102 protein-coding genes and 2 pseudogenes (1 of these 104 only partly in view) are annotated in these 112,677 nt (G+C 72.1%); 59 read left to right on the top strand and 45 right to left on the bottom strand.

Annotated elements, in window-relative coordinates; all coding sequences use genetic code 11:
* Positions 1 to 448, top strand: the end of a protein-coding gene (pdxR, locus tag JW613_RS19215; RefSeq protein WP_307865946.1) for a MocR-like pyridoxine biosynthesis transcription factor PdxR. 1,037 nt of this gene lie to the left of the window's left edge; 448 of the gene's 1,485 nt are visible here — the last part of the coding sequence; the start codon falls outside the window, past its left edge; its stop codon occupies positions 446 to 448.
* A gap of 58 nt (positions 449 to 506) precedes the next feature.
* Here the strand turns inward: pdxR and JW613_RS19210 are convergent, their stop codons facing one another.
* Positions 507 to 899, bottom strand: coding sequence for a VOC family protein (locus JW613_RS19210; protein ID WP_209212055.1), 393 nt, complete (start codon positions 897 to 899; stop codon positions 507 to 509).
* Between the two features lie 45 nt (positions 900 to 944).
* Here JW613_RS19210 and JW613_RS19205 point away from each other — a divergent pair, with 45 nt between their 5' ends.
* Positions 945 to 1,499 carry a GNAT family N-acetyltransferase gene (locus JW613_RS19205; RefSeq protein ID WP_209212054.1) on the top strand — a complete coding sequence of 185 codons (555 nt, stop codon included), beginning with the start codon at positions 945 to 947 and terminating at the stop codon, positions 1,497 to 1,499.
* Positions 1,500 to 1,529: 30 nt separating this feature from the next.
* On the opposite strand, the gene JW613_RS19200 is transcribed toward JW613_RS19205, so the two are convergent.
* Positions 1,530 to 2,213 carry a glycerophosphodiester phosphodiesterase gene (locus JW613_RS19200; RefSeq protein WP_209212053.1) on the bottom strand — a complete coding sequence of 228 codons (684 nt, stop codon included), beginning with the start codon at positions 2,211 to 2,213 and terminating at the stop codon, positions 1,530 to 1,532.
* Positions 2,214 to 2,460: 247 nt separating this feature from the next.
* Here JW613_RS19200 and JW613_RS19195 point away from each other — a divergent pair, with 247 nt between their 5' ends.
* The 6 genes from JW613_RS19195 (at position 2,461) to JW613_RS19170 (ending at position 9,052) form a co-directional block, all read left to right on the top strand.
* Positions 2,461 to 3,876, top strand: coding sequence for a DUF6421 family protein (locus tag JW613_RS19195; RefSeq protein ID WP_209212052.1), 1,416 nt, complete (start codon positions 2,461 to 2,463; stop codon positions 3,874 to 3,876).
* 53 nt (positions 3,877 to 3,929) lie between these two features.
* On the top strand, positions 3,930 to 4,721 hold the full coding sequence (locus tag JW613_RS19190; protein WP_209212051.1) for an SDR family NAD(P)-dependent oxidoreductase: 792 nt from the start codon (positions 3,930 to 3,932) through the stop codon (positions 4,719 to 4,721).
* A complete protein-coding gene (locus JW613_RS19185; protein ID WP_209212186.1) occupies positions 4,718 to 5,818 on the top strand; it encodes a threonine aldolase family protein in 1,101 nt (366 codons plus the stop codon). Before JW613_RS19190 ends, JW613_RS19185 begins: the two co-directional genes overlap by 4 nt.
* A gap of 90 nt (positions 5,819 to 5,908) precedes the next feature.
* Positions 5,909 to 6,490 carry a transglutaminase-like domain-containing protein gene (locus tag JW613_RS19180; RefSeq protein WP_209212050.1) on the top strand — a complete coding sequence of 194 codons (582 nt, stop codon included), beginning with the start codon at positions 5,909 to 5,911 and terminating at the stop codon, positions 6,488 to 6,490.
* Between the two features lie 228 nt (positions 6,491 to 6,718).
* Positions 6,719 to 8,560 carry an asparagine synthase (glutamine-hydrolyzing) gene (asnB, locus tag JW613_RS19175; RefSeq protein ID WP_209212049.1) on the top strand — a complete coding sequence of 614 codons (1,842 nt, stop codon included), beginning with the start codon at positions 6,719 to 6,721 and terminating at the stop codon, positions 8,558 to 8,560.
* A gap of 63 nt (positions 8,561 to 8,623) precedes the next feature.
* The gene (locus JW613_RS19170) at positions 8,624 to 9,052 is read left to right on the top strand and encodes a MarR family winged helix-turn-helix transcriptional regulator (RefSeq protein WP_099878046.1); all 429 of its coding nucleotides are present in this window, start codon (positions 8,624 to 8,626) and stop codon (positions 9,050 to 9,052) included.
* A gap of 16 nt (positions 9,053 to 9,068) precedes the next feature.
* Here the strand turns inward: JW613_RS19170 and JW613_RS19165 are convergent, their stop codons facing one another.
* Positions 9,069 to 9,788 (bottom strand): lysophospholipid acyltransferase family protein, encoded by a 720-nt coding sequence (locus JW613_RS19165; protein WP_209212048.1) that lies wholly within the window; start codon positions 9,786 to 9,788, stop codon positions 9,069 to 9,071.
* Positions 9,789 to 9,958: 170 nt separating this feature from the next.
* Here JW613_RS19165 and JW613_RS19160 point away from each other — a divergent pair, with 170 nt between their 5' ends.
* The 3 genes from JW613_RS19160 to JW613_RS19150 all read left to right on the top strand — a co-directional run bounded on the left by JW613_RS19160 (position 9,959) and on the right by JW613_RS19150 (position 12,383).
* Positions 9,959 to 10,312, top strand: coding sequence for a TlpA family protein disulfide reductase (locus JW613_RS19160; protein ID WP_209212185.1), 354 nt, complete (start codon positions 9,959 to 9,961; stop codon positions 10,310 to 10,312).
* A 229-nt stretch (positions 10,313 to 10,541) separates the two neighbouring features.
* On the top strand, positions 10,542 to 11,333 hold the full coding sequence (locus tag JW613_RS19155) for an electron transfer flavoprotein subunit beta/FixA family protein (protein ID WP_209212047.1): 792 nt from the start codon (positions 10,542 to 10,544) through the stop codon (positions 11,331 to 11,333).
* 87 nt (positions 11,334 to 11,420) lie between these two features.
* Complete coding sequence (locus JW613_RS19150; protein ID WP_099878035.1) at positions 11,421 to 12,383, top strand: electron transfer flavoprotein subunit alpha/FixB family protein; 963 nt, start codon at positions 11,421 to 11,423, stop codon at positions 12,381 to 12,383.
* 122 nt (positions 12,384 to 12,505) lie between these two features.
* On the opposite strand, the gene JW613_RS19145 is transcribed toward JW613_RS19150, so the two are convergent.
* Positions 12,506 to 12,955 (bottom strand): subtilase-type protease inhibitor, encoded by a 450-nt coding sequence (locus JW613_RS19145; RefSeq protein ID WP_209212046.1) that lies wholly within the window; start codon positions 12,953 to 12,955, stop codon positions 12,506 to 12,508.
* 383 nt (positions 12,956 to 13,338) lie between these two features.
* Here JW613_RS19145 and JW613_RS19140 point away from each other — a divergent pair, with 383 nt between their 5' ends.
* Positions 13,339 to 14,616 carry a DUF6986 family protein gene (locus JW613_RS19140; protein ID WP_209212045.1) on the top strand — a complete coding sequence of 426 codons (1,278 nt, stop codon included), beginning with the start codon at positions 13,339 to 13,341 and terminating at the stop codon, positions 14,614 to 14,616.
* A 134-nt stretch (positions 14,617 to 14,750) separates the two neighbouring features.
* On the opposite strand, the gene JW613_RS19135 is transcribed toward JW613_RS19140, so the two are convergent.
* Both JW613_RS19135 and JW613_RS19130 read right to left on the bottom strand, forming a co-directional pair.
* Positions 14,751 to 15,275 carry a MarR family winged helix-turn-helix transcriptional regulator gene (locus JW613_RS19135; protein WP_209212044.1) on the bottom strand — a complete coding sequence of 175 codons (525 nt, stop codon included), beginning with the start codon at positions 15,273 to 15,275 and terminating at the stop codon, positions 14,751 to 14,753.
* Between the two features lie 293 nt (positions 15,276 to 15,568).
* Positions 15,569 to 16,573, bottom strand: a complete 1,005-nt coding sequence (locus JW613_RS19130) for a LacI family DNA-binding transcriptional regulator (RefSeq protein ID WP_209212184.1) — start codon at positions 16,571 to 16,573, stop codon at positions 15,569 to 15,571.
* Positions 16,574 to 16,863: 290 nt separating this feature from the next.
* Here JW613_RS19130 and JW613_RS19125 point away from each other — a divergent pair, with 290 nt between their 5' ends.
* The gene (locus tag JW613_RS19125; RefSeq protein WP_209212043.1) at positions 16,864 to 17,808 is read left to right on the top strand and encodes an ROK family protein; all 945 of its coding nucleotides are present in this window, start codon (positions 16,864 to 16,866) and stop codon (positions 17,806 to 17,808) included.
* A 369-nt stretch (positions 17,809 to 18,177) separates the two neighbouring features.
* Here the strand turns inward: JW613_RS19125 and JW613_RS19120 are convergent, their stop codons facing one another.
* Complete coding sequence (locus JW613_RS19120) at positions 18,178 to 18,504, bottom strand: DUF8129 domain-containing protein (protein WP_099878010.1); 327 nt, start codon at positions 18,502 to 18,504, stop codon at positions 18,178 to 18,180.
* 239 nt (positions 18,505 to 18,743) lie between these two features.
* Positions 18,744 to 19,619, bottom strand: a complete 876-nt coding sequence (locus tag JW613_RS19115; RefSeq protein ID WP_209212042.1) for a helix-turn-helix domain-containing protein — start codon at positions 19,617 to 19,619, stop codon at positions 18,744 to 18,746.
* Between the two features lie 62 nt (positions 19,620 to 19,681).
* Between JW613_RS19115 and JW613_RS19110 the strand changes: the two genes are divergently transcribed.
* A complete protein-coding gene (locus JW613_RS19110) occupies positions 19,682 to 20,251 on the top strand; it encodes a TIGR03086 family metal-binding protein (RefSeq protein WP_209212041.1) in 570 nt (189 codons plus the stop codon).
* A gap of 294 nt (positions 20,252 to 20,545) precedes the next feature.
* Entirely contained in the window at positions 20,546 to 21,592 is a 1,047-nt protein-coding gene (locus tag JW613_RS19105) for an NUDIX hydrolase (RefSeq protein ID WP_209212040.1), read from the top strand.
* A 64-nt stretch (positions 21,593 to 21,656) separates the two neighbouring features.
* Here JW613_RS19105 and JW613_RS19100 read toward each other — a convergent pair whose 3' ends face one another.
* Entirely contained in the window at positions 21,657 to 23,015 is a 1,359-nt protein-coding gene (locus JW613_RS19100; protein ID WP_209212039.1) for a dipeptidase, read from the bottom strand.
* 405 nt (positions 23,016 to 23,420) lie between these two features.
* On the opposite strand from JW613_RS19100, the gene JW613_RS19095 reads away from it, so the two are divergent.
* The gene (locus JW613_RS19095; protein ID WP_307865958.1) at positions 23,421 to 24,776 is read left to right on the top strand and encodes a geranylgeranyl reductase family protein; all 1,356 of its coding nucleotides are present in this window, start codon (positions 23,421 to 23,423) and stop codon (positions 24,774 to 24,776) included.
* Between the two features lie 44 nt (positions 24,777 to 24,820).
* Here the strand turns inward: JW613_RS19095 and JW613_RS19090 are convergent, their stop codons facing one another.
* Complete coding sequence (locus tag JW613_RS19090; RefSeq protein WP_209212037.1) at positions 24,821 to 25,276, bottom strand: nitroreductase family deazaflavin-dependent oxidoreductase; 456 nt, start codon at positions 25,274 to 25,276, stop codon at positions 24,821 to 24,823.
* Positions 25,277 to 25,478: 202 nt separating this feature from the next.
* Between JW613_RS19090 and JW613_RS19085 the strand changes: the two genes are divergently transcribed.
* The 3 genes from JW613_RS19085 to JW613_RS19075 all read left to right on the top strand — a co-directional run bounded on the left by JW613_RS19085 (position 25,479) and on the right by JW613_RS19075 (position 28,313).
* Entirely contained in the window at positions 25,479 to 26,189 is a 711-nt protein-coding gene (locus tag JW613_RS19085) for a TetR/AcrR family transcriptional regulator (protein ID WP_209212036.1), read from the top strand.
* Between the two features lie 129 nt (positions 26,190 to 26,318).
* Positions 26,319 to 27,599, top strand: a complete 1,281-nt coding sequence (locus JW613_RS19080) for a sensor histidine kinase (RefSeq protein ID WP_209212035.1) — start codon at positions 26,319 to 26,321, stop codon at positions 27,597 to 27,599.
* Positions 27,600 to 27,647: 48 nt separating this feature from the next.
* Complete coding sequence (locus tag JW613_RS19075; RefSeq protein WP_209212034.1) at positions 27,648 to 28,313, top strand: response regulator transcription factor; 666 nt, start codon at positions 27,648 to 27,650, stop codon at positions 28,311 to 28,313.
* Between the two features lie 56 nt (positions 28,314 to 28,369).
* Here the strand turns inward: JW613_RS19075 and JW613_RS19070 are convergent, their stop codons facing one another.
* The 3 genes from JW613_RS19070 to JW613_RS19060 all read right to left on the bottom strand — a co-directional run bounded on the left by JW613_RS19070 (position 28,370) and on the right by JW613_RS19060 (position 31,086).
* Entirely contained in the window at positions 28,370 to 28,834 is a 465-nt protein-coding gene (locus tag JW613_RS19070; RefSeq protein WP_099877983.1) for a DUF4442 domain-containing protein, read from the bottom strand.
* A 37-nt stretch (positions 28,835 to 28,871) separates the two neighbouring features.
* Positions 28,872 to 29,708: an alpha/beta fold hydrolase gene (locus tag JW613_RS19065; RefSeq protein WP_209212033.1), complete on the bottom strand. Its 837-nt coding sequence runs from the start codon at positions 29,706 to 29,708 to the stop codon at positions 28,872 to 28,874.
* Between the two features lie 118 nt (positions 29,709 to 29,826).
* Positions 29,827 to 31,086, bottom strand: coding sequence for an MFS transporter (locus JW613_RS19060; RefSeq protein WP_209212032.1), 1,260 nt, complete (start codon positions 31,084 to 31,086; stop codon positions 29,827 to 29,829).
* Positions 31,087 to 31,103: 17 nt separating this feature from the next.
* Here JW613_RS19060 and JW613_RS19055 point away from each other — a divergent pair, with 17 nt between their 5' ends.
* The 5 genes and pseudogenes from JW613_RS19055 to JW613_RS35850 all read left to right on the top strand — a co-directional run.
* Positions 31,104 to 32,336 (top strand): ROK family protein, encoded by a 1,233-nt coding sequence (locus JW613_RS19055; protein WP_209212031.1) that lies wholly within the window; start codon positions 31,104 to 31,106, stop codon positions 32,334 to 32,336.
* Between the two features lie 4 nt (positions 32,337 to 32,340).
* Entirely contained in the window at positions 32,341 to 32,904 is a 564-nt protein-coding gene (locus JW613_RS19050) for a GNAT family N-acetyltransferase (protein WP_209212030.1), read from the top strand.
* A 172-nt stretch (positions 32,905 to 33,076) separates the two neighbouring features.
* Positions 33,077 to 33,391, top strand: a complete 315-nt coding sequence (locus tag JW613_RS19045; protein ID WP_209212029.1) for an SHOCT domain-containing protein — start codon at positions 33,077 to 33,079, stop codon at positions 33,389 to 33,391.
* Positions 33,388 to 33,911 (top strand): annotated as a pseudogene (locus JW613_RS19040) (ABC transporter ATP-binding protein); the annotation flags it as partial. The gene JW613_RS19045 and the pseudogene JW613_RS19040, both read left to right, overlap by 4 nt.
* Before the next feature lie 315 nt (positions 33,912 to 34,226).
* Positions 34,227 to 35,730, top strand: a pseudogene (locus JW613_RS35850) (ABC transporter permease); the annotation flags it as partial.
* 28 nt (positions 35,731 to 35,758) lie between these two features.
* Here the strand turns inward: JW613_RS35850 and JW613_RS19025 are convergent.
* Both JW613_RS19025 and JW613_RS19020 read right to left on the bottom strand, forming a co-directional pair.
* Positions 35,759 to 36,382: an ATP-binding protein gene (locus JW613_RS19025; protein ID WP_307865945.1), complete on the bottom strand. Its 624-nt coding sequence runs from the start codon at positions 36,380 to 36,382 to the stop codon at positions 35,759 to 35,761.
* 141 nt (positions 36,383 to 36,523) lie between these two features.
* Positions 36,524 to 36,835 (bottom strand): hypothetical protein, encoded by a 312-nt coding sequence (locus JW613_RS19020; protein ID WP_099877965.1) that lies wholly within the window; start codon positions 36,833 to 36,835, stop codon positions 36,524 to 36,526.
* 126 nt (positions 36,836 to 36,961) lie between these two features.
* Here JW613_RS19020 and JW613_RS19015 point away from each other — a divergent pair, with 126 nt between their 5' ends.
* Positions 36,962 to 38,113 (top strand): PLP-dependent cysteine synthase family protein, encoded by a 1,152-nt coding sequence (locus tag JW613_RS19015; protein ID WP_209212027.1) that lies wholly within the window; start codon positions 36,962 to 36,964, stop codon positions 38,111 to 38,113.
* A 45-nt stretch (positions 38,114 to 38,158) separates the two neighbouring features.
* Here the strand turns inward: JW613_RS19015 and JW613_RS19010 are convergent, their stop codons facing one another.
* The gene (locus JW613_RS19010; protein ID WP_209212026.1) at positions 38,159 to 38,647 is read right to left on the bottom strand and encodes an SRPBCC family protein; all 489 of its coding nucleotides are present in this window, start codon (positions 38,645 to 38,647) and stop codon (positions 38,159 to 38,161) included.
* A 108-nt stretch (positions 38,648 to 38,755) separates the two neighbouring features.
* The gene (locus JW613_RS19005) at positions 38,756 to 39,607 is read right to left on the bottom strand and encodes a DeoR/GlpR family DNA-binding transcription regulator (RefSeq protein ID WP_209212025.1); all 852 of its coding nucleotides are present in this window, start codon (positions 39,605 to 39,607) and stop codon (positions 38,756 to 38,758) included.
* Positions 39,608 to 39,833: 226 nt separating this feature from the next.
* On the opposite strand from JW613_RS19005, the gene JW613_RS19000 reads away from it, so the two are divergent.
* Positions 39,834 to 42,329, top strand: a complete 2,496-nt coding sequence (locus tag JW613_RS19000; protein ID WP_307865944.1) for a hypothetical protein — start codon at positions 39,834 to 39,836, stop codon at positions 42,327 to 42,329.
* Here JW613_RS19000 and JW613_RS18995 read toward each other — a convergent pair.
* Entirely contained in the window at positions 42,299 to 44,791 is a 2,493-nt protein-coding gene (locus JW613_RS18995) for a right-handed parallel beta-helix repeat-containing protein (RefSeq protein WP_209212024.1), read from the bottom strand. The genes JW613_RS19000 and JW613_RS18995 overlap by 31 nt on opposite strands.
* Before the next feature lie 182 nt (positions 44,792 to 44,973).
* Positions 44,974 to 45,570: an Rv1733c family protein gene (locus tag JW613_RS18990; RefSeq protein WP_245225958.1), complete on the bottom strand. Its 597-nt coding sequence runs from the start codon at positions 45,568 to 45,570 to the stop codon at positions 44,974 to 44,976.
* A gap of 529 nt (positions 45,571 to 46,099) precedes the next feature.
* On the opposite strand from JW613_RS18990, the gene JW613_RS18985 reads away from it, so the two are divergent.
* Together JW613_RS18985 and JW613_RS18980 are read left to right on the top strand one after the other, a co-directional pair.
* Positions 46,100 to 47,512 (top strand): family 2B encapsulin nanocompartment shell protein, encoded by a 1,413-nt coding sequence (locus JW613_RS18985; RefSeq protein WP_209212022.1) that lies wholly within the window; start codon positions 46,100 to 46,102, stop codon positions 47,510 to 47,512.
* Between the two features lie 87 nt (positions 47,513 to 47,599).
* The gene (locus JW613_RS18980) at positions 47,600 to 48,985 is read left to right on the top strand and encodes a family 2B encapsulin nanocompartment shell protein (RefSeq protein ID WP_209212021.1); all 1,386 of its coding nucleotides are present in this window, start codon (positions 47,600 to 47,602) and stop codon (positions 48,983 to 48,985) included.
* Positions 48,986 to 49,084: 99 nt separating this feature from the next.
* Here JW613_RS18980 and JW613_RS18975 read toward each other — a convergent pair whose 3' ends face one another.
* Positions 49,085 to 51,475: a phosphoketolase family protein gene (locus JW613_RS18975; RefSeq protein ID WP_209212020.1), complete on the bottom strand. Its 2,391-nt coding sequence runs from the start codon at positions 51,473 to 51,475 to the stop codon at positions 49,085 to 49,087.
* A gap of 150 nt (positions 51,476 to 51,625) precedes the next feature.
* Between JW613_RS18975 and JW613_RS18970 the strand changes: the two genes are divergently transcribed.
* The 3 genes from JW613_RS18970 to JW613_RS18960 all read left to right on the top strand — a co-directional run bounded on the left by JW613_RS18970 (position 51,626) and on the right by JW613_RS18960 (position 54,953).
* Positions 51,626 to 52,972 (top strand): helix-turn-helix domain-containing protein, encoded by a 1,347-nt coding sequence (locus JW613_RS18970; protein WP_209212019.1) that lies wholly within the window; start codon positions 51,626 to 51,628, stop codon positions 52,970 to 52,972.
* A gap of 95 nt (positions 52,973 to 53,067) precedes the next feature.
* Positions 53,068 to 54,591, top strand: a complete 1,524-nt coding sequence (exaC, locus tag JW613_RS18965) for an acetaldehyde dehydrogenase ExaC (RefSeq protein ID WP_209212018.1) — start codon at positions 53,068 to 53,070, stop codon at positions 54,589 to 54,591.
* Positions 54,591 to 54,953 (top strand): DUF779 domain-containing protein, encoded by a 363-nt coding sequence (locus JW613_RS18960; RefSeq protein ID WP_185016156.1) that lies wholly within the window; start codon positions 54,591 to 54,593, stop codon positions 54,951 to 54,953. Before exaC ends, JW613_RS18960 begins: the two co-directional genes overlap by 1 nt.
* Positions 54,954 to 55,090: 137 nt before the next feature.
* On the opposite strand, the gene JW613_RS18955 is transcribed toward JW613_RS18960, so the two are convergent.
* On the bottom strand, positions 55,091 to 55,765 hold the full coding sequence (locus JW613_RS18955; RefSeq protein WP_099886279.1) for a DUF6643 family protein: 675 nt from the start codon (positions 55,763 to 55,765) through the stop codon (positions 55,091 to 55,093).
* A gap of 423 nt (positions 55,766 to 56,188) precedes the next feature.
* Between JW613_RS18955 and JW613_RS18950 the strand changes: the two genes are divergently transcribed.
* The gene (locus JW613_RS18950; protein WP_209212017.1) at positions 56,189 to 57,604 is read left to right on the top strand and encodes a TerD family protein; all 1,416 of its coding nucleotides are present in this window, start codon (positions 56,189 to 56,191) and stop codon (positions 57,602 to 57,604) included.
* 40 nt (positions 57,605 to 57,644) lie between these two features.
* Here the strand turns inward: JW613_RS18950 and JW613_RS18945 are convergent, their stop codons facing one another.
* Positions 57,645 to 58,796 (bottom strand): glycosyltransferase, encoded by a 1,152-nt coding sequence (locus tag JW613_RS18945; protein WP_209212016.1) that lies wholly within the window; start codon positions 58,794 to 58,796, stop codon positions 57,645 to 57,647.
* Between the two features lie 180 nt (positions 58,797 to 58,976).
* Here JW613_RS18945 and JW613_RS18940 point away from each other — a divergent pair, with 180 nt between their 5' ends.
* The 4 genes from JW613_RS18940 to JW613_RS18925 all read left to right on the top strand — a co-directional run bounded on the left by JW613_RS18940 (position 58,977) and on the right by JW613_RS18925 (position 64,270).
* Entirely contained in the window at positions 58,977 to 59,777 is an 801-nt protein-coding gene (locus JW613_RS18940) for a glutamate racemase (protein WP_209212015.1), read from the top strand.
* A 99-nt stretch (positions 59,778 to 59,876) separates the two neighbouring features.
* A complete protein-coding gene (locus JW613_RS18935; RefSeq protein WP_209212014.1) occupies positions 59,877 to 60,494 on the top strand; it encodes a hypothetical protein in 618 nt (205 codons plus the stop codon).
* A 114-nt stretch (positions 60,495 to 60,608) separates the two neighbouring features.
* Positions 60,609 to 61,526 carry an ABC transporter ATP-binding protein gene (locus tag JW613_RS18930; RefSeq protein WP_372447967.1) on the top strand — a complete coding sequence of 306 codons (918 nt, stop codon included), beginning with the start codon at positions 60,609 to 60,611 and terminating at the stop codon, positions 61,524 to 61,526.
* A complete protein-coding gene (locus JW613_RS18925; protein WP_209212013.1) occupies positions 61,520 to 64,270 on the top strand; it encodes an FtsX-like permease family protein in 2,751 nt (916 codons plus the stop codon). Before JW613_RS18930 ends, JW613_RS18925 begins: the two co-directional genes overlap by 7 nt.
* Here JW613_RS18925 and JW613_RS18920 read toward each other — a convergent pair.
* Both JW613_RS18920 and JW613_RS18915 read right to left on the bottom strand, forming a co-directional pair.
* A complete protein-coding gene (locus tag JW613_RS18920) occupies positions 64,155 to 64,799 on the bottom strand; it encodes a LuxR C-terminal-related transcriptional regulator (RefSeq protein WP_209212012.1) in 645 nt (214 codons plus the stop codon). The two genes, JW613_RS18925 and JW613_RS18920, sit on opposite strands and share 116 nt — an antisense overlap.
* Complete coding sequence (locus tag JW613_RS18915) at positions 64,787 to 65,971, bottom strand: sensor histidine kinase (RefSeq protein ID WP_209212011.1); 1,185 nt, start codon at positions 65,969 to 65,971, stop codon at positions 64,787 to 64,789. Before JW613_RS18915 ends, JW613_RS18920 begins: the two co-directional genes overlap by 13 nt.
* 210 nt (positions 65,972 to 66,181) lie before the next feature.
* On the opposite strand from JW613_RS18915, the gene JW613_RS18910 reads away from it, so the two are divergent.
* Positions 66,182 to 66,352, top strand: a complete 171-nt coding sequence (locus tag JW613_RS18910) for a hypothetical protein (protein ID WP_209212010.1) — start codon at positions 66,182 to 66,184, stop codon at positions 66,350 to 66,352.
* Positions 66,353 to 66,403: 51 nt separating this feature from the next.
* The gene (locus JW613_RS18905; RefSeq protein ID WP_209212009.1) at positions 66,404 to 66,901 is read left to right on the top strand and encodes an NUDIX hydrolase; all 498 of its coding nucleotides are present in this window, start codon (positions 66,404 to 66,406) and stop codon (positions 66,899 to 66,901) included.
* An 88-nt stretch (positions 66,902 to 66,989) separates the two neighbouring features.
* On the opposite strand, the gene JW613_RS18900 is transcribed toward JW613_RS18905, so the two are convergent.
* The 3 genes from JW613_RS18900 to dhaK form a co-directional block, all read right to left on the bottom strand.
* On the bottom strand, positions 66,990 to 67,406 hold the full coding sequence (locus JW613_RS18900) for a PTS-dependent dihydroxyacetone kinase phosphotransferase subunit DhaM (protein WP_209212008.1): 417 nt from the start codon (positions 67,404 to 67,406) through the stop codon (positions 66,990 to 66,992).
* Positions 67,407 to 67,408: 2 nt separating this feature from the next.
* Complete coding sequence (gene dhaL, locus JW613_RS18895) at positions 67,409 to 68,116, bottom strand: dihydroxyacetone kinase subunit DhaL (protein ID WP_372447964.1); 708 nt, start codon at positions 68,114 to 68,116, stop codon at positions 67,409 to 67,411.
* Positions 68,117 to 68,268: 152 nt separating this feature from the next.
* Complete coding sequence (gene dhaK / locus JW613_RS18890; protein ID WP_209212006.1) at positions 68,269 to 69,261, bottom strand: dihydroxyacetone kinase subunit DhaK; 993 nt, start codon at positions 69,259 to 69,261, stop codon at positions 68,269 to 68,271.
* Between the two features lie 460 nt (positions 69,262 to 69,721).
* Between dhaK and JW613_RS18885 the strand changes: the two genes are divergently transcribed.
* On the top strand, positions 69,722 to 70,312 hold the full coding sequence (locus tag JW613_RS18885; protein WP_209212005.1) for a dihydrofolate reductase family protein: 591 nt from the start codon (positions 69,722 to 69,724) through the stop codon (positions 70,310 to 70,312).
* Positions 70,313 to 70,535: 223 nt separating this feature from the next.
* Complete coding sequence (locus tag JW613_RS18880) at positions 70,536 to 71,387, top strand: LysR family transcriptional regulator (protein WP_307865943.1); 852 nt, start codon at positions 70,536 to 70,538, stop codon at positions 71,385 to 71,387.
* 85 nt (positions 71,388 to 71,472) lie between these two features.
* Here JW613_RS18880 and JW613_RS18875 read toward each other — a convergent pair whose 3' ends face one another.
* Positions 71,473 to 71,676, bottom strand: a complete 204-nt coding sequence (locus JW613_RS18875) for a cold-shock protein (RefSeq protein WP_209212004.1) — start codon at positions 71,674 to 71,676, stop codon at positions 71,473 to 71,475.
* A 373-nt stretch (positions 71,677 to 72,049) separates the two neighbouring features.
* Between JW613_RS18875 and JW613_RS18870 the strand changes: the two genes are divergently transcribed.
* On the top strand, positions 72,050 to 73,438 hold the full coding sequence (locus JW613_RS18870) for a glycosyltransferase (RefSeq protein WP_245225939.1): 1,389 nt from the start codon (positions 72,050 to 72,052) through the stop codon (positions 73,436 to 73,438).
* Positions 73,439 to 73,442: 4 nt separating this feature from the next.
* Positions 73,443 to 74,354 carry a DMT family transporter gene (locus JW613_RS18865; RefSeq protein WP_209212003.1) on the top strand — a complete coding sequence of 304 codons (912 nt, stop codon included), beginning with the start codon at positions 73,443 to 73,445 and terminating at the stop codon, positions 74,352 to 74,354.
* Positions 74,355 to 74,497: 143 nt separating this feature from the next.
* Here JW613_RS18865 and JW613_RS18860 read toward each other — a convergent pair whose 3' ends face one another.
* Complete coding sequence (locus JW613_RS18860; RefSeq protein WP_209212002.1) at positions 74,498 to 75,094, bottom strand: PepSY domain-containing protein; 597 nt, start codon at positions 75,092 to 75,094, stop codon at positions 74,498 to 74,500.
* 552 nt (positions 75,095 to 75,646) lie between these two features.
* On the opposite strand from JW613_RS18860, the gene JW613_RS18855 reads away from it, so the two are divergent.
* From JW613_RS18855 to JW613_RS18845, 3 genes are all read left to right on the top strand, one after another.
* Positions 75,647 to 77,134 carry an MFS transporter gene (locus tag JW613_RS18855; RefSeq protein ID WP_209212001.1) on the top strand — a complete coding sequence of 496 codons (1,488 nt, stop codon included), beginning with the start codon at positions 75,647 to 75,649 and terminating at the stop codon, positions 77,132 to 77,134.
* Positions 77,135 to 77,240: 106 nt separating this feature from the next.
* Entirely contained in the window at positions 77,241 to 77,834 is a 594-nt protein-coding gene (locus JW613_RS18850; protein ID WP_359236224.1) for a helix-turn-helix domain-containing protein, read from the top strand.
* 127 nt (positions 77,835 to 77,961) lie between these two features.
* Complete coding sequence (locus JW613_RS18845; protein ID WP_209211999.1) at positions 77,962 to 78,840, top strand: class I SAM-dependent methyltransferase; 879 nt, start codon at positions 77,962 to 77,964, stop codon at positions 78,838 to 78,840.
* A gap of 171 nt (positions 78,841 to 79,011) precedes the next feature.
* On the opposite strand, the gene JW613_RS18840 is transcribed toward JW613_RS18845, so the two are convergent.
* On the bottom strand, positions 79,012 to 79,299 hold the full coding sequence (locus JW613_RS18840; RefSeq protein WP_209211998.1) for a helix-turn-helix domain-containing protein: 288 nt from the start codon (positions 79,297 to 79,299) through the stop codon (positions 79,012 to 79,014).
* Positions 79,300 to 79,491: 192 nt separating this feature from the next.
* Between JW613_RS18840 and JW613_RS18835 the strand changes: the two genes are divergently transcribed.
* Positions 79,492 to 80,097: a hypothetical protein gene (locus tag JW613_RS18835; protein ID WP_209211997.1), complete on the top strand. Its 606-nt coding sequence runs from the start codon at positions 79,492 to 79,494 to the stop codon at positions 80,095 to 80,097.
* A 256-nt stretch (positions 80,098 to 80,353) separates the two neighbouring features.
* On the top strand, positions 80,354 to 80,590 hold the full coding sequence (locus JW613_RS18830) for a DUF5132 domain-containing protein (RefSeq protein ID WP_099886278.1): 237 nt from the start codon (positions 80,354 to 80,356) through the stop codon (positions 80,588 to 80,590).
* Positions 80,591 to 80,734: 144 nt separating this feature from the next.
* Here the strand turns inward: JW613_RS18830 and JW613_RS18825 are convergent, their stop codons facing one another.
* Positions 80,735 to 80,923: a hypothetical protein gene (locus JW613_RS18825; RefSeq protein WP_209211996.1), complete on the bottom strand. Its 189-nt coding sequence runs from the start codon at positions 80,921 to 80,923 to the stop codon at positions 80,735 to 80,737.
* Positions 80,924 to 81,152: 229 nt separating this feature from the next.
* Here JW613_RS18825 and JW613_RS18820 point away from each other — a divergent pair, with 229 nt between their 5' ends.
* Positions 81,153 to 81,428 (top strand): DUF5132 domain-containing protein, encoded by a 276-nt coding sequence (locus JW613_RS18820; RefSeq protein ID WP_209211995.1) that lies wholly within the window; start codon positions 81,153 to 81,155, stop codon positions 81,426 to 81,428.
* Between the two features lie 323 nt (positions 81,429 to 81,751).
* Here the strand turns inward: JW613_RS18820 and JW613_RS18815 are convergent, their stop codons facing one another.
* Positions 81,752 to 82,567 carry an SAM-dependent methyltransferase gene (locus tag JW613_RS18815; RefSeq protein ID WP_209211994.1) on the bottom strand — a complete coding sequence of 272 codons (816 nt, stop codon included), beginning with the start codon at positions 82,565 to 82,567 and terminating at the stop codon, positions 81,752 to 81,754.
* A gap of 305 nt (positions 82,568 to 82,872) precedes the next feature.
* On the bottom strand, positions 82,873 to 83,088 hold the full coding sequence (locus JW613_RS18810; RefSeq protein ID WP_099877873.1) for an EF-hand domain-containing protein: 216 nt from the start codon (positions 83,086 to 83,088) through the stop codon (positions 82,873 to 82,875).
* A gap of 242 nt (positions 83,089 to 83,330) precedes the next feature.
* Here JW613_RS18810 and JW613_RS18805 point away from each other — a divergent pair, with 242 nt between their 5' ends.
* Entirely contained in the window at positions 83,331 to 83,777 is a 447-nt protein-coding gene (locus JW613_RS18805) for a nitroreductase family deazaflavin-dependent oxidoreductase (RefSeq protein WP_209211993.1), read from the top strand.
* 55 nt (positions 83,778 to 83,832) lie between these two features.
* A complete protein-coding gene (locus JW613_RS18800; protein WP_209211992.1) occupies positions 83,833 to 84,477 on the top strand; it encodes an HD domain-containing protein in 645 nt (214 codons plus the stop codon).
* Between the two features lie 77 nt (positions 84,478 to 84,554).
* Here JW613_RS18800 and JW613_RS18795 read toward each other — a convergent pair whose 3' ends face one another.
* The 10 genes from JW613_RS18795 to JW613_RS18750 form a co-directional block, all read right to left on the bottom strand.
* Entirely contained in the window at positions 84,555 to 85,694 is a 1,140-nt protein-coding gene (locus JW613_RS18795) for a pyridoxal-phosphate-dependent aminotransferase family protein (RefSeq protein WP_209211991.1), read from the bottom strand.
* Positions 85,695 to 85,849: 155 nt separating this feature from the next.
* Complete coding sequence (locus tag JW613_RS18790) at positions 85,850 to 87,934, bottom strand: SpoIIE family protein phosphatase (protein WP_209211990.1); 2,085 nt, start codon at positions 87,932 to 87,934, stop codon at positions 85,850 to 85,852.
* 127 nt (positions 87,935 to 88,061) lie between these two features.
* Positions 88,062 to 89,288, bottom strand: coding sequence for an N-acetylglucosamine kinase (locus tag JW613_RS18785; RefSeq protein ID WP_435853306.1), 1,227 nt, complete (start codon positions 89,286 to 89,288; stop codon positions 88,062 to 88,064).
* Entirely contained in the window at positions 89,279 to 90,544 is a 1,266-nt protein-coding gene (locus JW613_RS18780) for a 6-phospho-beta-glucosidase (protein WP_209211989.1), read from the bottom strand. Before JW613_RS18780 ends, JW613_RS18785 begins: the two co-directional genes overlap by 10 nt.
* 5 nt (positions 90,545 to 90,549) lie before the next feature.
* Positions 90,550 to 91,506 (bottom strand): carbohydrate ABC transporter permease, encoded by a 957-nt coding sequence (locus JW613_RS18775; RefSeq protein ID WP_209211988.1) that lies wholly within the window; start codon positions 91,504 to 91,506, stop codon positions 90,550 to 90,552.
* A gap of 5 nt (positions 91,507 to 91,511) precedes the next feature.
* Complete coding sequence (locus tag JW613_RS18770; protein WP_099877853.1) at positions 91,512 to 92,486, bottom strand: carbohydrate ABC transporter permease; 975 nt, start codon at positions 92,484 to 92,486, stop codon at positions 91,512 to 91,514.
* A 9-nt stretch (positions 92,487 to 92,495) separates the two neighbouring features.
* On the bottom strand, positions 92,496 to 93,830 hold the full coding sequence (locus JW613_RS18765; protein ID WP_209211987.1) for an ABC transporter substrate-binding protein: 1,335 nt from the start codon (positions 93,828 to 93,830) through the stop codon (positions 92,496 to 92,498).
* A gap of 167 nt (positions 93,831 to 93,997) precedes the next feature.
* Complete coding sequence (locus JW613_RS18760; RefSeq protein WP_209211986.1) at positions 93,998 to 95,182, bottom strand: ROK family transcriptional regulator; 1,185 nt, start codon at positions 95,180 to 95,182, stop codon at positions 93,998 to 94,000.
* 196 nt (positions 95,183 to 95,378) lie between these two features.
* Complete coding sequence (locus JW613_RS18755; RefSeq protein ID WP_209211985.1) at positions 95,379 to 97,583, bottom strand: ArnT family glycosyltransferase; 2,205 nt, start codon at positions 97,581 to 97,583, stop codon at positions 95,379 to 95,381.
* A gap of 174 nt (positions 97,584 to 97,757) precedes the next feature.
* Entirely contained in the window at positions 97,758 to 98,942 is a 1,185-nt protein-coding gene (locus tag JW613_RS18750; RefSeq protein ID WP_209211984.1) for a PP2C family protein-serine/threonine phosphatase, read from the bottom strand.
* A gap of 322 nt (positions 98,943 to 99,264) precedes the next feature.
* Here JW613_RS18750 and JW613_RS18745 point away from each other — a divergent pair, with 322 nt between their 5' ends.
* The 5 genes from JW613_RS18745 to JW613_RS18725 all read left to right on the top strand — a co-directional run bounded on the left by JW613_RS18745 (position 99,265) and on the right by JW613_RS18725 (position 104,897).
* Positions 99,265 to 99,789: a MarR family winged helix-turn-helix transcriptional regulator gene (locus JW613_RS18745; protein WP_372447963.1), complete on the top strand. Its 525-nt coding sequence runs from the start codon at positions 99,265 to 99,267 to the stop codon at positions 99,787 to 99,789.
* 203 nt (positions 99,790 to 99,992) lie between these two features.
* Complete coding sequence (locus tag JW613_RS18740; RefSeq protein WP_209211983.1) at positions 99,993 to 102,689, top strand: SpoIIE family protein phosphatase; 2,697 nt, start codon at positions 99,993 to 99,995, stop codon at positions 102,687 to 102,689.
* A gap of 304 nt (positions 102,690 to 102,993) precedes the next feature.
* Positions 102,994 to 103,155 (top strand): hypothetical protein, encoded by a 162-nt coding sequence (locus JW613_RS18735; protein WP_209211982.1) that lies wholly within the window; start codon positions 102,994 to 102,996, stop codon positions 103,153 to 103,155.
* Positions 103,152 to 104,339, top strand: a complete 1,188-nt coding sequence (locus JW613_RS18730; RefSeq protein WP_209211981.1) for a beta-1,3-glucanase family protein — start codon at positions 103,152 to 103,154, stop codon at positions 104,337 to 104,339. Before JW613_RS18735 ends, JW613_RS18730 begins: the two co-directional genes overlap by 4 nt.
* Before the next feature lie 72 nt (positions 104,340 to 104,411).
* A complete protein-coding gene (locus tag JW613_RS18725; protein WP_209211980.1) occupies positions 104,412 to 104,897 on the top strand; it encodes a hypothetical protein in 486 nt (161 codons plus the stop codon).
* Between the two features lie 48 nt (positions 104,898 to 104,945).
* Here JW613_RS18725 and JW613_RS18720 read toward each other — a convergent pair whose 3' ends face one another.
* Complete coding sequence (locus JW613_RS18720; protein WP_209211979.1) at positions 104,946 to 106,889, bottom strand: serine hydrolase domain-containing protein; 1,944 nt, start codon at positions 106,887 to 106,889, stop codon at positions 104,946 to 104,948.
* 349 nt (positions 106,890 to 107,238) lie between these two features.
* Here JW613_RS18720 and JW613_RS18715 point away from each other — a divergent pair, with 349 nt between their 5' ends.
* Positions 107,239 to 107,718: a hypothetical protein gene (locus tag JW613_RS18715; RefSeq protein ID WP_209211978.1), complete on the top strand. Its 480-nt coding sequence runs from the start codon at positions 107,239 to 107,241 to the stop codon at positions 107,716 to 107,718.
* Here JW613_RS18715 and JW613_RS18710 read toward each other — a convergent pair.
* Entirely contained in the window at positions 107,715 to 109,316 is a 1,602-nt protein-coding gene (locus JW613_RS18710; RefSeq protein ID WP_209211977.1) for a DHA2 family efflux MFS transporter permease subunit, read from the bottom strand. The two genes, JW613_RS18715 and JW613_RS18710, sit on opposite strands and share 4 nt — an antisense overlap.
* A gap of 239 nt (positions 109,317 to 109,555) precedes the next feature.
* Here JW613_RS18710 and JW613_RS18705 point away from each other — a divergent pair, with 239 nt between their 5' ends.
* The 3 genes from JW613_RS18705 to solA all read left to right on the top strand — a co-directional run bounded on the left by JW613_RS18705 (position 109,556) and on the right by solA (position 112,536).
* Entirely contained in the window at positions 109,556 to 110,461 is a 906-nt protein-coding gene (locus JW613_RS18705) for a phosphatidylinositol-specific phospholipase C (protein ID WP_209211976.1), read from the top strand.
* Positions 110,462 to 110,527: 66 nt separating this feature from the next.
* Positions 110,528 to 111,241, top strand: coding sequence for a GntR family transcriptional regulator (locus JW613_RS18700; protein ID WP_209211975.1), 714 nt, complete (start codon positions 110,528 to 110,530; stop codon positions 111,239 to 111,241).
* 134 nt (positions 111,242 to 111,375) lie between these two features.
* Positions 111,376 to 112,536, top strand: coding sequence for an N-methyl-L-tryptophan oxidase (gene solA / locus JW613_RS18695; protein ID WP_209211974.1), 1,161 nt, complete (start codon positions 111,376 to 111,378; stop codon positions 112,534 to 112,536).
* Positions 112,537 to 112,677: the final 141 nt, after the last annotated feature.

Raw genomic sequence — 112,677 nt, 5'->3', positions numbered from 1 at the left:
CGGCTGGCTGCTGGCTCCCGCCCGCTACCGCACAGCACTGACCGACGCCAAACGCTTCGCCGACCTCGGCAACGCCGCCCTGCCCCAGCTCGTACTGGCCAGGCTGATGGAATCGGGCGCCCTCGAACGCCATCTGCGGCTCATCCGGCGCCGCCACCGCGCCCGTCGTGATGCCATGATCGCGGCCATCCGCACCCGGTTGCCGCACGCCCGTGTGCACGGCGCCGCCGCGGGGCTGCACCTGATGGTCACCTTGCCGCCGGGCGTCCGCGACACCGAGCTGGCCGCCCGCGCCCTCGCACTCGGCGTCAAGACCCAGCCGCTGTCCTGGCACACCCAGCGGCCCGACCGGCCCGGCCTCGTCCTCGGCTACGCGGCCGCCACCCCCACGGCGATCGCCGAGGGCATCGCCGTGCTCGCCTCGCTGTGCCCGGTGCCTGCCCGATGACCGCGCCGGGCGCCCCGCCGTCGACCGGTACGCCGAGCCGCCGGGACCACGGTCCGGATCAGATGCCCGGCCGGTAGCGCAGTGGGTGATCGGCGGGGATCTGGACCAGGACGAGGCGGTGGCCGTCCGGGTCGGCGATCCACATCTCGATCAGGCCCCAGGGCTCCTCGACCGGCGGTCGGACGATCGTGGCTCCCGCCGCGCGCAGCTCCTCGTGCGCGGCGGAGGCGTCGGCGACCTGGAGCCAGAGCTGGAGGGAGGGGGTCGGGGGCTGGTCGCTGCGCCCGGAGACCTCGAGGAAGCCGCCGCCCAGGAAATAGACGGTGCCTCGCTCGGGCCCGGTACCGAACTCGCGGGCGATCTCCAGGCCGAGCGTCTCGCCGTAGAAGGCCCGCGACCTGTCCGGATCGGTGGGCCGCAGCAGAACCCGGCTGCTCAGAACATGCACCATGCCCGCACTCTAGTTCCGCGACCGGGCCGGATAGGGTCGGCGGACATGAGCGACACCGCACAGCGGGGCGAGCTGCCCCTGACCTTCCGCCACGCCACCGAGGCGGACATCCCCGTCCTCACCGAACTCGTGGAGTCCGCCTACCGGGGCGAGGCGAGCCGTGCGGGCTGGACCACCGAGGCCGATCTGCTGGACGGCCGGCGCACCGACCCGGAGGGGGTCGCCGCCGTGGTCCGGGACCCGAAGAGCATCATGTTGGTCGTCGAGCGGGACGGCGTCGTCATCGCCTGCTGCCAGCTCGAACACCGGGGCCAGGAGGCGTACTTCGGCATGTTCGCCGTCAGCCCCCGGCTGCAGGGCGGCGGGGTCGGCCGCGCGGTGCTGGCGGAGGCCGAGCGCACGGTGCGTGCCGAGTGGGGCGCCAAGCAGATGCAGATGCAGGTGATCCGGCAGCGCGAGGACCTGATCGCCTGGTACGAGCGGCGCGGCTACACCCGCACCGGCGAGCTGAGCCCCTTCCCCTACGGTGACGAGCGCTTCGGGATCCCGCAGCGCACCGATCTGGCCTTCGAACTACTGGTCAAGCCGCTGGGCGAGTGACCGGGCGCCGCGGACGGCTCCGCGACGGCCTCAGCCGGAACGCTCCACCGCCCGCTTAACGGCGGGCATGTCGGTGACCACGCCGTCCAGTCCCAGCTCGCGGGCGCGGGCCAGCTCCTCGTCGGTGTTGACGGTCCAGCTGATGACCTCGATCCCGGCGTCGTGCGCCCTGCGCACGATCTCGGCGTCGATGTGCTGCAGCTCCAGCGAGATCATGCCAGCGCCCAGCTCCTGGGCCCGTTCGGGGGCGGTGGGCGAGGAGCGTCCCGCCACCAGTACGAGCGGGATGTCGGGCAGGTGCCGGCGGGTCTCGCGCAGCGCCTCGGCGTGGAAGGAGATCACGGTCACCCGCTCGTGCAGCTGCCGCCGCTCGATGGTCTCGGCGAGCACCCGCGCGGCGGCGCGGTCCTTGATCTCCGCCTGCAGCGGACTGCGTACCGCGTCCACGACCTCCTCGAACACGGGTACCCGCTCGCCCTGACCGGCGTCCAGCTCGCGCAGCTCGGCCAGGGTGAAGTCGCCGATCGGGCCGCTGCCGTCGGTCGTGCGCGCGACATCCGCGTCGTGCATCACCACCAGCTCGCCGTCCTTGCTCAGATGCAGGTCGAGTTCGAGGACGTCGAGCCCTTCGCGTTCGGCGCGGACGAAGGAGCGCAGCGTGTTCTCGGGCTCGACGCCCATCACTCCGCGGTGTCCGACGGTCAGCAGTGGCACGGCGCTCTCGCTTTCGTGCGGGGACGACGGTGGGCCGCCAGACTAGCGGGCTTCGCCCCGCATCCTGCCGGACACCGTGGGTACCCCCGGAGAACTGGAAAAGGAGATGGTCTGAACGGTGGGGAGCCGGAAAAACTACGGCCTACCCCCGTGATCGGCAGGATAATCTTCTGTGTTCTCCCCTTGAGACGAGCCGCTCATCCGGATACGGTGGCCGCACGCTAGTTTCTCCTGTGGAGGGGTCAACATGACGGAAATTCTTTCGCCCGCACCCGCTCAGGGCGGCGTTTCGCCGTCACCGGGCGGAGCTGCCGAGAGTGTGGCCGCACACCCCGCCTGGTCGGCGCTGAAGACCGCGGTGGAGGCCATCCGCCCGGCCCAGGCCAAGGACGGCTCGATCGACTTCGACGCCGAGGGCGCCCCCGACCGCCAGGAGATCCGGACCGAGCTGGACCGCGTCGTGGCCGCGGTGGAAGAGCTCTCCCCGCTGCTGCCGCACGACGCCGAGTACCACCGGGACGTCGTGACCGATCTGCGTCGCTGGGCCGACGACGGCTTCGGCGTGCCCGACTTCCTGGACTCGCTGCTGGCCTTCCAGCCCGCGCACAACCGCGCCGACGGCCTCCAGCACCTGGTCGTCTTCCCGATGTACACGCAGAACGGCAACCCGAACCGCAATCTGGAGGCGGTCGTCCTGCGCATGGTCTGGCCCGACTGGCTGGCCGAGCTGGAGCGCACCCGCTACGACAACCCGCTGTTCTGCGGCATCACCTTCGAGGACTTCACCTCCGGCTACGACACCCACTCCGCCGTGCTCTTCCCGGAGACCATCGCCGTGCGCGAGGCGCCCGAGCGCTTCAGCTGGGGCGGCATCTTCTGCGACCGCGAGGCGGCCCGCTTCCGCCGCGTCGTCCAGGCCGCCTGCGAGGTCACCAGCCTCGAACTCCCCGAGGACGCCCAGCAGCTGCTCGCCGACCAGGAGCGCTGCCAGCAGACGTTCGTGCTGTGGGACATGGTCCACGACCGCACCCACAGCCACGGCGACCTGCCCTTCGACCCCTTCATGATCAAGCAGCGGCAGCCGTTCTGGATGTACGGCCTGGAGGAGCTGCGCTGCGATCTGACCGCCTTCCACGAGGGTGTGAAGCTGGAGGCCGACGGGGTGCCGCAGGGGCGGGACGTGCAGTACGCGATGCTCCTGGAGCGGCTCTTCCGCTTCCCCGTCACCGGCGAGCGCAAGCGCAACTACGACGGCCTCGGCGGGCAGCTGCTGTTCGCCTACCTCCACCAGCACGACGCGCTGCGCTGGCGGGACAACAAGCTGTCCATCGACTGGGACCGCGCCCGCCGGGTGACCGTCGCGCTGCGCGAGGAGATCGAGACGCTCTACCGCGCCGGCATCGACCGGCCCAAGATCGTCCACTGGTTCAAGGCCTATGAGCTGGTCTCCACCTATCTGGCCCCGCACCCCGGCTCCACCTGGGCCAAGGGCCCGGACGCGCTGGATCTGACCCTTCCGCCGCGCAAGCTGGTGGACGAGGTGCTGCCCGACGAGTTTCCGCTCAGCATGTTCTACGAGGCCCTCGCGAAGAAGCTGCGGAGTGTGATCGCATCGACCCAGGGCATCACCGCTGCCGGTCCGGCCCGGGCCGCCGCCGCATGAGCGGGCCGCCCGCAGGGCACAGCGGAGGGTCGGAGCGCGAGGAGGCGACGGAGATGACAGGCAGCACGGACTCGACGACACGGCGGGGCTACGAGGGCAACGGCGAGGGCGATCTGCAGGGGCGGGTGATCGCGGTCGCTGGCGCGGCCGGGCCCGCGGGGCAGGCCACGCTGCTGCGGCTCGCGGAGGAGGGCGCCACCGTCGTGGCGTGCGACGCGGACGCCGAGCGCCTCGCGCAGGCGGTGGACGCCGCACGCTTCGCCCATGGCGGAGCCACCGTCACCGGGGACACCGTCGACCTGCTCAGCCTGGAGGAGACCCGGGCGTGGGCGGACAAGACGGAGAAGGAGTTCGGCCGTATCGACGGTCTGGTGCATCTGGTCGGCGGCTGGCGTGGTTCCTCGTCGTTCGCCGAGACGGACCTGGCCGACTGGGACACCCTGCACAACCTCCTCGTCCGCACCCTCCAGCACACCTCCCTCGCGTTCGAGGCCCCGCTCAAGCGCACGGGCGATGGCCGGTTCCTGCTGATCAGCGCGCTGGGCGCGAGCAAGCCGACCGCCGGGAACGCCGCCTACGCGGCCTCCAAGGCGGCGGCCGAGGCATGGACGCTGGCGCTCGGCGACTCCTTCCGCAAGGCGGGGGGCGAGGACGGCCCCCCGGCGGCCGCTGTCATCCTGGTGGTCAAGGCACTGGTGCACGACCAGATGCGCGCCGACCGGCCGAACGCGAAGTTCGCGGGCTTCACGGACGTCAAGGACCTCGCGAAGGCCGTTGTCGACACCTGGAACAAGCCCGCCGAAGAGCTGAACGGAACCCGCCTGTGGCTGACGCCCAACCCCTGAACCGATCCGCCCGGCCCCAGGCGGAGCCGGCCACCGAAGCCACCGACGCCAAGCGCCGTCACGATCCGGACATCCGCGGTTTCGCCAGTGACAACTACGCGGGCGCGCACCCGGAGATCCTGGCGGCGCTGGCGGTGGCCAACGGCGGTCACCAGTCCGCCTACGGCGCGGACGAGTACACCGAGCATCTGCAGTCCGTCGTCCGCAGCCACTTCGGGCGGCGCGCCGAGGCGTTCCCGGTCTTCAACGGCACCGGGGCCAACGTCGTCGCGCTGCAGGCGCTCACCGACCGCTGGGGTGCGGTGATCTGCGCCGACACCGCGCACATCCACGTCGACGAGTGCGGAGCGCCCGAGCGGGTCGGCGGTCTGAAACTGCTCACCGTGCCCACCCCGGACGGAAAGCTCACCCCCGAGCTGATCGACCGGGAGGCGTTCGGCTGGGACGACGAGCACCGCGCCATGCCGCAGGTGGTCTCGCTGGCCCAGAACACCGAGCTGGGCACCCTCTACACGGTGGAGGAGATACGCGCCCTGTGCGACCACGCGCACGAGCGCGGCATGCTGGTCCACCTCGACGGGGCCCGTATCGCCAACGCGGCCGCCGCGCTGGACGTCCCGATGCGTGCGTTCACCAACGCCGCGGGCGTGGACATCCTCTCCTTCGGTGGCACCAAGAACGGCATGCTCTTCGGTGAGGCCGTCGTGGTGCTCTCTCCGGACGCGGTCCGCCACATGAAGCACCTGCGCAAGCTGTCGATGCAGCTCGCGTCCAAGATGCGCTTCATCTCGGTGCAGTTGGAGGCGCTGCTCGCGGGCGACCTGTGGCTGCGCAACGCCCGCCACTCCAATGCGATGGCGCAGCGCCTGGCCGAGGGCGTCAGGGCGGTGGAGGGCGTGGAGATCCTCCACCCCGTCCAGGCCAACGCCGTCTTCGCCCGCCTGCCGCACGATGTGAGCGAGCGTCTGCAGAAGCGCTACCGCTTCTACTTCTGGGACGAGGCCGCGGGCGACGTGCGCTGGATGTGCTCGTACGACACCACCGAGCAGGACGTGGACGGCTTCCTCGCCGCGCTCCGCGAGGAGATGGCCCGGTAGGGGAGGGCACCTGCCCGACCGTCTGAATATTTATGCAGCCCACCGTAATTCCATTGAGCTACGGTGGGCTGCGCCCTAGGCTGACGTGGCATGATGCTCACACCCGTCACCGCCGACGAGTCCGCCTATCTGGCCGCCGACGAAGCCGTCGACCACACCCACCCGCTGGTCCGCGAGACGGCTGCCCGGCTGAGTGCCCGTACCGACGGCGATCTGGCCGCATACGCCCGCGCTGCCTACGAGTTCGTCCGTGACGCCATCCCGCACTCCGCCGATGTGGACGACTGGCGCCTCACCTGGCGCGCCTCCGACGTGCTCGCCCAGCGGGTCGGCATCTGTCACGCCAAGTCCCATGCCCTGGTCGCCCTGTTGCGCGCGGAGGGCATCCCCGCGGGCTTCTGCTACCAGAAGCTGAACGTGCTGCACGGGCTGATCGCGCTGCGGCTCCCCGGTGCGCGGCGTTGGGTGCGGCAGGACGCGCGGGGCAACAAGCCGGGGGTGAACGCGCAGTTCAGCCTCGACCGTGAGCAGTTGGCCTTCTCCGTCTGGCCGGAGAAGGGCGAGTGCGACTATCCGGTGCTCTACGCCGAGCCCCACCCGGTCGTCCTGCGTGCGCTGCGGCAGGCCAGGGACCGTGCGCACCTGTGGCACCTGCTGGACACGGCGCTGTAGTCCGGTGTCCGGGCGGGGTGCCGCATGGGTGGCGCCCCGCCCGCGGATGTGCGGACAACTGGCGTGATTCCTCCGTTCCTCCGTGGTCCCGGGTGTGCGGCGAAACATGGTTGTGACACAGTGGCAAATGTATAGATGGCCGATACACGTGACCTTCGGTGAAACTTCCTCACGGGGAGTGGGGGCATATCGGCCTGCGCACCGAAGGTCGGAGCCGGAGGAAGAAGCATGTGCGGAATCACCGGATGGGTCTCCTACGACAGGAACCTGGTCTCCGAGCGGACGACCGTCGACGCCATGACGGACACCATGTCCTGCCGCGGTCCGGACGACGCCGGCACCTGGACGGCCGGGCCCGCCGCGCTGGGACACCGCAGGCTCGCGATCATCGATCTTCCCGGTGGCAGGCAGCCGATGACCGTCGAGACCCCCGAGGGCACCGTCGCCCTGGTCTACTCGGGGGAGACCTACAACTACACCGAGCTGCGCCGCGAACTGACCGGCCGCGGCCACCGGTTCGGCACCGACTCGGACACCGAAGTGGTCCTGCGCGCCTATCTGGAGTGGGGCCCGGCCCTGGCCGAACGGCTGAACGGCATGTACGCCTTCGCCATCTGGGACGGCCGCTCCAAGCAGCTGGTCATGGTGCGCGACCGGATGGGCATCAAGCCCTTCTACTACGCCGAGACCGCCGACGGCGTGCTGTTCGGCTCGGAGCCCAAGGCGATCCTCGCCAACCCGCTGGCCCGCCGCGAGGTCTCACTCGACGGCCTGCGTGAAGTGTTCGCCTTCGTCAAGACGCCCGGCCACGCCGTGTGGGAGGGCATGCGCGAGGTCGAGCCGGGCACGGTGGTGACCGTCGGTGAGAGCGGCGTGCGCACCCACGTCTACTGGCAGCTGGAGACCCGGCCGCACACCGACGACAAGGACGAGACGGTCGCGCGGGTGCGGGAGTTGCTGGACGACATCGTGCGCCGACAGCTCGTCTCCGACGTACCGCGCTGCACCCTGCTGTCCGGCGGGCTCGACTCCTCGGCGATGACCGCACTGGCGGCCCGCCGGCTCCGCGAGAGCGGTGAGACGGTACGCAGCTTCGCCGTCGACTTCGTCGGGCAGACCGAGAACTTCGTCCCCGACGAGCTGCGTGGCACCCCCGACACGCCGTTCGTGCACGACGTCGCCCGCGAGTCCGCCACCGAGCACCAGGACATCGTCCTCAGCTCCGACGACCTCGCCGACCCCGAGGTGCGCTCCCGCGTCATCAGGGCCCGCGACATACCCATGGGCCTGGGAGACATGGACGCCTCGCTCCATCTGCTGTTCAAGGCCATCCGGCAGCACTCGACGGTCGCGCTGTCGGGCGAGTCGGCCGACGAGGTCTTCGGCGGCTACAAGCAGTTCTTCGACGAGGAGGCACGCAAGGCCGAGACGTTCCCGTGGCTGGTCCGGTTCTCCCGGGACATGGGCGAGGACAGCGATGTCCTCGACGACTCCCTCGCCCGCGCCCTCGATCTGCCCGGCTATGTGCGCGACAGCTACTCCTCGGCCGTCTCCGGTGTCCAGCGCCTGGAGGGGGAGAGCGACTTCGAGTACCGGATGCGGGTGATCTGCCATCTGCACCTCACCCGGTTCGTCCGCGTCCTGCTCGACCGCAAGGACCGCGCCAGCATGGCCGTCGGCCTGGAGGTGCGCGTACCGTTCTGCGACCACCGACTGGTCGAGTACGTCTACAACACCCCCTGGGCGCTCAAGTCGTTCGACGGCCGGGAGAAGAGCCTGCTGCGGGAGGCGACCGCCGACGTGCTGCCCCGTTCCGTCTACGAACGGGTCAAGAGCCCCTACCCCTCCACGCAGGACCCGAAGTACCACACGGCACTGCAGGAGAACGCCAAGGAGCTGCTGGCCAAGCCCTCCCACCAGGTCTTCGACCTGGTCAGCAAGGACTGGCTGCAGCACGCGGTCCAGGTCGAGGCCCCGCAGATCACCCAGGCCGGCCGGCGCGGTCTGGAGCGGGTCCTCGACCTGGCGCTGTGGATCGACATGTACGCACCGACGCTTACACTCTCCTGACCCGATCAAGACCTGATCAGCGCACGATCCGCTGATCCGGTCAGGACGAGACATGGGGGAGCGATGGGGACCCGGCAGGACGCGGCGTTCGAGATGGTCCTGGCCTTGCACCGGCTGCTGCGGTCGCTGCGGCGGGCCAGCCCAACGGGAGGCCTGCAACCCACCCAGCTGATCGTCCTGTCGATGCTGACGGAGGCCGGTCCCAGCAGGATCGGCGTCGTCGCCGACCGGGTCCCCTGCTCCCAGCCGACAGCCACCTCCGTCGTGGCGGAGCTGGAGACGCTGGGGCTGGTCCGCAGAGAACCCGACCCGACCGACGGCCGTGCCACGCGCGTGGCCGTCACCGAGGAGGGCGTCAGCGCGCTGCGCGGCGTGGCACACGGCGAGGCGGAGGTGCTGCTGGAGCGCCTCGGCACGCTGTCGGACGAGGAGGCCGCGCGGGTGCTGGCGGCGGCCCCGCTGCTGCGGCTGCTCGCGGATGCGGGCCGGTGAGGGGGCGCACTCCTCCCTACAGCGCTTGGGCCTGCGCGGGGGTGGGGGCTGTGCCGCCCAGGTGGGCGGGTAGCCACCAGGCGTCGGCGGCGCTCTGTGGCGTGGCGGGGTAGGTGCGCTGGGCCGCCTCCAGCAGCTCCTGCATCCGGTCGCGCAGCCGCTCGGTGACGCTGAGTGCCGATTCTTCCTGGCCGGGCTCGATCGGTTCGCCGACCTGGATGCTGACGGGGAAGTGGTTGCGGCCGAAGTCCCGCTTGTGGCCCTTGGTCCACAGCCGCTGCGTACCCCACAGTGCCATCGGGACGAGCGGTACCCGGGCCTCCTGGGCCAGCCGGGCCGCACCGGTCTTGAAGTCCTTGAGCGTGAAGGAGGGTGAGATCGTCGCCTCCGGGAAGACGCCGATGACCTCTCCGGACCGCAGCGCCTTGAGCGCGTGCGCGTAGGCGTCCTCGCCGCGTGAGCGGTCCACCGGTATGTGCTTCATCGCCCGCATCAGCGGACCGGAGACCTTGTGCCGGAAAACCGACTCCTTGGCCATGAACCGCACCAGCCGCTTGGCGGGGCGGGCCGCCAGCCCGGTGAAGATGAAGTCCAGATAGCTGATGTGGTTGCTCACCAGTACGGCGCCGCCGCGTGAGGGCACATGTGTGGTGCCGCGGATGTCGAAGCGCAGGTCGAGAGCCTTGAACCACGCTCGCGCCGCACCGATCACCGGCGGGTAGAGGAGATCTGCCACGTCGGGGAACCCTTCGTCTCGGGATGCCGGTACTCAACTTGGGTTGCCGGTACTTACGGATGCGTAACTTCCGACTGCGGCAGATCGTTCCCCAAAGCGTTGCTCCTGGCTACCCTCACGGCAGACTTGTCCGTATGCACGCCGGAAGTACGGGAAGCGAGGGGTTCGTCATGGAGCGGGCGCGGGAATCCGTCCCGGCCGAAGGTCCGGGGAGGGTGAGCGCCGAGGCGATCGGCGCCGAGGAGGGGCTCGGGGAGCGGGCCACCCTCGTCCAGTTCTCCAGCGCCTTCTGCCAGCCCTGTCGTGCCACTCGCCGCACGCTCGCCGAGGTGGCCGCCATGGTCGAGGGCGTCGCCCATGTCGAGATCGACGCCGAGGACCACCTGGCGCTCGTGCGGGAACTGGGGGTGACCGGTACGCCCACCGTTCTCGTTCTCGACGCCGAGGGGCGGATCGTCCAACGCGCCCAGGGGCAGCCCCGCAAGCCGGATGTCATCGCCGCGCTGGGGCGCGCCATCGCTTGAAGCGCGCCCCTCCCGGCGCTCCGGCGTGATCGAGATCCCGCTGCGGGGCACTCGCTTCGCACCGTCCCGCGTGATGGAGTTGGGCTGTTCACTCTCCCCGTTGGCAACGTCACACCTCGACGGTCTTGAGAACGGGGAACGTGCTGGATGTACTGACGAGTAATATTGTGGACGGACGCCCGGTCCCACCGGACCGGAACCCGTGAGTCGAAGCAGTAGGAGAGCCGGCGTGAGCTTGAGGATCGTTGTCTGTGTGAAGTACGTGCCCGACGCCACCGGTGACCGGCACTTCGCGGAGGACCTGACCACCGACCGTGAGTCGGTCGACGGCCTGCTCTCCGAGCTGGACGAGTACGCGGTCGAGCAGGCACTGCAGATCGCGGATTCGGACGAGGTCGACGACGCGGAGATCACCGTGCTCACCGTCGGCCCGGAGGACGCCAAGGACGCCCTGCGCAAGGCGCTGTCCATGGGCGCGGACAAGGCGGTGCACGTCGAGGACGACGACCTGCACGGCACCGACGCGCTCGGCACCTCCTACGTCCTGGCCAAGGCCATCGAGAAGACCGGATACGACCTGGTCGTGTGCGGTATGGCCTCCACCGACGGCACGATGGGCGTGCTGCCCGCGATGCTCGCCGAGCGGCTGGGCGTGCCGCAGGTGACGCTGCTGTCGGAGGTCTCCGTGGCGGACGGCAAGGTGACCGGGCGCCGCGACGGCGACGCCGCCACCGAGCAGCTGGAGGCCCAGCTCCCGGCCGTCGTCTCCGTCACCGACCAGTCGGGCGAGGCGCGTTACCCCTCCTTCAAGGGCATCATGGCCGCCAAGAAGAAGCCCGTCGAGTCGCTGGACCTCGACGACCTGGACATCGAGGCCGAAGAGGTCGGCCTGGAGGGCGCCTGGACCAAGGTCGAGGACGTGGCCGAGCGCCCGGCGCGCACCGCGGGCACCGTCGTCAAGGACGAGGGCGACGGCGGCAAGCAGCTGGCCGCCTTCCTCGCGGAGCGCAAGTTCGTCTAAGGCGGCCCGGCGCGCCGCGGTTCCCCGCGCGCCCGGTCGCGCACCTTCCCTCCGACCTCCCTTTGATCTTCCGCAGGAGAGCACCCCATGGCTGAAGTCCTTGTCTACGTCGACCACGTGGACGGCGCCGTCCGCAAGCCCACCCTCGAACTGCTGACCCTCGCCCGCCGGCTGGGCGACCCGGTCGCCGTGCACCTCGGCCCGAACGCCGAGGACGCCGCCAAGACGCTCGGCGAGTACGGCGCCACCCGTGTACTGGCCGCCGACGCGCCGGAGTTCGCCGACTACCTCGTCGTCCCCAAGGTGGACGCCCTGCAGGCCGCCTACGAGTCCGTCTCGCCCGCCGCAGTGCTGGTCCCCTCCTCCGCCGAGGGCAAGGAGATCGCCGCACGTCTCGCGGTGCGCCTCGGCTCCGGCATCGTCACCGACGCCGTCGACCTGGAGGCCGGTGACGAGGGCCCGGTGACCACGCAGTCGGTCTTCGCCGCCGCGTTCACCACCAAGTCCCGGATCACCAAGGGCACCCCGGTCATCACCGTCAAGCCGAACTCGGCCACCCCGGAGGCCTCCTCCGCCGCCGGTACGGTCGAGCAGCTGTCGGTGAGCTTCGGCGAAGCGGCCACCGGCACCAAGGTCACCTCGCGTACCCCGCGCGAGTCCACCGGCCGCCCCGAGCTGACCGAGGCCGCCATCGTGGTATCCGGCGGTCGCGGCCTCAACGGCGCCGAGAACTTCCCGCTGATCGAGGGCCTGGCCGACTCGCTGGGCGCCGCGGTGGGCGCCTCCCGCGCCGCGGTCGACGCCGGCTGGTACCCGCACTCGCACCAGGTGGGCCAGACCGGTAAGACCGTCTCCCCGCAGCTCTACATCGCCACCGGCATCTCCGGCGCCATCCAGCACCGCGCCGGTATGCAGACCTCGAAGACGATCGTGGCCATCAACAAGGACTCCGAGGCCCCGATCTTCGACCTGGTCGACTACGGCGTGGTCGGCGACCTGTTCGAGGTCGTCCCCCAGCTGACCGAGGAGATCAAGACCCGCAAGGGCTGACGCCTTTCGAGCACTCTCGGCCCTTCGAGCGCTCGAAGTCCTTCGAGGGTTCGCACAGGAGCCCCGCACCGATGCGTTCGGTGCGGGGCTCCTCGGCGTTTGTCGGAGACGCGGGCTGCCCGTCAGAAGGCGAAGACGGAGGCGCCCTCGGCCCGCTTCATGCAGTTGTTGCCGTAGACACGCTCGTAGTCGACGCGCTTGCCCTCCCACACGCCCTGGGCGGTCACGACGACGGGGCGCCACTCCTTGGTGCAGAAGGTGCTTCCCGCGTCGTCGGCCAGTGCTTCGAAGTCCCCGCCGGACGCCCGCAGCTGGGTGCAGGCCTTCGCGGCGGCGGGGTGGGTCCCGGACGGGCCGGGCGTGCAGCTGAGCGTGACGGCACGCTGTGGTGCCGCGGTCGCGGCGCTCTCACCGTCCGCGATGGTGAGCACCAGGGCCGAGGGTGCGTAGAGCGAGGTGGCCTTCGCAGGCGCGGCCTCGGCAGGTGCTGCCGTGAGCGCGAGGGCGCTGACGGCCCCCGTGACAGCAGCCGCCGTGGTGAGGACGGTGCGCCAGGGTGCGGTCTTCCGCATTGTGTGCTTCCTTCCGCTTTGAGGTAAGTGCCGGATCTATCGGCGAAAGTGAGTTTGCCGAGTCCGTGGGAATAAAGCACATCGACCCCTTATGTTTCAGTAACGTTTCGCATTGAATCAGTGGCGGAAAGTGACACCTCCGAGGCTCTCGCAACCTGCGGCAACATCCTTTCGCGCCACACCTGTTCGGCCCGGATGGCTTGTTACCCGGTGCTCCACGACGACCGGAAACCATGGCCGGGTCCGGTCGGCACCCCTTCGCGGCCCGCGGGTGCGGTCCGCGAGGGAGACCCTTGACTGGCTGCTCAGGCCGCCATTAGCGTCACGGCACTGGCTTCAACGTTTTGTTGATGCCTGGTCGGTGTGCGGGAGAGGGAGTACAGATGGCGCAGGGCGGGACGGTCGGTACGAGCTTGGACAGCGGAGTGCTGGAGGGGGTCTCCCGGCTGCTCGAACCGGTGGACGCCGAACTCGCCCGGCGCTACCCGGGGGACCCGGGCACCCGGCAGCCGGTGCACACCGTGTACGTACCCGCCGACGTCGTGACGCCCGGCACCGTGCGGGAGTGGGGCGAGGCCGCCGGCGCGCTGCTGGACGCACACGCCCCCGACGCCGCAGCCCTCGCCGCGGTCCTCGGCATGGACGAGGAACTGGCCGGTCCGGTCCATGCCCGGCTCCGGGACAAACTGCGCCGTGAGCCCGTCGAGGACCTGCGCATCGACTTCGAGGACGGCTACGGGGTCCGGTCCGACGACGAGGAGGACGACGCCGCCGTCCGCGCCGCCGAGCTGATCGCCGGGGCCTTCGCGGAGGGCGCCGAGGGACCCGCGCCGTTCTGCGCCGGGATCCGGATGAAGTGCATGGAGGCGGCCGTCCGCGACCGCGGCATCCGCACCCTCGACCTCTTCCTCACCGGACTGCTGGAAGCGGGCGGGCTGCCCGACGGGCTGGTGCTGACGCTGCCCAAGGTGACCTACCCCGAGCAGGTCACCGCGATGGCCCGGCTGTGCGAGGAGTTCGAGAAGGCCCGCGGCCTGGACGCCGGCCGTATCGGCTTCGAGATCCAGATCGAGACCACCCAATCGATCCTCGGCGCCGACGGCCGGGCCACCGTCGCCCGGCTGATCGACGCCGCGGAGGGCCGCGCCACCTCGCTGCACTACGGCACCTTCGACTACAGCGCCTCCTGCGGGGTCTCCGCCGCCTATCAGGCGATGGACCACCCGGCCGCCGACCACGCCAAGGCCGTGATGCAGGTCGCCGCCGCCGGCACCGGCGTGCGGCTCTCCGACGGATCCACCAACGTCGTTCCCACCGGCGACCGGGCACAGGTGCACGACGCCTGGCGGCTCCACCACTCCCTGGTACGGCGCTCGCTCGCCCGCGCCTACTACCAGGGCTGGGACATGCACCCCGGCCACCTGCCCACCCGCTACGCCGCCGTCTACGCCTTCTACCGCGAGGGCATGCGGCGCGCGGGCGAACGGCTCGCCGCCTACGTGGGCCAGGCGGGCGGCGACGTGATGGACGAGCCCGCCACCGCCCGCGCGCTCAGTGGATATCTGCTGCGCGGCCTCGACTGCGGTGCGCTGGACAGCGCGGAGGTCGCCGAGGTCTGCGGACTCGACCGTGCCGAACTCGACCGGCTCGCGGGTCGCTGAAGGCGCGACGTTCCTGTTCCCCGGGCGGCCGCCCAGGTCTCGCGCGGTCGCCCGGCTCCGACCGGCGCACACCACCGGCCTCCGCCTCCGCACACGGGCAGGCGCCCGGAGGCCGGCAGTGTCCCCGGCCGCTGCTAGAGGTCGCTGCCCAGCCGCTCCCAGTCGTCGGCGAGGGCGGTCAGTTCCCGCAGGAGCCGGTCGCGGTCCGCCGAGTCGTACCGCTCCAGGAGCCGCTCGTCCAGCTTCCGCGCCCGGGCGTCGGCCGTCTGAAGCGCCCGCTCGCCCTCCGGGGTGAGGAACAGCAGTTTGCGGCGACCGTCCGCCGCGGCGGTCCTGCGCTCCAGCAGCCCGCGATCCTCCAGCCGGCGGGCCAGATCCGCCATGGTGGAGGTGTCCAGCGCCACGGCGCAGGCGAGCGAGGTCTGGTCGTTGCCGGGGCTGGCCCCCACCGTCGTCAGGACGGCGAACTGCGGTCCGGTCAGTGTCTGGCCGACAGCACGCAACCACGCCCCTGCATACGCCTGATACAGGCGCCGCACCTGGTAGCCGGCCGCGGTCCGCAGTACGTCAGGGGCGGCCAGGGCGGTCGGCGCGGCCTCGGAGGGGCTCGTCGCCGCGGGTTGGGCAGGAGGGGTCATATCCGGGGTCTTGTCAGCCATGACCCCACTTAAGCACGGGAGTTGGACCCTCCCGCGGGCACGGTTGACGGGGCGGATTCCTCGGGGGTAGCCGGTGTCCGAGGGCGTCGTCGCCATCGCGCGGGCGCCGAGGGCGACCCGGCCCGAGAAGGAGCGGGCGCGCTCCGCTGCCGCCCGTCCACGGCGCCTACCGCATGGTGCCGAGGTGGAATCAGTCCTCGTCAGGTGCCATCCTCTCCGGCTTCTCGGGTATCACAGAGGCCTGTGATGCCCTTGATGCTCCGGACGGCGTCTCGTCCGAACCCGGGGCGGTCTCAGTCGCCCGGCGGGATCTCGCCCGAGCCGCGGGCGATCAGCGCCGTGGGACGCGAGACGGTACGGGGCTCGTCGTCGGCGCCGTCCAGCCGCCTGAACAGCAACTCGGCTGCGCTGCGGCCGAGATCCGCCGGGTCCTGGGCGACGACCGTGACCGGGGGTGAGAGCAGATCCGCGAGCTCGAAATCGTCGAAGCCGACCAGCGCCACGGGCCGGTCCCGCCGCTCGGGCGCCGCCAACTCCCGCACCAGCGTGACCGTCACCCGGTTGTTGCCGGAGAAGAAGGCGGTCACCGGCTCGGTGCCGTCGGTGCCGTCCAGCATGCGGGCGGCGTCGGCCCGCACCCGGTCGGAGTCCGTACTGCCGGGCGCCACCCAGGCGTCGGCCACCGGCAGCCCCGCCTCCGCCATCGCGGCCCGATAGCCCCGCAGCCGCTCCTTGGCGGTGTGGATGCCGGGCCGGTCGCCGATGAAGCCGATACGCCGGTGCCCGTGCGCGATCAGGTGGGCGACGCCGGTCCGAGCGCCCTCGAAGTTGTCGGAGAGCACCAGATCGGCCGCTATCCGCCCCGGCGGCCGGTCGACGAAGACGGTGGCGACCCCCGCGGCGATCTCCGGCGCCAGATAGCGGTGGTCGTCGCTGGCCGGCACGATCACCAGCCCGTCGACACGGCGGGCGCACAGCGCCAGCGCCAGTTCCTGCTCCCGCTCCGGGTCCTCCGCGCTCGATCCGTTGATCAGCAGCGCACCGTGGGCCCGCGCGACCTCCTCCACCGCCCGGCTGAGCGGCGAGTAGAACGGGTCGGCCAGGTCCTCCAGCACCAGGCCGACACTGGCCGTGGTGCCCTTGCGCAGCACCCGGGCGCTGTCGTTGCGCCGGAAACCGAGCGAGGTGATGGCCTCCTGCACCCGCCGCTCGGTGTCGCTGGAGACTCCCGCCTCGCCGTTGACGACCCGGGAGACGGTCTTGAGACCCACGCCTGCCTGCGCCGCCACGTCCTTCATGGTCGGGCGGCCCGCATGGCGGCGTCCCCCTCGGCGCGCCGCGGCCGCCCGGGAGCCCGCGGGGGCCGCTCCCGCGGGCAACGGGGGACGTGCGGGGTCGGCGGTGTCGGAGGCGTCGGCGGTCACAGGTCATGTCCTTGTCGTTGATCGCGATTACGCAGCAGCATAGCGGCGGCGCCGACAGCGGTCTGGACAACGTTGTCAGATCACGTAAGTCTTGCCAGACTGAGGCGGTCCGCCCCGCGCACCGTGCGGGTCCGTCCAACCGCACGCGCAGGAGTCGACCAGCCATGCCCAACGACCTCGTCGCCGCGCTCGACATCGGCGGTACCAAGATCGCGGGTGCGCTGGTGGACAGCGGCGGCGGACTGCTGGCCCGCGTCCAGCGGCCCACCCCGGCGCAGGAGAGCGCGGAGCGGCTGCGTGCGACCGTCGACGAGGTGGTCGGCGAACTGGCCGCCACCGCGCACTGGCACCGGGTCGGCGCCGTCGGTATCGGCAGTGCGGGACCCGTGGACGCCAAGGCCGGCACCGTCAGCCCGGTCAACATCCCCGCCTGGCGCGACCACCCGCTGATCGCCGACGTGCGCGCACGGGCGGGCGGCCTCCCCGTCTCGCTGATCGGCGACGGCCCGGCCATCGCCGCGGCCGAACACTGGCAGGGCGCCGCCAAAGGCCGCACCGACGCCCTGTGCATGGTTGTCTCCACGGGCGTCGGCGGGGGTCTGATCCTGGGCGGCGCCCTCCACTCCGGACCCACCGGAAACGCCGGTCACATCGGGCACATCAGCGTCGACATGGACGGCGACCCCTGCCCTTGCGGCTCGCGCGGCTGCGTCGAAACCATCGCCAGCGGCACCAACATCGCCCGCCGCGCCCTGGAGTCGGGCTGGCGGCCCGGCCCTGACCAGGACGCCACAGCGGCGGGAGTCGCCGCATCCGCCCGCGCCGGCGACCCGGTGGCCCGTGCCGCCTTCGGCCGCGCCGCGCGAGCACTGGCCGCCGCCATCGCGGCCACCGCCGCCCTGGTCGAACTCGACATCGCGGTCATCGGCGGCGGGGTCGCCCGCGCCGGCGAGGTCCTCTTCGCCCCGCTCCGCGCGGAACTGGAGCGCTACGCGACCCTGCCCTACATCCGCCACCTCGAACTGACCCCCGCCGCCACCGGCACCGACGCCGGACTGATCGGCGCCGCGGCAGCGGGCTGGCGGCTGCTGGGCGAACGCGTGGCATGAGGGCCGGGTCGGCAGCCCGGCGAAGCAGCGCCGCTCCGGGGGAGCGGCGCTGATCCGGCGAAAGTGTGGCTGATCCGTGGGGGAAGCGGCGCTCATCCGGTGAAGCGCCGCTCCGGTGGAGGAGCACCGCCCTGCGGAGGAGCACCGCCCCGCTGAGGAGCGCCGCTCCAGTGGGAGAGCGGTGCTCCGGCCGAAGATCAGCACTCCGGCCTCAAGAGCGCCGCTCCGGTGGAAGAGCACCGGCCCGCTGGGGAGCACGGCTTCGAGGGAAGAGCGGTGCCCCCTCCCAGGAGCGGCGCTCCGATGGGAGAGCGGTGCTCTCGGAGTTGAGCGCCGTTCTGTCCGGCGCGGCGGTGGGACCCGGTCGGCCTACAGTTCGTGCTTGCCGTGCCGGAGGGGTTCTTCCGGTTCGGCCGCACTGGCCGGGGAGACGGGGGAGGAGCCAGGGGTGTCGGGCGGAATGTCGGGTCCCGCTGCGCGGGGGTCGCCGCCGGAGGGCTCGGCGCCGGATGCGAGCTGGTCAAGGCGCGCGGTCAGGGTCTGCTTCACCTGCGGCCGGTCGGCGTGTGCCTGCTCGTACTCCAGGAGCTGCCGCACCTCGTCACTTCCCAGCGACCTGATCCGGTGCTCCACACTCCCCGCCGGCAACTGGTCGTAGTCGGGCAACGGCAGTGAGTTCGGCTGCTGTGCTGACATGAGGTTCCGGCCTCCTCGGTGGCAGGGATTCCGGTTTCTTCGGCACCGACTCGTCGGTCACTTCGCCGGCCGGCGCCGTGGTCTCCAGGCTGCGGCCTCTTCGGGTGCGCCGCAGCCCAGCGGGTATCCAGCTCCGGCGTGCGGCACACGTCCCTATCGCGGCCCCGTGCGCTGCTCCGTCCCCGTCCGCCGCACTGCCGCGCCTACGTCCGAGTACACTGCGCGCCCGCGACGGCAGTTCAGCCGGTGGCCGACGGGGCCTGTGCCGCGGCGCGGGCGTACGCGGACGGGGTGACGCCCACGGCGGCGGTGAAGTCGCGCACCAGGTGGGCCTGATCGCTGTACCCGAGGTCGGCGGCCAGACGGGCCCAGTCCGTCTCGGGGTGGGTGGTGGCGTGCTCCATGGCCTCATGGACGCGGTATCGCAGGATCGTCCACTTCGGAGTCACCCCGACGTAGGTGGCGAACAGACGCTGGAGGGTGCGCACGGACATACCGGCGTCCGCGGCGAGACGTTCGACGCGCAGTACGGAGCGGTCCGTGCGCACCCGGTGTGCCAGCGCCATGGCCCGCTCGGCGGCCGGGTCCCGGGCCGGGGAGAGGGAGAGCAGGAAGGTGTCGAGCGCCGTCACCCGCTCGTCCTCCCGGTCGGGGTCCAGGATCCAGGACGGTACGTCCTCGGTAGAACCGAACACCTCTTCGAGCGGTAGTTGGCGGCCGGTCAGCGTGGAGAGCGGGTGGGGCGGTGTGAGGAAGGGGCGGAAGCCGCCGGGCCTGAACTGCACCCCGCACACCCGGCCGACCTCCTCCAACTTGGTCGAGAAGACGCCGGTGCCCACCCCGGCGACCAGTCCGGTCCCCGGAGCGAGGTCCGCCGGCCCGCGCCGCTCGAAGACCACGTTGACGCACGGGTGCGGCACGACCTGGGAGACGTACGGTTCCTCCAGGTCCCAGTCGATCAGCCAGTAGTGCTCGACCCATCGACGGAGCGGTTCGGCAGGGAGTCTGCGGCGGAACCGGACCCGGGCCAGCAGATCGCAAGCCAGCACGATGCCCCGGGTGTCCCGGCGCGGACCGGCGCCCCGGCCCTCGTCATCGTCGCTTCGGCCTGCCATGGCGGAAATCCTATGTCGTGTTTCTTCAAGTGCCTGGGGACCGCCGGGCATAGCGTGACGGTATGGCGAACGCACTCTCTCCCCTCATCGACAGCGCCGCCCGCGCCACCGATCCGGTGGTCAGCGGTATCAAGGACGAACAGCTCACCTGGCCCACGCCCTGCGCCGAGTACGACGTGCGGGCACTGCTGAACCACCTCTTCCACGTCGTCGTCAGCTTCCAGGCGCTTGCCGCCAGGGGAACCGCCGACTTCAGCACCACGCCCGACTATCTCGAAGGGGACTGGCGCAGCCGTTTCGGCGACGAGACGGTCAAACTGGCCGAGGCGTGGTCGGCGCCCGACGCACTGGAGGGCGTCTCGCAGGGCATGGGGCTGCCGCAGCGCACGGTTGCGTACATGGTGATGGGCGATCTGGTCATCCACGGCTGGGACCTGGCTCGGGCCACCGGACAGGACTACCGGCCCGATCCGGCCGCGCTCGGTGAAGTCGGGCCCGAGTTCGAGGAGATGGCCCCCATGGCCCGGAAGGCCGGGGTGTTCGGCGAGGAGATCCCCCCGCCGCCCGAGGCCACCCCGTTCGAGCGGCTGCTCATGCTCACCGGGCGCGACCCCGGCTGGTCCCCCAGCTGACCGGTGCCCTCGTCCGTCCGGCAGCAACTCTCCGTCCGGCAGCAGCCCTCCGTCCACCGTCCTCCGTCCACCGGCGACCGGCGACCGGCCACCTGCGACCGACGTCCGGCCGATCGTGGCCGGATCACGGCGTCGGGCCGTGCCCGGCTCCTCCTGCGGGGTCGCACGCGCCTGCCGTACGCGCCGGGGCGCGGGCGCCGTGCCTCTTCCGGCGCCGGGAGAGCCGCCCCGGCGCGTTTCCCGCACCGGGTGATGCGGGCAACTGAACGGGGAAACGGATGAGGGGGGAACACCGTGATCGTCTGGCTGAACGGAGCGTTCGGCGCGGGCAAGACCACCGCGGCGTACGAACTCCTGGACCTGCTCCCGGGCAGCACGCTCTACGATCCCGAAGTCATCGGCGCCCAGCTGCGCTGGATGCTGCCGAAGGAGCAACTGGCGCAGACAGCCGACTTCCAGGACCTGCGCTCATGGCGGCGGCTCGTGGTGGACACGGCCGCCGCTTTGCTGTGCGAGGTTCCAGGACCGCTGATCACCCCGCTGACGCTGCTGCGTCGTGAGTACCGGGACGAGATGTTCGGCGCCTTCGCCGCGCGCCGCATACCCGTACGTCACCTTCTGCTGCACGCCGAGGAACCCGTGCTGCGCGAGCGTATCGACACCCGTGCCGCCGCGGACGGCGGCGCGACCCGGGCCTGGGCCCTGAGCCATCTGCGCCCCTACCGGGAGGCGCTGCCCTGGATCACCGCGGAAGCGGGCACCGTCGACACCACCCACCTCACCCCCCGCCGCACCGCCGAACGCCTCGCCGAGGCGATCAGCGCCGGGGAGGGTGCCGTGGACATCGTGCAGACGCCCGAGCCGACGGCGGAGACGGTCGCCGCCGGGATCCTGCTCTTCGACGACCGTGACCGGGTACTGCTCGTCGACCCCACCTACAAGCCCGGCTGGGAGTTCCCCGGCGGCGTCGTCGAGAAGGGCGAGGCCCCCAGTGCCGCCGGCGTGCGGGAGGTGTTCGAGGAGTTGGGGCTGCGGCTGGCCGGCGAGCTGGCGCTGCTCGTCGTCGACTGGGAGCCGCCGCACCCGCCGGGGTTCGGCGGGATGCGGCTGCTCTTCGACGGTGGACGGCTGGCGACCGAGGACGCCGCGACGCTCCTGCTGCCCAGCGCCGAACTCCGCGGCTGGCGCTTCGTCACGGAGGAGGAAGCCGCGCAACTGCTGCCTCCGGTACGTCTGGAGCGGCTGCGCTGCGCCCTGCAGGCCCGGCGGGCGGGGCACCCGCTCTACCTGGAGCGCGGCGTGCCGACCGGTGCCACTCGCTCGGGCAACCTGCTGCGCTGATGTCCGGGCCACCGGCCGGCCGCGTGCCCGACCCGCTCCCGTACGAGCACGTCGCGCCCCGCGCTCAGGCGGTCCCGGCTGCCTGCTCCGCGTAGCCGCGCAGGAACAGCGCCTCGGCAACGGCCAGCCGCTCCAGTTCGCGCGGGTCCACGCTCTCGTTCACGGCGTGGATCTGCGCCTCGGGCTCGCTCAGCCCGATGAGCAGGATCTCGGCGTCCGGGTAGAGCGCGTCCAGGGCGTTGCACAGCGGGATCGAGCCGCCCATCCCCGCGATCTGCATCTGCTGCCCGTCGTACGCCGTGCTCAGTGCCGCGGCCATCGCGGTGTACGCCGGGCTGGAGGTGTCGGCGCTGAACGGCTGGCCCTTGCCGATCACCTCGGTCGACACCCGCGCCTGCCACGGGACGTGCGACTCGACGTGCGCGACCAGCAGCTCGATGGCCTTCTCGACATCGGTGCCCGGCGGGATCCGCAGCGAGATCAGCGCGCGGGCCGAGGCGTGCACCGAGGGCGTCGCGCCGACGACTGGCGGGCAGTCGATGCCCAGCACGGTCACGGCGGGGCGCGCCCACAGCCGGTCGGCGACGGCGCCGTCACCGAGGAGGCCGACCCCGTCCAGCACCTTGGCGTCGCGCCGGAAGTCCTCCTCGGGATACGGCATGCCCTCCCAGCGCGCGTCCGACTCCAGTCCGTCGACCACGGTGTTGCCCTCGGCGTCCCGCAGCGAGTCCAGGGTGCGCAGCAGCGCTGCCAGCGCGTCCGGGGCCGCGCCGCCGAACAGGCCCGAGTGCAGGTTGCCCTCCAGGGTTTCCACCTGCACGCGCAGCAGCGTCATACCGCGCAGCGTGGCGGTGACGGTCGGCAGCCCGCAGCGGAAGTTGCCCGCGTCCCCGATGACGATGGTGTCCGCCGCCAGCAACTCGGGGTGCTGCCGCGCGTACTGCTCCAGCCCTCCGGTGCCCTGTTCCTCCGAGCCCTCCACGATCATCTTCACCGAGACGGGCAGTCCACCGTTCTCCTTGACGGCGCGCAGGGCGAGCAGATGCATGAGGAACCCGCCCTTGCAGTCGGCCGCGCCGCGTCCGTACCAGCGGCCGTCCGCGCCGTCGGTCAGCTCGAACGGCGGGGTGCGCCAAGCCGCTTCGTCCAGCGGCGGCTGTACGTCGTAGTGCGCGTACAGCAGCACCGTGGGAGCCCCGACCGGACCGGGCAGAAGTCCGTAGACGGACTGGGTGCCGTCCGGGGTGTCCAGCGTTGCCACGTCCTGGAAGCCTTCCGCGCGCAGCGCCTGAGCGACCCAGGCGGCCGCGTCCTCGCACTCGCTCTTGGGGAACTGCTCCGGGTCGGCCACCGAGCGGAACGCCACCAGCTCGGCGAGTTCGGTCCGCGCCCGCGGCATCAGCGCGGCGACGGTAGCGGCCACCCCCGACGCGTAGCCGGCGTCGGGCCCCTGACCGGTCTCCGAGGTGGCAGGAGCAGTGGAGACGGTGGACGCAGGGGATGCCGTTGATCCGGAGAACGCGGAGGAAGTGGACGAAGCAGGCGAGGAAGGCATAGCCGTCGGGTCGGACGAAGGCTGCTGCATGGGGAACGCTCCTTGTGGGCGCGACGTTGGCACACGTGTACGGAGACATGTGTATCGCACATTGGCGGGCCCGTAGGATGCGATGGGCCATCCGTAAGCCGAGGTCAAGCGGGAGCACAACACATCGTGAGCAGCGAGCACGCAGCCGGGAACGAGGACGTCGAGCCCGCGGGGAACGCCGGCACGGGCCAGGCGGGTGGGTCCGGTGAGGAGCACCCCGTCGAGCGCCCCGCCGAGGGACCCGTGGCGGACGGGGGAGAGGACCGCCCCGTCTGGGACGTCGTCGTGGTCGGCGCCGGACCCGCCGGGGCCTCGGCCGCCTACGCGGCCGCCGTCGCGGGCCGCAGCGTTCTGCTCCTGGAGAAGGCCGAACTGCCCCGCTACAAGACCTGCGGCGGCGGCATCATCGGCCCCTCCCGCGACGCGCTGCCCCCCGGCTTCGACCTGCCCCTGCGCGAGCGTGTGCACGCCGTGACCTTCGCCCTCAACGGCAAGCTCACCCGCACCCGCCGCTCCCGCAACATGCTCTTCGGGCTCGTCAACCGGGACGAGTTCGACAACGGCCTGGTCGAGTACGCCGTCAAGGCCGGAGCCGAGGTACGCACCGGAGTGACGGTCTCCCGGGTCGAACAGCACGGTCCGGCCGTGCCCGACCGCCGCACGGTCGCCGTCGTCCTGACGGGCGAGGAACGACCCGTTCTCGCCCGGGCCGTCGTCGGCGCCGACGGCAGCGCCAGCCGGATAGGGGCCCATGTCGGGGTCAAGATGGACCAGGTCGACCTGGGGCTGGAGGCCGAGATCCCGGTCCCGCAGAGCGTCGCCGAGGACTGGGCCGGGCGCGTACTGGTGGACTGGGGCCCGCTGCCGGGCAGTTACGGCTGGGTCTTCCCCAAGGGCGACACCCTCACCGTCGGCGTCATCTCCGCCCGCGGCGAGGGCGCGGCCACCAAGCGCTATCTGGACGACTTCATCGGCCGCCTCGGCCTGGCCGGATTCGAGCCCCGCGTCTCCTCGGGGCATCTGACCCGCTGCCGTGCCGACGACTCGCCCCTCTCCCGCGGCCGGGTACTGGTCTGCGGTGACGCGGCCGGGCTGCTGGAGCCCTGGACCCGCGAGGGCATCTCCTTCGCGCTCCGCTCGGGACGTCTGGCGGGGGAGTGGGCCGTACGGATCGCCGAGGCGCACGACGCGGTGGACGCCCGGCGGCAGGCCCTCAACTACGCCTTTGCCGTCAAGGCGGGGCTCGGCGTCGAGATGGGCGTGGGGCGGCGGCTGCTGCGGATCTTCTCCCGCCGCCCGGGGCTCTTCCACGCCGCACTCACCGGGTTCCGCCCCGCCTGGAACGTCTTCGCCCGCTTCACCCGCGGGGCCACCTCGCTCGCCGAGGTCGTCCGCGTCCACCCCGTGGCCCGCCGCGCGCTGGACACCCTCGACCGTCGCGAGGCCGCACAACAGGAGGCGGAGGCCGCGCAGGACACGGGCGTATCCGGGGCCGACGGCGGTGCCGGGACCGGCAGCGGCGGCGCACAGCGTGACGGCGGCGACGGTGACGGCGGGGAAGGCGGCGGCGACCAGGCGACGTCCCGGCGTCCCGCGTGATCCGTGTGATCCGCGTTGAGCCGTGTTGATCCGCGCGGGAGGCGTCAGTCGACGTAGGTGAGCCGGAAGACGGGGTGGCGGACGGCCGCCGCCCTCAGCTCCTCGTCGGAGGAGTCCGGACCCACACCCTCGAAGAACGCCCCGACCTCCCACTTCCACTTGCGCAGATACGCCCGCAGGATCTCCGGCTTCTCCTCGTCCGGTACCTCGGCCGCGGTGAAGCGCCGCCCCCGTCTGCCGTGGAACATCTCGCCGCCGCCGGCCGCGCGCATGTTGTGCGTCCACTGCACGTGTCCACGGGCCGCTACCAGGTAGGTCCCGCCCTCGTGGGTGAGTGGATTGACGGGTGTACGGCGCCACTCGCCGCTCTTGCGGCCCTTGACCGCGAGCACATTGGACCCTGCCAGGCTGATGCCTCGCCGGGAGAACCAGGCGACGGTGCGGTTCAGCACGTTGTTGGTGAACCAGCCGGGGCGCTTGACGTACGGCGTGGGCGGCATCGGATTCCTCCATCAAGGGTGGACACGGCGTGAAGGCGTGAACTGGTGCTCCACTTCGAGAGCGGTGCTCTCGATGTAGAGCAGTGTTGCACTCCTGGGGCGGCTGGGCAAGAGCAGTGCTCTCGCTGCAGGGCGGTGCTCACACTGGTGAGCGCCGATCGCTTTGTTGAGCGCTGCTCTCACACCTGCGACACTGCTCGCCATGAGCAGCAGGATTCAGGGCGCCCGGCAGCGGGCCCGAGGGGAGATCACCACCGCGATCAAGGACGAGGCGCGCCGCCATCTCGCGGAGGAGGGCGCCTCGCGGCTCTCCCTCCGCGCCGTCGCCCGTGGCCTCGGCATGGTCTCGTCGGCCCTCTACCGGTACTTCCCCAGCCGCGACGATCTGCTGACGGCGCTGATCACGGACGCCTACGACGCGGTCGGAGCAGCGGCCGAAGCGGCGCTCGCCGACGCCGAGTCGGTGGGGGACTCGCATCTCGTCCGCTGGCGGGCCGTCTGCCGGGCGGTACGCGGGTGGGGACTGGCGCATCCGCACGAGTACGCGCTGATCTACGGCTCGCCCGTTCCCGGGTACTCCGCGCCGTCCAGCACCACGCAGTCGGCCGCCCGGGTGGGGCTCGCCCTGTTCGCCGTGCTGCGCGACGCGTACGCCTGCGGTGCGCTGCGCGAGCCCGCACGCGGGGCTGCGGCGCCGGAAGCGGTGCTGAAGGATGCCGAACGGCTGGTCGGGATCATCGGTGTGGAGTTGCCCCCGGCGGTCGCCGCGGAGGCCGTCGCGGCGTGGTCCCAGCTCTTCGGGCTGGTCGGCTTCGAGTTGTTCGGGCACTTCACCGGAGTCGTCGACGCCCGGGACGCGTTCTTCGACCACGCCGTCGAGCGTCTTGCCGACCAGGTGGGGCTGCGCCGCTGAGGCGAGCGCCCGGGACCGCGTCGCGCCGTATCGCGGCAGGTCCGGGGCCCGTGTACTCCGCGGGGAGTAGCCGTGCTGACCGCGCTCGGCCGACGCCGCGGTGTGCGCCCCGGGGCTAGCGTGAAGGTCGTGACCAGCACTCCGCCCTCCGCCGACCCGCCCGGCGCCCCCACACCCCCGACTTCCGCGAGCCGGGCCGCAGCGGGGGAGTCGTGGTGGCCGCTGCTGCCGTGGCGGCGCCGGTTCGGGCCGGGGCGGGCGCGGCGGCACATCCCGTGGCTCTCCTCGCTCGCCGTGCTCGTCTTCCAGCAGGTCGGTACGGGCTTCGCGGCGCACAATCAGCGGGCGGACACCGTGGGCCTGGATGTCGCGGCCCGGGTGCTGCTGGCGCTCGGGCCGGTTCTGCTGCTGCTGCGGCACCGGTTTCCGCGTACGACGGTGTTCGGGGCCTCGGCGGTGACACTGGCGTATCTGGCGGCCGGTTATCCCTACGGGCCGGCGCTGTTCAGCGTCGTGGTCGCCGGGTTCGCCGCGCTCGTCGCCGGGTACCGGTACGCGACCTGGGGCGCGCTGGGGATGCTGTGGCTGGGGCATCTGCTGGCGTTCCACGCCTTCCACCGCTGGCTGCCACCGGAGGGGCCGGGACCGTGGGGAACCGACCTGTTCATGGCCGTATGGATGGTCGCGCTGTGCACGGCCGGAGAGCTGGCCCGGGTGCGCCTCGCCGAGCGGGAGCGCCGGGCGCGGGAGGAAGAGGAGGCCGCCGCGCGCCGGGCGGACGAGGAGCGGCTGCGGATCGCCCGCGAGCTGCACGACGTACTGGCGCACAGCATCTCCGTGATCAATGTGCAGGCGGGCGTCGGGCTCGCACTGCTGGACTCCGACCCCGCGCAGGCCCGCGCGGCGCTCACCACCATCAAGGCGGCCAGCAAGGAGGCGCTCGGCGAGGTCCGGCAGGTGCTGGCCACCTTGCGGGCGCCGGGGGACGCGCCCCGCGCGCCGGCGCCGGGGCTCGACAGGCTCGGGGAACTCACCGAACAGGCGGCGAGCGCGGGGCTCCGGGTCACCACCCGCACCGAGGGCACGCCCGTACCGCTGCCGCCGGGCGCCGACCTCGCGGCGTTCCGCGTCGTGCAGGAGGCGCTCACCAACATCGTGCGGCACTCCGGCTCCCGTACCGCCGACGTCCGTATCCGCTACGGCACCGATGTGCTGGAACTGCTGGTCGACGACGAGGGGCCGGCGACCGGTAGCGGGCCGACAGGCGATGGCAACGGGCTGACGGGGATGCGTGAGCGGGCCGCGGCGTTCGGCGGGACCGTCGAGGCGGGGCGGCGCGCGGACGGTGGCTTCCGGGTCCGGGCGACGATCCCGCTGCGTTCCGGGGAGAACAGGGCGCCGCTACAGTGAGCGCCCCGGCCGCAGAGCCGCAGAGCCGCCGAGAAGGGGAGGCAGAGCGTGATCCGTGTGCTGCTGGCCGACGACCAGCTTCTGGTGCGCGCCGGATTCCGTGCGCTGCTGGACGCGCAGCCGGACATCGAGGTGGTGGGGGAGGCGGCCGACGGCGAGGAGGCGGTCGCGTCGGTACGCGAACTCGCTCCCGACCTCACCTTGATGGACATCCGGATGCCGCTCGTCGACGGCTTGGCCGCCACCCGCCGCATCACCTCAGATCCTCAGTTGCGAGCGGTGCGGGTGGTCATGCTGACCACCTTCGAGCTGGACGAGTACGTCTTCGAGGCGCTGCGCTCGGGCGCCTCGGGCTTTCTCGTCAAGGACACCGAGCCGGACGAGTTGGTGCGCGCCGTGCGTGCCGTGGTCGCCGGGGACGCGCTGCTGTCGCCGGGTGTCACGCGGCGGCTCATCGAGGAGTTCGCGGCCCGGTCCAAGGAGCCCACCGGGATCGAGGGGCTGGCCGAACTCACCGAGCGGGAGCGGGAGGTGATGGCCTTGGTGGGGATAGGGCTCTCCAACGAGGAGATCGCCCGTCGGCTGGTCGTCTCGCCGCTGACCGCCAAGACCCATGTGAGCCGCACGATGGTCAAGCTGGGCGCCCGCGACCGCGCCCAACTTGTCGTTCTCGCCTACGAGTCGGGCCTGGTGCGGCCGGGCTGGCTCGGCTGAGAGCCGGGGGCGGAGTGCCGGAGGCGACCGGCAGGCGGCGGAGGGCCGCCTGCCGGTCAGCTGTCCCGCTTGCGGCGGACGTAGAGCTGTTTGCGGACGCGGGCGACGAGGGTGCCGTCGGCCGCCGTGACCGTCGACTCGAACCAGGGCAGCGCCTTGGAGCCGTCCGCCGTGGCGGCGCGGATCTCCTCCAGCCGGTCCTCGGTCAGCTTGAACTCGGTGTAGACATCGCCCCGTCCGGGGGAGACGAACTCGATCTCGGCGGCCTTGTCCCACACCACGTACTCCCGGCCGAGGCTGTTGACCGTCAGCAGCGCCCAGAACGGGTCGCTCATCGAGTAGAGCGAGCCGCCGAACTGGGTGCCGAAGTAGTTCCGGTTCAGCCGGCTGAGCCGTAGCCGTACCCGGGCGCTGCTCCAGTCGTCGGCGATCTCCAGTACGCGGATGCCCGCGAAGCGGTACGGCGGATACCAGTTCAGGGCTCGCAGCAGCCCCTTCGGTGTGCGCAGCACGTTTGCCATGGACGCGACGCTAGCACCGGCTCTTGCCGGGGGACGCTCACTTTCCGTCCAGGAACCGGACCAGTGCCGCGGTCAGTTCGGCCGGAGCGTCCTCCTGCACGAGGTGGCCCGCGCCTTCGATCATGTGCAGCCGGGCCGACGGGATACGGTCGGCGAGCCGCTGCGCGTTGTCGGCCGGGATCCACGCGTCGTCGCTGCCCCAGCAGACGAGGACGGGCACCGCCGTCTCGCCGTACCTCTCCTCGACCTCGTGGGTCCAGCGCCGGTCGTTCTGGGAGATCTGCCGGAAGAAGGCGGGCTGTCCCGCCTCGCTCAGCCAGGGCCGGGCCAGCTCGTCGAGCACGTCCGGGTGCAGGCCCCGCGCGCTGGCGGAGGAGATGTACTCACGGACCATGGCGCCGTGCAGAGCGGCCGGCAGCTGCGCGAAGACGTCCGGGTGCCCACCCATCAGTTTGTAGGTGGGCGAGCCCCAGGAGTCGAAGGCCACCACGACGTCCACCAGCGCGAGCCGTTCGTAGAGCGCGCCGTGCAGCAGATGCGCGCGCATGGCCACCGTGCCGCCGAAGTCGTGCGCGATCACGGCGGGCCGCTCCAGTCCCCAGTGCTGGAGCAGCTGGGTGAACACTCGGGCCTGCGACCCCAGAGTGACGTCCTGTCCCTCGTACTGTGCAGAGGTGCCGTAGCCCGGCATGTCCCACACGTACACGCGGTGGTCGGCCGAGAGGGCGCGGGCGACGTTCCGCCAGGTGTAGGAGGACCAGGGCGTGCCGTGCAGCAGCACCACGGGCGGCTGCGCCGGGTCGCCGAGGGCGGCCCAGCGCACCGTTCCGGCGGCGCTTTCGAATGTGCGGTCCAGCGTCCAAGTGGTGTTCATGGGTTCCACTGTGCGAGCCGTTGGCCTGCCATAACACTGGCCTGAGTGACGGCAAACGAAAGATTCTGGCCAGCGGGAGAAGAAGGAGACCCTGCTCCCGGTCGTCTCCCGGCCCTGCTCACCCTTCCGGCAGCACCCTCTTGCGCGTCGCCGCCGCCGTCACCGAGGCGAACGCCGCGAGCAGTGCGACCGTCAGCAGCGCCGACCGCAGCGAGAACCAGTCGGCGAGGAAACCGATGGCGACCGGGCCGAGCAGTATTCCGCCGTAGCCGAAGGTGGAGGCGGCCGCGACCCCGCTGGGGCCCGCGAGATCGCCGGCGCGCCCGATGGCGATGGGGAAGACGTTGGCCAGGCCGAGGCCGGTGAGGACGAAGCCGCCCAGGACGAGCCACACCGACGGTGCGAGGGAACCCAGCAGCATGCCGCAGCAGCCCAGTACACCGCCGCCGATCAGCACCTTGCCGGGGCCCAGCCGCTCGACGAGCGTGGTGCCCGAGAGCCGGCCCAGCGTCATGGCTCCGGCGAACACCGAGTAGCCGGAGGCGGCCAGGGCCGCGCTCGCGCCCAGATCGTCCGTCAGATGCAGCGCGCTCCAGTCCGCCAGTGCGCCTTCGCCGTACGCCGTGCACAGCGCGATCAGGCCCAGTACGGCGACCGGCCGGCGGCTGCGCCCGGCCGGCCGCGGGGGTCCGGCGGTACCGGGTGTGCCGTCGGGTCCCTCCCCGCCCGGGCGTCGTGCGCCCGGCAGCTGGAAGCGCAGCAGCGGTCGGGCGGCGAGTGCGGCGACGACCAGCCCCGCGGCGGTGAGCAGCAGCAGGTGCCGGGTGGCGGTCAACTGCCCGGCGAGCAGCCCGCCGAGGCCCGCGCCGACCATGCCGCCGAGGCTGAAGGCGGCGTGGAAGCCCGGCATCACCGGGCGGCGCAGCGCGGTGATCAGCTCCACCGCGGTGCTGTTGAGGGCGACGTTCATCCCGCCGTAGGCGGCGCCGAAGACCAGCAGCACCAGTCCCAGTGCGAGTGCCGAGCCGGTGAGCGGCGGCAGTGCGACGCTGAGCGGCAGCAGGAATCCGCAGGCGAGGAGGACGGGTTGGTTGCCGAAGCGGGCGCACAGCCGTCCGGTCACCATCATGGTGGCCACGGCCCCCGCCGACACGCCGAGCAGCGCGAGGCCCAGCGTGCTGGCGGAGGCGCCTGTCTGGGCCTTGACTGCGGGAATCCTCACCACCCATCCGGCGAAGAGGAATCCGTCGAGAGCGAACAGAGCGGTCAGGGCGTAGCGGAAGCGGCGCAGGTCCGAGCGGTGGGGAGCGGCCATGGACCGGCCGCCGTGCCCCGTTGCACCGGCGAGCGCCGACCGTATTTTGTTTAGTGTCGGCACAAAGAGAGAATAGAGGGGTGACCCAGACGCGTACAACAAGGTTGGACAGAGGGCGTTCGGCGCTCGGGCCCGCACTGGAACTGGTCCACACCGGGCAGGCGCCCACCCGCGCCGTGCTCACCGCCGAACTGGGCGTGACCCGCGCCACCGCCGGAGCTGTCGCCGCCGAGCTGGAAGCCCTCGGGCTCATCACCGTCGACGCCCACCCCACCGCTCCCGTCGGCAGCCAGGGCCGCCCCTCCCACCGGCTCGCCATCGACCCCGCCGGACCCGTGGCACTGGCCGCACAGATCCACGCGGACGGCTACCGTGCCGCCCTCGTCGGCCTCGGTGGGCGCATCGTCGCCACCGCCCCCGGCTGCGGCATCGTGGACGCCGACCCGGCGCAGGTCATCAGCGAAGTCGTCGAGGTGGGCGCCGAGTTGCTGCGCACCACCGGGCGGCGCTGTGTGGGCGCGGGGCTCGCCGTGCCCTCGGCCGTCGCCGAGCCGGAAGGCACCGCGCTCAACCCGCTGCACCTCGCCTGGGAGGCGGGCGCCCCGGTACGCGACACCTTCCGCGCCTGCCTCGCCGAAACCGGCGTCACCGACCAGGTGCACGGCGCCGCGGTCGCCGGCTTCGCCGCCAACGACCTCAACGTCGCGGCGCTGGCCGAGCACCGGCACGGTGCCGGGCGCGGAGCCCGCCATCTGCTCGTCGTCGGCACCGGACACCACGGCGTGGGTGGCGCGCTGGTGCTCGACGGACGGTTGCACACCGGGAGTTCGGGCCTCGCCCTGGAGGTCGGCCATCTGACCGTCGACCCCGAGGGCCGCCCCTGCCACTGCGGCAGCCGCGGCTGCCTGGACGTGGAGACCGACCCGGTGGCGCTCTTCGACGCCGCCGGGCGTACGGCCGACTCCGGCACCTCCCTGCTGACGCAGGCCGCGGAACTGGTCCGTACCCGGTACGCCGACGACCCCGGCGTCCGGGAGGCGGCCGGCCGGCTCATCGACCGGCTCGGGCTGGGCCTCGCCGGCCTCGTCAACATCCTCAACCCCGACCGCATCGTGCTCGCCGGACTGCACCGCGCCCTGGTGGAGGCCGACGGCGAACGGCTGCGCGGCGTCGTCGCGGACCGCAGCCTGTGGGGACGCAGCGGCAGTGTGCCCGTCCTGCCCAGCGAACTGGAGCACAATTCCCTGGTCGGCGCCGCCGAACTGGCCTGGCAGCCGGTACTCGATGACCCGATCGGGACGCTGGGAGGATAGCCCCATGCGCATCCGAGCGGGGACCGCCCGCGAACTCGACAGACTCCAGGAGATCGAGCGGGCAGCGGGCCGGTGGTTCCGCGACCTCGGCATGGACGAGATAGCCGACGACGAGCCACCCTCGCTGGAGATCCTGCGCGAGTTCGCGGACACCGGCGGACTGTGGGTCGCCGCGGTCGAGGACGGCCCGCCCGCCGCCTACGCGCTCGCCGAACCGGTCGACGGCTGCCTGCACGTCGAGCAGGTCTCCGTCCACCCGGACCGCGCCCGGCGCGGCATCGGGCGAGCCCTCCTGGACCACCTGGCCTCGCGGGCGGCCGCCGACCGGATGCCCGCGCTCACCCTCACCACCTTCGCCGAGGTCCCCTGGAACGCGCCCTACTACGCGCGCCTGGGCTTCCGCACCCTCGCGGAGCACGAACTGACGCCCGGGCTGCGGGAGATCCGCGCCAAGGAGAGCAAGGCGGGGCTGGACCGCTGGCCCCGTGTCTGCATGCGCCGCGAGACCGGCCGACGGCCGTCCCAGGGGCCGCGGCCCGCGTCGCCCGGGCTTCTCCCGGCGGAGTAGCCCGCCCCGCCGCCGGGCGGCACAAAGCCGTCGCGGAGCAGCGCGCGCCCCTCGTGGTACTCCCCGGGAGGTACCGGTACTGCCGCCGGCCGTACGACGCCCCGGCCCCCGGTCGGCGCGCACTCTCGGTAGCGAGAACGCACCATCGACCGCTACCGAGGAGTTGAGGGCCGTGCAGACTCTGGCGCAATGGCACAACGACGGGGGCCCGGGACCCTGGATCCTGTTCTTCCCGCTCATCTGGGCCGCCGTCATCGCCGGCGGCGTCTTCCTGCTGCGCACCGTCCGGCGCGGCCACCGCGGCGCCCGCGCCGCCTGGGGAGCGCAGCCGCACCCGGCACAGGACGGCACCGGCAGCCCGCTCGACCTGCTCGACCGGCGCTTCGCCCAGGGCGAGATCGACGAGGACGAGTACTGGCGCCGCGTCTCCGTACTGCACGAGAGCACCCGCGAGCGGCACGGCGGGCCCACGGGCGGCAAGCGGTGAGCGGCACCTTTGCCGCACGCGTCACCGCTGCCGTGAAGGTCTACGGCAGCGGTGACGCGGAGGTCCGCGCACTCGACGGCGCGACGCTCGGCTTCGGGACGGGCCGCTTCACAGCCATCATGGGCCCCTCCGGCTCCGGCAAGTCCACCCTCATGCACTGCGCCGCCGGGCTGGACACCCTCACCTTTGGGCAGGCCTACATCGGCGGCACCGAACTGGGCTCCCTCAGCGACAAGAAGCTCACCCTGCTGCGCCGGGAGCGCGTCGGCTTCGTCTTCCAGTCGTTCAACCTGCTGCCGACCCTCACCGTCGCCGAGAACATCACCCTCCCGCAGGACCTGGCCGGCTCCCGCCCCGACCCGGAGTGGACCGAGGCCCTCATCGATGTCGTCGGGCTCGGCGACCGGCTGCACCACCGGCCCGGCGAGCTCTCCGGCGGCCAGCAGCTGGGGGTGCCCCCAGGCCCTTGAGGCACTGGGGGAGCGTCGCCGTGGCCAGGGCGCTCGCCGGGCGGCCCGATGAGCCCGACGAGCACCGAGCACTCTGTCCCCGCACGCACCGGTGGCAGCTCCCGCACGCGCAGCCGCGGCACCTCCGGCGTCGCAGCGGCCGAACCCAGCGTCGAGGGCGCCGGACAGCTCGTGGGCTCCGACGGCGAACCCGTCGGCGGGCAGGGTCCGCCCACCACCGCAGGCAACTGGATCGGCGACAAGCAACTCAACCCCTACGCGCTCTCCCGGGGCCGTGCGCCCCGCGCCCCTGGAGGTCGTGGTCAACGAGGGCGCCGCCGCCTCCGGCAAGCTCGAAATCGGCGACGTTACGACCCTGCGCACCCCCCGACCCCCTGCGGGTGAAGATCGTCGGCCTGGTCACCTTCGGCGGGGAGAGCGGCATGGGGCAGGCCACCTTCACCGGACTGACCCGCGCGGACGCGGAGCGACATCTGATGCCCGAACCGGGCACCGCCACCTCCATCCGGGTGCGTGCCGAGGACGGCACCAGCCAGCGGCAGCTCGCCGAGCGGCTGGAGGCGGCGCTGCCCGAGGGAATCGAGGCCGTCACGGGCCAGGAGGCGGCCGAGGAGAACTCCGAGAACGTCTCCGGCCAGTTCCTGACCCTCTTCACCAGCCTGCTGCTCGTCTTCTCCGGTATCGCGCTGCTGGTCGCCGTCTTCTCGATCCACAACACCTTCGCCATCGTCGTCGCTCAGCGCACCCGTGAGAACGCGCTGCTGCGCGCACTCGGATTCCCCTTTCAGAGGGCCCGCTGGTCATCAGCGCCCTCTCCTTGCTGCTGTCGCTCGGAGTCGGGATCGCGGTGTGCCTGGCCTCCTCGCTGAAGGCGACGACGGACGAGACGGTCAGCCGCAACTTCGCCGGGGACCTCGCGGTCAGCACCCCGGGTTCGGTGCCGGCGGCAGCGGCCTGAGCCCCGAGCTGGCGCCTGCCGTGCAGCGGCTGCCCGAGGTGGACATCGCGCTCGACCTGGGACAGGGAGTGGCCCGCGTCGACGGCAGGGGTCAGGAGCTGACCGTCACCGAGCCGGCCCAGCTGCCCCGCGTCATGCACCTGGGCGAGGTCGACGGCTCGCTCACCGGTCTGGGCACCCGTGGCATCGCCGTCTCACGGAGCGAGGCCGCCGACCACGGCTGGCGGCCCGGCTCCAGCACGACGCTCACCTTCAGCGACGGCACCGAGCAGCGCTTCACCGTCCGCGCCGTCTACGAGCAGAGCGAACTGACCGGTGACTACGTCCTCACCCACCAGGCGTGGGAGCCGCACCGCACGCAGGACGCCGACAGCCTGCTGTCGGTCACCTTCAAGGACGGCGTATCGCAGGAAGCGGGCCGGGACGCCGTCGAGCGGGTGGCCGACCGTTACGGCAACCCGGACGTACAGACCCGCGAGGAGTACGCGCAGTCCGCGGCCGGCGGCATCGACATGATGCTCACCCTCGTGTACGCGCTGCTGGGGCTCGCCGTCCTCATCGCCCTGCTGGGCATCGCCAACATCCTCAACCTCGCCGTGCACGAGCGCACCAGGGAGCTGGGGCTGCTCCGTTCGGTCGGCCAGACCCGCAGCCAACTGCGGGCCATGGTGCGGTGGGAGTCCGTGCTCGTCGCCGCCTTCGGCACGCTCGGCGGGCTCGGACTCGGCGGGTTCCTGGGCTGGGCGCTGGTACGGGCCACCGACAGCAGGGGGCTGAGCGTCTTCAGCCTGCCGCTGCTCCAGTTGACCGTGGTGGCCCTCGTCGGGATCGTCGCCGGTCTGCTGGCCGGCTGGTGCCCGGCCCGCAGGGCGGCCCGCCTCGATGTGCTGCGCGCCGTCGCCACCGAGTAGTCCTTCGGGCGGCGCGGTCGAGGCCGCCTCAGCCCGCTGCGGCCGGCTCCACCTCGGCAGGGGGCGGTACGGGGGCGGGAGGAGTGGAACCCGGCGGCGTCTCGCGTGCCGTGCCGCCCTCCCGGTCCCGGCCTCGGCCCTGGCCCCGGTCCTGGCCCTTGCGCCGGTCCGCCGTATCCGGTGCGGGGGCGGGGAGGGAGAACCAGACGATCTTCCCGGAGCCGTCGGTCTGGGCGCGCATGCCCCAGCTCTCGCTGATGGAGGCCACCAGCGCCAGACCGCGCCCGCTGGTGGACAGCGGCTCACGGGACGCGGAGCCGCGCACCTGCGGCAGCCGGGGGTCGTGGTCGCGCACCGAGACCGTGAGCCGGTTCCACATGTAGGAGAGTTCCACGGTGCAGTGCTTGTCGGCGGGCGCCGGGCCGTCCGCGTCGCTTCGCCCCTCGGGCTCGGCGTGCCGATGCACGTTGGCCAGCAGCTCGGTCAGCCCGAGGGCGGTGGCGTCGATGAGGGCGTCCAGGCGCCAGTACCGCAGCTGTGCGGAGACGATCCTGCGCACCTGGCCTATGCGCGAGGGCAGCGCCTGGAACTCCACGGCACAGTGCCGCGCCGGGGTGGTGTGTTTGCTCGTGCTGCTCGGTGGACTGATCACGACTGTGACTCCCTCACGAGGGGCCGCCCGGGGGCGGGGACGGATCACATGTGACGTGCGCTACAGAGCCAGGATGAGAGCGGACGAGCGGAGGTGCAAACGCTCAGCGACGATTCAGTCACACAGTGAGCCGGTGCCTGGTCATCTGCCGAGTACGCCGCGCTCGGCGGCGGCCTTCGCCCGTGCCGTACGCACGGCCGACAGCAGCTCCTCCCGATGGCCCAGGCCGAACCGCAGCAGATAACTTCTGCCCCGCAAGGTCGCCAGCGCCTGGTCCCGCAGCCCGTAGCCGCTGACCCGCACCTCGTCGACCGGCGCGCTGTCGATCTCACTGCCGTAGCTGGTCAGCAACACCAGCTCGCCGTCCCGCACCAGCACATGGCCGGCCCGGGTGAGTGAGCGAAGCATCCGGCTGATCCCAACCCCAGTCGCGTCGAACTCCGGCTCCGCCACTACACACCGCCTCCCACCGGATTCTGCCAAGCAGGGGTACCCCCGAGCGGTGTCCGTACACCCGGAGAAACTCCACCCCTCGCCGTGAGCATGCCCACGTCCGCGCCTGTCTACCGGCCCCCCTCTATGATCGGCCTCGTGAGCGCCACCGAACCCGCCCCTCCCGTCGCCGACCTGCCCACCCAGGACGTCGACCGCAGCGATCCGGACCAGCGAGGCTGGCTGAAGGAGGCGGTACGCAAGGTGCGCGCCGAGAGCGGACGCAGCGCCGACACCCATCTGCTCGCCTTCCCACTCCCTGAGGAGTGGGGTATCGACCTGTACCTCAAGGACGAGTCGACCCACCCGACCGGAAGCCTCAAACACCGCCTGGCGCGCTCGCTGTTCCTCTACGCGCTGTGCAACGGCTGGATCCGCCCCGGCCGTCCCGTCATCGAGGCGTCCAGCGGTTCCACCGCGCTGAGCGAGGCGTACTTCGCCAAGCTGATCGGAGTGCCGTTCATCGCGGTGATGCCCCGCACGACGAGCAGCGAGAAGACCCGGCTGATCGAGTTCCAGGGCGGCACCTGCCATCTGGTGGACGATCCGCGCACCGTCTACGAGGTCTCCGCCCGGCTCGCCGCCGAGAGCGGCGGACACTTCATGGACCAGTTCACCTACGCCGAGCGGGCCACCGACTGGCGCGGGAACAACAACATCGCCGAGAGCGTCTACGGGCAGTTGAGCCGCGAGCGCCACCCGGAGCCCGCCTGGATCGTGGCCACCGCGGGCACCGGCGGCACCTCGGCGACCTTCGCGCGCTACATCCGCTACATGCAGTACGACACCCGCGTATGCGTCCCCGATCCGGAGAACTCCTGCTTCTTCGAGGGCTGGACGCGCGGCGACCCGGAGGCCACCAGCGCGACCGGGTCCCGTATCGAGGGCATCGGGCGGCCCCGTATGGAGCCCAGCTTCGTGCCCGGTGCCATCGACCGCATGATGAAGGTCCCGGACGCCGCCAGCGTGGCTGCCGTACGCACCCTCGACCGGGTGCTGGGGCGCAAGGCGGGCGGCTCCACCGGCACCGGACTGTGGAGCAGCCTGCGGATCGTCGCCGAGATGCTGGCGGCGGGCGAACAGGGCAGCGTCGTCACCCTGCTGTGCGACCCGGGTGAGAGGTATCTGGACAAGTACTACTCGGACGTCTGGCTCGCCGAGCAGGGGCTGGACATCGGTCCCTATGTACGCACCCTGGAGCGGTTCCTGGCCACCGGCGCGTGGACGGAGCACCGCTAGGCACGCTGCGCAGACGGCCTCCGCCATCACGCTGCCGGCCGTCGCTCAGGGGCGCAGCCTGTGCTCCAGCTTGCGCATGGCGTCCCGGAACGAGGCGCCGAGCCCGGGCCTGCCCAGCCGCAGCACGGCCCGCAGCGCCGGGGTGCCCGCCACGGCCATCGTCCAGCGCACCCGGGTGCCGCCGGCCGGTGAGGGGGCCAGGTTCCAGTCCTCCAGCATCGCGCGGATGCCGGGCGCGTTGGTGCGGTCGATCCGGTAGGTGTACCGCTCGCCAGGATGCGCCGCCAGCACCGTCTCGTCGAAGAAGCCCCCGCCCTTCAACCGGACCTCCCGGCCCTTGCCGCCGGCGGTCGGCCGCACCTCGGTGACCGCCGTGAACCAGCGCGGCCATGCCTCCAACTCGTCGGCCAGCGCCGTGTACACGCGTTCGGGCGCAACCCCCAGGTCTGCGGTGAAGGGCAGCCGCAGCGGTGCGGTGTCGGCGAAGTCCAGCTCGACGGGGTGCAGTTGCCGTGCCGACAGTTGACGTGCCATACGAACGACCCCCAGCGGTACGCGAACGGACGTGCGGAGCCCCACCACCCTAGCCGCGGCCGGGCGGCCGGACAGCACGGCCGCGGGCAGCCGGAGCGGGTCCCGCCGTCACAGCGCGCCCGCGGCCCCCTCGACGTCCTGCTCCCCGGCCACCACCAGCTCCGGCAGCCGCTCCCGGATCTCCTCCCGCACCGCGGGCGGCATCCCGCTGTCCGTCACCAGCGCGTCCACCTGATCCAAGGAAGCGAACGAACTCAGCCCCACCGTCCCCCACTTGGTGTGGTCCGCGACCACGATCACCCGGCGCGCCGAGCCGACGAAATGCCGGTTCGTCTCGGCCTCCGCCAGATTCGGTGTGGACAGCCCCGCCTCCACCGATATGCCGTGCACCCCCAGGAACAGCGCGTCGAAATGCAGCGCACGGATCGCCGCGTCCGCGACCGATCCGACCAGCGAGTCCGAGGGGGTACGCACCCCGCCCGTCAGCACCACCGTCGCCGCACCCGGACGGCTCCCGGCGCCCCCGGCACCCGAACGCTGCGCGGAATGGAAGACATCGGCGACCCGCACCGAGTTGGTGACCACCGTCAGATTCGGTACGTCCAGCAGCTGCCGGGCCAGCGCGAACGTCGTGGTGCCCCCGGAGAGCGCGATCGCGGTACCCGGCTGCGCCATGGTGGCCGCCGCACGCGCGATGTCCTCCTTCGCGCTCAGCTCCAGGGAGGACTTCGCCTCGAACCCCGGCTCGTGGGTGCTCGCCTCCGCGACCGGCACCGCGCCGCCGTGCACCTTCTCCAGGGCGCCCTGCCGGGCCAACGCGTCCAGGTCGCGCCGCACCGTCATGTCCGAGACCGACAGCTTCCGGGTCAGTTCGTTGACCCGCGCCCCGCCCCGTCGCCGTACCTCCTCCAGGATCAGCGCGCGCCGCTGCTCGGCGAGGAGGTTCTGGTTGTCGCTCACTGCCGCTGTCTCCATTCCTTCCTGACCGACCTGTCGGGGCTGTGGGGGAGGCCGCCGGTGGAGCCATCCTCCCACGCGCACAACGGGGGCGCTCCTGCCCGGATCCGGCACTCCCCACTCCACCTTCACCCTTGAGGGGCTGGCACTCCGCAGGGCCCGGCGGTGATGCTGTCACCCGTAGCCGACACAGCTGACACACCGTTCGGGGGACTCGGGGGAAGCCACAGTGCCGTCAGACCACGCACGCAACGGCAACGGGGCGCGCGGGAACACGCCGGGCCTCGCGCTCGAACTGCTCGTCCACGGGGTGGGGGGCACCACCCCCGCCGAGATGCTCGGCGACCCGCGCACCGAGCGCGTCACCGGAGACAGCACGGCGGCGATACACCGCCGCACCGACGACAAGGACGCCGAGCGGCGCCCCCAGGACTACGCGGGCAAGCCGGTCCCGGAGGCGTACTGCTGGTCGAACCTCACCTCGGGCAACGGGGCGCGCGCCCTGTGGCTCATCCTGCTGCCGTTCATGGTGGCCAACCTCGCGCACTGGACCCGGCCCGCTGCGCACGGCCGCCACCGCACCGTGCGGCTGCACGGCCTCCTGGTCCGGCTGATCGCGCTCTCACTGACCGTGCTGCTGGTCGCGGCCGTGTGCGAGGTCGCGCTGGATCTGATCGCCTGGCAGTGCGCTGGAGCCGCCCGTTGCGCCGAGGAGCGGTCCTGGCTCGCCTTCATGGCCGCGCCGCAGGAAGCCGGCGACTCCGGCGGCTGGTGGAGCCAGCCCGGCCGCAGGCTCGCACTGGCCGCCGTCCTGCCCACCGCGGTGACGGTGCTGCTGTGGTGGCTCTCGCACCGCACCTGGAGCGCCTACGAGTCCCAGCCGCCGCTGGAGCGCACCGTCCCGGAGGACCATCCGGCAGCCGATGGACGCCCGCCGCTGTCGCTGCCCGGCTTCTGGTACGGCAAGCGCCTCGTCTCCCGGCTGCGGGCCGCGCACACCGCCGCCGGGTTCCTGACCGTCGCCGCCGCGCTCACCGCCGCCACCACCCGCCACGACCGCGCACCCGGCGGCAACGCCGTGCTCGACGTGTGCGGCTGGCTGCTGGCCGGGCTGGTGCTCGCCGGTGCGGCGTGGGTACTGCTCGTCGTCTGCCGCAAGGGCCGCAAGGAGAGCGAACCGGACCGCGAGACCGACTCGCTCGCCGTGCACGGCCTTCCCGGTGCCTCGCTGGCCGTCCTGCTGCTCGCCGTCGTGCACAGCGGCTGGAGCCGCCCCGGCTGGACCTCCGGCGGAACACTCCCGGGCGACCAGGCGTTCAGCGTCCTCGCGGTGCTGCAGGGCGCGCTCGTGGTAGCCCTCGGTGTCCTCGGACTGTCACTGCACCGCGTCACGCGGGTGCCCCGTACCGCGCTGGGCGGACTGGCCTCCGGTTCCGTCGGCATGCTCGCCTGCGCACTCGGCGGCCTGCTCTCCGGCGGTGTCTGCCAGCGGGTCGGGGACTGGCTGGACGGGCCCGGCACCCCGGGCCGGACCGGCGGCCACATCGACGGCCCGCCCACCGTGCTCACCTGGCAGGCGTCCATCATCCCGGTGCTGCTCGCGCTGGTGCTGCTGCTCGCTTGCTGGTTCGTCTTCCGGGTGTGGCGCGACTCGCGGCGGCTCACCGACGACGTGGCGGCCGGCTATCCCGGCTTCCTGCCCGATGAGACCCGGTCACGGCACATCGCGTCGGCCATCGCCCGGGCCGGACTCACCGACCAGGCACCCTGGCTGGTGGCCACCGTCGCCGCCGCCACGCTCGTGCTGGGCGGCGCGGCGGTGGTAGGCACCATGGCGACCGGCCAGGTGCCCGGCGAGGCGGCCGAGGGCGCCCCCGACATCGTCGCGGGGTTCGCCGACACGGTGCAGGCCCTCGGCTCCTGGCTGGTCGGCTTCGCCTTCGTCCTGCTGCTCGCCTGGAGCCGCCGCGCCTACAAGGACGCCTCGGCCCGCCGCACCATCGGCATCCTGTGGGACGTGGGCACCTTCTGGCCGCGCTGCGCCCACCCGTTCGCGCCGCCCTGCTACGCGGAACGCGCCGTGCCCGACCTGGCCTGGCGGATGGCGATGTGGACCGACCAGCAGCCCGAACGGCGCCTGGTGATCTCCGGCCACTCCCAGGGCAGTGTGCTGGCGGCCGCCGCCGTCTGGCAGCTGGACCCCGAAACCCGCCGCCAGATCGCGCTGCTCACCTACGGCTCACCGCTGGAGCGCCTGTACGGCCGCTGGTTCCCCGCCTACTTCGGACCGCACCGGCTCGCGGCGCTGCACGGCGGCCTGGAGTGCTGGCGCAACCTGTGGCGGCTGACCGATCCCATCGGAGGACCCGTGCGGCCCGAGCGGGCCGACACTCCCGAACCCGGCCCGCCCGAGGAGTGCCGCGGCGTGGACCGCGGCCCGCTCCGCGACCCCCTCGTCTACGGCCGCACCCGCGAGTTGCCGCTGCCCGAGCCGATCCTGGCGCACGGCGACTACCAGGCGGACCCGGCTTTCGCCCAGGAGCGCGCCGGGCTGCTCAAGCGCCTCCGGGCCCGCTTCCGGTCGTTCCACGAGCGTACCGAGGGCGTGCCGCGCCAGCCCGAGCCCCGGCCCGAGTCCGACCCGGCCGCCGACCCGGCCCCCGAACCGGCCGACGCGGCCGGAGCCGGGGCGGTTCAGGCGGAGTCGGGCAGGTCCGAGGGGTAGAGCAGGGTGAGGTCGTCGGTGCTCGGGTCGGGCAGCTGAGCCACCCGGCCCGCGTGCCGCTCGACCATCGCCTCGAACGTCTGACGTGCCGTGCGCCCGTTGCCGAACGAGGGACCCTTGGGCAGCCGGGCGAAGTAGCCGAGCAGCGCCTGCCGCGCGCCCTCACCCAGGTGGTACTCGTGCTCTTCGGCCTGCTGTTCGACGATGCGCAGCAGTTGCTCCGGTGCGTAGTCGCCGAAGGTGATCGTGCGGGAGAAACGGGAGGCGACGCCCGGGTTGGCGGCCAGGAAGTGCTCCATCTCGGTGGTGTAGCCCGCCACGATGACCACTACGTCGTCGCGGTGATCCTCCATCAGCTTCACCAGCGTGTCGATGGCCTCCCGGCCGAAGTCGCGGCCCGAGTCCTGCGGCGCGAGCGCGTACGCCTCGTCGATGAACAGCACCCCGCCCTTGGCCCGCTCGAACGCCTCCTGGGTGCGGATCGCTGTCGACCCGATGTGCTCGCCCACCAGATCGACGCGGGAGACTTCCACCAGATGGCCGCGCCGCAGCACGCCGAGGGAGCGCAGGATCTCGCCGTAGAGGCGGGCCACCGTGGTCTTGCCGGTACCGGGCGAGCCGGTGAAGACCAGATGCCGACGCGCGGAGGCCGCCTTGAGCCCAGCGCGCTGCCGCCTGCGGCCGACCTCGATCATGTCGGTGAGCGCCCTGACCTCTCGCTTGACGCTCTCCAGCCCGACCAGCGCGTCGAGTTCGCCCAGCACCTCCTTGGCCGGACGGGCCGCGTCCTCGCCGTCCGGGCCGCCGTCCGCAGCGGGATCGGCCGCCGGCGCGGCTGCCGCGGTCTCCGTCGACGAGCTGCCCGAACGCTGCCGGGGGAGCGCGGCCTGCGCGGTCAGCAGCCCTGCCGGGCCCTCGGCGGGGGCGGCGGAAGCGGCAGAGGGCGTGGAGGAGGCCGCACCGTTGGTCGCCGACGGCGCGACGACGGTCGCCGCGCTCTCGTCGCTGGTGCAGTCCTCGACCGTCGGGCCCTCCTCGGCGAACTCGTAGCCCCCGCGCGTGCACCGCTCCGTGCGGCAGCGGCGCAGCGTGGTGCGGCAGCCGTCGATGACGTGGAACCCGTAGCCGCGCGAGCCGGTCACCCGGCAGTTGTGGAAGGTCCCGCGCCCTTCGGCCGACACGTAGAACCCGGCCTCGCCGGAGCCGCTGACCGTGCAGCGCTCGATGGTGGGGTCCGCGCCCTTGGTGACGATGACGCCGGTCGCCGCCTGGTCGATGGTGCAGCCGTTGAGCACTCCGCCGCTGCCGTGGTCGCGGAACCAGGCCCCGGTGGCGGCCTTGCTGATCCGGCAGTCGTCCAGTTGCACGACGGCACCGTCGCTCACCGAGACGGCGGTGCCGCGCACCTGGGACAGGTCGCTGTCCAGCACATCGGCGCGCGAACCCCGGTCGAGGACGAACAGCGCGTCGGGCACCGAATGCACCCGGCAGGTGTCCAGCACCGCTGTCGCACCGTCGCTGACCCACACCGCCGGATAGTCGCCCGTGCTCTCGTGTATCTCGCAGCCGTTGGCGTCCGCGCGGGTGCCCGGATCCCACACCGACAGGCCGTTTCGGCCGAAGCGGCGCACCTTGGAGCGGGTCAGCGTCAAAACGGAGCGGGAGCGCAGATCGACCGCGTTCTCGGGGATGTCGTGGATGTCGCAGTCCGCGAGGGTGAGCACCGCGTCGGTGTCGAGGGTGACGCCGTCGGCGGAGGTGCGGTGCACCTGGCAGTCGGTGAAGTGCCCGCTGGCGCGCGCGGCGACGCGCAGCCCACTGCCCTTGATCTCGTACACCTCGCAGCCGACCGCTTCCAGCGTGCTGCCCTCGCCCTGCAGCGCGATACCGGCCCCGGAGGCCAGATGCACCCTGCAGTGCGCGATGCGGGGACGCGCGCCGTCGCGCACCAGGACACCGGACTGGCCGGCGGCCACCACCTCGCACTCCTCGTACACGCCGCTCGCCCCGCCGGTGATGCTGAGGCCGATCCCGGCCGGGTTGTCCACCGTGCAGCGCCGCACCGTGGGCCGGGCACCGCCGCGCACCTCGATCCCGGCGGCCGAGCGGGTCATCACCCGCAGCCCGGCCAGCTCCGGTGCCGAGTCCTCCACCAGCACGGCGGGCACGGCCGAGTCCTGCCCCTCGATCTGGAGGTCCTGGACCAGCGCGGCGGAGCGTACGGTCAGCGCCACCCCTTCCGTCGGTGCGATACGGACGGGCCCGGCGCCGCCGCGCTCCGGGCCGCGCAAGGTCACCATGCGTTCGATGACGAGGTTCTCCCGGTAGGTTCCCGGTGCCACGGTGAGTACGTCGCCGTCGCCCGCGGCCTCCAGCGCGGCGGACAACGACGTGTACTCGCCCGTGCGCCGCCGCCACCGCGACGTCCCGCTGTGCGTGACCTGGACCGAGCCCTGTGCCATGGAGTGCTGTGCCCCAACCTCGTGCGTACCAAGATGCGTTAAGCCTGTCGCACGGAATGCCGAGTGCGCCGTCCGTGCCGGCCGCACCACCGTAGCGTGCGCTGTTGGTCCGCGGTGACGGGTCCAACCGAGTGACCGGCACGGATGCCCTTTCGAAACCGCTCCGGGACCGTGCGGGCCCGTCAGTTGCCGGCGCCGGTGCGGCCCCAGTCGGGACCGATGCGCACCCACTCCTCGTCCCAGCGCGCGTACCGGCGGCGCAACAGCAGTCGTACGGTCACCCGCCGTCCGCCCTCCAGCGCTCCGGCGGCGAAGGCGGCGGCGGCCAGTCCGGCCAGCAGCGAGTACGAACGGGCGCTGCGGGCGCTCATCGGGCGGGAGGTGAGCCGGCCCTGCGCGTCGGTCCACACAGGGAAGCGGCTGCCCGGCTCCACCGGATGGCGCAGCATCACGGTTCCGGTGTGCGTATTGCCCTCGGGCCCCGTCCAGCGTGCCGTGACCCGGTTGCGGTTCTGTGCCCCGGCGGCCGTCTCCGTCTCGGAGTCCAGCGGCGGCAGCACGGTGACGTGCTGGACCGTCGCCTGGATCCGCTGTCTTTCGTGCTGCTGCTCGTGGGCCGTACGCAGCAGCGCCTCGTGGGCGGCGTCCGCGGCGGCCCAGCCTGCCAGCGGAACTCCCAGGGCGATCAGCAGCGCGGCCCACAGGGACAGCCAAGCCTCTCGGCGGTCGGTGCCGCGGCACAGCGGGTTCCCGCGCCAGCGCCACAGGCCGACGATCATGCGCACCGCCGCTCACCCCCTTCTCGCCGTCCCTTACGTACCTCATCGGGCGCGGTACATGCACGAGAAGGGCCGAAGAGCCCTGAGTCGCCGTTCTGTGACCTTCTGCCGTTCCTCGGGCCGTCGGTCCTTCGGGGCCGTCGGCTCCCTTTCCGTCCTCGGGTTCTGCCTGGGCTCGCTTCGTTCCCCTCGTGGTCCGCCGAGTTTACTGAGTGGGTTGTCGGCATCGGACAGCGGGCGCGGATCGGATGTGCGCGCGCCCCCTGGTGCGCCCGCGCGCCTTCCGGGGATTTCCCAAGCGGAAAGAGCGTGCTTCGCGAAGGCGGAGTCGCAAACAGTGAGAATTCCCCGCGCTCCGTCACTGTGAGTGAGCGGTTCGGGAGGAAGGCGGCGGCTTTACCCCGGGAATCGCGCGGGCATTCGGAGTGCGGCGTCATCTTTCGAGCGATTGCCGCCGCTCCCGCGCCTCGCATAACTTCGGCCCGCAGCGTGTGAATTGACGGATCATCACGAGGATTGGCGGTGTCGGATGACGACTGCGGCGGAGCGGAATTCCGGAAACGAGAGTGCCGAGCAGGCCCAGCAGAGCCTGGCAACAGCAGCGGCCCGGAATCTCGCGACCACCACGAAGACACCCCCGCAGATGCAGGGGATCACCTCGCGGTGGCTGCTGCGGGTCCTGCCCTGGGTGCAGGTGACCGGCGGCACCTTCCGGGTGAACCGGCGGTTGAGCCACACCCTCGGTGACGGCCGCGTGGAGTTCGTCTCCACCGGCTCCGAGGTACGGGTCATCCCTCTGGAGCTGACCGAGCTGCCGGCCCTGCGCGGCTACGAGGACCAGGAGGTGCTGGAAGCCCTCGCCGGCCGCTGCGAGCAGCGCGACTTCCGCCCCGGAGAAGTGATCGTCGAGGAGGGCCGGCCCGCCGACCAGCTGGTGCTGATCGCGCACGGCAAGCTGCGCCGCAGCGTCCGCGGCAGGTACGACGAGGACATCACCCAGGGCGTGCTCGCGGACGGCGACTTCGTCGGCGACGACCGGCTGACCGGCCAGGCCGGCACCTGGGATCACACCCTCACCTCGCTGACCAGCGGCACCGTCCTCACCCTGGAGCGACGCGCCTTCGACGCCGTCCTGGCCGACTCCCCGTCGCTCCGCTCCCACCTGGCCGCGACCCGCGCCCTGATCCCGTCCCAGCGCACCGAGAACGGCGAATCCGCGATCGAGCTGGCCTCCGGACATGTGGGCGAGGCAGCGCTGCCGGGCACCTACGTCGACTACGAGCTGACCCCTCGCGAGTACGAGCTGGAAGTCGCCCAGACGGTGCTGCGCGTCCACACCAGGGTCGCCGACCTGTACAACCACCCCATGAACCAGCTCGAGGAGCAGCTGCGGCTCACCATCGAGGCGCTGCGCGAACGCCAGGAGCACGAGCTGGTCAACAACAGCCGGGTCGGGCTGCTGCACAACGCGGAGATGAAGCAGCGCATCCACACCCGCTCCGGGCCGCCCACCCCGGACGACCTGGACGAGCTGCTGGCCACCGTCTGGAAGGACCCCAGCGTCATCCTGGCCCACCCCAAGGCGATCGCCGCGATCGGCCGCGAGTGCAGCAAGCGCGGCCTGTACCCGCAGTCCGTCGACTACGAGGGCCACTCCGTGCCCGCCTGGCGCGGCGTCCCCATCCTGCCGTGCAACAAGATCCCGGTCAGTCCGCAGGGCAGCACCTCTGTCCTGGCGATGCGTACCGGCGAGAAGGCACAGGGAGTCGTCGGACTCCACCAGACGGGAATTCCCGACGAGTACAGCCCGAGCCTTTCGGTCCGCTTCATGGGCATCAACGAAACGGCCGTCATGTCCTACCTGGTGAGCGCCTACTACTCCGCCGCCGTACTCGTACCCGACGCGCTCGGAATCCTCGAGGACGTCGAACTCGGGCACTGACAGCAACCCCCGAGCGGGCACGGCGGAAAACCGCCGTCGGCGACACCAGGAAAACAGGCAGCCGGAAACACCAGGAACTGGGCACAGATGACGACGCATCCCGAAGAAGTCCAGCAGGACCGCTCCAGCCTCTCCACAGCGGCCGCGCGGAAGCTCACCACCACGACCAAGACGCCGCCGCAGATGCAGGGGATCTCTCCCCGCTGGCTGTTGCGCGTACTGCCCTGGACGGAGACCACCGGCGGCACCTACCGCGTCAACAGGCGACTCACCCACACCCTGGGTGACGGCAGGATCGAGTTCGTCTCCACCGGCACGGATGTCAGCGTCATCCCGGCCGAGCTGCGGGAGATCCCGCTGCTGCGCGGCCTGGAGGACGAGTCGGCACTGCGCGCCCTGGCCGAGGGTTTCACCCAGCGCGAGTACGCGCCCGGTGAGGCACTGGCCGTCCGCGGCGAACCCGCCGACGAACTGCTGCTGATCGCGCACGGGCGCGTCGTCAAGCGGGCGGCGGGGCAGTACGACGACGAGATCGAGCTCGGCGTCATCGCCGACGGCGACCACGCCGGCGACCAGATCCTCACCCCACAGCCGGGCAGCTGGGAGCACACCCTCCGCGCCACCACGCGCTGCACGGTGCTCGCCCTGCCCCGCAGCACCTTCCAGCAGATCGTGGACGCCTCCCAACCGCTGCGCGACCACCTCGCCACGCTGCTCTCCCGCTCCGTCCCCGCGCAGAACCGGCGCGGCGAGGCCGACATCGCCCTGGCTTCCGGGCACGCCGGCGAGCAGCCGCTACCGGGCACGTTCGTCGACTACGAACTCAATCCGCGCGAGTACGAACTGGCCGTCGCGCAGACCGTGCTCAGGGTGCACAGCCGCGTCGCCGACCTCTACAACGACCCGATGAACCAGGTGCAGGAGCAGCTGCGGCTCACCATCGAGGCACTGCGCGAACGCCAGGAGAACGAACTGGTCAACAACCGCGAGTTCGGGCTGCTGTACAACGCCGATCTCAGCCAGCGCATCCGCACCCGGTCGGGTCCGCCCGCCCCGGAGGACCTGGACGAGCTGATCTCACGCCGCCGCAAGACCCGCTATCTGCTGGCCCACCCCCGCGCCATCGCCGCCATCGGCCGGGAGTGCAGCAAGCGCGGTGTCTACCCGGAACGCACCGAGGTGGAGGGCAGCAGGGCGCACGCCTGGCGCGGCATCCCGCTGCTGCCCTGCGACAAGATCCCGGTACGCGAGGACGGCACCACCTCGGTGCTGGCCATGCGCACCGGCCTGGAGGACCAGGGCGTGATCGGACTGCACCAGACCGGCATCCCGGACGAGATCCAGCCCTCCCTCAACGTCCGCTTCATGGGCATCGACGAGAAGGCGCTGATCTCCTACCTGGTGAGCGTCTACTTCTCCGCCGCCGTCCTGGTGCCCGACGCGCTCGGCATCCTGGAGGACGTCGAGGTCTGACCCGCTCGGACGGTCACCGGACCCCAGGACAACGGCCGCCAGGCCGCAAGACAGGGGTCGCCCCCAGGTGGCAGGGGGCGACCCCGAGGGTGCCGGAGGTCACCGGCCGGGCCAGCGCCAGTCGGTGACCTCCGGCATGTCCGTGCCGTGCTCGACGACGTACCGCCGGTGCCGTTCGCGCATGTCGGCCGCCCGCTGCCATACGCCCGCAGCCCGCGCGCCGAGCCCCGGCGTCCGGTCGACGACGTCCATCACCAGGTGGTAGCGGTCCATGCCGTTGCGCACCACCATGTCGAACGGTGTCGTCGTCGAACCCGACTCGCGGTAGCCGCGTACCGCCAGCTGCCCGTGCACCGCGCGGGAGTAGGTCAACCGGTGCACCAGCCACGGATAGCCGTGGTACGCGAAGATCACCGGCCGGTCCCGGGTGAAGACGGTGTCGAACTCCGCGTCGTCCAGCCCGTGCGGATGCTCGGTGGGGCTCATCAGCCGCGCCATGTCCACCACATTGACCACCCGCACCGCCAGTTGGGGCAGCCACTCGCGCAGCAGCGAGGCCGCCGCCAGCGTCTCGTGGGTGGGCACGTCCCCCGCGCAGGCGAGCACCACGTCGGGCCCGGCATCGCCGCGTTCGGTCCCGGCCCATTCCCACACCCCCAGGCCGCGCGCACAGTGCGTACGCGCCTGTTCGAGGTCCAGCCAGTCGAAGCACGGGTGCTTGCCCGCCACCACCACGTTCACGGTGTCCCTGGCCCGCAGCGCGTGATCGGCCACGCACAGCAGCGTGTTGGTGTCCGGCGGCAGCTGGACCCGCACCACGTCCGGGCTCTTGCTCAGTACGTGGTCGATGAAGCCGGGGTCCTGGTGGGAGAAGCCGTTGTGGTCCTGACGCCAGGCGTGCGAGGTCAGCAGGTAGTTGAGCGCGGCGATCGGCCGCCGCCACGCGACCTCCCGCGCGCTGTGCACCCACTTCACATGCTGCGACGCCATGCTCGCGACCAGGTTGGCGAACGCCTCGTAGGAGGCGAACAGCCCGTTCCTGCCGGTCAGCACATACCCCTCCAGCCAGCCCTGGCACAGATGCTCGGAGAGCACCTCCAGCACCCGCCCGTGCCGGCCCAGATGGGTGTCCGTGCCCAGCAGCTCGGCCTGCCAGCCGCGGTCCGAGGCGCCGTAGACCGCGGAGAGGTGGTTGGAGTCCGTCTCGTCCGGGCCGAACAGCCGGAAGTCCCGGCGCTCCGCGGTGGCCTCCAGCAGCCCCTTCAGCAGCTCACCGAGCACCCGTGTGGGCTCGTGCGCCCCGGCCCCGGGCCGCTCCACGGGCACCGCGTACGACTCCAGCGGAGGCAGCGGCAGCTCGCGCAGCAGCCGGCCGCCGTTCGCCTCCGGGACGGCGCCCAGCCGCAGGTCGCCCTCCGGCACGCACGCAAGCACCTCGGGCCGCGGCCTGCCGTCCTGGTCGAACAGTTCGTCGGGCCGGTAGGAGCGCAGCCACCGCTCCAGTTGCCGCAGCCGCTCCGGATCGTCCCGCACCCCGGGCAGCGGCACCTGATGGGAGCGCCAGGTGTCCTCCACCGGCTCCCCGTCCAGCTCGCGGGGGCCCGACCAGCCCTTGGGCGTGCGCAGCACCACCATCGGCCAGCGGGGCCGCCCGCCGGTGGTGTCGGCGTCCCCCGAGCGGGCCGCGCGCTGGATGGCGCCGATCCGGTCGGCCGCGGCGTCGAACGCTCCGGCCAGCGCCCGGTGCGCCTCCAGCGGCGGCGTGTCGGGCCGCGCCGTGACGAACAGCGGGTCGTAGCCGTAACCGCGCATCAGCGAGCCCAGCTCGTCCTCGGGCAGCCGGGACAGCACCGTCGGGTTCGCGATCTTGTAGCCGTTCAGATGCAGCACCGGCAGGACGGCGCCGTCGTGCACCGGGTCCAGGAACTTGTTCGCGTGCCAGGAGGTGGCCAGCGGTCCCGTCTCCGCCTCGCCGTCCCCGACGACCGCGCACACCAGCAGGTCCGGCCTGTCGAACGCGGCGCCGTAGGCGTGCGCCAGTGCGTAGCCCAGCTCGCCGCCCTCCTGGATCGAGCCGGGCACACTCGGCGACGTATGGCTGGGAACACCGCCCGGCTGGGAGAACTCCGCGAACAGCCGCTCCATACCGGGCTCGTCCCTGGACACCTCGGGCCGCAGCTCCTCGTAACTGCCCTCCAGCCAGGCACCCGAGAGCACGGCAGCGGCGCCGTGGCCCGGCCCCCACACCCCCAGCGCACGCTGTCCGCGCCTGCTGACCAGCCGGTTGAGGTGCGTGTAGACGAGGGAGAGCCCGGGACAGGTGCCCCAGTGGCCCAGCAACCTCGGCTTGATGTGCTCGGGCCGCAGCGGCTCCCGCAGCAAGGGGTTGGCACGCAGATACAGCTGGCAGGCCGTGAGGTAGTTGAGCGCTCGCCAGTGCGCGTCCAGCGCCTCGGCCTCGCGGTCGGTGAGGGACTCGTGTTCCGGCATGCCCGATGGGTACCAGGCCGGACCCGTTCCGACACCCGATGATCCCCGGTCAGGGGCCGTTACCCAGTCAGGTGGCCGAACCGTGGTCAGCGGGGGCGACAGTGTGCCGCAGCCGTTGTCTGCCGCCCTCGCACCCTGCACGATGACGGGGTGCGCAATCCATGGCTGGCGCTCGAAGCGGGCGCTGACGCGGCCCAACGGGCCGGGCAGCTGCGCCGCGCTCATGAACGGTTCCTGACCGCGGGCCGCATCGCCGCGCCCGTCCGCGACGTGGTGGCCGACTCCTGGCGCCGCTGTGCCGGGGCGCGGCTGGGCCCCGAGAGCATGGCCAGGGTCGAGATGGACGACTCCGGGCTCGCCCTGCGCCGTGCGACCCACCCCCTCGCCCGTGCGATGCCGGTCTTCCGTGAGCTGCTGGGCACCATCGCCGACGACGGCGCCCATCTGCTGTCCGTCTGCGACGAGCGCGGCACGATGCTGTGGGTGGAAGGCCACCCGCAGGTGCTGCGCCGCGCCGAGCGGATGAACTTCGTGCCCGGCTCCCAGTGGGCCGAGCGTGCCAGCGGCACCAACGCGCCCGGCACCGCGCTCGCCCTCGACCACGCCGTCCAGATCTTCGCCGCCGAGCACTACTGCCGCCCCGTGCAGTCCTGGACCTGCGCGGCGGCACCCGTGCACGACCCGCACACCGGGCGCGTCATCGGCGCCGTCGACCTCACCGGCGGCAACCACCTCGCCTCGCCGCACAGCCTCGCGCTCGTCCAGGCCACCGCCCGCGCCGCCGAGGCGCGGCTGGCCGCACTGGAACCCCCGTCCGCCACCGCCGGCGCGTCCGTGCCGCCGGACGGCTGCACGCTCGCCGTCCTCGGCCGGGACGAGGCGCTGCTGCACACCCCGGAAACCCGCGCCACCGGTGAACCCCTGCGGCTCGGGCGGCGGCACAGCGAGATCCTGCTGCTCCTCGCGGCCCATCCCGACGGCCTCAGCGGCGAGGAGCTGGCCCGCGAACTGTACGGGGAGCGAGACGTCCACCCCGTCACCCTGCGCGCCGAACTCTCCCGGCTGCGGCAGCTGCTGGGCCCGCTGCTGGCCTCCCGCCCCTACCGGCTGCGGGACCGACCGCACACCGACTACGAGACCGTCACCGACGCGCTCGCCGTCGAGGACCCGGCCGCGGCCCTCGACGCGTACAGCGGCCCGCTGCTGCCCGGCTCCCAGGCCCCCGGCGTCGTACGGCTGCGCAGGCTGCTGGAGCAGCGGCTGCGCCGCCACCTGCTCACCCGGCCGGACGCACGGCTGCTGGAGAGCTGGCTGTGCACGGCGGCCGGGGAGGAGGACCTGGAGGTGTGGGAGGCCCTGCACACCGTACGTCCCACTCCGGACACGGCCGCACGCGTACGCGAACTGCGCACCGCCTACGGTCTGTTGCCGCCCGACGTGCCGCCCGGCCGGGTCGGCGACCGGCGCGCAACGTATCCGCAACGTTCCCGGCACTAGCCTCCCGGCAACCGCGCCCGCCCACCCGGCAGGCGGGCCGAGTACGCCGCGTACCGGCGACATCGCCGAGTACGCCGAGCACAGGGAGGCAGAGCATGAGCCGCTACGCCGCACCCGGAACCGATGGCGCGCTGATGAGCTACCAGCCGCGCTACGACCACTGGATCGGCGGCAGCTATGTCGCCCCGAAACAGGGCGGATACTTCGAGAACCCCACCCCGGTGACGGGACAGCCCTTCACCGAGATCGCCCGCGGCACCGCCGAGGACGTCGAGCGCGCCATCGACGCGGCCCACGAAGCGGCACCCGCCTGGGGCCGCACCTCACCCGCCGAGCGTGCGCAGCTCCTCAACCAGATCGCGCAACGCATGGAGGCGCACCTGGAGGAGCTGGCGGTCGCCGAGAGCTGGGAGAACGGCAAGCCCGTCCGCGAGACGCTGGCCGCGGACATCCCGCTGGCCATCGACCACTTCCGCTACTTCGCGGCCGCGATCCGCTCCCAGGAGGGCTCGCTCTCCCAGCTCGACGAGGACACCGTCGCCTACCACTTCCACGAGCCGCTGGGCGTCGTCGCACAGATCATCCCGTGGAACTTCCCCATCCTGATGGCGACCTGGAAGCTGGCTCCCGCACTGGCCGCGGGCAACGCCGTCGTCCTCAAGCCCGCCGAGCAGACCCCGGCCTCCATCCACTACTGGATGAGCCTGGTGGCCGACCTGCTGCCGCCCGGCGTCGTCAACATCGTCAACGGCTTCGGCGCCGAGGCGGGAAAGCCGCTGGCGTCCAGTGCTCGGGTGGCCAAGGTCGCCTTCACCGGGGAGACCACCACGGGGCGGCTGATCATGCAGTACGCCTCCGAGAACCTCAAGCCCGTCACCCTGGAGCTGGGCGGCAAGAGCCCCAACATCTTCTTCGAGGACGTCTCCGCCGACGCCGACGACTTCTACGACAAGGCCCTCGAAGGCTTCACCATGTTCGCCCTCAACCAGGGCGAGGTGTGCACCTGTCCCTCGCGCGCCCTCATCCAGCGCAGCCACTACCGCACCTTCCTGGACGCGGGCATCGAGCGCACCGAGGCCATCGTGCAGGGCCACCCGCTGGACACCGACACGATGGTGGGCGCACAGGCGTCCAACGACCAGCTGGAGAAGATCCTCTCCTACCTCGACATCGGCCAGCAGGAGGGCGCCAAGGTGCTCACCGGCGGCACCCGCGCGGAACTCGGCGGCGAACTGGAGGGGGGATACTACGTGCGGCCCACCATCCTGGAGGGTGGCAACCGGATGCGGGTCTTCCAGGAGGAGATCTTCGGCCCGGTCGTCTCCGTCACCGGGTTCGAGGACTTCGACGACGCCATCCGGCTCGCCAACGACACCCTCTACGGGCTCGGCGCCGGGGTGTGGACGAGGGACGGCTCCCGCGCCTACCGGGCCGGTCGCGCCATCCAGGCCGGACGAGTGTGGACGAACTGTTATCACCAGTATCCAGCTCACGCTGCTTTTGGTGGCTACAAGCAGTCCGGCATCGGCCGTGAGAACCACCAGATGATGCTCGACCACTACCAGCAGACCAAGAACCTGCTGGTCAGCTACGCCCCGCAGAAAATGGGACTGTTCTGATGGATCTGGCGGGGACCGAACGGGTCGCCGTGACAGAGGCAGCCGCCGAGCTGTTGCGCGAGCTGACCGAGAAGCACGGCCCGCTGATGTTCCACCAGTCGGGCGGCTGTTGCGACGGAAGCAGCCCCATGTGCTACGGACGCGGCGAGTTCCGTACCGGGGCCTCCGATGTCCTCCTCGGCGAGTTGGAGATCGACGGGGTGCCCGAGCCGGTGCCGTTTTGGATGTCGGCCGGCCAGTTCGAGTACTGGAGCCACACCCATCTGACCGTCGATGTCGTCCCGGGCCGAGGCAGCGGCTTCTCCCTGGAGGCCCCCGAAGGAGTCCGCTTCTTGATCAGGTCCCGGCTGCTGGAGAGCTGAGGGCCGGTCCGGGGCCGGTGACACGCCGGGCACCGCCGTCTCCCCAACGGCGGTGCCCGGCGGCATCGTTCATGGCTGCGCACCGCCCGCGGTGCGGGCAGCCCGCGGTAGGTGCGGTACGGCTGTCGTACGGGCGCTCAATAGCCGCGGCCGGGGTACTGCTGGCCGTCGTAGGGCTCCTCGTACGGACCCGGCATCTGACGCGGCGCAGCCGGGCGCGGCGCCACCGGACGCATGTACTGCGTCGCCTGGTTGTGCACGGCCTGCTGCTGGTACTGCTGCACCTGGACCTGCGGCTGCTGCGGCTGCATGGGCGGCTGCTGCTGCGCCGGGCCCCCCGGCCCCGGGTAGCCGTAGCCGCGCGGCGGTGCCTGCTGCGGGATGTGCGGTGCGGGAGTGTGCTGCAGCGGTACGGGACCGCCCTGGCCGGCACCGCCGCCGGGCGGCAGCGCTGCGGGCGCCTGGCGTACCGGCTGCTGCCGCATCGGTGCGGCCTGCTGCGGCGCGGGCTGCGGCATCTGCGGCTGGGGCGCGGCAGGCCCCGGGTAGCCGCCGTAGGACGGAGCGGGAGTGTGGTGCAGGGGAGCGGGCTGCTGCATCTGCTGCTGCGGCGCGGAAGGGCCCGAAGGCAGCGCGGGAGGCAGCGCCGCTAGCGCGCTGCCCGTGCCCCCCGTGTCATAGGCCGACGGCACCCGGATGGGAGCGATCTGCGGCGTGCCCCGCTCGGCGACGAGACTGTCGTAGATCGGCGTCTCGGGGTAGGACGGTGCAGCGTAGTAGCCGCCGCTATAAGAGCTGCGGGGGGAGGTCATGCTCATAAGTTAAGCCCAAAATCAGCATCGGCACTAGAGAGGTACAGAAGGAACGCCTGCCCCACCCGCATCGGAGCAGGTAGGAGCCGGTTTTCACCCCATTCGAGGCAGCCGCGTCAGGGGCGCGCGCGGGGTAGCCCGAACAGGGCGAATACCCCCCATGCCGACCACGGTGACGGCTGGTCAGGCACAGGGACATGGCTTGTTCCCGCCTGTCCCTTTTCCGGGCGCGCGGGAGAGGAAGCTGACAGAAGCATAAGCCCACCGGCCAGGACATAGAACGCCCCTGCCCCTGCCAACTGTTCGAGTCCGATGAGGTCCGGTGAGTCCTGGTGAGTCGTGGTGAAGGGGCTTCGGCGGCAGCGGCGCCGTGCAATAGGTTGGGGAACGGCACGCAGGTAACCGAGCCCAGGGGGAGTCGCCATGACGATGCGCAAGGGGGCAAACGTCCCCGTACCCGCCACGGCGGTGCGGGTCGAACTGGGCTGGTCCTCCGGCCCTCTCGTACCGGACGTCGACGCCTCGGCGCTGCTGCTCACCGAAGAGGGCAAGGTCCGCTCCGACGCCGACTTCGTCTTCTACAACCAGCCGCGGCACTCCTCCGCCGCCGTACGGCACGAGGGGAAGAACCCGACAGGCGCCTCCAGCACCGACGAACTGACCGTCGACCTCGGCAGGGTCGAACCGGACATCACCCGCATCGTCATCGCCGCCTCGGCGGACGGCGGCAGTTTCGGCCAGGTGCCGGGCCTGTATGTACGGCTGCTGGACGCGAGCGCCGGCGGTGGTCCGGGCGTCGGCCAGGAGATCGCCCGCTTCGACCCGGCCGACGCGGCAGGCGAGACCGCGTACCTCCTCGGCGAGCTCTACCGCCGCCAGGGCGCCTGGAAGTTCCGCGCGGTCGGCCAGGGCTACGACAGCGGACTGGCGGGCCTGGCGACCGACTTCGGGATCAGCGTCGACGACCCTTCCCCGGCCGCCGGGACGCCCGCCGCCTCCGGGGCCGCCGTGCCGTCGCACCCGCACTCGGTGCGCACCCCGCACGCGCCCACCCCGCCCGGCGTGCAGGCTCCCCGCGTACCGCAGGCACCCACGCCCACGCCCCCGACCGCACCCACACCTCCCTCGGCGCCGGCAGCCCCCTCCGCACCGGCCCCTCCCGGCGCACCGGCCCCGCGCAGCACACCCGAGGCACCCGTACGGCTGAGCAAGGTGACGCTCACCAAGGAGGCGCCCTCGGTCTCGCTCACCAAACAGGGCGGCACCTCCGGCACCATGCGGGTCAACCTCAACTGGACCACCCAGGCACAGCAGCCCAAAGGCCTCGCCGGGCGGCTCACCCGCGCCATGGGCGCGCTCACCGGGCCCGACCTGGACCTGTGCGCCCTCTACGAACTCGCCGACGGCCGCAAGGGAGTCGTCCAGGCGCTCGGCAACTCCTTCGGTTCGCTGAGCCGCCCGCCGTACATCCACCTCGACGGCGACGACCGCACCGGCGCCGTCGAGACCGGTGAGAACCTCACCGTCAACCTGGACCACCGGGCCGATCTGCGCCGCATCCTCATCTTCGTCACCATCTACGAGGGCGCCCGCAGCTTCGCCGGGCTGCACGCGACCGTCACCCTCCGACCACAGCACGGCGCACCCGTCGACTTCTCCCTCGACGAGTGCACCACCCCGTCCACCGTGTGCGCCCTCGCACTGATCACCAACGACAACGGTGAACTCATGGTCCGCCGCGAGGCGCGCTACCTCGTCCCACGGCGCGGCGTCAGCCCGCAGCGCACCGTCGACGAGGAGTACGGCTGGGGCATGCAGTGGACGCCGGGGCGCAAGTGACGCCCCCGCACGGAACGAGCCCCGAAGGCAGGCGGTCCGCTCAGGAGTAGGTGCGGCCCTTCCACGCGGCGCCACGACCCCGGTAGTGCTGCACCGCCGAGTCGACGGTCATCGCCAGATACAAGGCCGCCGTCACGGGCAGCAGCACCGCCGGCCACAGCGGCTGCCGGTAGTAGCGCAGCATCGGCACGTACGACAGCGTCATCACCAGCCACGCGGCGCCCGCCACCGGCGAGCCCGCACACGCCCACACCGGCGGCACCGCATACACCAGCAGCAGCCCCAGCACGGTGCCCACCAGCAGCAGCGGATTGTTGCGCAGTTGCGCATAGGCGCTGCGTGACACCATCCGCCACAGCGGACTCAGCCCCGCGTACGGACGCACACTCTCCACCCCGTCCGCGAGCCCCAACCAGATCCGTCCGCCGGACCGCTTGACCGCCCGGCCCAGTGCCACGTCGTCGATGACGGCGTCCCGGATGCTGTCCGGCACCCCGGCCCGCACCGCGGCCCGAGTGCGCAACAGCACGCACCCGCCCGCCGCCGCGGCAGTGCGCGCCCCGGGCCTGTTGACCCAGCGGAACGGATACAGCTGCGCGAAGAAATACACGAAAGCGGGCACGATCAGCCGTTCCCAGCCCGTCCGCACCCGCAACCGCGCCATCTGCGAGACCAGATCGAGCCGCTGACCGAGCGCCCCGCGCACCAGACGACGCAGCGAGTCGGGCCCGTGTGCGATGTCCGCGTCCGTCAGCAGCAGGAACTCCGGCTCCGACGTCCCGGAGCGCGCGTGCTCGATGCCGCACCGCACGGCCCACAGCTTGCCCGTCCACCCCGGCTCGGGTTCACCGGGCGCCAGCACCGTCAACGGCGGCCCGTCCGGCGCGTCCCGGGCCAGCTCACGGGCGAGTGCGCCGGTGCCGTCACCGGACCCGTCGTCCACCAGCAGGATCCGGGCATGTCCCGGATAGTCCTGCGCCAGCAGCGTCGGCAGGGTCTTCGGCAGCACATCGGCCTCGTCCCGGGCGGGCACGACGACGGCAACGGAGGGCCAGTCGGCCGGTGCCCCGTCCGCGGGGGAGGGCGGCATACGTACGTCCGTACGCCAGAAGAACCCCTGGCCCATCAGCAGCCACGCCCACGCGGCCAGCGAGGCGAGCGGAACGACAGTGGTCCAGGTGAGCGCGCTCATCGATCGGCAGTCTGCCGTATGCCGCCGCCCCGTAGCACTCCGCGGCGCGCCCGCGAGGCCCGCTTCCCTCGACGGCTCTGGCTTCGCCCTCCTTGCTTCGCCGTCCTTGCCTCTCCGTCCTTGTCTTCCGGGAGCTCCTTCCACGAAGGCCTCGCTCGGTGTGAAGTACAGTTGCTTCACGTGAAGATCGCGCTGATGGACTCCGGTATCGGTCTGCTGGCCGCGGCAGCTGCGGTACGCCGCGCACGCCCCGACGCGGACCTCGTGCTCTCCTCCGACCCCGACGGCCTGCCCTGGGGTCCCCGCGACAGCGACGACATCACCCGACACGCTCTGCTGTGCGCCCGTGCCGCCGCCGCGCACCGGCCCGACGCGCTGATCGTCGCCTGCAACACCGCCTCCGTGCACGCGCTGCCCGCCCTCCGCGCGGAACTGGAGCCCGCGCTGCCGGTCATCGGCACCGTCCCCGCCGTCAAGCCCGCCGCGGCCGCCGCCGTCCGAACCGGTGGCCGCGTCGCGATCTGGGCCACCCCGGCCACCACCGGCAGCCCCTACCAGCGCCGGCTGATCGAGGAGTTCGGCAACGGCGCCGACATCACCGGAGTGCCCTGCCACGGGCTCGCCGACGCCATCGAGAGCGGCGACGAGGACCTCATCACCTCCGCCGTCCGGGCCGCCGCCGAGCGCACTCCCGCCGATGTGGAGACCGTCGTGCTGGGCTGCACCCACTACGAGCTGGTCGGCAACCGCATCCGGGAGGCACTGCGCGGCGCCCGTGGCGAGGGTCCCGCGCTCCAGGGCTCGGCCGCCGCCGTGTGTGCCCAGGCTCTGCGTCGCGCGAACGTCCGGCCCGCCCCGGAGGCGGCACCCGTCGGGGGACTCACCGTTCTGCACAGCGGCAGGGTGGCCGCCCTGCCGGAAGCGGCCCTCACCTATGCCGAGGGCCGCCTGCTGGCCGGCGCGCCCGCCTCCCTCACCTGACGGAGCGTGGCTGCTGGGCACGGAGCGTGCCGCTGCGCGTCGGCGAGCCCCGGCCTGCGCGAGCTGCCTGCGCGGGCCGCCGGGAGTACTCTGCCGAACATGAGTGACCATCCCTTCGACGGCGCCCCACTCGCCGAGGGTGGCGCCGGACCCCATGACGAAGTCGACCGCACCACCACCCGCCCCACGCCCCTGGAGGACGTCGTCCTGCCGCCCAGCGCGGAGGTGTGGACCGGGAGGGCGACCAGCCGCCTGCAGTGGGCGCTGGCCGCCGTCGGCGCCGGCTGCGTGGCGCTCGGCATCGAGCTCGCCGTGGACGTGTCCTGGTCCGGCGGGCTCGCGCCGCTGGTCATGTCCGTCGTCGGCTGCATCGCGGTCGGCCTGCTCATCCTCTTCGGCACCCTCGCCTTCGTCCACGTCGACGTGAAGGTCGAGGGCGACACGATCGAGGTCCGGTGCGGCCACGCCGGTGTGCCGCGCCGCCGGATCCCCCTGCGGGACGTGGTGGAGGCCGACCACGCACCCAGCGTCACCCCACGGCACTGGGGCGGCTGGGGGTACCGCTGGCGACCCGAGAAGGGCACGGCTGTCGTCATCCGCCGGGGCGAGGGGCTCGTCCTCCGGTTGGGTGACGGGCGGCTGTTCACCGTCACGGTGGACGACGCCGAGGCGGCCGTCGACCACATCCGCACCCGCCTCCAGGCGCTGCGGGCCTGACCCGGCCGACGGGGTGGAGCCCGCTCCACCCCGGGACACCAGCCCGCTCCCTCCCCGCGCCGATACCCGCCGCATAGCGTCCACGTGGCACTTCCGCACACGGAAAGGACGCTCATGCTCGGGCGCCGCCGCGCACACCGCCCCGCTCGTCCCACCCCTGCCGTTCCTGCCGCCGCTGTCGCCCCCGCGGGCTGTGCGGATCCCACAGGTTCTGGCCCCGCAGATCCCACAGGTGCTGCAGATCCCACGGGTTCCTCAGACGCTGGAGCCTTCGCCGTCCCGGCAGCGCCCGCAGCCCCCGGCCACCCCGCCCTCGAACTCCACGGGGTCAGCCGCAGCTACGGCGGCCGTCGCGCCCTCGACAGCGTCGACCTGCTCCTGCCCCGGGGGCGCTTCCTGGCCGTCATGGGCCGCTCCGGCTCCGGAAAGTCCACGATGCTCAACTGCGCCGCGGGCCTGGACCGGCCCACCGAGGGGACCGTCACCATCGGCGGTACGAACGTGGCGGCGCTGGGTGAGCGGGACCGCACCCGGCTGCGCAGGGACCGCGTCGGCTTCGTCTTCCAGGAACTGAATCTGCTGCCCGCGCTCAGTGTGCGGGAGAACGTCGCGCTGCCGCTGCTGCTGGCCGAGGAGCACGGCCGGAACCGGACACGCGAGCGGGACCCGCTCCGGTGCGCCGACCGGGCACTGGCCCTGGTCGGCCTCGAAGAGCGTGCCGAGGCCCGGCCCGCTCAGCTGTCCGGTGGCCAGCGGCAGCGCGTCGCGGTGGCACGGGCGCTGGTGACCGCACCGGCGGTGGTCCTCGCCGACGAGCCGACCGGCGCGCTCGACCCGGTCACCGCGCACGAGGTGCTCGACCTCCTCCGCCGCACCGTGACGGCACACGGCCCCGCCGTCCTGATGGTCACCCACGACCCGGCTGCCGCCGCCGCGGCCGACCGGACCGTCTTCCTGGCAGCGGGCCGGATCACCGCCACTCTTGAGCACCCTTCCCCTGCCGAAGTGCTGAGGGAGCTGGCCCGGTGGTGAGCCCGACGGGCCCGTGGCACCGGCGCCGCAGCGGCATCCGGCTGCTCATCCGCCGCGCCGCACGCCACCACCGTTCCGCATGGTCCACCACCTTCGCCGCACTCGCGCTCACCGCACTCCTGCTGGGCGTCGCCGCGTCCGCCGTCGCCTCCGTGGCGCTGGGCCACCCCCGGGTCGCAGCCCGCGCGGCCGCGCCGGTGGTCGTGGCGGGCAGCCAGACCACCGAGTTCACAGCCAAGCCGTGGGGCAGTGAGCCGGAGACGGTACGCGCCGCCCTCACCGAACGCGTCCGTGTGCCGCGCGCGGCCCTCGCGGTCCTCCGCGAGGTCGAGGGCGTACGAGCGGCCGTGCCCGACGACGCGTTCACCCTCCGCACCGGCGCGGGCGACAAGCCGCTGCCGGGCCGCTCCTGGCAGGCCGCCTCACTCGCCCCGTACCCGCTGCGCGAGGGCCGGGCCCCGCGCAGCCCGGGCGAGGTGGTGGCCGGAGCCGGGCTGCACGCCGAGCCGGGGCAGCGGCTGGCGGGGCGGCGGGTCGTGGGCATCGCCGAAGGACCGGCCGTGCTCTACACGACCGCCGCCGAGGCACGCAGACTGGCCGGGCACCCCCGCTCGATCGACGCCATCGGCGTACTGGCCGCCCCCGGCACGGCCACCGACCAGCTGTCCGCCCGCGTCCGCGACGCTCTCGACCGGGCACACCTGCGGGACGCCGGCGCGGGAGCGCGCGCCGCGGGCGACCCGGCCGCCCTGCGGGTGCTGACCGGCGACAGCCGGGGAGCGACCGAGAATCTGCGCGCGGCGCCGGCCCGCTCCGCGCTGCTGGAACTGCTCGGTTCCATCACCGCGACCCTGGTGCTGGTCGCGCTGCTGGTGATCTGCTCGTTGAGCGCGCAGGCACTCCATCAGCGGGAGCCGGAACTCCGATTGCTGCGCACGGTCGGTGCCACGCCCGGCCAGTTGCGGGCCATGATCGGTCGTGAGGTGGCGCGGACGGCCGTCCGCGCCGCCCTGTGGGGGGCGTCGGGGGCCGTCCCCGCCTTCCTCGCCCTGCACTCGGCACTCGTGGCGCGCGGCGCCCGGACCGAGGGCCTGGAACTGCCCACCCCCGTATGGACGTTTCTGCTCCCCTTGGGTACGTCCGCGCTCACGGTCGGCGTGGCGCGCCTCGCTGCTGTACTGGCCTGCGCGCGCGTCGCCCGGGACAGGCCGGCGCAGACAGCCACGGGTCCCGGTGGCAGGGGCCGCAGGGTGACCGGGCTGGTCCTGCTGCTGGCCGGGGCGAGTTCGGCGGGCACGGCGGCCCTCCAGCGCGGTGAGGCGGCTGCCGCAGCGGCGAGTGCCGCAGCCGTTACCCTGGTGATCGGCTGTGCGCTGCTCAGCCCGTGGATCGCCGCGGCAGCCGTACGCCTGCTGCGGCGACCGCTGCACCGGCTGGGCGGTGTCGGCGGTCGGCTCGCCGAGACGTACGGCAGAGCCGACTCCCGCAGGCTGGGCGCGGCCCTCACCCCGGTCGTCCTTGTCACCGCGTTCGCAGGTGTGCAACTCTCGGCGACCGCCACCGTGGACGAGCAGACGGGGCATCAGGCGTCCCGGGCCCTCCGCGCCGAACTGGCCGTCACCGCGCCCGGCGGACTGCCCACCGCCGCCCTCGACCGGCTCCGTGCCACCGACGGGGTCGCCGCGGCGACCGGGCTGGCGCGCAGCACGGTCGTGCTCGCCCGCAAGGAGACCGGCGAACCCCGCCTGGAGCGGCTGCCCGCGCTCGGCGTCACCCCGCGCGACCTGCCGAAGACGCTCGACCCGGGCGTGCGGGAGGGCACACTGGCCGGGCTGCGGCCCGGCAGCGTCTCCGTCGGCGCCGACCGCGCCCGCAGCCAGGACCTGCGCCCGGGCTCGACGGTACGGATCCGCTTCGGTGACGGTGCCGAACGGGCGCTGCGCGTCGCCGCCGTCCATGAACGGTCCCTCGCGCTGGGCGACTTCCTCCTCTCCCGTGGCGAACTGGCCCGTCACACCACCGACACCCGTCTCACCCGCGTCCTGGTCGCCACGGCGGACGATGCGGTGCCCGAGCGGGTCCGGGCAGCGGTGCAGCGCACAGTGGACGCGGTGGCCCCGGGCGCCCGGGTGGGAGCCGCCCGGCCGCTGGAGCCGCCGCGGGCGGAGGGCGAGGCGGCGGTCCGGCTGGTCTCCGGAATGGCGGTCGCCGCCATCGCGGGGCTGGCCGCGCTGACGGTGATCAGCACGCTCCGCCTCGTCAGGGCGGGCCGGCGGTCGGAGCTCGCCCTGCTGCGCGTTCTCGGCATGGTGCGCGGCCAGCTGTGCCGGATGCTGGCGGCGGAGGCCACCGTGCTCGCCCTCGCGGGGCCGGTACTCGGCGCGGCCGTCGCCGCACTGCCGCTGACCGCGCTGAGCTTCGCGCTGGCCCGCTCCCTGCCCTCCCTCCCGCTGTGGCAGGCCGTCGCCGTGGTCGCTTCGGTGGTCGTCACGACAGCGGCCGGAACGCTGTGGCCCGTGCGGCGCGACCGGGACCGCAACCGCGACCGGGACCGCAACTGTGGTCGCGGCGCCGGGTGGCGGGCCGGGGGCCGGCTCCGGCCGCAGCCCGTGCCTGGGCGTGCGCTGCTCAGCGCCTCAGATAGGCCAACACGGCAAGGACCCTGCGGTGTCCGCTGTCGCTGGGCGGCAGCCCCAGCTTCGCGAAGACGTTCCCGATGTGCTTGTGGACCGAACGCTCCGTGATGACCAGGGCCTGGGCGATGGTGGTGTTGTCGCGGCCTTCGGCCATCAGCCGCAACACCTCCTCCTCCCGCGGCGTCAGCCCGTCCAGCGGCCCACCGCCCCGGCCCCGGGACATCAGCTCGGTGACCACCTCCGGGTCCAGCGCGGTGCCTCCTGTCGCGACCCGCTCCAGCGCCTCCAGGAACTCGTCCACCCGGCCCACCCGGTCCTTGAGCAGATAGCCCACTCCGTGCGCCCCGCCGCCGAGGAGTTCCGCCGCGTACGTTTCCTCCACATACTGCGAGAGCACCAGTACCGGCAGGCCCGGTAGCTTCCGGCGGGCGTCCAGCGCCGCGCGCAGCCCCTCGTCGCGGAAGCCGGGCGGCAGCCGCACGTCGAGAACGGCCACGTCCGGGCGCTGCTCCAGCAACAGTGGCAACACCTCGGGACCGGTGGCGGCCACCCCCGCCACCTCGTGCCCCGCAGAACCCAGCAGCAACACCAGCCCCTCCCGAAGCAGGGCATTGTCCTCAGCGATCACCACACGCACGGCAGCTCCACTTCGACCACGGTCGGTCCCCCCGGAGGGCTCGTCACCCATACGGCGCCGTCCAGCGCCGCCACTCTGCGACGGACACCGAGAAGACCGGTCCCGGCACTCTCGTCGGCGCCGCCGCACCCCTCGTCCCGCACCCGTACCCGCAACAGCTTCTCCTCGCGTCGCAGTTCCACCTCTGCCCGCTCGGCGCCACTGTGCTTGGCCGCGTTGGTCAACCCCTCGGCGACGACGAAGTAGGCGGCCGCCTCGATGGCGGCCGGGGCCCGCGCCCCGTCCTCGGGACCGTCCGCCAACTGCCGTGCCACGACCGACACCTCCAGCCCGCTCCCGGCCGCGAGCGCCCGGACCGCGCCCACCAGCCCCCGGTCGGTGAGCACCGGCGGATGGATACCGCGCACCACGTGCCGCAGGTCGGCCAGCGCTTCCTCGGCCTGGTCCTGCGCGGCGTCCAACAGGGACCGGGCGGCGGCCGGGTCCCGCTCATGGGCGCGGCGCGCCATCCCCAGCCGCATCGACAACGCCACCAGGTGCGCCTGGGCGCCGTCGTGCAGGTCCCGCTCGATGCGCCGCAGCTCCGCGCCGTGGGCCGCCACGGCGCCCGCGCGGGTCGCCGCGAGCTCGTCGACCCGCTCGGAGAGCCGGGCGCTGGGGGAGGGGAGGAGCAGCAGCCGGGATATTCGTGCCTGAAGGTCGGCAAGGTCCGTGAGCCGGGGCAGCAGCACCGCCGACCGGCGGGCCAGTCCGCACCACACACCGTCCACCAGCAAGCCCAGCGGCCACAACAGCATCGCCGCGTAACACAGGGTCAGCCCGTACACCAGCTGTGCGGCCAGCCAGCGCAGGTCCCGATGGGTACCCGGGTCGGTCGCCGCGCTGCGGACGCGCTCCAGCAACGAGCCCTGGTCCAGCGGGAGATACTTCTCCGGCACGGGAACACCGAGCCAGGCCGCGGTCCGGCGCCGCTCGAAGCCCGCCAGCCCGCGCAGCACCCGTACCGTCTCGGGCAGCATGCCGGCGCCGATGACGCAGGCGGTCGCCGTGGCCGCGAGCAGCATCAGACCGATCATCACATAGCAGACGAGGCTGAGCCCGGCCCCCGTCGCCAGGTGGAACGAGGCCCGCGCCGCGCCCCGCAGCACCTCTCGCACCGGGACCCGTCGCATGTCGATCAGCGTAAGCGGGCCCGGGCCCGTCGCGCGGTGGAGCTGGCTCCACCTTCCGTCCGGGAGCCAGCACTATGGGCCGGCGGCCGGCGGCAGGGGAGAGTGGACGGTGATCGAGGCGCTCTTCGAGTCCGCCCACCATCTCCGGGTGTGCAACCGCTGGGCACGTTGATCCGCTCGGCACAATTCGACCGTCCACGGAGGAGTCCCGTGAAGTCCCTGCTCTGGCTCGTGCTCGCCTTCTGCGTCCTCGCCAACGTCTTCCTCAGCCTCGCGGGCCCGGGCGGCGCCACCCAGATAGTGCTCAGTGTGCTGACGGGGCTGGGCGTGCTGGCCTGCGGGGCGGGGCTGTGGGTCCTACGGGACCGGCAGGTGCACTGACCTGCCTGTTATCTCGCGCGGGGACCACCCGCCGGGACGTAGGGTCGGGGCATGGCGACTCCCGACTTCATCCGCGATCTGCGGCGTTCCGCAGGGCACCAACTGCTCTATCTGCCCGGCGTCAGTGCCGTCGTCTTCGACGACCAGGGCCGGGTGCTTCTCGGACGGCGAGCCGACAACGGCCGGTGGTCGGTGATCGGCGGTATCCCGGAGCCCGGCGAGGAGCCGGCGGACTGCGCGGTGCGCGAGGTGTTCGAGGAGACCAATGTGCGCTGCGTGCCGGAGCGTGTCGTTCTCGTCCACGGCCGGCACGAGCCGATCACCTACCCCAACGGCGACATCTGCCAGTTCATGGACATCACCTTCCGCTGCCGCGCCGACGCAGAGGCGGCGAGCGCCGTGCGGGTCAACGACGACGAGTCCCTGGAGGTCGGCTGGTTCGGCCTGGATGAGCTGCCGACGATGAAGGAGTACGCACACTTCCGCATCAAGCAGGCCGTCCAGGAGGGCCCTGCCTGGTTCTCGACCTCCCCGCACGCGATCAGTTGACACGGGGGAGCGACACGGCCCCGCGGGGCCTGCGGACGGCGGTGCGGCGGGGCCCGAAGACGGCCGGGTCCCGCCGCCGCACCGCCGCTCAGAGCTTGCGGTAGGTGTATGCCTCCTCGGCGGCAGCGGCCACCGCCGCCAGGTCGCCGCCGCCCGCGGCAGTCACCACTGCGGCGACCGCGCCCTCGACCAGCGGGGCGTCCACCAGCCGCGCCGGCTCGGGCAGCTCGTCACCTTCGGCCAGCAGCGTCTTGACCGTCAGCACCGCACTGCCCAGATCGACCAGGAGCGCGACACCTGCTCCTTCGTCCATCCGGTGCGCGGCCTCGACGATCAGCTCCTCACTGGTGCCCAGCCCTCCGTCGGGCAGCCCGCCGGCACCGGCGACCAGCGCGTCCGGCACCCCGGCCAGCCCGGCCGCCAGCCGCGCGACGGAGTCGGCGACCTCCTTGCTGTGCGAGACCAGGACGATCCCTACCCGCTTGCCCTCGTTCGCCTCCGCCATGCTCACTCACTCCCGCCGCTGTCACTCGTTGCCGCGTCCTGCCCGGCGTCCGCTGCCGCCAGTGCGGCCACCAACAGCGCAGCCGAGGTCGCGCCGGGGTCCTGGTGCCCGATGCTGCGCTCGCCCAGATAGCTGGCCCGGCCCTTGCGGGCCTGGAGCGGCACCGTTTCCTCAGCGCCGCGCTCGGCCGCCGCCCGCGCCGCCTCGAAGTCCTTGCCGCCGCTGTCGGCCAGCGCTTCGACGGCCGGGTACAGCGCGTCGAGCATCGTCTTGTCGCCCACGGCGGCACCGCCCAGTTGCGCCACCGCATCGATCCCGGTACGCAGCGCAGCCGCCAGTTCCTCGCGGCCGACCCGCTCCCCGGTGCCGAGTGCCTTGCCGGTACGGCGCAGCAGCGTGCCGTACAGCGGGCCGGAGGCCCCGCCGACCGTGGAGACCAGCTTCCGGCCCGCCGTCATCAGCACGGCACCCGGCGTGCCGGGCACGTCCTCGCCCAGCTCCTCGCGTACCGCCTCGAAGCCGCGGCGCATATTGCCGCCGTGGTCCGCGTCCCCGATCGCCGAGTCGAGCTCGGTCAGCCGGTCGGCCTCGTGGGAGACCGCGTCCGCGGCGGTCGTCATCCAGCGTGCGAAGAAGGCGGCGTCCAGCTCTTGCGCGCCCTCGCCGCCTTCGCCGGACCCGCCGGCGTCGTTCGTCACCTTGCCGCTCACTCCTGCTCCTTCGCCGCTGTCCCGGTCGTGGTGCTGTTGATGGCACCAGCACTGCGGCGGATGCCCTGCAGTGCTGGTGCCTGCCCTCATGCTGTAACGCCGTGCTGTCCGCTGTCCGCTGATGTCGTGCCGTGGCGCCGCCCGGCGAGACCTCAGACGCCCCACCGCAGCCCCGGGGTGCGCACGGGCGCGTCCCACAGCCGCAGCAGTTCCTCGTCGGCCCGGCACAGCGTCACGGAGGCGCCCGCCATGTCCAGCGAGGTCACATAGTTGCCGACGAGAGTACGGGCGACCGGAATCCGTCGCTCAGCCAGGACCCGGTGCACCTCGCCGCAGAACCCGTACAGCTCCAGCAGCGGTGTCGAGCCCATGCCGTTGACCAGCGCCAGCACCGGTTCCTCGGGCCGCAGGTCCTCCAGCACGGCGTCGACGGCGAAGTCCGCGATCTCACCCGCGGTCATCATCGCCCGGCGCTCGCGGCCCGGTTCTCCATGGATGCCCACGCCCAACTCCAGCTCGCCCGGCGGCAGTTCGAACATCGGGCCGCCCTTGGCAGGCGTGCTGCACGCGCTCAGCGCCACTCCGAAGCTGCGCGCGGAGTCGGCCACCTGGCGCGCGATCGCCTCCACCCGCTCCAGCGGCGCTCCCTCGGCGGCGAGCGCGCCGGCGATCTTCTCGACGAACAGTGTGGCGCCGGTTCCCCGGCGTCCGGCGGTGTGCGTGCTGTCGGTGACCGCCACATCGTCTTCGACCAGCACCTTGCCGACGCGCAGCCCCTCGTCCTCGGCCAGTTCCGCGGCCATGTCGAAGTTGAGTACGTCCCCGGTGTAGTTCTTGACGATGAACAGCACGCCCTCGCCGCTGTCCACGGCCGCGGCTGCCGCGACCATCTGGTCGGGGACGGGAGAGGTGAAGATCTCGCCCGGGCACGCGGCGTCCAGCATTCCGGGCCCCACGAACCCGCCGTGCAGCGGCTCGTGCCCGGAGCCGCCACCCGAGATCAGCGCCACCTTCCCGGCGACGGGCGCGTCCCTGCGGACCACCACCCGCTTGTCCACGTCCACCGTCAGCTCGGGATGAGCCGCCGCCATCCCGCGCAGCGCGTCGGGCACCACGGACTCGGGAACGTTGATCAGCATTCTCATGTGTACCTCCGGGAGAGGGTAGCAGCTACCGCCGTGACCGGTATTTTCGCAGGTCACAACAGATTTGCGAGGGATCCAAGGTGTGTTGGTCCCGGCGCTCCGCGGCGCCTCGGAGCGGGGACTGTCGGGGCTGATACTGAGTCGTCGCTGAGTTTTCTGACAGTACGTCAGTCGAACTTCTGATCGACATTCGTCCGTATCGGACAGTCTCTCGCGCAGGACGTGGGCAGTCACGCATCTGTTACGCACGTGACACTTCGATACCCGTGTTACCTCTGGGCGGCCGGCGCGGATGGCCATGCTGCAGCCTTCTGCCGTGTGCCGGTCACGGTGGAACGCTCGGAGTCGTAGCTGCTCCGCAGCCGAGTATTGTCCCGGTCCGGATGCGCGGTGATCATAGAGCCCCCGTCGGCCGACCGGTCGGAGGGCGACCGACCTGCCGATCCACAAGGGACGTTCCGTGCGCAAACTCGTGTACTACATCGCCGCTACCCTCGACGGCTTCATCGCCGGGCCCGACGGCGCCGACCCCACAGGCCCTGACGGCTTCTGGCCGATCCCCGACGACTATGTGCAGCACCTGGCCACCGAGTATCCCGAGACGCTGCCCGCCCCGGCCAGGGAGGCACTGTCCGTCACAGCAGAGGGCACCCATTTCGACACCGTCCTCGAGGGACGCAAGTCGTACGAGATCGGCCTGGACGCCGGTATCACCGACGCCTATCCGCACCTGCGGCACCTGGTGTTCTCCACCACCCTGGCGGAGAGCCCCGACCCGGCCGTGGAGTTGGTCACCGGCGACCCGGTGGCGAAGGTGCGGGAGCTGAAGCAGGAGGACGGCAAGGACATCTGGCTGATCGGCGGCGGCGAGTTGGCGGGCGCCCTGTACGGCGAGATCGACCGGCTCATTGTCAAACTGGGCCCGCTGACCACCGGCACCGGCATACCCCTCTTCGGCCGCACGGCCGCCTTCGATCCGCGCGTCTGGAATCTCACGGGCCACACCGTTCTGGACAGCGGGGCGGCCTTCCTCACCTACACCCGCGCCTGAAGGCCGGTCCGGTCGCAGCTCAGCCTGGCTCGCATGACCTGAGCGGCATCAGGGAGACCCCATTTCCCCAACCAGTGACACGCGGCCGGACCCATGCCGGGCGGTCTCGTCCCGCCGGGTTCAGGATGGCTGCCGCACCGACACGGTGGGGCCGGTCTGCGGTGCGCTGCGACTGTCCAAGGCCGATTCCGCGACGCCGATACCTTGCGGATATCGTTGCAGTGTGGAGCTACGTACCCTGCGCTACTTCGTGGCGGTCGCGGAGGAGCTCCACTTCGGGCGGGCCGCTGCTCGGCTGCACATGAGCCAGCCGCCGCTGAGCCGGGCGATCAAGCAGCTGGAGGCCGAGGTCGGTGCCCTGCTGTTCACCCGCTCACCTGCCGGGGTCACACTCACGCCTGCGGGCGCGGTGCTGCTCGACGAGGCGCGGGCGCTGCTCGAGCAGGCCGAGCGCGTCCGCGCCCGGGTGACCGCGGCGGCCGGTGCCGCGACCCTCGACGTCGGCATCCTGGGCGACAGCACCGATCGGGGCATCACCAGGCTGGCCGCCGCCTTCCGCCGCGGCCACCCCGGCGTCGACATCCGCGTCCGCAACACCGATCTTGCCGACCCGACCTGCGGACTGCGCGCCGGGCTGGTCGATGTCGCCCTGACCCGGGCGCCGTTCGACCAGACCGCCCTGACGGTGCGCGAGCTGCGCAGCGATCCGGTCGGCGCAGTCCTGCGCGCCGACGATCCGCTGGCCCGCCGCGACCGGCTGCAGATCGCCGACCTGGGCGAGCGCCGCTGGTTCCAGTTCCCGCCGGGAACCGACCCGATCTGGCAGTCGTACTGGAACGGCGGCGTACCGCGCGAGGGCCCCGTGGTGCGCGTTGTGCAGGAGTGCCTGCAGGCCGTGCTGTGGAACGGCACGGTCGGCCTGGCCCCGCTCGGCGACGACCTGCCGGCGGAGCTGGCCGTGGTGCCGCTGACCGACATGGCGCCGAGCCGGGTGGTGGCGGTGTGGAACGAGGGCGACACCAACCCGTTGATCCGGTCGTTCGTTCGCATCGCGTCGGCCGCGTACCGTCACTGAGTGCCCCGGCAGCCGGGGCGGCCGCACCGGCTGGAGTGTTCCGCCCTGCCGCGTGTCGCAGGGCGCCGTATCGCGGCGTCCATCATCACAGGGGGCGGATGTGCTCGGCCTGGAGTCCCTTTTGTCCTTGGGTGACCTCGAACTCCACCTGCTGCCCCTCCGTCAGCTCCCGATAGCCCTCGACGTCGATGTTCGTCTGGTGGGCGAACACGTCCGGGCCGCCCTCGTCCTGTTCGATGAATCCGTAGCCCTTGTCCGAGTCGAACCACTTCACTCTTCCGGTAGGCATCCGGGGCTCCTCTCTCTGCTCCCTCGTCTGTCTGCTCCGTCGTCGAACGTGGCGCAGCCGAGGTCTCACCGGCCATACCAACGGGTACCCCGCTGCTGGCGGAGCGGCTGGTCCGGCACCGATGTGCACGCGAGTGGCGCAGCGCGGCCGACCGGAGCGGGCCGGGCGAACAACCGGCCGCAACCGCGTGTGGACGGTATTTCCCGGGTGCCCGGTACCGGATACGGCCATCCGAGCTCCGGGCGCCCGGGCGCCCGGATGCGGCCATCCGAGCTGGATCGCTGGTTACCCGGGTGACCACGGACGTGTCCACGGGCGTGTCCACCGGCTGCGTGTGCCGGGCCGACGAGGCTGGGAGGCTGGAGGGGCGTCCATGAGCGATCGGTCGAAGAGGGCACCCGCCAGTGCAGTCGGGATGCTGCGCGACGCGGGGTCGCTGTCCGGGGTGCCGTCCGTCGCGGTGCTCCTGGAACTGGTCAGAACGCCGAGCGCGGGCGGCCACGTCAAGTGCTGGGAACGGTTCGCCGAGGCGGCTGCGGCGACGAGCCCGGCAGAGCTGGGAGTCGACCTCACCGTCTACACGCTGGGTGAGGCGTCCCGTATCGAACCACTCTCGCAGGCCGTGCGCTTCGTTTCCCTGCCACCGGTGCTGAGTACGGCGCCCCTGGTCCGCGACACCGGGACCGACGTCTGCGATCTCTCGCCGCTCCACCCGGCGCTGCGCGGGCTGCTTCCCCTGCACGACGTATGGCACCTGACCCACACGTTCTCCTTCGCCAACACCGCCGTCCGGCTCCGCCGGAAGTTCCGCCGGAAGCAGCGCCGTGAGCAGCGCGGAGCGGGAACGCCGACGCTGCCCGGGTTGGTGGGCTCAGTGCACACCGATGTTCCGGCGCTCACCGTCTTCTACGTCCACGAAGTGCTCGGTTCGATGCCCGGGTGTTTGGCACCGTACGCGGTCCGGGCGCGGCTCGGTGAGCTGAGCGCCCGGCTCGTCCGGCTGCACCGTGACCGGCTGCTGCGGGCGTGCGATCGGGTTCTGGTCCCCACCGAGCAGGAACGCGCCGACACCGCAGCCGTGGTGGGTGCCGAACGGGTGTCCCTCCTCGGCCGTGGAGTCGACCACGGCCGGTTTCGTCCCGGCGGGGCCCAGCGCTCGGACATACGCGGGGAACTGACCCGGCGCCATGGCGTCCCGGCCGGCCGTACGATCGTGCTCTTCGCCGGGAGAGCCGACGCCTCCAAGCGGCTGATGCTGCTGGCGGAGGCCGTCCGGCGGCTGCGCGACGAGGGGCGGCCGGTGCACCTGGTCGTGGCCGGCGCCGGTCATGAGAGCGCACGGGTCCATAGGCTCCTCGGTCCCGATGTGACGTTGCTCGGCACGGTGAGCCAGGACCAGTTGGGACGCGTGTACGCCGGATGTGACATCTTCGCGCTGCCGTCCCGCACGGAGACGATCGGCAACGTGGTCGGCGAGGCCATGGCCTGCGGACTCCCCGTCGTCCTGCCTACCGGGGCCCGGACCACCCGGTGGCTCGCGGCACCGGGAGAGGACGGGCTCCTGGTGGCGGAGGACAACGTACTGGGCTGGGCCGCCGCGCTGGCCGAACTGGTGGAACATCCGGACGTACGTGCCGCGATGGGGCGCCGCGCCGCGGCCACCGCCCGCGCGCGTCAGCGGACGTGGTCACAGGTGCTGATCGAGGACTTGGTGCCGGTATGGCGCCAGGTGGCGCCGCCGAGCGCGTTCGGGACCGGTTGAGAACGTGCTGTGGGTTGTCACCGCCTCGCTCGCCGCCGCCGCGTGTTTCGCCGTGGCCGGGGTGCTCCAGCAGCGGGCCGCCGCCCGGCGCCCTGACGACGAAGCGCTGTCCTTCCGGCTCCTGCTGCGGCTGCTGCGGCAACCGATGTGGCTGGCCGGTATCGCACTGGCGTTCCTGGCCTACGGATTCCAAGCACTCGCCCTCGCCCGGGGTCCGCTCAGCCTCGTCCAGCCACTCATCGTCAGCGAACTCCTCTTCGCCATTCCCCTGGCGGCGTACATCCGCCGGACGCACCTGGCAGGGCGCGACTGGCTGGGCACCGCCGCGGTGACCTTCGGCCTGGCGAGCGCCCTGTCAGCCGCGCGCCCGGGCGGTGACAGCCCGACGGCGAGCCCCCAGGGGTGGCTGCTCGCGCTCGGGAGTGTCGGCGGGCTGACCGTTGGCGCCCTCCTGTGCAGCCGCGCGCTCACCGGACCGGCCCGGGCCTCCTGCATGGCTCTCGCCGGCGGCCTGGTCATGGGCCTGCAGTCCGTCCTCCTCGCCGCAACGGTCGATCAACTCGGTGAGGATCCCCTCGCGCTCCTCACCGCCTGGCAGACCTACCTGCTCGTAGCGGCGAGCATCAGCGGCCTGCTGCTGATCCAGAGCGCGTTCCAGTCCGGCCCGCTGGCCGCCACCATGCCGGTGATCGACTCCACGGAACCGGCCGTGGCCATCGTCGTGGGCACGGTGCTGTTCGGGGAACACGTACGCCTCGGCTGGCCGATGGGCGCCGTGGCAGCCGTCGGCGCCGCGCTGGCGCTGACGGGCATCGTCCTGCTGGACACCTCTCCGACCATGGGTCCGCTGACCGAGGAGGGCCGCACTCGTGGTACCGACCGCGCCCGCCCCGGTGGGGGCTCGGGGGACTCCTGAAGGACCGGTCCGGCACGAGGACCGCAAGTGGCGACGCGCGGCGCCCCTCGCGCAGGTGCGCATTGTGTGCATCGCCGGCTGAAAGTGCCGATTCCCTGCCCCGCAGCTTCTGCTCTTCCGACCTGCTCGGTCCATGGCCGTGACTACGCCCTCGGGGTCGCTTCTCCGGCCTCGCCGCGGGTGACCTTGCCGGTCTTGGCATTGATCAGCGTCTGGGCCCGCGGCGCCTCGGCGGTGGTGCCCTCGGTGACGGTGACCTTCCAGATGTCCTCGCCCTTAGTGTTCTTGCTGGTGACGGCCGAGTGCAGACGCTGCTCGGGGTGTCGCGTGCCCGCCTTCCGTACGGCTTCCTGGATCGTGACCCGGAAGCTGCCGAGCTTGTCGGCGTTGTCGTCGGGCTTCTTGTCCTCGTGCTCGCCAGTGACCTTCGTGCCGTCGTCCGAGACGCTCACGGACCACTCGGAGCCGCTCTTCGACCTGACCTTGATCTCCCACTCCGGTGTGCCCTCGTCGTCGCGCACGAGGTGATAGGCGGTGCCGCGTGGCACGGCCTCCTCCGCCGTGTCCAAGGCCGTCAGCCCGTTCCGCAGGGACGACGACAAGCCCGTCGGGGAGGCGCTGACCTCGGTGGAGAAGCTACGGGAAGGTGTGACGGAGGCTTCGTCCGGACCTGCGTACAGGGAGGAGTCGGAGGCGCGGCAAGCACTCAGCAGGCCGATGCCGAACAACAGTGTGGCCACACCGACAGGAACGCACCGCAGCGCACTGAAGGAGAGAGAACGGGACCGGAAGTTGGGCATGCTGCCCTCTGTACCACCGTGGGTGTCACCTGGAACCTGCCCGAAGCTCGTGGCGCTCTGCGGGTACACAGCCGGGGAGAACGGCCGGATACCCGAACACGGCCAAAACACCGAAGCACACGGCCGGGACCGGGACCGGACGGGGACCGGATCACCACCACGTCCGGCACCGGGGCGGCGCGCCCTGCGTGCCTCGGACCCGGTCGGCCGTCTCCTCGTGGCCGGTGCACGGCCGTCCCGTGTGGCGAACGGGTTCCGGTCGGCGGCCGACCGGACGTATGCCGCCCCGCTCCACCGGGTCCTTCAAGACGCGGGTGGGGAACGGTGTTCCATGAGCAGCAGCACTGCCGGCGCTGGGCGGGCAGGCGGCGCGAGGCGACGGACGGCCCTCGTGCGAGCTGAAAGATGCCGCAAGCGGTAGGAGAAGAACGTGCGGGAACCTCCCGCTCGCGGCCGGCGCCCAGGGCGCGGCCGGGGCAGCAGAGCGGCCCGATGACGTACGCCTGGCGGGACAGAGCGGTGCGGGCGCTGGGCGGACCGGATCAGGCGAGGGTCGTCGCGGTGCTGGGCGCCGTACTGGCCATGGACGGTGCCGACAAGGGTGCGCTGTCGGTCGCCGCGCCCGGCATCAAGACCGCGTTCGGGGTGAACAACACCGACATCGGCCTCCTGGTCTCCGTCGTCTCGCTGACGGCTGCCGTCTGCACGGTCCCGGTGGGGCTGCTCACCGACCGGGTGCGCCGGGTCCACCTGCTGGCGATCAGTACGACGCTGTGGGTGGTGGCCACGGGCATGTCGGCTCTCGCGCCCTCGTATCTGTGGCTCCTGGTCTCGCGCGCCGCGCTCGGCGCGGTCACCGCGACCGCCGGGCCCACGGTCTCCTCGCTGACAGGAGACTTCTTCCCCGCGCACAAGCGTGCCCGGATGCTCGGATTCATCCTCGGTGGCGAAATGATCGGCACCGGCCTGGGATTCGCCGCCTCCAGCCTGGTCGCGGAGTCGCTCGGCTGGCGGTTCTCCTTCTGGTGGCTCGTCGTGCCCGGCGCGCTGGTCGTGTGGGCGGTCACCCGGCTGCCCGAACCGGCCCGCGCCGAACAGAGCATGCTCCAGGCACAGCCGGACCCGGACGCCCGCACCCGGAACGGGCAGACCTCGGACAGTGAGAGCAGCGGTGCGGGAGATGAGGGCAGTGGTGACGGACTGGCCGGGCAGGCCGCGGAACGCGCGGGCGTGCAACCTGTAGCACATCTGGTGCTGCACGAGGACCCCCGGAAAAAGCCCCGATGGTGGGCCATCCGCTATGTGCTGCGGGTACGCACCAACCTCGTACTGATCACGGCCTCGGCTCTCGGCTACTTCTACTTCACCGGCCTGCGCTCCTTCGCCACCGTGTTCGTGACCGAGCACTACGGTGTCAGCACTTCCATCGCCGGATCGCTGGTGCTGGTGGTGGGCGCGGGCGCCCTGGTCGGTGTCTTCGTCGGAGGGCGCGTCGCCGACCGGCTGCTGAGCAACGGCTGGATCACCGCGCGGATCCTGGTGCCCGTCGTCGGCCTGGTCGGCGTGCCCCTGCTCGTCGCACCGGCCCTGCACACCAGCGCGCTGCTCGCGGCGCTGCCGCTGTTCATGGCCGGTGCCGTCCTGCTGGGGGCGGTCAACCCGCCACTGGACGCCGCGCGGCTGGACATCATCCATCCCTACATGTGGGGTACCGCGGAGGGCGTACGGACCTTTCTGCGCACCCTTGGTGAAGCGGCCGCGCCCACGGTGTTCGGCTTCGTCTCCGTCGCGGTCTTCGGCGGCGGCGGAACAGGGCTGGAGTACACCCTGATGGTCTTCCTCGTCGCTCTTCTCGCCTCGGCGGCGCTGGGGCTGACCGCACTGCGCACCTACCCACGGGACGTGGCCACCGTGAACGCCTCCGCGAAAGAGATCAGCGCGGGCTCCCGTTCGGCCAGCCGGAGCAGCCCTTCGGACTGACTGCTGCAGCGTGCGAGGGAGTGGAGCAGGACAGGCGGCTTCGGTTCCACAAACCTTCCCCCCCACGACCGCCCCTGGGTTGCCGTTACGGCATACGATGTTGCTCATGACGCAAGAAGGCGAAGAGCTCGACAGCCTCGTTCGCAAACGGATCCGCGCGCTGCGCGTCGCACAAGGCTGGTCCTTGGAAGAGCTGGCCAACCGCGCCAACCTCAGCCAGTCCTCACTGAGTCGTATCGAGAACGGTCGGCGCCGCCTTGCGCTGGATCAGCTCGTCATCCTCGCCCGCGCCCTGGACACCACGCTCGACCAGCTCGTCGAAACCGCCGCCGACGATGTCGTCATCAGCCCGATGATCGACGGCGCCCACGGTCTGATGCGCTGGCCCATGAAGGGCGACCCCGGCATCAGCGTGGTGCGTCAGCGGATGACCGAACCGCCGCCCGACAACCCCGCGCGTATGCGCGCCCACCCCGGCCGCGAATGGCTCGTCGTCCTGTCCGGCACCGCGAGCCTGATGCTCGGCCACCGCCGCTTCCGCATCGAGACCAACCAGGCCGCCGAGTTCCCCACGATGCTGCCCCACGCGATCGGAGCCGAGGGCGGACCGTGCGAGATCCTGGGCATCTTCGACCGCGACGCCCGCCGCGGCCACCAGTACGAGGCCGGAGACCGTGCTCCCTCGGGCGCCCGTGAGTGACGGCGCGGGCCCGCGCCACGGGACGGCCGACGCGGCGTCTTGCGCGACGGGCAGCACGGAGAGCCATCGTCTTGCGTAAAGCGAAAGCAGCCGTGCCCCTGGCGCAACACCGGCTTAGCGTGCCGGTATGACCCAAGCGCACCAGCACACGACCCACCCCGGCCTCCAGCACGACCACCACCAGGAGCACGGCGCCGACGCCGAGGGCCAAGCGGAGATCCTCGACCTGGACGCCGAGGTTCTCGCCGAGCACACGGCATCCATCACCGCATGGCTGCCGCTGAAGAGCGACCCGCGCCGGATCGTGGATCTGGGCTGCGGCACGGGGGCGGGCACCTTCGCCCTGCTCGACCGGTTCCCCGAGGCGCACATCACCGCCGTCGACACCTCCGCAGGACACCTCCAGCGCCTGCGCGACAAGGCAGTCGCCCGGGGCGTGCGGGAGCGGGTGCTCACCGTGCAGGCCGACCTCGACGATGCCGGCTGGCCCGACCTCAGCTCCCCGGACCTGGTGTGGGCCTCGGCCTCGATGCACCACATGGCCCACCCCGCGCACGCCCTGCGCAACGTCCACGACATGCTCGCGCCCGGCGGCCTGTTCGCCGTCGTGGAACTGGCCGGCTTCCCCCGATTCCTGCCCGAAGACGCCCCAGAGGACAGGCCCGGCCTCGAAGAGCGCTGCCACGCCGCGACCGACCGCTTCCACGCCGAGCACGTCCCCCACCGCGGCGCCGACTGGGGGCCGATGCTGACCGCCGCCGGGTTCACGGTCGAGGGCGAACGCACCATCGCCGTCAACATCGAAGGCTCCCGCAGTGAAGCGGTCGGTCGCTATGCGCTCGGCAGCCTGCGACGCATCCGCGGCACCGCCGCCCAGGCGCTCTCCACCGAGGACCTCGCCGCGCTCGACCAACTCCTCGACACCGGTAGCCCGCACAGCATCCTGCGCCGGGACGACCTGGCGGTGCGCACCGAGCGCACCGTGTGGGCCGCACGCCGGACCTGATCCTCGGCGTCTCCGGTCGCCCACCACACGGCCGACGCAGCCCGACACGACGTGGCGCGACGCGACGCGACGCGCGCGACGTGGCGCGGCTGTCGTCGGGCGCCCTGCCGAAGCAGTCGGGAAGCCGAAGAAGCGTGCAAGTCCCGGCTCCGGGCCAACTGATGGCCGCTGTCAGGCCGAGAGAGCCGGCTCGGCCCGGGTCGCGTCCGTGTCCGGGCTCGGGGCGCACGCCGCCGCCAGGACATCCATGGACACCTGCAGCGTGGCGGCGAGAGCGGCGACGGTGAAGAAGGCCGGAGTTGGTGCACGTCCGGTTTCGATCTTGCGCAGCGTCTCCGCCGAGACGCCGGCCGCCGCGGCGACTTCCACCATGCTGCGGTCGCCCCGTGCCTGACGCAGCAGTGCGCCGAACCGCTCACCGCGTTCCCGTTCCCACGGAGTCAAAGGAGTCCTCACCATGCTCGTGATACTAGAACCGGTACAGGAATCGGAGTCTCGACCGGGCGTCGTCGCGCTCCGGATGCAGCTGTGCGTCCCAATGCCCCCGCATCACCCCTATGGATGCGTTTTGCCCGGATTTCTTGATCGGGCCCACCTGCGCGGATTTTGCTTGCTCCGCATCGACTCGCCCCTTCAGGGAGGAGACCTTTCGTGGCCGTCCGAATTCCCGCGCGTCAGCTGGGTTCCGCGCTTGTCGCAGTCGCCGCCGTTGCGGCTGCTCTACCGGCCCTGCCCGCGTACGCGGCGCAGGCCCCCGCCCCCGCACCGGACCAGGCCGCCGTCGCGGCGAGCGTGTCCTGCCAGGCCGGGGGTAGGGCGTACTTCTCGCCCGGCCTGCTTCCGGTGCCTGTGCCCAGGGAGACCAACGTGCAGTACAGCGGGCAGGACCGCACCTGCAGCGGATCGACGCCCGAGGGCGGGCAGATCGCCACGGCCAAATTCAACGGGGCGTTCGACGCGCCCATGTCGTGCGTGGTCGGCGGGGGCGACGTCCCGACCGAGGGCGCAGGCACGATCGAGTGGAAGACCAAGGACGGTAAGAGTCTCAAGAGCACCCTCTCGCTGACCATCTCGGGGCAGATGTTCAACAGCGCCACCGTCGACGGGAGCGTCACCGACGGCGCGTTCGCCGGCGCCAGGCTCCACGGCAAGTTCCGCGTCGATCTGCTCAAGGAGGGCATCAACTGTGCTGGTCAGTCGTTCTTCGGCGGTCTGAAGCAGGCGCCCTTCGACGGCTCCTTCAGCATCAACGGTTGAGGCCGTTCCGGCCCGCGTGGCGGACGGCCGCGCTCATCCGTCCGCCACGCGGCGGTGCCCGACTTCGCCGCTCGGCGGGCACGTCACACGCCCTGCACCCCATCGGTCGGTTGACTGAAAAGGGGTGAATCCATGGCGGCGAATACCCGTACGGGTGAATCCGGGAAGCCGGGCGTGATCTGTGGCCTAGGCTTCAGCCTGCGTATCCCGCTTCCCCGGAGAGGAAACGAATCCTATGCCCGTACTTCCTGCCTTCATGGCGGGTATTCTCGTATCCGCACTCGCGAAGAAGGTGGCCAAGCCTGCTGTCCGTGGTGTGGTGAAAACATCGCTGAAGCTGGCTGCGGATACCCGTCGGGCCGCTCACGAACTCAACGACGAACTGCGTGATATCGCCGCCGAGGCGGGCGCCGAGGTTGTTCTGGACGACATTGCCGAGCCGGAGCGGAAGACGGTTCCCAAGAGCCGCTCCGCCACGTCGAAGGCGCGCTGAGTCCACGGCGCGCCGGGGGGCGTCGTGCACGCTCTTCCGGCGCCGATCCGCCACATGGCGCGGAGCCGGGCGCCGTTGCCCTCGACGGGCAGCGGCGCCCACTTCGCTCGTCGGGCTCAGCCCCGGTCGCTCAACATCGGGTTCTCACGACAGCTTGCTCTTGAGCATGTCGAGATAGAAGGGCAGCCGGTCCACGGCCTTCTTCGCCACCGGGAACACCTGAACGGTGTCGTTCACCAGATCGGTCACCGTCAATGTGTACCGCCCGTCCTCGTGCCGCACCTGGGCGGAGTAGAGCACGTTGTCCGTTGTGGTCTCTGTCTTCTGGGACATGGGTCCTTCCAGATCGGATCCGCGCGTCCGCGCGTTTCCTAGAAAATAACAGCCTCAATTTTCCCCACGGCCCCGCCTTTCACATTGGAACGGAAAAGCTCGATATCGACCGTTGAATACTCGAAAGGGTGAAAGGGATGGGCCGCCCTGGCTGGGTGCTCGTTGGCCCCTTATGCTCGAAATGGCAGAGGGTCCGCGAACGGAAAAGGTCTGAGAGGAACGAATCGCCATGCCTCCCGTATTTCCTGTCTTCGTGGTCGGAGTGATCTCCGCTCCACTCGTCAAGAAGGTACTCAGGCCGGTCGTCCGAGGCGCTGTCAAGACGTCGGTGAAATTGGCCGCGGACGCGAAGCGCGCCGCTCACGAGGTGAACGAGGGGCTGTACGACATCGCAGCCGAGGCGAGCGCGGAAGTCCTCGGCCCCAAGGAGCAGCCCGCCGAGGAACAAGGGCAGAGCGGCAAGAAGCCCCGACCGGGCGCGGCGAAGGCGAAAGTGAACGCCTGAGGGCGGTACGCCACCGCACTCCGCGTCCTCCGTCGGACCCCGCCGCCCAACTCCGGCCATGCGGCCCCGGACTGCGCGCCGTCGGTCCATGCGTTCGCCGGCTGCGCGCCGGTGCCTAGAGCGGCCAGTCTTCCACCAGCGCGTCCAGATGCGCGTAGAAACCCGTGACTGCCTCGGCGGGCAGGCCGTCGAGTGCACGGTTCTCCACATCGGCCAGGGTCCGGGTGATGACGGCGGTCGCCGCCCCCCCGCGTGTTGCGGTCCGCCCGGTTCGTGCCGGGTCCGTTCGTGCCGGTGGAGGGATCCGGTCGGCCAGTGGGCTCTCAGTCGGGCTTGCGGGCCAAGGCGCCGTACATGGCGATGTCCTCGTCACGTACGGGCTCGTCGTCCGGACCGGGGCGCCACTTGTGGACCTGGACCACGCCGGGGTCCACCAGTTCGAGACCGGTGAAGAAATCGGACGCCTCCTGATGTGTCCGCAGAACCATCGGCATCCCCTCCGCCGCGTACTGCTCGGCGACCCGACCGACCTCCTCCGGCGCGAAGTCGGCGGTACCGATGGTCGCGGCGAGATAGCTGCCGGCCGGCAGCGGTTCCAGCAGCCTGCGGAGCAGCCCGTGGTCGTCGTCCGAGGGATGGATGAAGTGCAGCATCCCGATGACCAGCAGCGCGATCGGCTCGTCGAGGTCCAAGGTGGCTCGGAACTCGGCGGAGCCGAGGATGGCGTCCGGGTCCCGCATGTCCGCGTGGACGTAGGTGGTACGACCCTGCGGGGTGCTGGCGAGCAGCGCTTGCGCGTAGTTCAACACGATCGGGTCGTTGTCGACGTAGACGACCTGGGCCGTGGGCTCCACCTCCTGGACGACCTCGTGGAGGTTGGGAGAGGTGGGCAGTCCGGTGCCGATGTCCAGGAACTGCCGAATTCCCCGTTCGCGCGCGAGGTAGCGGCTCGCGCGCAGCATGAAAGCCCGGTTGGCCCTCATATGCACCGGTAGCGCGGGCCAGACCTGGATCATGGCGTCACCGGCCGCGACGTCGGCCTCGTAGTGGTTCTTGCCGCCCAGGATGTAGTCGTAGACCCGCGCGGAGTGCGCCGTGCCGGTGTTGAGTGGCCGCTGCTCGTCCCCGATTTCCGCCATCAGTGCCCCACGCAATCCGCCCCGGTGGTCCGCCGGGGCCAACGATCTGTTGACCGCCACTCTACGGCGGCCCTCCGGGCGGGCCACGGCGAGGGCAGCCGGCACGGTGCCGTGCCGTGTGCCTCAACCTCCGTGCGGCGTACGTGCCTTGGGGTACCGGGCCGACCGGATTCCGCTTCCGCAGGCGGCGGCGCGCCGGGTCGGGGCCGGAACGACAGGAGGCGGCCGCCCGCTGGGGCGGCCGCCGGGTGCGCGCGAGGGCGGGATGCCGTGGGACACCCGCCCTCACCGGCTCTCGGACTTCGTCAGAGGTCCTTGGCCTTCTCGAAGAACTCCTCGAAGGACAGAACGCCGTCGCCGTTCCCGTCCCGTGTCTTCACGATGGCCTCCGCGAGGCTCACGGTGTAGTGCCGGTCTCCCAGCTCCACCATGGCCTGCTGGAACTCGACCGGGGTGACGTAGCCGTCGCCGTTCCGGTCGAATTTGTCAAAGGTCTTGCGTGCGTCCTCTATTCGGGCCACGGGAGCCTCTACCTCCGGGTGAATGTACCGATCACGTGCCCATCGGCACGTTCCCCGCCACGCTATCCCCGCCCCGTGCGGGCGTCTCGGCCGACCCTGGCCCGCTCCTCGGTACGTGTACGCCACCCTCGCCTGTGGTAAGCCGGGAAGGCCACGGCTGAGCAGGCCGCAGCCGGGCAGAGCCCAAAGGGTCCGACCGGACCCGGGCAGTGGAGCAGAACCGATGAGGGGACGTACGCAGCATGCCGATCGAGGGTGAGTACGAGCCGAGCCCCGAGCAGTGGGTGCGGGACCAGGTCGAGCTGTACGAGCGCTCCGGTGGTACCGAGGGCACGACGATGCGGGGTATGCCCGTCGTCGTCCTGACCACCAAGGGCGCCAAGAGCGGCAAGGTCCGCAAGACGCCGCTGATGCGGGTGGAGCACGGCGGGAAGTACGCGGTGGTGGCATCACTGGGCGGGGCTCCCACCCACCCGGTCTGGTATCACAACGTGGTCGCCGACCCCCGCGTCGAGCTCCAGGACGGGCCCGTGCGGCAGGACATGACGGCGCGCGAGGTCACCGGCGAGGAGAAGGCCGTGTGGTGGAAGCGTGCCGTGGAGGCGTATCCCGACTACGCCGACTACCAGCGCAAGACCGACCGGGAGATCCCGGTCCTCGTTCTGGAACCCACCCCCGGCGGCCACTGACCGCACCGCGGGCGGCACCGACGAGCGGCGGTACGAAAAAGGAGGCCGAAGGCCGATGGCTGAACAGCACGGACCGGCAGGGGTGAGCGTGCCGGACTCCCGACTTGCCGCGGAGGCCACCGAACTGGTGCGCGACACCACCGGCGATCTGATCTACGACCATTCGCGCCGGGTGTACTTCTTCGGCAGCCTCCTGGGACGCGCCCGCCGGCTCGACTTCGATCCGGAACTGCTCTATGTCGCAGCGCTCTTCCACGATGTGGGCCTGGGGGAGCCGTTCCACGACAGCGGGCGGCGCTTCGAGGTGGACAGCGCGGAAGAGGCCCGCCGCTTCCTGGAGGCCCGCCGGGTTCCCGAGGACGCCGTCCGGCGCGTGTGGACGGCGATCGCCCTGCACACCACCCCGGGCATCCCGGAGTTCATGGAACCCGAGGTGGCGTTGGTGGCGGCCGGTGTGGAGTACGACGTGCTCGGCCTCGCGTACGACGAGATCGACGCGGCGGACCGCGAGGCCGTGGTCGCCATGCACCCACGCCCGGCGTTCAAGCAGCGCATCCTGCGGGCGTTCGCCGACGGTGTGGAGCCGAAGCCGGAGACGGCGTTCGGCAATGTGAAGGCCGACGTCCTCGCCCACTACGACCCGCACTTCCGGCGTGGCGACTTCGTCCGCGCCGTGCTGGAGTCGCCCTGGCCGGAGTGAGCAGCGGGCCGCGAGATACCTCGCGGCCCGCGGGCACGACCCGCCGGGAGCGGTCCGCCCCGACTGCTCCTCGCGGGTCAGGCCGCGAAGGTGTCGCCCCAGGCCGCGTCCGCCGCGTCGAGGGCCCGGCCCTGCGCGCTCTCGGCGCCGGCCACACCCAGCGTGTGCAGTCCGGTGGCCAGGGCCCGCACCGAGTCCAGCACCAGCGTGCGCTCGGCCGCCTGTCCGTAGTGGTTGACGCGCAGCACCTCCGCGGCCAACGGCCCCGCAGCGGCCTGCAGCGGTACCCGCGCGTCGGCCTTGAGCGCGGCGGCCACCACCTCGCGCGCGTCCACGCCCTCCGCCGGTGCGCGCAGCGTCGTCGCCGCCGGGGCCGCGTCCTGGTCCCGCACCACGTACGGGTCGAGTCCGGGCAGTTCCCGTGCGCCCGCCCGCACCGCCGCCGACGCCGCCCGGTGCCGGGCGATGGACGCGTCCAGGCCCTCCGCGACCACGCGGTCGACGGCCTGCTCCAGCGCCAGCATCTCCAACTGCGCCGGGGCGTGCGGCAGTGCCGTCCGGCCGCCGTCGAGCCAGCGTTCCTTCCAGTCGAGCAGTGACAGGTACGAGCGGCGCGGCGCCTGCTCGTTCGCGGCGATCCGCTCCCATGCCCGCGCGCTGACCGACACGGCCGAGACCCCCGCGGGGCCCGCCAGCGCCTTCTGGCCGCCGATGACGCACAGGTCCACTCCCCAGGCGTCGGTCAGCAGCGGCTCGGCACCCACCGACGCGACCGCGTCCAGCATCAGCAGCGCGCCGTGCTCGCGCACCACCGCACCGATCTCCGCGACGGGGTTGGTGTTGCCGGTCGCCGCCTCGGCATGGACGAGGCTCACCAGACCGATCTCCGGGTTCTCCCGCAGCGCCCGGGCGATCTGCTCCGGGGCGACGGCACCGCTGAACGGCGCGGTCACGGTGACGACCTCCGCTCCGCACGAGCGCAGCCAGCCGCCGAACGTCTCCCCGTAGGGCCCGGTGATCACATTGAGGGCCGTGCTGCCGCGTGGCGCCGCCGAGCGGATGCACGCCTCCAGTGGCAGCAGCGCCTCGCCCTGCATCGCCACGACATCGCAGCGGGTCCGCAGCAACGAGGCGATCTTGTCCTCGACGGCGGCGAAATGCTCCGCGGACAGCGGGGGCAGATCCAGCAGGGACGGGTGCTCGGTGTTCGCAGTCACGGTCGCCTTCCAGCCATGACGGGCCGCATCCTGCCACGGCCCCGTTACCGCCCGACCCTACGTCCGCGGTCGGCCGGTCCCGCGTTCACCCCTGGCGCGTCCTGCGCCGCCGCCTCCCGGTCCGCGTCCGAGCGCCCCCGCCGCCCGGCCCTTCGTCACTCCGTGGGACTCATCAGCAGCAGCGCCACGTCGTCGTGGTTGTCCGGGCTGCGCAGCGATTCGAGGAGGTGGTCGCAGACGGCTTCCAGGGAGCGGCCGGAACCGGCCTCGGTGCGCAGCAGGTCCAGCAGCACTTCCAGCCGGTCCTCGATGTCGTCGCGCCGGGTCTCGATCAGTCCGTCCGTGTACAGCACCAGCAGGTCGCCCGGGTGGAGGTCGACGGCGACGGTGCCGTGCTCGCCTCCGCCGATGCCCAGCGGCGGGCCCGTGGGCAGCTCGACCAGCCGGGGCTCGCCCCGCGCGGGCACCAGTACGGGTGGCAGATGGCCGGCGGACGCGACCCGGCACCGGTGGCGGTGGGGATCGTAGACCGCGTACAGGCAGGTGGCGAAGTACGGGTCGAGACCGGCGGTGATCTGGTCGAGGTGGCGGAGCACGTCACCCGGCGGCAGCGCCAGCCGGGCCAGCGTCTGGGTCGCGGTGCGCAGCCGCCCCATGGTGGCGGCGGCGGTGACGCCGCTGCCCATCACGTCGCCGACCACCAGCGCGGTGCACTCCTCCGCCAGTTGGAGGACGTCGAACCAGTCGCCGCCGATCTCGCTGTGTGCTCCGGCCGGTTGGTAGCGGGAGGCGATGCGCAGTCTGGTGGAGGTGGTGGCAGGCGTCGGCAGCATGCTGCGCTGCAGGGTGAGGGCGATGTTGTGCTGCTGCCGGTAGAGGCGGGCGTTGTCGATGCAGACGGCGGCGCGGCCGGCGAGCTCGCAGGCGAGGATGGTGTCGTCGTGGTCGAACGGCTTGGGATTGCGGGTGCGCTTGAGATCCAGCGCGCCCAGTACCTCGCCGCGGGCGATCAGGGGCACCGCGAGATAGGAGTGGACGCCCGCGCGTGCCAGCAGAGCGGCGGAGTCCTCGTCGCGGGCGATGCCGCGCAGGTCCTCCTGCTGGACGGCGGGCACGGCGACCGGCTGACCGGTGGCGACACAGCGGGTGATGAGCCGCTCGGCGCTGTAGCGGGCGGCCTGGCCCGGCGGGTCGGCGGCCTCGGCCGCGACGGTGGGGTAGGCGGAGACCAGCGCGAGCGCGCGGAAGGTGGCGGTCTCCTCCTCGGGGATGCGGACGGGCTGGTCCTGTACGGCGGCGTCGAGCACATCGACGGCGGCGATGTCCGCCAGCTCGGGCACGGTGATCTCGGCCAGCTCGCGGGCCGTCTGCTCCAGATCGAGCGTGGTGCCGATGCGTACGGACGCTTCGGCCAGGTGCGAGAGGCGCTGTCGGGCCTGCTCGGCCTGGATCGCCGCCTTGTGCCGCTCGGTGATGTCGGTGACCGAGATGGACAGCCCCAGCGGTCGTCCGCCGGAGTCGTCGAGCCGGTAGACGGAGACGGACCAGGCGTGGCCCTCGCCCGCCGGGGTCTCGCCGCCCAGCACCTCCCGGTCCATGACCGGCTCGCCCGTCTCCAGGACCCGCCGCAGCACGGCGTCGGCGTCCCTGGCGTGCGACGGGGGCAGCACCTCGCGGACGGTCCTGCCCAGATGCTCCTCCTCGCTGATCCCGTCGAGTCGGGCGAGGGCGGGGTTGACGGAGACGTACCGCAGATCGGTGTCCAGGACCGCGATACCCATGGGGGACTGCTGGATCAGCAGCGTCGAGAAGGCCAGGTCGCGCTCGACCTCGCGCAGCGCGGCCCGGTCGGTCACCAGGCCCAGCGCGTAGACGGCGCTCTGGTCGTCGTGGAGCCGCATGTTGCGGAACTCGAAGAGCCGGACCCGGCCGTCCTTGCATTTGACGGGGAAGACCCCCGCCCAGCTCTTCCCCTCCCGCATCACCTGGTCGAACAGGCGGAGCACGAGTTCGATCTGCTCGTCCGGTACCAGCAGCGGGGCCGCGTACCGGCCCAGCGCCTCCGCCGCCGTATACCCGAACAACTGCTCGGCCTGCGGGCTCCACAGCACGATCCGCCCCCGCTCGTCCAGCACCACGGCACCGACAGCCAGCACATCCAGGAGCCCGCCGGGCGGGGAGAGGCTCACCCCTACCGCGCCGTCGGCGTCCTCCTCGGGCGGCTCCTCGCGGTTCCTCACGACGACGGCTACCTCCCTGGCCCGGGCCGTACCCCTCCCATCCTCCCTCCCGGACCGCGGGAGTGCCCCTCGACGGCGCGCGGCGGGACGGGAAGCCCCCGTCCAGCGGAGCCCGCCCGGCGACGCGTCAGCCGGTGGCCGCTCCGGCCCCGGGGGCCGGGGTGTCCGCGCCCTCCGGCGGCCCCACGGGATCTGCCGGACGGGCCCGCTCGAAGTAGTGGCGCGCCCGCTCGTGTGCCGCCACCGGGGCGCCGAGCGCGTCGAGCCCCAGCAGGGCCGCGCCCAGCACCGGGCGGGCGCGCACCACGCGGGGGAGGGCCCGTGGCGCGCGCTGCCCGAGGAGCCGGGTGATGCGGTCGTCGAGGAGGGGGTGGCCCGCGGCGAGGATGCCGCCGCCCAGCAGCACCGGAACCTCCTCCTCAAGCAGGTCCAGCCTGCGCAGCGCGACCACCGCCATGGTGACGACCTCCTCGGCCATCCGCGCCACCAGCGAGTCCGCGACGGCGTCGCCCCGGGCGGCCACCTCGAAGAGCACCGGAGCCAGCTCCAGCCGCCGTGCGTAGGGGATACGGCCCAGGTGCACCGCCTCGATCAGCGCGTACATCGAGTCCAGCCCGAAATGTGCGGGCAGTGCCGTGCGCAGCAGGGTCGGCTCGCCGCGGCCGTCCTCGGCGCGGGCCGCGTGCCACAGCGCCTCCTCACCCAGTCCTCCACCGCCGCCCCAGTCACCGGAGAGCCGGCCGATGGCGGGGAAGCGCGCCGTGCGCCCGTCGGGCCGCATACCGACGCAGTTGATGCCCGCGCCGCACACGACGGCCACCCCGCGCGGCGCCGCGTCGCCGTCGTGGGCGGTCAGCCCGGCTCGCAGCACCGCGAAGGTGTCGTTGTGCACGGTGACCCGCTCACCCCAGCCGCGGTCGGTGAGCGCACCGGCCAGCTGCGCCTCCTCCACGGGCAGGTCCGCGTTGGCCAGGCAGGCCATCACCTGGCGTACCGGGGGAGGGGCCGGGGTGGCGGCCCCGGCCCCGTCCTGCCCGGCCGTCGCTCGCGCTGTCCCGGCTGCCGCGTGCGTCGCCCCGGCCGTCGCACGCGCTGTCGCGTGGGCCCGTGCGACGGTCTCGGCCAGTACGTCCACGGCGGCGGCGACCCCCACCGCGGGGGGCCGGAAGCCGCCGCCCCGCGCGGTGCCGAGCACGCTGCCGTCCGCGCTCAGCAGCGCGACATCGGTCTTGCTGTTGCCCGCGTCGATGGCGAGCACGGCCGGGGCCGGGTCCGCCGGGCCGTGCCGACCCGCCGGGGGCGCCACCGTACGGGTGGCGGGGGGTGTCGTGGGACGGGGTCGGCTCAGGCCCACGCCAGGTGCTCCTTGTTGTGTGCGAGGAGTTGGTCGGTCAGCTGTTCGGCGTACTCGACCTGGCCGACGAGCGGGTGGGCGAGCAGCGCCTTGAAGACCCGGTCGCGGCCACCGTGCAGTGCGGCCCGCAGGGCCAGCTCCTCGTAGGCGGTCACATGGGCGATCAGCCCGGTGAACTGCGGATCGAGGGCGGGCACCGGCAGCGGGTGGGCGCCGTCCCGGTCGATGCGGGCCTGGGTCTCGATCACCGCGTCGTCGGGCAGGAAGGGCAGCGTTCCCCGGTTGAGGGTGTTGACCGCCTGGTGGGTGCTGCCGCCCTCGCGCAGCAGTGAGGCGGCCAGGTCGACGGCGGCCTCCGAGTAGTAGGCGCCACCGCGCCGGGCCAGCAGCTCGGGCTTGGTGTCCAGGGCCGGGTCGGCGTACATCTGAAGCAACTGCCGCTCCAGGGCGGCCACTTCCGCAGCACGGGTGGGCTTGTCGCGCTGGGTGCGCACCACTTCGTCGTGCGCGTAGTAGTAGCGCAGATAGTAGGAGGGGACGACACCGAGGCGGTCGACCAGTGTGCGCGGCAGGTGCAGATCGTCGGCGACGGCCTCGCCGTGTTCGGCCAGGAGCCTGGGCAGCACATCGGTGCCGTCCGGGCCGCCGAGGCGCACGCCCAGCTCCCAGGTGAGGTGGTTGAGCCCGACGTGGTCCAGGTGCACCTCGGCGGGGGCGACGTCGAGCAGCCTTGCGAACTTCCGCTGGAAGCCGATCGCCACGTTGCACAGACCGACCGCTTTGTGCCCGGCGGCCAGCAGCGCGCGAGTGACGATGCCGACCGGGTTGGTGAAGTCGATGATCCAGGCGTGGGGGTTGCCGCGGCGGACCCGCTCGGCGATGTCGAGGACGACCGGCACGGTGCGCAGCGCCTTGGCCAGGCCGCCGGCGCCGGTGGTCTCCTGGCCGACGCAACCGCACTCCAGCGGCCAGGTCTCGTCCCGCTCCCGGGCCGCTTGCCCGCCGACCCGCAACTGGAGCAGTACGGCGTCAGCGCCGTCCACACCCGCGTCCAGGTCGGCCGTGGTGGTCACGGTGCCGGGATGGCCCTGCCGGGCGAAGATGCGCCGGGCCAGGCCGCCGACGAGCTCCAGCCGTTCGGCGGCCGGGTCGATCAGCGTCAGCTCATCGATCGGCAGCACCTCGCGCAGCCGTGCGAAGCCGTCGACGAGTTCGGGGGTGTAGGTCGAGCCTCCGCCGACCACTGCGAGCTTCATATGTCTCAGCCCTTTACTCCGGTGAGGGTGACGCCTTCGACGAAGGCCTTCTGTGCGAAGAAGAAGACGATGATGACCGGCGCCATGACCAGCAGCGTGGCCGCCATGGTGAGGTTCCAGTCCACACTGTGCGCCGATTTGAAGGACTCCAGCCCGTAACTGAGCGTCCAGGCGCCGGGGTTCTGTGCCGCGTAGATCTGCGGTCCGAAGTAGTCGTTCCAGCAGTAGAAGAACTGGAAGAGGGCGACGGCCGCGATCCCGGGCTTCGCCATCGGCACGATGATCCGCAGCAGCGTGCGCAGCTCGCCGCAGCCGTCGACCCGGGCCGACTCGATGTACTCCTTGGGGATCGTCAGCAGGAACTGCCGCAGCAGGAAGATGGAGTAGGCGTCACCGAAGGCCATCGGGATGATCAGCGGCCACAGCGAGCCGGACAGATGGAACTGCTGCGCCCACACCAGATACATCGGCACCACGATCACCTGGGGCGGCAGCATCATCGTGGAGATCACCAGCAGCATCGCCGTGCGTCGGCCGCGGAAGCGGAACTTGGCGAGCGCGTAGGCCACCGGCAGGGACGAGCACACCGTGAAGAGGGTGCCCAGCAGCGCGTACATCAGCGAGTTGCGCCACCAGTCCAGGAAGCCTGGGGTACGGAAGACGGTGGCGTAGTTGTCCCAGTGCCAGGAGGTCGGCCACAGCTCGCCGCTCATGGCCTGGCGGTCGCTCATCACCGAGGTGAGGAAGACGAAGACGAACGGCAGCACGAACGCCAGCGCCAGCGCGACCGCGGTGGAGTGCACCGCGATCCAGTGCAGGACGCGGGTGCGGCGGGCACGGCGGAGCGCCGCGGTGGAGCCCGGCGAGGGAGTGCGGACGGGCTGGCGGGCTTCCGGCAGCCGACCGGCCGTGGTCGCGGGCACGGTGGCGGCCTGGGCCGCTGAGGGGGTCGGTGTCGTCATCGGGGTCAGTCCTCCGCCGACAGCAGGCCGCTGCTGCGGCGCATGAGCAGGATGGTGACGGCCATCGCGATTGCGAACAGTACGAGGGAGAGCACGCAGGCGGCGCCGGTGTTGAAGTTCTGGAACCCCAGCTGGTACACGAGCTGCGGCACGGTGATCGTCGAGTGATCGGGGTAGCCGGGCTGAATGACCGTTCCGGGACCGATCGTGACGCCGGAGGCGAGCTTTCCGGCGACGAGCGCCTGCGTGTAGTACTGCATCGTCTGCACCACGCCGGTGACCACGGCGAACATCACGATCGGGGTGATGTTCGGCCAGGTGACGTAGCGGAACCGGGCCCAGGGGCCCGCGCCGTCGAGCTCGGCCGCCTCGTACTGCTCCTTGGGCACGTCCAGCAGCGCGGCCATGAAGATGACCATCAGGTCGCCGATGCCCCACAGCGACAGCATCACCAGCGAGGGCTTGGACCAGGCAGGGTCGTTGAACCAGTTCGGCGCGTGGACTCCGACCTTCGAGAGCAGTTCGTTCACCGGCCCGGTCGCCGGGTTGAGCAGGAAGACGAAGGCCACCGTGGCCGCCACCGGCGGTGCCAGATACGGCACGTAGAAAGCCGTGCGGAAGAAACCGATCCCGCTCTTGAGCTTCGTCACCAGCAGCCCGACGCCGATCCCGAAGACCACGCGCAGCGCCACCATCACCACGACCAGCCACAGGGTGTTCCACAGCGCGGGACCGAACAGCGGCATCTGCGTGAACACGTACGACCAGTTCCGCCAGCCCACGAACTCCGGCTGCTTGATCTGGTTGTAGTGCATGAACGAGAAGTAGCCGGTCGCGATCAGCGGATAGCCGAAGAAGACCGAGAAACCCACCAGCCAGGGCGACAGGAAACCGACCGTGCGCAGCCTGTCCCGCGCCTTCTTGCGGCGCAGCCGCGGGTCCACGCCGCCGGCGCCGCCGGGGGAGAGGGAGAGTGCCATGCCGGGCTCCTAGTTCCGTGCCTGGAGGGTGTCGGCGTCGATCTGCCGGTCGAGTTCGCGCAGGCCCGCACCGAGGTCGGATACCTTGCCCGCCTCCACCGAGTAGGCGAAGTCCTGCAGGGCCGTCACGTACTGGCCCCCGGTGGTGGAGGGGGGCAGCGCCTGGCTGTGCGGGTTCTTCGCGATCCGCAGGAACGTACGGAAGGCCGGGTCGGCGTCCAGCCGCGGGGAGCTGAGCGCGGCCTTGGTGGAGGGCACGTTGTGGATCGCGTTCGCGAAGGACACCACCTGGTCGGTGTCCGTGGTGAGGAACTTCAGCAGCTCCCAGGCGGCGTTCTGGTGCTTGCTGCTGTGCGCGATACCGGCGACCGTTCCGGTCAGATAGCCGCGCCCGTAGGTCTCGGCCTGGTCGTCGGGCACGGGCAGCGGCGCCACCCCCCAGTCGAAGTCGGGCTTCGCCTCCTTCAGCATCAGCCCGCGCCACTCACCGTCCATGTGCATCGCCAGCTTCCCGGTCATGAAGCCGCTCTGCTTCGACATCTCGTCGCCGAAGCTCTGCCGCAGCCGCTCCAACGCCCGATAGCCGCCCTGTGCGTCGGACAGCTTCCTCATCGTGCGGAAGAACTGCCGGGTGCGTGGCTCCTTCGCGAGGCAGGCCTTGCCGTGCGCGTCGAAGTAGCGCGGCCCCCACTGCGCGAACAGCCGGTCCGGACTGTTCTGGTACAGCCGGAAGTTGGGCATGAAGCCGGCGCGTTCGATCCGGTCACCGTCGCGCTCGGTCAGCTTGGCCGCGACCTTCCGGAACTCCGACATCGTGCGGGGCGGGCGCTCGATGCCCGCCTCGGCGAAGGCGTCCTTGTTGTAGTAGAGCCCGAAGGCGTCGGCCAGCAGCGGCAGCGCGCACTGTGTTCCCTCGTACCGGGTGTAGTCCAGCAGCGTGCGCGGGAAAACCTTCTTCTTGTCGATGCCGCTCTTCTTCAGGAACGGGTCGAGATCGACCCACATCCCCGAGTCGCAGTACTGGCCCACGTTGTTGGTGGTGAAGGAGGAGACCACATCCGGTGCCTTGTCACCGCCCGCGCGCAGCGCCTGGTTGACGGTGGCGTCGTTGACGTTTCCGGTCGCGTCGACGTGGATGTTCGGGTGCAGCTTCTCGAAGCGCTCGATGCTCCGGTCGAGCGCCTCGACCTCACCCGGCTCCGACCAGCCGTGCCAGAACTTGAGGGTGACCGGGGCTTTCGGGTCGTCGTCGGCGCTGCCGACGCTCGGGTTGGCGCAGCCGGACAGCAGCAGCCCGGCGGCGAGCAACGCGGCCGGCCAGGCGCGCAGACGCGGAGGCGGCATGGCGGTCTCCTTCTCGGAAGGACGATGAGGAAGGGAAGTGGAGGGCAGGGAAGGTCAAGAACGGGGAGGGCAGGAACGGGGAGAAAGGGGCAAGGGAGGGGCAAGGGGGGAGTCGAGGAAGGGGCGGGAGGGCCGGGCCCCGGTGGGTGAGGTGGGGCGGCCCGGCCTCAGGCGGTGTCGAACACCTCGTCGCGCGCCTGCGCCAGCGCGGACAGCAGGGCGCCGCCGAGGATCGGGTCGTCCGCCACCTCGCTCAGTCGCAGCAGCGGCCTGGGCAGCGCCAGCCCGGTCAGCTCACGTTCGACCAGCGCGCGCAGCTCCTCGCCGCCGGTTCGCGCCACCGCGCCGGAGAGGACGACGAGTTGCGGGTCGACGACCGCGACCACCGCGGCGATGCCGTTCGCCAGCCGGCGTGCCGTCTCCTCGCGGACGGACAGGTCGGCTAGGGCTTCGGCCAGCGGCTTCCCGTCGGCCAGCCGGCGTACCGCCGGCACCGACACCAGGCTCTGGAAGCCGCCGCCCGCGTTGGCCGCCGCGTACTCGCCCGGACCGCCCCGGGCGAGCGGTGCGCCGGGCAGCGGCATGTAGCCGATCTCGCCGGCCCCGCCGGTGGCCCCGCGCAGCAGGACGCCGCCCACGACGATCGCGGCGCCCGTGCCGTTGTCCACCCAGACGAGGGTGAAGTCGTCGTGGTCCTGGGCCGCGCCCGCGTGCTGCTCGGCCATGGCCGCGAGGTTCACATCGTTCTCGATGGTCACCGGGGTGCCGAGCACCTCGGCCAGCTCGGCGCGGAGGGTGCGGGAGTGCCAGCCGGGCAGATGCGGGGCGTAGCGCAGTTCGCCCGACTGCGGGTCGATGGCCCCCGGCGTGCCGATGACCGTGGTGTGCGGCTCGGTGGAGCCGAGTCCGGCCTTCCGTAGGGCTCCGTCGACGGCCTCCTTGACCAGCTGCGCGGTGCGGTGCCGGACGTCCTCGGCCACGGAGTCCGCCTCCACGCGGGCCCGGCCGACGACGGTGCCGGTGATGTCGGCGACGACTGCGGAGATGCCGTGCGGGTCGGCCGAGAGTGCGGCCACATGGGCGGCCGTCGGCTCGATCTCGTAGAGCAGCGCGTTGGGACCGGGCCTGCCGCTCTCCTTGCTGCGGGAGCGGACCAGGCCCGTCTCCTCCAGCCGGCCGAGGAGTTGGGAGGCGGTCGGTTTGGACAGACCGGTCAACTCGCTGATCCGGGTGCGGGTGAGCGGTCCGTGGGCCACGAGCAGATCGAGTGCGGCGCGGTCGTTCATCGCCCGCAGTACACGTGGGGTGCCCGGCGTCCCCGGTATGCCGCTCGGGCCGGTGTGTGTGGCCATGGTGGAGTGCCCTGTCTGTCCGGGCCGTCCCGGCGTACGGCGCGCGGACGGCATTCGTTAGGAAACTTTCCTATCGATGCCGGGAACCTAGAACTCCGCCCAGCGCCGCGTCAATGGCCCGTGCACGGAAAGTTCCGACGCGCGGGTCTGCCGCACCCCCTTGTCGGAGGGCGCGGCAGACCCGCGGGGCCGGATGTCAGCCCGTCGCCGTCCTCTTCGGCTGCGTCAGGTCGTAGAAGGTGGTGTCGCCCGCCTTCACCTCGGTGTAGTTCTCCGTCACCCACGAGCTGATCGAGGAGGACGTGCCGCGGCCTGCTCCGGGACCGCCCTGCGAACCGGCGACGAAGTAGTGGATCCTGCCCTGGGCCACGTACTTCTTGAACTGCGCGAGGGTCGGGTAGGGATCGGTTCCGTTGAAGCCGCCGACGGCCATCACCGGAAGGCCGGTGGCGAGTTGGTAGCCGGCCGCGTTCTGCGAACCGGTCGCTGCCGCAGCCCAGGTGTACGAGGCGGCGTTCTTGCGCAGCAGCGCCGCTGCCTTCGCGGACACCTCGCTGCCGTTGAGCAGCCCTCCCACCCCGCCGCCGGGGCCGCCCGCCCCCTCGCGCCGGCCCGGCCCCTGGGCGCCGTCGCCGGGCGAGGGCGGCATGCCCCGCTGAGCGCCGGCACCCTGGGTGCCGCCCTTCCCGGTGCCGGGCGTACCCCGCGCACCACCCTGACCGGGCCCCGCGCCCTGCGATTGGCCCGCGCCCTGTCCCGCACCCGGTGCCTGGCCTGCTCCCTGACCGGGCCCCGCGCCCTGTCCCGGGCCGGGCCTGCCCTTGGTGCCGCCGGGCATGCCGGGCGGGCCGCCCCGGCTCACCGCGGGGCCCGCCGTGACGATGGAACCGGTGTGCGGCGTGTTGACGGTGCTCAGCGTGAACGCCACCGGCCCGGCGACCGCGGCGAGCAGCGCGAGCGCGGCGACCGCCGCACCGGCCGTGCGCGGCAGCACATTGGCGGCCAGCAGCCCGCAGGCCGCCACCACGCCCACGGCCAGCACGGTCCAGCGCAGCCACGGCAGCCAGTCCGTCGCCCGGCCCAGCAGGACGAACGACCACACGGCGGTCCCGGCGGCCGTCGCCGCCAGGACCGCGCTCCAGCGGAAGCGGCCCCGCTCCCGCCACAGCGCCGCCGACCCCATGGCCACCACGGCAGCGAGGTAGGGCGCGAGCGCGACCGTGTAGTACTCGTGGAAGATGCCGGACATCAGGCTGAAGGTGGCGCCGGTGATCAGCAGCGAGCCGCCCCACAGCAGGAACGCGGCCCGCAGCGCGTCGGTACGCGCCGCCCTGCGGGTCAGGATCAGGCCCACGACGAGGAGCAGCAGCGCGGCCGGGAGCAGCCATCCGATCTGGCCTCCGATCGTGTCGCCGAACAGCCGGCCCGGCCCGGTCCGACCCCACATGCCGCCACCGGCGCCACCGGGGCCCCGGCCGCCGCCGACACTGCCGGTCTCCTCGCCGGTGAGGCGGCCGAAACCGTTGTAGCCGAAGGTCAGTTCCAGGAAGCTGTTCTCCTGCGAGCCGCCGATGTACGGCCGCGAGGAGGCGGGCCACAGCTCCACGAGGGCTACCCACCAGCCCGCCGTGACGACGGTGGTCAGCCCGCCGCACAGCAGCTGCCCGATGCGGCGACGCAGCCCGGTCGGCCCGCAGGCCAGATAGACCAGCGCGGCAACCGGCAGGATGAGCCACGCCTGCAGGGCCTTGGCCAGGAAGCCGACGCCGAAGCAGGCCCCGGCCAGCACCAGCCACTTGGTGCGGGCGTCCTCCACGGCCCGGCCCAGGCACCACAGGGCCGCCACCATGAGCAGGCACAGCAGCGCGTCCGGATTGTTGAAGCGGAACATCAGCGCCGCCACCGGGGTCAGCGCCAGCAGCGCCCCGGCGAGCAGCGCGGAGGCCGGTCCGGTGCGGCGGCGTACGGCGGAGTACAGCAGGCCGACGGAGGCCACGCCCAGCAGTGCCTGCGGTACCAGGATCTGCCAGGAGCCGAGGCCGAAGAGCCGTACGGACAAAGCCATCGGCCACAGCGCGGCCGGTGGTTTGTCGACGGTGATGGCGTTGCCCGCGTCGAGGGAGCCGAACAGGAACGCCTTCCAGCTCACCCCGCCGGCCTGGGCCGCGGCGGAGTAGAAGGAGTTCGCGTACCCCGAGGCGCCGAGGCCGTACAGATACAGCGCCGCGGTGGCGGCCAGCAGCGTCCAGAACGCGGGGCTCTCCCAGCGTGGTCGTCCGGTCCGTCGGTGCCGTGACCGGGCCCGGAACCGGTCGCCGAGGCTGCCGCGGTGTCCGGCCGCTGAGCCGGTGCCGGTGGGCGGCGTGTCCGCGGCGCTGCCGGAGGGGGTGAGGGTGGTCATGCTGAGGTCCGCTCTCTTTCGGGTCCGTGGTGGCGCGGCGGCCGGCCTGCGGGGGCGGGCGGCGGTGGCGCTGCCTGGCCGGGCGTGGACCCGAACATCGCGAACGGCGCTGTCAGCCACCTGAGCTGGACCTGTGCGGCGGCTGTGAGTCGAGGCGCGCCGGGACCCCGGTGTTCAGGCCGCGCCGTCGCGTCCCTCGGGCCCGTACCAGTCGACGCACAGCACGAGCGCGTCGTCCTGGAGCGGGCCCTCGCCCCGGTGGACGGCGAGGTCGCGGAAGACCGCGCTGGGCACCTGGGAGGGGGGCAGCAGCCGGTTGGCGGTCAGGGAGCGGGCCAGGGCGTGGTCGCCGAAGGGCTCGGCGGCGCGGGACAACGGCTCGTAGACGCCGTCGGTCGCCAGCAGCAGCCGGTCGCCGGGCTGCACGCGGAAGTGTTCGGTGACGTAGTGGGTGTCCTCGAACATGCCCAGCGGGAGCTGGGCGTCGAAGACGAGGTTGTCGACCTTGGCGTCCCGGCACAGCCATGCGCGGGGCGAGCCCGCCTCGACGATCTCCACCTCTCCGGTGGCGAGTTCGAAGCGGAGCAGCACCGTCGAGACATAGGCGGAGCCCCGGTAGTGGGCGTACACGGCCTGGTCGGTGAGGGCCGCCTGGTCGGCCAGGCCGAGCCCGGCGCGGCGTGCGTTGCGCATCGCGCCGACGGCGAGGTTGGTCAGCAGCGCTGCCTCGACTCCCTCGCCCATGCCGTTGGTGACGGTGACGGTCAGGTGCTCGGCGGAGACCGACCAGTCGAAGTTGTCCCCGGAGGTGGAGTAGGCAGGCTCCAGGTGGGCGCCGAGCGCGAACTCGTGCCGCCGGAAGGAGTGGCCGGGCAGCAGGTGCCACTGCATCTCGGCGGCCACGGTCAGCCGGGTGGCCCGCCGTGCTCGCTGGTAGAGGTCCGTGTCCCGGTCGGCGACCGCGATCTCGTGGCCGAGCGCCTCGCACAGCCCTGCGAGCTCCGGCAGGAGGCCGACGGCGTCCGTACTGCCGGGCAGGGTCACGGACAGCACCCCCAACCGGTCGCCCCGCGCGCACACCGGCAGGTGCACCGTCACGGTGCCGGTCGCCCGGTCGGTCAGTACGACGGGCTCGGGCGCCCGCAGGGCCCGGCCCTGGGGGCTGCCGTGGATGGGGAGCGGCTCGGTGGTGAGCGGCACGGGCTCCACCAGTTGGAGGGATCGCATACCGTAGTCGGCCAGGCGCAGCTCGGCATCGACGGCGTCGTAGTGCTCTCGCAGTGCCTCTGTGGCGACATCCATCAACGCGTGCGGGGCGGCGGCGCGCAGGGCCCGCTCGACGACGGCGAATCTGTCCACGTCTCCTGCTTCTCTGGGTGCCATATGTGCAGCGGCCGGGCAAGGGAGCACTGCTTCCCCACGAGTCGGCACGCACATTATCGTCGCACGGAAACATTCGCCGAATGACAACAGAATGCGCGCGGCCCCCGATGCCTCCGGGGCAGCGGTGATCTGCCGGTGCGGGCCTGTCCGAGCAGCGCATGGAGAGATAAGCTCTGCGTGGCCCTTGACAGCGGCGAGGGAGCCTCGCGGAACCGGGCGGCAAGACTGCCGAACTTGTGGAGTGAAACGTGACGTCGACCCCCGCCATCGACCGGTTGCGTCGGTCCGGAGCGGCGCAGTGACGGGCGAGAATCCCCTGGGCCAGGGGCAGGCGCGGCGCCGTGGGGCGAACGAGGCGGCCGGCACGGCCGGCGAAGTCATCGAACTGCTCGAAGTGCTGTGGGAGCACGGCCGCGACGCGGTCTCCTCCTCACCCGTCTCCGCCTCGCAGCTGCGGGTCCTCTACTGCCTCGACCGTGACGAGGGCATGAACCTGCGCACCCTGGGGGAGATGCTGGGGTCGGCCCCCTCCTCGGTCAGCCGGTTGTGCGACCGCCTCCAGGCGCTGGGTTTCCTGGAGCGGCTCCCCAGCCAGGTCAGTCGCCGCGAGTTGGAACTGCATCTGACGCACCAGGGCAGGAAGTATCTCAGCGATCTGCGCCTCCGCCGCGAGGAAGCCCTGACCACGACCCTGGCCGCGATGCCGCCGCGAGCGCGCAACGTGCTCTACGAGGGACTCAAGGCCTTCCGCGACGCGGCCGAGGGCACGGCGCCCGCCCACCGGCTGAGCGCGCTGAAGGACGTCGACGACCGCTCCGCCTGACCTGCTGTCCCGCCCTGCCGCCACCGGGTTCCGGCCCTGCCGCCACCGGGTCCGGCGCACGACCGGTGGTCCGGCGCCGGACGAGGGGCGATCCGTTCTCTCTCCCCCTCCCCCCCGGCGGTGCCGCGTCGGGCGCTGGCGCGCAGACATCTGCGGGTTGCGCATCCGGGTAATTCAGGGCAAAGAACGGTAAACCATGCTGCATGACTCTTAAGCGTCGCGGGACGGGGGAGCGAGGTCGGCGGTTCGCGGTCAGGAGCGTCGCCGGGCAGGTATTCCTACTGCAGCTGACCATCGTGCTGCTGCTGGTGGTCGCGGCAGCCGTGGTACTGGCCTGGCAGGCGCGCGCCGCCGACGTCCGCAACGCTCGGGAGCGCTCGATGGCGTGCGCCCACACGCTGGCTGCCGCCCCCTCGACGGCGGCGGCCCTGCAGTCCTCCCGGCCGACCCGGAGGCTGCAGCCGACGAGCGTGCGGGCGACCCGCCAGTGCGGGATCGACTTCGTCGCCGTACTGAACAGGCAAGGCATCCGGCTCAGCGACCCGATCCCCGGACTCATCGGCGAACGCGCCACCGGCGACTTCGGCCGGGCGCTGGCCGGCGAGGCCTACACCGAGCAGTTCGAAGGCGAGCCCAAGGACTCGGTACGCGCCGTGGCTCCCGTACGCGACGCGGACGGCACGGTGATCGGGCTGGTCACGGCGGGGGTCGACCTCACGACCGTCTCCGCGCGGCTGAACCGGGAGCTGCCGTGGCTGGCAGTCGGTGCCGCAGGCGCGCTGCTCCTGGCCACGGCGGGCGCGGGCCTGGTGAGCAGACGGCTGAACCGGCAGACCCGTGGGCTGGGCCCGGCGGAGGTGACCCGGATGTACGAGCACCATGACGCGGTCCTGCACGCGGTCCGCGAAGGAGTGCTGGTACTCGACCGCGAGCGACGGCTGGTGCTCGCCAACGACGAGGCACACCGCCTCCTGGGACTGCCGGACCGGGCCCAGGGGCAGCACGTGGACGACCTGCGGCTGGAGTCGAGGGTCGGGGAACTGCTGTCCTCCGGCCGTCCCGCCAGCGACGAGGTGCACATGGTCGGCGACCGGATGCTGGCCGTCAACCAGCGCACCACCGGGCGGGACGGCGAATCCACCGGCAGCGTCGCCACCCTGCGGGACACCACCGAATTGCGGGAGGTGGCCGGGCAGGCCCGGATCGCGGCGCAGCGCCTGCAACTGCTGTACACGGCGGGTCTGCGCATCGGTACGACGCTCGATGTGGTGCGCACCGCCGAGGAGCTCGCCGAGGTCGCCGTGCCGCCGTTCGCCGACGTGGTCAGCGTCGACCTGCTCGATCCGGTGATCAGCGGGGAGGAGCCGCTGCCCGACCCGGCGACCGCCGCCGTGCGCCGTGTCGCGCTGCGCTCCGCCGTCGGCGACGCGCATCCGCTGCAGCCGGTGGGCAGCAGGCCCGCGATTCCGCCGGTGGCGGCCGACCACGCCGGCGGGAAGCAGGTCCGGGCCGTCTTCGAGCCCGATCTGGCCGCCGCGACCGAGTGGCGCGCCGTCGACCCCGAGCGGGCCGAACGCGTCCTCGACGCGGGTTTCCACTCGTTGATCACCGTGCCGATGCGGGCCCGGGGCACCGTGTTCGGGCTGGCCAGCTTCTGGCGCCGGGACCAGCGGCCCTTCCAGCCGGAGGATGTCTCCTCCGCCGAGGAACTGGTCACCCGCACCGCGGTGTGCGTCGACAACGCCCGCCGCTACGCGCGCGAACACGGTCTCGCCGTCACGCTCCAGCGCAGCCTGCTGCCGGGCGGTCTGCCCGAACAGAACGCGGTAGGCGCCGCCTACCGCTATCTGCCCGCACAGTCCGGGGTCGGCGGCGACTGGTTCGACGTCATCCCGCTGCCGGGCGCCCGCGTGGCGCTGGTGGTCGGGGACGTGGTCGGCCACGGACTGCACGCGGCCGCCACCATGGGGCGGTTGCGGACCGCGGTGCACAACTTCTCCTCCCTGGACCTGCCGCCGGACGAACTGCTCGCACACCTGGACGAGCTGGTCGCCCGCATCGACCAGGACCCCACCCTCGGGCCGGAGACCGAGACGGTCACCGGCGCGACCGTGCTGTACGCCATCTACGACCCCACGTCCGGACAGTGCCAGCTGGCCAGGGCCGGTCACCCGCCGCCCGCGCTGGCGAGGCCCGACGGCAGCACCACCATCCTGGACGCCCCGGAGAATCTGCCCCTCGGCCTGGGCACCTCCCCGTTCGAGACCTGCACCGTGACCCTGCCGGAGGGCAGCCGCCTGGTGCTCTACACCAATGGCCTGGTCCAGGTGCGCAGCCGTGACCTCGACAACCGGCTGGACATGCTGCGGACAGCCCTCACCCGGGTCGAGCACGGCCCCGAAGCGACATGCGCCGCAGTGCTGGAGGCCCTGCTGCCCGACCGCACCGCCGAGGACCGGGACGACATCGCGCTGCTCGTCGCCGAGACCCGCCTGCTGCCGCCCTCCCGGATCGCCCAGTGGGAGGTCCCCAGCGACCCCGAGGCCGTCGCCCCGGTCCGCGCCGCCTGCATGTCCCAGCTGACCGAGTGGGGTCTGGAGGAGACCGCCTTCACCGCGGAACTCATCCTCAGCGAGCTCATCACCAACGCCATCCGCTACGGCGCGCCGCCGATCACCGTTCGGCTGCTGTGCGACCGCTATATGACCTGTGAAGTGTCCGACCGCAGCAGCACCGCCCCGCATCTGCGCCGGGCCACCACGGTGGACGAGGGAGGCCGCGGCCTCTTCCTGATCGCCCAGCTCGCCCAGCACTGGGGCGCCCGCTACACCTCGGAGGGCAAGACCATCTGGGCCGAGCTGCCCCTGACCGCGGATCAGGTCGAACCGCCGCTGGTGTGACACCGCCGCCGTTCGCGGCCGCGACGCTCCCGCATCCGGCCACTGCCGATCCGCCGGAAGGAGCGGCAGGAGTCCGCCGCGCGATAAACCGGTGGCCGGCTTCTCCCGTATCAACCCCTGGCCCGGCAATCCAGCCGGTGACCTGTTACGCCGTCAGTTCCCGCCAGGGGGAGGGGAGTGCTGTGCGCTGCTCGGCAACCAGCCGGTTCCCGTCGAGCACTTGACGAAGGTCCATACCTTCGGCACCGTGCTGCCGTGACGTGAGAGCGCTCACCCACCCCCCACTTCAAGAGGAGCGCATGTCATGACTGCGTTGACCACGCCTGCGCGAAAACCCTTCGTGCCGCGTACGCCGACGGCCGAGGCCGTCACTTCCCCCAACGGCGGCTCCCTGCTGATAGCTGCCGATGCCGACAACGATGTCGACCTGCCCGTCTCCGCCGTCTCCGGAGGTCCTGTCCAATGAGCCCCGTCAGCCGCCGCGCCCTGTTCCGCGGAGCCGCAGCCGCCGCCGTCGCCGTCCCCGCTGCCGGGCTCGTCACCCACCAGGCGAGCGCGGGCAACCTCTTCCGGTCGCAGGCCACCGGAGCGAACGCCGCCGGTCTTCCGGTGAAGATCGTCAACAACTCCGGCGCCTACGACAGCGCGTCGGTTCATGTGTACATCGTCGGCAACGACGGCAAGAACCAGTGCCATGTCACCCCGGAAGGCGAGTTGAAGCCCGTTCAGTTGTCCGACAACGGACCGGACGGCTACACGGACTACGCCATCCCCCTGACGGGTACCGAGACCACCATCACGCTCCCGGAGATGTCCGGCCGCATCTACGTCGCCTGCGGCGAGAAACTGAAGTTCAAGGCCGTCGAGGCCGACACCGGAGCAGCCCTGGCCTACCCGGCGGCGTGGGTCGAGTCGGACCCGAACTACCCGATCGTGCACGACTGTGCGGAATTCACGTACAAGGGCGGCGCGATGTACTGCAACACCACCATGGTCGACATGTTCAGCGTGCCGCTGTCCATCGGGCTCAAGGGCGCCAAGGACCAGACCACCGGCACTCTCAAGCCCGGTGCCCGCGCCAAGGTCTTCGACTCGGTCCGCTCCGTCGAGGCGTTCTCGAAGCTCGTCATCGACGACAAGCGCGTCATAGCCCCGGGCCACGGCATGGGCTCCGGCCTGTTCGCCGAGGACTACTTCGCCTCGTACATCGACCAGGTGTGGGACGCCTACGGGAGCAAGGACCTGAAGGTCACCACCAACGCGGGCACCTTCACCGGCCGCGTCAGCGGCGGCAGGCTGGCCTTCACGGGTCCGGCCGAGGTCTCCTTCGCCAAGCCGAGCACCAAGGACGTCCTCTTCTGCGACGGTGCTCTCGCGGCACCCAACGACGGGACGACCGGCCCCGTGGCCGCCATCCTCGGTGCCGCCTTCAACCGCACCACGCTGCTGTCCGCGGCCGACCAGCCCACCACCGACCCGGCGACCTTCTACCAGGGCGACATCACGCACCACTACGCCAAGGCCATGCACGCGGCCACCGAGGACGGCAAGGCCTACGGCTTCGCCTTCGACGACGTGGCCGGTTTCGCCTCGTACATCGAGGATGGCGCCGCGAGCGAGCTGACGTTGACGATGACGCCCTTCGAGTGAAGGTCACCGTGAAGGCCTGCAAGCACCGCTGAGCAGGTTTCGGTACGCGGTCGCCCCGGGAACGGCAGGTCCATGATGCGCCGAGCAGTGGCAGGGGCCGTCGCCGGGGCGGCCGGTACGACCGCGCTCAACGCCGCCACGTACCTCGACATGGTGGTACGGGGCCGGGGCGGAAGCTCCGTGCCCAAGACCGTCGTCGACCGGCTCAGCGAGCGCACGCAGGTGCCCGTACCGGGAGAGACCGAGGCGCGGGAGAACCGCGCCTCGGCCTCCGGCGCGCTGCTCGGTATGCTCACGGGCGTCGGCGTCGGCGCGCTGTACGGGGCGTCCCGCGCACTCCCGTGGCGCCCGGCGCTCCCGCTGGCGGCAGCGGTCACGGGCCTGGCCGCGATGGCGGGCTCGGATGTTCCCGCGGCAGTGCTGAAGGTCTCCGATCCGCGCACCTGGCGCCCGGCCGACTGGTTGGCGGACCTGGTGCCCCACCTGGTGTACGGCGCGGTCACGGCGGCCACCTACGAGATGGCGTGCCCCGTCGGGCGCGGTACCCGAAGGCGCTGAGCCCGCGGCGGGGGAGCGGCCGGGGCGGGTACGGCGCACCCCGGTCGGTCAGTGAACCGGACCCGGACCCGGCCCGGTGCCGGGCGGGCAGCCGAAGGCCGTGCCCCCTGAGGGGAGTCCGGCGGCGCGCGCCAGCGGCCAGGGCGGGGGCAGCGGGTGCCAGCCGTGCGCGGTCAGTGGAGCGCCCGGACAGTCGCTGTCGAGCAGCACCCGCGTTCCGCGCGTCACCAGCACCCCGGACAGATTCACACCGCGGCCGCCGGCGAGCGCGGTGGCCGTGTACCGCCAGCGCAGTCGCAGGCCTTCCGGGTACGGGCCGCCGGGCAACTGGGCGTGCACCCGCTCCCAGCTGCGCCCGTGATGTCCCGACCGCGCGGTTCCCGGCACCTCCTGCCAGGTGCGTCCGCCGTCGGCGCTGCGTTCCAGCACGAACCGGTCGGTGTCGTCGGCGTCCACGAACGCGTCGTAGCTCACGTGCAGCGGGCCGCCCTCCAACAGCTGCCCGGCGGTGCGGCCCGGCACGGTGGCCGGCAGCCGCCCGGACGTCAGCGTGCTGTCGTCCCCGCCGGCCTCCGCTGCGCCGGGGTCCCGTTCTCCCGGATCCCGCTCGCCGGGGTCCGGTCCGACCGTCGGCCCGTCGAACCACGAGCGCCCGCCGCCGGGCGCCCGCACCGGGATCGACCGGGCCAGCGCCTGGGCGAGGGCGCGCCGCGCGGGGTTGATCGAGGGCGTCTCGTTCTCCGGGTGCACCCTGTTGGTCAGCAGGATCGCGAACGAGCGCGACCGGAGGTCGATCACGAGCGAGGTACCGGTGAAGCCGGTGTGCCCGAGCGTCCGCGGGGAGGACAGCCCGCCCATGTACCACGCCTGGTCGAGCTCGAACCCGAGGCCGTGCTCGTCACCGGGGAAGCGCTCCGTGTAGTTGTGCGCGAGCAGTTCGACGGCGCGTGGGCCGAGGATCCTTCGGTCCCGGTAGGTACCGCCGTTGAGCAGCGCTTGGGCGAGTACCGCCAGATCGTCCACGGTGGAGAAGACTCCGGCGTGTCCGGCGACGCCGCCCATCGCCCAGGCGTTGTCGTCGTGCACCGTCCCGCGCACCAGCCCGCGATCGGGCCGAACGCTGTAGGAGGTGGCGGCGATGCGGGGCCGCCAGGCGGCGGGCGGACGGTAGGCGGTGTCGCGCATCCGCAGCGGCTCGGTGATGCCCTCCCGTACGAGGACGTCCAGCCGCTTTCCCGTCACCTTCTCGACGACCAGCTGCACCGAGAGCATGTTGAGGTCCGAGTAGCGGTACCGGGCGCCGGGCCGCGCGGACGGCCGGGCCGCAAGAATCGCCTGCTTCCGCGCCGGCAGGCCGCCGGACACCTGCCACAGCGGCGGTCGGGGGTCCGCGGGCAGGCCGGAGGTGTGGGTGAGCAGCTGTTCGATGGTGATGCCGCCTTTCCCGTGTGCGGCGAACGCGGGCAGATAGCGGGCGGCCGGCGCGTCGAGTCGCAGCCGCCCGGCTTCGATCTGCTGTACGGCCACGATGGAGGTGAACAGCTTCGAGAGCGACGCCAGATCGTAGATGGTGTCGGTACGGGCCGGCACTCGCCGGCTCGGCGGCAACAGGCGTCCCGGGCGTGCGTAGCGCACCGCGTCACCACTCGCGTGCCGGGTGACGACAGCGCCCTCGTGCGCCAGCAGGGCGGTGGCGCCGGGAAAGAGTTGGTCGGCACCGCGCGCCGGGTCGGTCCAGTCCTCGAGCCGGCCCACGAACGCGTCGATGGGTGCCGGGTCCAGCCCCTCCGCGGCGGGGGTGGCGCGCCGCAGCACGGTGTCCGCGGGCGCGAAGCCCCGTGCGGGCCGGTCGAATCCCCGGACGATCCCCGGCCCGGTCACCGGCCCCGAGTCTTTGCCGTCGCTCGCGGGCGACGGCGGCACGGGCCCGAGCAGACCCGCGAGTACGGCGAGTACTCCCGCCGGCAGGATGACGTAGGCAGAAACCCGCATGCAGCCCCCATCGACCTCGCAGCTGTCCGAGACGGTCCCGCGACGACGAACTTACGCGCGCCGTACCGCGCCGCCCCGCATCGCCGGACATCCCGCGTGTGACGGCGGGCCACGGCGCACCGAGGCGGCCGGCCACCGCGAAGTACCGCTCGGGTCGAACAGCGTGTACAGGGCACGCCCATGGGAGGCTGGGAGCTGACCCTGTCCCACGAGGTTCACCGAGGTGCGACGACATGCCGGGCAGCGAGGCGGTAACGGGAAGCGGTGCGGGCGGAGTGCCCGTCTGCCGAGGGGGTGTGCTCCGGGCCGGCGACTTCGGGGCGCGGAAGCGATGATGAGTGGACGTCAGGTGACCAGCGACCTCGTCCGCGGGTGGGCGGAGGCGATCCTCGGGCAGGTGGGGGCGCCGCCGGACGCCGCGTTGACCGTCACCGAGCGGCTGGAGGCCGGAACGACGGGCGCCGCGTCGGCCTCCGAGACCGCCATGGAGTCGGTGTGGGACGAGGAGGGCGGCGCCCTCCCGGACACGGGGCCCGAGGCCGCTTCGCCAGCCTCCGGGCCGGCGGACATCGCGGCCACGCTGACGTTCGCCGACGGCTCGGCGGTCTCGGTGGAGTTCGCGGCGGGGACGAGCGGGACCGACGCGGTGGTGCTGCTGGCCGACCGGCTCCAGGAGGCGGTGCTGGAGGAGACCGGCGGCATCCCCCGGCCCCCGTGCCCGGGCCACGACCACCCCGCCGTCGCCGCAGACGTGAACGGTGTCCCCAGCTGGACGTGCCCGCACGGCATGGGCCGGACCACGCGCCCGATCCTCCGGGACGCCGGCTAGCTGGACCGCGAGTCCGGCGACGCCGAGTCGGTCGGCGGGGTCGAGGGTGGCGCGGGGCGCAGCGGAGTGCCTGCCACCGGGCATTCGTACGGGCACGGTTCCGCCGCCGGTGCGGGCCGCTGCTCCTCGGTGGCCCGTTCCGGCGCGGGTGCCGGGGCTGCGGGTGCCAGTACGTCGCTGCGGATCGTCGTGAAGGCGAGGAGCGCGCCGAGCACCGCGAGCGCCGCCGTGATGAGCATGGCGGTACGGAAACCGTCCGCGAAGGCGCGTGGGTCCTGGAAGTCGCCGCCGCTGATCCCGGCGAGTACGGGAAGCGCGGCGACGGCCGCGAGCTGGGCGACCCGGGAGACGGCGTTGTTGACGCCGGAGGCCACCCCGGAGTGTTCGGCGGGGGCCGCCGCCAGGGCCGTGGCGGTGACGGGCGCGACCGTGGTGGCCAGGCCGAGTCCGAAGACGAGGACGGCGGGCAGCACCGAGGAGGCGTAGGCACCCACGCTGCCCTCGCCCACCTGGATGCGGAGCATCAGCAGCATGCCGGCGGCCAGCAGCAGCGGTCCGACCGTCAGCGGAACGCGCGGCCCGATGCGCTGGGCGAGTGCCCCGGCCCGCGAGGAGAGCGCCAGCATCAGCAGCGTCACCGGCAGGGAGGCCGCACCCGCGTTGAGCGGGCTGTACCCCAAAGAGGTCTGCAGGAAGACGACGAGCAGGAAGAAGACCCCGCCCAGCGCGGCGTACACCACGAAGGTGACGGCGTTCGCGCTGAGGAACTGGCGCGCGGTGAACACGCCGGGGGGCAGCATCGGCTGGGCCGAGCGGCGCTCGGTCCGGGCGAAGCCGGCCAGTGCGACGAGTCCGAGGACGAGCGCGGTCGCCGTCAGCCAGCCGGGCGACTCGCCGCGCGGCCCCTCGATCAGGGCGTAGGTGGTTCCGGCCAGCCCTGCCGTGGCCAGCACCGCGCCGCCTACGTCCAGCCGCCCGGTGGCCGCCGGGTCGCGGCTCTCGGGGACCCGGCGGGCGGTGGTCGCGATGACGAACAGCCCGATCGGAACGTTCAGGAGGAAGATCCACCGCCAGGAGAGGGCGTCGATGAGGTAGCCGCCGACGATCGGTCCCAGCGCCGAGGCCACCCCGGTGAGCGCCGACCAGGCGCCGATGGCCGAGGGCCGGTCCGCCGAGCGATAGGTCGCCTGAATGATGGCCAGGCTTCCCGGAGTGAGCAGCGCGGCACCGACCCCCTGCAGCGCTCTGGCGACGATGAGGATCCCGGCGGTGGGCGCCACCGCGCACAGCACGGACGGAATCATGAAGCAGACGACCCCGAGTGTGAAGATCCGCCTGCGCCCGTAGCGGTCGGCGAGGGAGCCGCCGAGCAGGATGAGCGCGGCGAGGGTGAGCAGATAGCTGTCGAGCACCCACTGCAGTTCCGACACCTCGGCGCCGATGTCCCGCCCGATCGCGGGCAGTGCCACATTGACGACGGTCGCGTCGAGGAAGCCCATGGCCGAGCCCAGGACGGTCGCCATGAGGACCCAGCGTCCGGTGGTGGACCGGAAGCTGACGGAACCGGCGTCTGACGCCGTGCCCTGCTGCGCGTTCATGGTTGCTCTCCGCTCTCCGCTCCCCGCCCTCTGCTGCCTCCCGCACCGTCTGCCGTCCCGCCGATCGTACGGCCGTACGCGGCGGCGTCCGCTCAGGCGCCCCGGCGGGAGGAATGTCGTGGCCCGGTCACAGGGATGCCGTCGAACGGTCTCCACTCCCGGCGCACTCTTCCCCCGCGTCACGTGGTGGACCATGATGTCGGCGGACATCGGCGCCGGAGTGCGGGGGAGTTCGAAAGATGGACAGGCGGGGGTTCCTGAGAGGTGCGGCGGTACTGCCGGCCGCCGGGGTGCTGGCGTACGCGGGTGGCGGCGCTGCCGCCGCGCAGGGCGGGGTGCGCACCCGCGCCCGGGACCGGGTCGCCCCGCAGGACTGGATGGCGCCGCTGGCGGCGTCGACCGCGCTGCGCGCGCTGACGATCCCGGGCAGCCACGACTCGGGGGCACGATTCGGCGGGGCCTGGGTGGAGTGCCAGGACACGTCGATCGCCGAGCAGTTGGCCGCCGGGATCCGGTTCCTGGACGTCCGCTGCCGGGCCATCGACGGTGTGTTCGCCATCCACCACGGCGCCTTCTTCCAGGAACTGATGTTCGGCGATGTGCTGATCGCCTGCCGTGACTTCCTCGCCGCCCACCCGGGCGAGACGGTGGTGATGCGAGTGAAGCAGGAGTACTCGACGGTCAGCGACGAGGAGTTCCGCGCGATCTTCGACGTGTATCTGGACCAGAAGGGCTGGCGCTCCCTCTTCCGGCTCCAGGACACACTGCCCACGCTGGGTGAGGCACGCGGCAAGGTCGTGCTGCTGGCCGACAACGGCGGGCTGCCCGGCGTGCGCTGGGCGGACACCGAACTCTTCGACGTCCAGGACGACTACCAGGCCGAGCCGTTCGCCAAGTTCCCCAAGATCACCGAGCAGTTCCGCGAGGCGGCGGCGCACCCCGGCCCGTTCTACGTCAACTTCGTGAGCACGGCCGCCGGGCTGCCGCCCGTCTGGAACGCGGACCGGCTCAATCCGCAGGTACGGGACTTCCTCAACGGGTCCGAGATGGCCGGGCGGACGGGGCTCGGCATCGTTCCGATGGACTTCCCCCAGGGTGAGCCGGGCCTTCTCGAGGCCGTCCTCGCCCACAACCCGACGAGCTGAGGTCCACGGATCCCAAGTGCCTCGCATCTATTGACCGGTCAATTGAGTGACTACTACGGTCAATACATGTCAGCTCCGCTGTACCTCCGGATCCGCAACGAGCTCGAAGCGCGCATCCGGTCCGGAGAACTGCCGCCCGGCGCCCGGTTGCCCACCGAGGCCGAGCTGCAGGAAGCGCACGGGATCGGCCGCGCCACCGCGCAGCGGGTCCTGCACGAGCTGGCGCAGGCGGGCCTTGTCGAACGGCACCGGCGCCGGGGCACCTTCGTCGCGGACGGCGTCCGCCAGGAGAACCTGCTCCGGTTCGTCAACCCCCGGCTGGCCGGACCGGAGATCCCGGGACGGCACGAGGTCCACAGCGCCGCCGTCGTCCGCGCGGCGGAGGTGACCCCTCCGGTGGACGGGCTGCCCGACGACACCCCGGTCAACCACCTGGTGCGCCGCAAGTTCGACCTCCAGGACAACCCCCTGGCCATCGAGTACGCGACCGTCCCGTTCGCGCTCGCCCCGCGCCTCCTGGACGCGGACCTGGCCCACCTCACGATGATCCCCTATTTCCGCGAGCACGGAGTGCCGATCGCCACCTCGCGGATGTACCTGGACCCCGTCCTGCTCGACGAGCCCACTGCCGAACTGCTCGCCTGCGAGCCGGGGACCCCGATCCTCCGCCAGCGTCGGCTCACCTGGCTGGAGAACGGCGAGCTCGCCGAGTCGGCGGCGTATCTGATGCGCCCCGGACTTCTGGAGCTCTACATCGAGCAGTCGGTCCGCGACGACTGACCGCTCCGGCACCCCCCAAGGCCTTCTCCCACGGCCCCCTCCCGCACCCCTGTCCCCATCCCACTCCCACTCCCGCACCCCGTACCGCGCGCTCCCGTGTCGCCTACGCGTGCCGGAATCCAGGAGGAGCTCTCATGACGGCTTCGACACCCCGGGTGGCGATCGTCGGAACCGGCGTCATCGGCGCCATGGCGGCCTGGCAGCTCGCCGCGCGCGGCGCACAGGTCCTCGCCTTCGACAGCTACGGGCGCGGCCACGACCGAGGGGCCTCGGCCGGCGAGTCGCGCATCTTCCGCACCGTCTACAAGGAAGGGGCCTCGTACGTCCCGCTGCTGCGCCGGGCCCAACAGCTGTGGCGCGAACTGGAGACGGCGAGCGGCCGGTCGCTGCTCACCCTGTGCGGGGGACTGACCATCGGCGCACCCGACGAGCCCGACCTGCAGGCCGTACGCCGCTGCGCCGAACAGGCCGGACTGCCGCACCAGGTGTTCGACAGCACCACCGCTGCCCAACACTTCCCGCAACACCGACTGGACCCGGGGGAGATCGCCCTGCACGACCCCGACGCCGGGGTACTGCGTCCCGAACCCTCGGTGCAGGGCGCCCTGGAGGCGGCGGAGCGCTCGGGGGCTCGTCTCTTCACCTACCACCAGGTCGACGACCTGACCGAGACAGCCGCCGGCTGGCGCCTGTCGACGGGCGGAACGACGTACGACGTGGACCATGTCGTCCTCACCCCGGGCCCATGGGCCGGCCGACTGGCGCCGCTCGCCGCCGTCCCGGTGCAGGCGAGGCTGATCACCGCATGCTGGTTCGCCGCGCGGGATGTGGCGGCACACCGTCCCGACCGGCTGCCCGTCGCCATCCGCAGGCACCCCGAGGCGGGTTTCTCCTGCTTCCCCGTACTCGACGGCGTCGCCGTCAAGATCGTGCCGCATCACCTCGGCTGGCCCGACCTCGACGACCCGGGGGACCTGCCGCGCAGCGCGAGTCCGCAGTTCGCCCGCGCCGCCTCCGCCGCGGTCGCCCGACTGCTGCCCGGTCTGGTGCCCGAGCCGGTGCGCATCAGCACCTATGCGGAAGGCTTCACCCCCGATGAGCACCCCGTCGTCGGGGCGCTGCCCGGCACCGCAAACGCGACCGTGCTGACCGGCTTCTCCGGACACGGCTTCAAACTGGCCCCCGTGTTCGGCCAGATCGCCGCCGACCTGGTCCTGCACGGCAGGACCGGACACGACATCGACGGACTGGCCCCCGACCGGTTCACCCCCCACCGGTCCGCCACCCGCAACTGACACCCCGCCCGCCGAGCGGGCCCGGAGCACGGCAGGCCGACCGGGACCGGCCGACCGCAGCCGTTCAGCCGCACCGTCCCCTTCCCCCCATTTCCCTTCCTCCTCTTCCTCCCTCCTCCCGACCACCCCCGAGTGCCGTCC

Origin of the sequence: Streptomyces smyrnaeus (assembly GCF_017676345.1) — a bacterium.
Lineage (GTDB): Bacteria > Actinomycetota > Actinomycetes > Streptomycetales > Streptomycetaceae > Streptomyces > Streptomyces smyrnaeus.
This window is presented reverse-complemented; position numbering and strand designations above follow the sequence as displayed.

Bases quoted from the DNA above. Each gene is read 5' to 3' on its own strand.
- JW613_RS19210 (WP_209212055.1), bottom strand. From the start codon at position 899: ATGGTGCATGTTCTGAGCAGCCGGGTTCTGCTGCGGCCCACCGATCCG.
- JW613_RS19205 (WP_209212054.1), top strand. From the start codon at position 945: ATGAGCGACACCGCACAGCGGGGCGAGCTGCCCCTGACCTTCCGCCAC.
- JW613_RS19195 (WP_209212052.1), top strand. From the start codon at position 2,461: ATGACGGAAATTCTTTCGCCCGCACCCGCTCAGGGCGGCGTTTCGCCG.
- JW613_RS19190 (WP_209212051.1), top strand. From the start codon at position 3,930: ATGACAGGCAGCACGGACTCGACGACACGGCGGGGCTACGAGGGCAAC.
- JW613_RS19180 (WP_209212050.1), top strand. From the start codon at position 5,909: ATGATGCTCACACCCGTCACCGCCGACGAGTCCGCCTATCTGGCCGCC.
- asnB (WP_209212049.1), top strand. From the start codon at position 6,719: ATGTGCGGAATCACCGGATGGGTCTCCTACGACAGGAACCTGGTCTCC.
- JW613_RS19170 (WP_099878046.1), top strand. From the start codon at position 8,624: ATGGGGACCCGGCAGGACGCGGCGTTCGAGATGGTCCTGGCCTTGCAC.
- JW613_RS19160 (WP_209212185.1), top strand. From the start codon at position 9,959: ATGGAGCGGGCGCGGGAATCCGTCCCGGCCGAAGGTCCGGGGAGGGTG.
- JW613_RS19150 (WP_099878035.1), top strand. From the start codon at position 11,421: ATGGCTGAAGTCCTTGTCTACGTCGACCACGTGGACGGCGCCGTCCGC.
- JW613_RS19145 (WP_209212046.1), bottom strand. From the start codon at position 12,955: ATGCGGAAGACCGCACCCTGGCGCACCGTCCTCACCACGGCGGCTGCT.
- JW613_RS19140 (WP_209212045.1), top strand. From the start codon at position 13,339: ATGGCGCAGGGCGGGACGGTCGGTACGAGCTTGGACAGCGGAGTGCTG.
- JW613_RS19135 (WP_209212044.1), bottom strand. From the start codon at position 15,275: ATGGCTGACAAGACCCCGGATATGACCCCTCCTGCCCAACCCGCGGCG.
- JW613_RS19130 (WP_209212184.1), bottom strand. From the start codon at position 16,573: ATGAAGGACGTGGCGGCGCAGGCAGGCGTGGGTCTCAAGACCGTCTCC.
- JW613_RS19125 (WP_209212043.1), top strand. From the start codon at position 16,864: ATGCCCAACGACCTCGTCGCCGCGCTCGACATCGGCGGTACCAAGATC.
- JW613_RS19120 (WP_099878010.1), bottom strand. From the start codon at position 18,504: ATGTCAGCACAGCAGCCGAACTCACTGCCGTTGCCCGACTACGACCAG.
- JW613_RS19115 (WP_209212042.1), bottom strand. From the start codon at position 19,619: ATGGCAGGCCGAAGCGACGATGACGAGGGCCGGGGCGCCGGTCCGCGC.
- JW613_RS19110 (WP_209212041.1), top strand. From the start codon at position 19,682: ATGGCGAACGCACTCTCTCCCCTCATCGACAGCGCCGCCCGCGCCACC.
- JW613_RS19090 (WP_209212037.1), bottom strand. From the start codon at position 25,276: ATGCCGCCCACGCCGTACGTCAAGCGCCCCGGCTGGTTCACCAACAAC.
- JW613_RS19085 (WP_209212036.1), top strand. From the start codon at position 25,479: ATGAGCAGCAGGATTCAGGGCGCCCGGCAGCGGGCCCGAGGGGAGATC.
- JW613_RS19070 (WP_099877983.1), bottom strand. From the start codon at position 28,834: ATGGCAAACGTGCTGCGCACACCGAAGGGGCTGCTGCGAGCCCTGAAC.
- JW613_RS19065 (WP_209212033.1), bottom strand. From the start codon at position 29,708: ATGAACACCACTTGGACGCTGGACCGCACATTCGAAAGCGCCGCCGGA.
- JW613_RS19050 (WP_209212030.1), top strand. From the start codon at position 32,341: ATGCGCATCCGAGCGGGGACCGCCCGCGAACTCGACAGACTCCAGGAG.
- JW613_RS19015 (WP_209212027.1), top strand. From the start codon at position 36,962: ATGATCGGCCTCGTGAGCGCCACCGAACCCGCCCCTCCCGTCGCCGAC.
- JW613_RS19010 (WP_209212026.1), bottom strand. From the start codon at position 38,647: ATGGCACGTCAACTGTCGGCACGGCAACTGCACCCCGTCGAGCTGGAC.
- JW613_RS18995 (WP_209212024.1), bottom strand. From the start codon at position 44,791: ATGGCACAGGGCTCGGTCCAGGTCACGCACAGCGGGACGTCGCGGTGG.
- JW613_RS18990 (WP_245225958.1), bottom strand. From the start codon at position 45,570: ATGATCGTCGGCCTGTGGCGCTGGCGCGGGAACCCGCTGTGCCGCGGC.
- JW613_RS18985 (WP_209212022.1), top strand. From the start codon at position 46,100: ATGACGACTGCGGCGGAGCGGAATTCCGGAAACGAGAGTGCCGAGCAG.
- JW613_RS18980 (WP_209212021.1), top strand. From the start codon at position 47,600: ATGACGACGCATCCCGAAGAAGTCCAGCAGGACCGCTCCAGCCTCTCC.
- JW613_RS18975 (WP_209212020.1), bottom strand. From the start codon at position 51,475: ATGCCGGAACACGAGTCCCTCACCGACCGCGAGGCCGAGGCGCTGGAC.
- exaC (WP_209212018.1), top strand. From the start codon at position 53,068: ATGAGCCGCTACGCCGCACCCGGAACCGATGGCGCGCTGATGAGCTAC.
- JW613_RS18960 (WP_185016156.1), top strand. From the start codon at position 54,591: ATGGATCTGGCGGGGACCGAACGGGTCGCCGTGACAGAGGCAGCCGCC.
- JW613_RS18955 (WP_099886279.1), bottom strand. From the start codon at position 55,765: ATGACCTCCCCCCGCAGCTCTTATAGCGGCGGCTACTACGCTGCACCG.
- JW613_RS18950 (WP_209212017.1), top strand. From the start codon at position 56,189: ATGACGATGCGCAAGGGGGCAAACGTCCCCGTACCCGCCACGGCGGTG.
- JW613_RS18945 (WP_209212016.1), bottom strand. From the start codon at position 58,796: ATGAGCGCGCTCACCTGGACCACTGTCGTTCCGCTCGCCTCGCTGGCC.
- JW613_RS18935 (WP_209212014.1), top strand. From the start codon at position 59,877: ATGAGTGACCATCCCTTCGACGGCGCCCCACTCGCCGAGGGTGGCGCC.
- JW613_RS18930 (WP_372447967.1), top strand. From the start codon at position 60,609: ATGCTCGGGCGCCGCCGCGCACACCGCCCCGCTCGTCCCACCCCTGCC.
- JW613_RS18915 (WP_209212011.1), bottom strand. From the start codon at position 65,971: ATGCGACGGGTCCCGGTGCGAGAGGTGCTGCGGGGCGCGGCGCGGGCC.
- JW613_RS18905 (WP_209212009.1), top strand. From the start codon at position 66,404: ATGGCGACTCCCGACTTCATCCGCGATCTGCGGCGTTCCGCAGGGCAC.
- JW613_RS18900 (WP_209212008.1), bottom strand. From the start codon at position 67,406: ATGGCGGAGGCGAACGAGGGCAAGCGGGTAGGGATCGTCCTGGTCTCG.
- dhaK (WP_209212006.1), bottom strand. From the start codon at position 69,261: ATGAGAATGCTGATCAACGTTCCCGAGTCCGTGGTGCCCGACGCGCTG.
- JW613_RS18875 (WP_209212004.1), bottom strand. From the start codon at position 71,676: ATGCCTACCGGAAGAGTGAAGTGGTTCGACTCGGACAAGGGCTACGGA.
- JW613_RS18870 (WP_245225939.1), top strand. From the start codon at position 72,050: ATGAGCGATCGGTCGAAGAGGGCACCCGCCAGTGCAGTCGGGATGCTG.
- JW613_RS18855 (WP_209212001.1), top strand. From the start codon at position 75,647: ATGACGTACGCCTGGCGGGACAGAGCGGTGCGGGCGCTGGGCGGACCG.
- JW613_RS18850 (WP_359236224.1), top strand. From the start codon at position 77,241: ATGACGCAAGAAGGCGAAGAGCTCGACAGCCTCGTTCGCAAACGGATC.
- JW613_RS18845 (WP_209211999.1), top strand. From the start codon at position 77,962: ATGACCCAAGCGCACCAGCACACGACCCACCCCGGCCTCCAGCACGAC.
- JW613_RS18840 (WP_209211998.1), bottom strand. From the start codon at position 79,299: ATGGTGAGGACTCCTTTGACTCCGTGGGAACGGGAACGCGGTGAGCGG.
- JW613_RS18830 (WP_099886278.1), top strand. From the start codon at position 80,354: ATGGCGGGTATTCTCGTATCCGCACTCGCGAAGAAGGTGGCCAAGCCT.
- JW613_RS18825 (WP_209211996.1), bottom strand. From the start codon at position 80,923: ATGTCCCAGAAGACAGAGACCACAACGGACAACGTGCTCTACTCCGCC.
- JW613_RS18820 (WP_209211995.1), top strand. From the start codon at position 81,153: ATGCCTCCCGTATTTCCTGTCTTCGTGGTCGGAGTGATCTCCGCTCCA.
- JW613_RS18815 (WP_209211994.1), bottom strand. From the start codon at position 82,567: ATGGCGGAAATCGGGGACGAGCAGCGGCCACTCAACACCGGCACGGCG.
- JW613_RS18805 (WP_209211993.1), top strand. From the start codon at position 83,331: ATGCCGATCGAGGGTGAGTACGAGCCGAGCCCCGAGCAGTGGGTGCGG.
- JW613_RS18800 (WP_209211992.1), top strand. From the start codon at position 83,833: ATGGCTGAACAGCACGGACCGGCAGGGGTGAGCGTGCCGGACTCCCGA.
- JW613_RS18780 (WP_209211989.1), bottom strand. From the start codon at position 90,544: ATGAAGCTCGCAGTGGTCGGCGGAGGCTCGACCTACACCCCCGAACTC.
- JW613_RS18775 (WP_209211988.1), bottom strand. From the start codon at position 91,506: ATGACGACACCGACCCCCTCAGCGGCCCAGGCCGCCACCGTGCCCGCG.
- JW613_RS18770 (WP_099877853.1), bottom strand. From the start codon at position 92,486: ATGGCACTCTCCCTCTCCCCCGGCGGCGCCGGCGGCGTGGACCCGCGG.
- JW613_RS18765 (WP_209211987.1), bottom strand. From the start codon at position 93,830: ATGCCGCCTCCGCGTCTGCGCGCCTGGCCGGCCGCGTTGCTCGCCGCC.
- JW613_RS18760 (WP_209211986.1), bottom strand. From the start codon at position 95,182: ATGGCCACACACACCGGCCCGAGCGGCATACCGGGGACGCCGGGCACC.
- JW613_RS18755 (WP_209211985.1), bottom strand. From the start codon at position 97,583: ATGACCACCCTCACCCCCTCCGGCAGCGCCGCGGACACGCCGCCCACC.
- JW613_RS18740 (WP_209211983.1), top strand. From the start codon at position 99,993: ATGACTCTTAAGCGTCGCGGGACGGGGGAGCGAGGTCGGCGGTTCGCG.
- JW613_RS18735 (WP_209211982.1), top strand. From the start codon at position 102,994: ATGACTGCGTTGACCACGCCTGCGCGAAAACCCTTCGTGCCGCGTACG.
- JW613_RS18730 (WP_209211981.1), top strand. From the start codon at position 103,152: ATGAGCCCCGTCAGCCGCCGCGCCCTGTTCCGCGGAGCCGCAGCCGCC.
- JW613_RS18725 (WP_209211980.1), top strand. From the start codon at position 104,412: ATGATGCGCCGAGCAGTGGCAGGGGCCGTCGCCGGGGCGGCCGGTACG.
- JW613_RS18720 (WP_209211979.1), bottom strand. From the start codon at position 106,889: ATGCGGGTTTCTGCCTACGTCATCCTGCCGGCGGGAGTACTCGCCGTA.
- JW613_RS18710 (WP_209211977.1), bottom strand. From the start codon at position 109,316: ATGAACGCGCAGCAGGGCACGGCGTCAGACGCCGGTTCCGTCAGCTTC.
- JW613_RS18705 (WP_209211976.1), top strand. From the start codon at position 109,556: ATGGACAGGCGGGGGTTCCTGAGAGGTGCGGCGGTACTGCCGGCCGCC.
- JW613_RS18700 (WP_209211975.1), top strand. From the start codon at position 110,528: ATGTCAGCTCCGCTGTACCTCCGGATCCGCAACGAGCTCGAAGCGCGC.
- solA (WP_209211974.1), top strand. From the start codon at position 111,376: ATGACGGCTTCGACACCCCGGGTGGCGATCGTCGGAACCGGCGTCATC.